Here is a 115,343-nt window from a genome sequence, read left to right as displayed (position 1 = left end):
ATCGATATATACGGATTTACCGGCAGTATGGCCACTTTCCAGGTCCTTCACGCGGATGAGGAAACGACCCCATTCCGGCGAATTGATACGCAGCGGCCATTTCCCTTTACCATTGCTAAGGGTAATGGTTTCTTTCTGCAGCAGTTGGTTGTAGCTGTCTTGTGTAAAGTTGGAATATGAATCTTCATCACTTCCATCCCACCACCATCTCCAGCGGATTTTATAGAGCTCTACCTGTACTTGTTTGCTACCGGAAGTCAGTCTACCCTGATCATCCACATCCACGATATCAATCATATGCGCCTGGTCGGTGAGTAACATACCTGTGGTACGATCGCCGGCAGGAATGCGCAGACCTGCATAAGTGGAATATGGATTGTATGGCAGGGAGAAATTATCAATACTGAAATCGCCGCCTGGTTCAAACACTTTCACTTCGAAGTTGGCTTTCAGTTGTCCTGGCGCCGGTTTACCCAGTTGGATATTGGCATTTACCGGAGCGGTACCATTATCATTCAGACTTCCTTCGAAGATGGTTTTATTTTCTGTTTCGAAGTGGGTTACCGGGTCATCGAAACTATAATCATTAAAGCCTTTAAAGCTTGTTTTTTGTTGAGTGAGAGACACGTCCACCTTGGCCTTCAGGTGTTGGGCAGTAGCGCCGAACAACCACATTGCCGACAATTCTCCGGTACTGGAGGCTTTGGTCAGCATATTGTTTTTGAAGTCCATTTTTATTTTCAGGCGGTTCGGCTTCACGGTTTCCACGCGTACATTCTTGGTGAAGGTGGCGCCGCCTACTTTTACTTTCGCTAACCAGCTACCAGTAATATCATCTGGTTGTGTAGCCGTAGCGAAGGAGTAGAAGCCATTCAGACTGGAGTTGGAATTGATGCGTTTATAGAGCTGTCCTTTAGGGTTATACAGCTCCATTGTCACCGGCATATCGGCAGGTAGTTTCTTGTCTTTATCTTCCAGGATGAAGGTCAGGTAGATACTATCTCCCGGGCGCCAAACACCGCGCTCACCATATAGGAAACCTTTAATACCTTGCTGTACTTCCTCGCCCTGCACATCAAATCTGCTGAGAGGAAGGGAGGAACCATCGTCCAGTTTGAGGTAGCCGCGTTCGGTGCCTTTTTTCGCTACCAGTAGGTATGGTTTACGTTTCAGGTCGAAAGTAGCGAGACCGTCGCCATCGCTCTTGGTTTTGAAGATCACCTGGTTCTGGTAGTCCAGCAGTTCCAGTTCTACGGCCATTAAAGGTTTGGTATCGCGTATATCTGTAACGGCAACGAGCATACTGTTATCGTTGCCGCGCTTGGCGGTCAGACCGATGTTGGAGGAAATTACGTTGCGGGATACCCATCTTTCTTTGTTATAATAAGACGGCGTACAAGGATCGTCGCGCTCATCCCATTTGAAGCCCATTGGGTAGTAGTAATCGTATCTCTGCCAGAAATCATCATCTTCATCCACCTTTTCGCCGTAATAGTCTGCGTCTTCATCGGAGAAATCAGGCGTACTGGCTGCGTTATCATCGCTTTCTCCAGATTTAGCTGCGCAGGAAGCGAGGGCATAAGATCTGCGGAAGCCAATGGTAATACGATAAATAGCTCCGGGCTCTGAACGAATCAGTTGATCCAGGTCCAGGAAGAATCGGTTTTTCTTATGCAGGTTCAATGATTTATCATTATCCAGTCGGATCGTTTTCACTACCACCGGACGGCCTACACGACGCAGTTCCGTAGAACCGTTCAGGTCGTTGCGCTGAAGATATTGCGGGATATTATTCTCGAAAATTTTGATGATGGAGACATCCACCGCATTCAGGTTGACGGCTTCAAAAGGCATCACCATTTTGTTACTTTCCGGCAGAATTACGCCCTTTCCGGGGATTTCCACGGAAGGCATGGTATTCTCGAAGTTAACATTGGAGGTATATGATTTACCGAGTTTTTTATCTGTGATGTTGAGAATACCCTCGTTGATGACAACAGAGTAATTCCCTTCGAGTCGATTAGGCGCATATACGCGTACTTCGCTACCATCAATGCTGTAGCGCAGATCGCTCTGTCCGCTGATAGAGATCAGTCCTTCCAGTGACTGGGCCATGCTGATAGGATCAGAGAACTGAATCAGCAGGTGTTGTTCCGGATCGGACATGGCTTTTACATCCAGTACTTTAAAATCTCCGATAGCAGGAACATCTACGGTTTGTTTACCATCATTGCTGATCTTCAGCGGAGCGCCTGACCAGGTGATGTCCATGGTGCTGGCATTCTGCTGTTGAACGATACCGCTGATGGTAAATTTAGAGGTATGTTCTGCTGCGTTATGTTCCCATTTAATGGGAAGGGATTTTCCGAGATAGTTAGCAGTCAGAATTTTCTCTATGACCTGCGGTTGTTCAGCATCGGCGGTAGTGATAGTGCCGGAGAACGTCATTCGGTCCAGAGAGGTGTTGTTTTCCGATTTTAATCCTCCCAGATCTACGCTGAAAGAAGGGTCCATTACTTTGAAATCAAAATCAAAAGATTTGAGATCTGAAGGAACATTCATGACCTTACCCAGGCTGAATTTCGCGCTGTACTTTTTACCAGGTTGAAGGTTTTCATCGGGTCTGAATTCGATGGTGGTAGCATCGATCCAGTAGGTTTTTCCTTTAATGGAAGGAGAAAAATCGAATACCTGTTTGTCTACAGGTTCATTCTCAGTGTGTGTAACATTAGCTTGCCCGGCAAGGTGTACCCGGATAGCGCTTTGTTTGGAAATAATACCGGCAGTATATGCTTCGATATACTTAGCATAAGCCGTATTGGGTTCCTTTTTAGTTGTCCGACAACCGTCGAACAAACAAACAGCAGCTACACAAAATAAGGATGCCAGAATAGCAAAACGTAGTTTTGGGAACATCACGAATTTATTATGGTGATTAACTATAGTTGGTGCGAATATACATATTATATCATGTGGCCCCTTTCCAGGCGCAGGAATTTGTTGACGCAGGCAGGTAATTCCTCTTCATAGTGGGTAACATACACCAGGGTAACAGGCATATGTTCGCAGAGTTGTTCGATTACCTGCTTGAAATGGTCCTTTTGTTGTTGGTCCAGTCCCTGGCAAGGTTCATCAAAGATGAGAAGGGGCGGATTTTTAACCAGTGCGCGTGCCAGCAAAACCAGTCGCTGCGTGCTTTCTGGCATTTGTTTGAACGGAACAGTTGCTGCATGGCTGATTTCCAGTACTTCCATCCATCCGGCGGCGATACTTTTCTGGGCTTCGGTGGCCGGTTTTGTACTGCCAATGATATCAGAGAACCCGGAGCAGATCACTTGCATACAGTTATCTCTGGCTGTGAAATATTGATGAAGTTCCGGAGAAATGAAGCCTATTCTTTTCTTGATGTCCCATATGCTCTCTCCTGAGCCTCGTCTGCGGTCAAAAAGCCATAGTTTATTGGCATAGGCTTGTGGGTTATCGCCATTTACAAGACTCAGTAAAGTGGATTTTCCTGCGCCGTTATGCCCCAGCAATGCCCATTTTTCGTGCTGCCGAACAGTCCAGTTGATGTCATCCAGAATCATTGTTTCGCCATATTTCACCCGGATATTTTCCATACGGATAATATGCTCGAAGGAGGCCTGGTTGGTATGTTGAACCAGCTGCGCGATGACATCCGCTTTCAATGCCGGGAGTTGCGCCTGGCGTTGTGGAGCGACTTCCATCTCCATAAACTTTTCTCGTGTATACTTACCCGTTATAGTGCCATTTTCCAGCGTAAGGACATGCGTAATATGTTCTGGTATTTCCTGTGGTGAGGTAGACAACAGTACTGTGGTGCCGCCGGCTATTATTTCATTGACCATATTGCTGAAATCCTTTCTGGTCTGAACATCCAGGCCGATGTAGGGATTGTCGAGCATCAGTAGCTGAGGCTTTTTCAGCAGGGCATGTGCAATCATCACCCGGCGTGTTTCTCCGTTGGAAAGCTTGAGTAATCGTTTATCCAGGAGCGCATGGATTTTCAGTGGCGCCAGTAATGCCGGCACTTCAGTAATATCCAGATGTTCCCTTACGGTGGCGGAGTTTTCGGAATCCATACTGTTAAACCGTTGCTGGTAGTAGAAGTCCGTGGTGGTATTGGAATTATTCTTAAAGGTATGGTGATGGCCTACATAGGCAATCAGGTTACGATAATTGAAGTAAGGATCGGTAACGGTGTGTTTTTGTCGCCATTCCTCATAAAAGTGATAATGAATGCTACCATTGATAATATTGAACTTACCAAGGATTGTATTCAGTAGGGCTGTTTTTCCGGAGCCTCCGGGGCCTGTAATGGCCCATTGTTCATTGGGTTGGATATCCCAGGAGATGTTGGAAAAGAGGGTTTTATCAAGATATCTTACCGTGATGTGTTCCAATGAGAGGAACGGGTTAATGCTGGTTCCCATGTTGTGCTTTGATTTAAATGTTCATCCGGGGGATAAAAATAACAGGATTATTCAAAGCTTCCTGTATTTTTATGCGAACAGCATAAATGCTTTAAAAATAACAGACTATGCGTTGGGAGATAAAAAAGTTTAGCGATTTGACTATCACAGAACTCTATGCCCTGCTGCATTTGCGCAGTGAGGTATTTGTAGTGGAGCAGAATTGTCCGTACCTGGATATGGATTTTGCGGACCAGAAGGCCCTGCATCTCATGGGATATGATGCGAATAACCAGTTGGCGGCTTATACGCGACTTTTTGATAAAGGAATCAAGTTTGCGGAAGCTAGTATAGGAAGAGTGGTGACTGCGCCATTTGCCCGTGGGAAGGGCGCTGGCAGGGAATTGATGGAAGAGTCGCTGCGCCAGTTGTATCAGCAGTTTGGCGAACAGCCGGTTCGTATTGGGGCTCAGCAATACCTGGAGCAATTTTATGGGTCGCTGGGGTTCAAAACGGTTAGCGATACTTATATGGAAGATGGCATTCCGCATGTGGAAATGCTGAAGTAGTTTTTTCTCGCGGAGCGGATTTTTTCTCGCAAAGCAGCATAAGCAAGAAAGCAGCAAAGGATTATATTTTGTTATTTCAACATCATATAATCCTTTGCTGCTTTTTTAAACAAAACTCTTTGCTGCTTTGCCTCTTTGCGCCTTTGCGAGAAAAAAATCCGCTTTGGTCACCGCAAGAAATTTATTTTTTAGGCATCTTTTTCGGTGCTGGCGGGTGATAATGTTCTCTGATTTTGTAGAAAGGTATCACGTAAGAAATCGTGTACTGCATATCGAAAACGGCCCGTTTGCTGCCACTTCCGAAACCGGGAATGGTCAGAGGTGTAAATTCATTCGTTTTTACTGTATTCAGCAAAATTCTTTCTCTCACATTCCATCCCAGGAAAAGATTCTTCAACACTTCGGTTTTGAGTCCCAGTACCAGTTCTATCCAATGTGCATTGGCATTGGTTTTAGGGAAGCTTCCGGTTACCTGGCCGCCCCAATAGGGCGCATGTTGGGTATAGGAAGGCACTTCATAATTGAAGTGGGAGAATCCGTAGCGAAGTCCGCCAAAGAACATATTTCTTTCGGTAGGATATTGTCTTTTCAGGAAGTTATAATCTATACCCAGGGTGGCAAACATACCGTTTCCTTTGTAGGTATAATTGGAATCTGAGTGAGGCGTATTCGTATATCCCAGTTCAATAGCGGCGAACAGTCGTGGGCTGATTCTGGCATCTGCCACCACGGTGTATTCCTGACGATAAGGATAGTACGCATTATTAATGAAGCGGCTCAAGTCCACTCCTAGTCGTAATCCGCCAGGGATCAGCCATGAGCTGTCTTTCTGCTCAGGGAGGATTTTCCCTTTGGTGATGACATGCGAAGTATCTGCTGGTTTGGCAGTAGGCGTTGCTGGCTTGTTTTGGGCCAACGCGGCAAAGCTGAACAGGCAGCTACTCGTTAAAATAGTAAATATAAAGGTGCGTGTCATTGCTATTGGTTACGGACTTAGTGATTATCTGGACGGAATCGATCATGTGAGAGGTAAACAGTACAGTATCCAGGATGAAAGTAGTTCCAAAGCCACATCCGGCGGAGATGAATTGTGGAGTACGTTGGTACCTGAACGTGATAGTATCTCCCTGGAGGAGAGAGTCTATTTTCACCAGGAACTGGCTACTGTCGGCTACTGGCGACAGTGGAAAATAGATGGTGCCTGTATTGGAATTCTTAAGCAGGGTATCGCGGTTCAGTGCCAGTGTGGTAACGGCTCTGAAGATGGTATCCCTGACAATTCCGGCACTGTCGTGTTTAAAACCTATATGCAGGTCGGCACGCAGCGTTTGGTCGCAGACTTTCGTTTCATTTTCGCAGGCGGCCATTCCCAGAAGGAATGCGCCTGCGATCAATAGTTTATAAATATTCTTCATGCTGAAATTTCCGTTGGCAATATATTAAATTCCCAGCTCCTTTTTCAGAAAACGCGCAGTATGGCTTTCTTTACAGGTAACTACTTGTTCAGGAGTACCGGTGCAGAGGATAGTACCGCCGCCGGCGCCACCTTCAGGGCCTAGGTCTACGATGTAATCGGCCATCTTGATAACATCCAGGTTATGTTCAATTACCAGGACGGTATTGCCACGGTCTACCAGTTTGTTCAGTACCTGCAGTAACAGTTGAATATCCTGGAAGTGCAGACCGGTAGTTGGTTCATCCAGGATATAGATGGTTTTACCAGTATCTTTTTTGGACAGCTCTGTAGCCAGCTTAACACGCTGTGCTTCTCCTCCGGAGAGGGTTACAGCCGACTGGCCCAGGGTAATATAGCCCAGACCTACATCCTGTAAGGTTTTGATCTTACGGTAGATCCATGGAACTGCCTGGAAGAATTCCACTGCTTCGTCTACCGTCATGTCCAGTACATCGGAGATCGATTTGCCTTTGTAGCGGATTTCGAGGGTTTCCCTGTTATAACGGCGACCGTTACACTTTTCGCAGTGTACGTATACGTCCGGGAGGAAGTTCATTTCGATGACACGCATGCCACCGCCTTCACAAACGTCACAGCGACCAGTTTTCACGTTGAAAGAGAAGCGGCCGGCATTGTACCCACGGATTTTGGCTTCCGGTACTTGTGCAAAGAGGGTACGAATATCCGTAAAGAATCCGCAATAGGTAGCAGGGTTACTTCGAGGCGTACGTCCGATGGGGGATTGATCAATTTCAATCACCTTATCAATATTTTCCAGCCCTTTTATGCTCTTGTATGGCATAGGTACGAGTTTGGAATCGTACGCATGTTTAGAGAGAATAGGGTATAATGTTTCATTGATCAGGGTGGATTTTCCGCTTCCTGAAACGCCTGTTACGCATATGAAAGTGCCCAATGGGAATTTCACGTTCACATTTTTCAGGTTGTTGCCGGTAACGCCTTTGAGTTCAAGACTGTTGCCGTTGCCTTTACGTCTTTCCGGAATAGGTGCAGAGGTCGACCCATTCAAATAGCCAGCAGTAGGCGTTTTCAGGCGAAGCATTTCTTTTGGAGTTCCGGAGGCTACTATTTGTCCGCCATGAACGCCAGCGCCAGGGCCAATATCTATCAGGTGATCCGCATGGAGCATGATATCCTTATCGTGTTCAACAACGATAACGGTATTGCCCATATCTTTCAGGTTGCGGAGGGCGTCGATCAGTTGCATGTTATCGCGTTGATGGAGGCCGATGCTGGGTTCATCCAGGATATAGGTGATCCCCATTAACTGAGAGCCTATCTGGGTAGCCAGGCGGATACGCTGAGATTCGCCACCACTGAGGGTGCGGGTAGCCCGATTCAGGGTCAGATAGCTTAAGCCTACGTTTAGCAGGAAGCCTAATCTTTCCCGGATTTCTTTCAGGATATCTTTGGCGATTACATTCTGTTTATTTTCCAGTCTGTCTTCGATATTGCTGAACCATTGCTGGAGTTTATCCAGGTCCATATTTCCCAGTTCGGAAATATTTTTCTCGTCTACTTTAAAGAACAGGCTTTCTTTTTTCAGTCGGGTACCATTACATTCCGGGCAGGTGCTCAATTGCATGAAACTTTCCGCCCAGGTACGTACGTGATCGGAGGAGGTATCTGCGAAATAGCGGCGTACTGTATTTACTACGCCTTCGAATTCTGTGGAGTATTTGCTGATATCGCCGCTGGGAGCTTCGATGTCCACATTTTGGTCCAGAGATCCGTTTTCATCGCCGAAGAGTAAAACGTTGAGCGCTTTTTTCGGGATATCGGAGATCGGCCCGGTGAGGGAGAATTTATATTTTTTCGCGAGTTGTTGTACCTGTTTAAAGGTAAAGGTATCGCGGGCTTCTCCCAGTGGTTTGAGGCCGCCCTCATTGAGGGATATGCTATAGTCGGGGATGACTTCATCCATATCGATCTGGTAGATGCTACCGAGACCTTTACAGCGTGGGCATGCGCCATAGGGAGAGTTGAAGGAGAATGTATTAGGGGATGGTTCCTCGTAAGAGAGGCCGGTGTCTTCACACATCAACTGTTTACTGAACTGGCTCACTTTTCCACTGTCGTGGTCCTGGATGAACAGCAGGCCTTTGCCCATGGTCAGCGCTTTTTGAACGCTTTGACTGATACGGGTACGCGCGTCTTCCTGGACCTGTATGCGGTCGATTACCAGTTCAATATCATGTATTTTATAACGGTCTACCTGCATCCGTTCTTTAAGATCGAGGATTTCTCCGTCTACGCGTACTTTGAGGTAGCCTTGTTTGCGTACCTGTTCAAAGAGTTCGCGGTAGTGACCTTTACGGCCGCGCACGAGGGGTGCGAGTATGACCAGTTTTTTCTTGTTGAAATTTTTGAAGAGATGTGCGATAATTTCTTCTTCAGAGAAGCGGGTCATCCGTTTGTTGGTATTGTAAGAATAGGCAATACCGACGCGGGCGAACAGCAATCGGAGGAAGTCGTAAATCTCGGTGATGGTACCTACGGTAGAACGTGGGTTTTTGTTGGTCGTTTTTTGTTCTATGGAGATCACGGGTGACAAGCCGGTGATTTTATCCACATTGGGTCTTTCCATGTCGCCGATGAACTGGCGTGCATATGCGGAAAAGCTCTCCATATAGCGGCGTTGGCCTTCTGCGTAGATGGTATCAAAGGCCAGTGAAGATTTTCCACTACCGCTGATACCGGTGATTACTACCAGTTTGTTTTTGGGCAACTGCAGGTCCAGATTTTTCAGATTATGTTCCCTTGCGCCGAAAACGGCGATATGGTCATCTGAAAGTATCTGAGGAGCCGGCGCGGCGGATACATTCTCTTTTTTCTTTGCCATAGTATATTGGGTGTTCACACAGTGCATTCTCCGCTTAGAATTATAGTTTCCAGGTTAGCAGCATCTTAAAGAAGCGGTGGAATGGTGAACGGAAATTAAGGTATAAAGTTACCTGATTTTTTCTATTCTTTTAATTAGTGTGGGTGTTGTTTTTCACCTGTCGCGAGTGTGTATTGGGGGATTGAAGTTTTCCCACGCCGTAGGCGTGGGAAAACTTCAATCCCCGTGATTCATCCAGCGCCGAAGGCGCTGGATGAATCACGGGGATAAGCGAAAAATAAAAAGGCAGGCCATCGAGGCCTGCCTTTTTGATTATGTTAAAGCGAAAAATTACGCTTTATATTTTTTGAAAACGCAAATGGCGTTGTGTCCACCGAATCCGAAGGTATTACTCATCGCAACATTCACTGTACGCTGTTGGGCTTTACCCAGTGTCAGGTTCAGGTTAGTTGGGATATTTTCACCGAGGGTGGTGGTATTGATGGTAGGAGGAACGATGTCTTCCTGGGTAGCTTTGATACAAGCGATTGCTTCGATTGCACCGGCAGCACCTAACAGGTGACCTGTCATGGATTTGGTAGCGCTGATGTTTACTTTTTCAACATGGTCGCCGAAGGCAGCCACGATGGCTTTCAGTTCGCTCACGTCTCCAACAGGAGTAGAGGTGGTGTGGGAGTTGATGTAATCTACGTCAGCGGTGGTGATTTCAGCATCTTCCAGGGCCTGTTCCATACCAAGTCTTGCGCCGAGTCCTTCCGGATGTGTAGCGGTCAGGTGGTATGCATCGCAGGTCATAGCGCCGCCGATCATTTCTCCGTAGATGGTAGCTCCTCTGGCGATAGCGTGTTCGTATTCTTCGAGGATAATAGCGCCGGCGCCTTCACCCATTACGAAACCATCGCGGTCAGCGTCGAAAGGACGGGAAGCAGTGGTAGGATCGTCGTTGCGGGTAGAGAGCGCTTTCAGTGCATTGAAGCCAGCAATACCAGCGCGGGTTACAGGAGCTTCAGAGCCACCAGCAACGATTACGTTGGCTTTACCCAGGCGGATATAGTTGAATGCATCCACCAGCGCACTGCTGGAAGAAGCACAAGCAGAAACTGTACAGAAGTTAATACCCATGAAACCGTATTTCATGGCGATCTGGCCGGCAGCGATGTCGGAAATCAGTTTCGGTATGAAGAATGGATTAAATTTAGGAACAAAGTTAGCCTGCGCAAATTCCACGATTTGCTCCTCGAACGTCAGCATACCACCGTTACCGGAAGCCCAGATAACACCTACTTTGGTTTTATCAACACCTTCTTTATCGAGGCCTGCATCTACAACAGCTTCCTGTGCAGCCGCCATAGCGTACTGAGTGAAGTTGTCCATTTTGCGGGCTTCTTTTTTATCCATATATTTTTCCACATCGAAGTTTTTCACTTCACAGGCAAATTTTGTTTTGAACTCTGTGGTGTCAAATTTCGTGATCGGTCCAGCGCCACTAACGCCAGCTTTCAAGTTGCTCCAAAAAGTATTTACATCATTCCCGATAGGTGTTAATGCTCCCAAGCCGGTGATCACAACCCTTTTCAGTGTAACAGTACGCATATTGTTGACTTTATATAAAAAAAGTTAGAGCGCAAATTTAGTACTTATTGTTATGAATAATCATAATCATTAAGATATTCTGTTATAATATCTGTTAAAATCCTCTAAATACAGCAGGGACGAAGGCTTTTAAACCTTCGTCCCTGACCAGTTAAGATGATATTTCTATAATATGATAAATAGACATTATTAGGCGGCGGCCAATGCAGGTTCCGCTACAGCCTTGATTTTGCGGGTGCGCTCCTTCAGGAAGTCCATGATTTCTTCATCTGATTTGAACTTCCCGCCAATATTCACAAAATGTTTTGCCAGCAAGTCGTAACGCTTGGACATCAGCCATAGCCACACATGGAGAAAATGAATACTATCAAAGACAATCGCGTCGTTATTGACATATTCTCCGAGGGTTTTACGGAAATATACCGGATGATCTGTCCAGTGCATATTGGGTTTGACGTGATGGCTAATGTGATAACCATCATTCCAGCATTTATGATTGTATTTGGTATTGATACAGGTGATACTGTTCTTATAGGAATTATCAGGATCTGCTGCGCAGATAAACGCATGCTGTGCCCAGTTGCCCACCATCATAATGATCCTGGAAATAATGAATGGTAATATAAATACGACGAATGTTGCCGGGAAATTGATAAAGGAAAGCCCTACGCAAGCGAGAATAAATAATAATTCTCCTCTAACGGAGCGTATCAGCAGCTGTTTACGCTTTTTTCTCACGAAATACAACGCAAGGTGATAGACGCCTGCAAAGAAGAAACTACCCAGGTATTGGAGAAAGCCCCTGAAAGAATCCCGTTGGTAGGACATAGTGGAACTTTCATCTTCCGGCATATTATTTTCCGGATGATGCATTCCAATATGGTGACTGTAATAGGTTTCCGGCGTTTGGCCAAAGAGCGGACCTATTACCCAGGGAAGATAATGATTGAGCAGTTGGTATTTTCTTACAAAGAAAGCACGGTGACTGGTACAATGCAGCATCAGGCCAAATGGACCTTTGAACACTACGTTATTCAGTATCTGATAAACGATAGCGGCTGTCCACCAAAGCCAGGAAACAGTTCCTGGTATATACATCAGTATGGCCAGTGGCCATAAGGTAAAGGTGATCTTTAAAGTAAGATATACGAACGGCAGGTCGCGCTCGTCCTTAATCATACTTTTGAAAAACTTGTCGAATACTGATTCGGTAGCTGGCCTGGTAAATACCGGATCGGTAATGTTTGTGAGTTGCTTCATGTCGTTCCGTGTAAAGTTGGCTACAGTATTAACTGCTCCGTGATGGAAAAATTGAGGGATTTTAACTGCATAACGCAGAATCCCTTCAGATATTATTCTCGTTGCAAATTCTCCAGTGGAAGATAAGCAATTTAAAATGGTCTGCGACTATTTTTGTAATTTCCGCCCCCGGAAATCCAAGGTTAGGTGAATTTATGTATGACATCTATCCTTTAACTATCCAAAATACTCCCGAAAATGAAGAGATTGACGCTCAAAGATGTAGCCAAAATGGCTGGCGTAGCACCGAGTACGGTATCATTTGTGTTAAATGGTAAGGCCAAACAAATGCGTATCCGCGATGAGGTAGCACAGAAAATCATGGGTGTAGTGAATCAATCCGGTTACGAACCCCATCGTGTAGCGGTAAACTTACGTACCGGCCAGTCTAAAACGCTTGGCCTTATTGTGGAAAGCATCTCTGGCAGCTTCTTTGCCAGTCTGGCCCGCACTATTGAGATAGAAGCGGAACGGCTGGGCTATAATGTCGTGTATTGCAGTACGGAGAATAATGCAGAAAAAGGAGGCGAACTCATCCGTATGTTGGGCCGCCAGATGGTAGATGGATATCTGATTACTCCGGCTCCTGGCATGGAGAACGATATTCGCCGACTCGTACAGATGCATAAGCCTGTAGTACTCATGGATAGCTATTTCCCAGGTATCAAGGCGCCCTATGTGCTGATTGATAATTTTCATGGGGTACAACTGGGCATGGATCATCTCTTTGAAAAAGGATATAAGAAAATAGGATATGTGAGTGTGGATATCTCTCTGGTGCAGCTGAGTGAACGCCAGCGCAGCTATGTACAAGCGCTGCGCAAAAAAGAAATCCCTTTCCGTAAGAAAAGGATGCTGGAACTAAGTTACCATGAGTCCAGAGAACAAAACCTCGCTGCCCTGGAGGCCTTTATCCGGGAAAACCGCGATCTGGACGCTATCTTCTTCGCCACCAACTACCTGGGCATCCTGGGCCTGGAAGCACTCAGTCGCCTGAAACTCAGTATGCCCAAACATATGGCCGTTATCTGTTTCGATGATCATGATATTTTCCGCCTCTACCCTCCCGGCATTACAGTGATCGAACAGCCCATAGCAGGTATCGCCAGCCAGGCTATCAGCCTGCTGATGAAGCAATTAGATAAGCAACAGGGCCCCCTGAAAGAATCCCAGGTCACTCTCCCCGGCAAACTGATTGTTCGCAGTTCCACCTAAGCCCATTACCGTTAAAAAAATTAAACAGATATTTGTCACAGGATCTGAAAAATTTTAATACTTTTAGTACATAACTTATGAGCGATAGTAAAGATTCAACCAAAGAATCTTTTTTTATTGACCTGTGCTAAATCGATTTTGTAAAGTTTTTCCATTTATATAGACAAGTATGAAAAAAGTTGGATTGCTAACAGCGGCTTTATTATTAATGTATGGAGTCAAGGGCCAGACAGTGGATAAAGTCACTGAACCGGTAGAATGGGTGAATACCTTGATGGGAACAGACTCCAAAGTGAGTCTTTCTAACGGTAACACCTACCCTGCGATTGCGCTTCCCTGGGGAATGAACTTCTGGATGCCACAAACAGGCACGATGGGCAATGGTTGGGCTTATCAATATACCGCAGATAAAATCAGAGGCTTCAAACAAACGCATCAGCCATCTCCCTGGATCAATGACTATGGCCAGTTTGCAATTATGCCTGTCACCAGTACGCTGAAATTTGATCAACACAAAAGAGCCAGCTGGTTTTCCCATAAATCTGAAATCGCCAAACCTTACTATTACAGCGTATACCTGGCAGATGCAGATGTAACCACTGAAATCACGCCTACAGAAAGAGCCGCCCAGCTGAGATTCACCTATCCTGCTACAGACAGCGCCTTCCTCGTCGTAGATGCCTTTGATAAAGGTTCCTATATCAAAATAATTCCTGAAGAAAAGAAAATCATCGGGTATACCACCAAGAACAGCGGTGGCGTTCCTGCTAATTTTAAGAACTATTTCATCATCACTTTCGATAAGCCATTCACCGTTACTAATACCTGGCACGATAGCGTGCTGGTAGCCGGCAAACTGGAAATGCAGGCGGATCACAGTGGCGCGATTGTAGGTTTTAAAACTGCTAAAGGTGAGAAAGTAACAGTGAAAACTGCATCTTCCTTTATCTCCTTTGAACAAGCAGCACTCAACCTGCAAAACGAAATTGGCAACGACAACTTCGATGTAACCCGCGATAAAGCAAAAGCCGAATGGAATAAGGAACTGGGCCGACTCGCAGTACAAGGCGGTTCTCCGGAACAAGTGCGTACTTTCTACTCTTCCCTGTACAGAGTATTGCTGTTCCCGCGCAAATTCTATGAGATCAACGCTAAAAAAGAAATTGTTCACTACAGTCCGTATAACGGTGAAGTACGCCCTGGCTACATGTTTACCGACAACGGATTCTGGGATACCTTCCGTGCAGTACACCCTTTCTTCACACTGATGTATCCTACTCTCAGCAGCCATATCATGGAAGGACTGGCCAATGCCTACAAAGAAAGTGGCTGGTTGCCTGAATGGGCAAGCCCTGGTCATCGCGATTGCATGATCGGTTCCAACTCCGCCTCCCTGATTGCAGACGCTTATATTAAAGGTATTCGTGGCTATGATATCAATACTTTATATCAAGCAATCCTGAAGAATACAGAAAATGAAGGCCCATTGGAATCTGTAGGTCGTAAAGGCGTGAAATATTACAATACGCTGGGGTATATTCCTTATGATGTAAATATCAATGAGAATACTGCACGTACATTAGAATATGCTTATGACGACTTCACCATTCTCCAGTTGGCGAAAGCGCTGAATCGTCCAAAGGCAGAACAGCAGCTGTTTACCAAGCGTTCACAGAATTTCCGTAACGTATTCGATCCGGAAACAAAACTGATGCGTGGTAAAAATAAAGATGGCAAATTCCAAACGCCTTTCAATCCGTTTAAATGGGGAGATGCTTTCACAGAAGGGAATTCCTGGCATTATACCTGGTCTGTATTCCACGACGTAAATTCCTTATCACAACTGATGGGAGGAAAAGATATGTTTGTGAAGATGTTAGACTCTGTGTTTACCATGCCTCCTACTTTCGACGAAAGCTACTACGGTACCGTTATCCATGAGATTCGCGAAATGCAAATCATGAATATGGGACAATATGCACATGGTAACCAGCCTATACAACATATGATCTATCTGTATAACTACGCTGGTCAACCATGGAAAACACAATACTGGATACGTCAGGTGATGGAACGTCTGTATAAACCTACTCCTGATGGCTATTGCGGAGATGAGGATAATGGCCAGACTTCCGCCTGGTACGTGTTCTCCGCTATGGGCTTCTATCCTGTTTGTCCGGGTACGCCACAATATGTGCTGGGTACTCCGCTCTTCTCCAAACTTACCATGACGCTCGAAGATGGTAAAGTAATGGAAATAGAAGCTCCCGGAAACAGCGATAAAAATCTTTACGTACAAAAAGCATCACTAAACGGTAACGACTATACGAAAAATTGGATCAGTCATGAAGACCTCCAAAAAGGTGGTAAGCTGATATTCAATATGGGTGCGGAACCTGCCAGAAATAAAGGCACGAATCCGGCAGACTATCCATATTCCTGGTCTACCGCGAAGTAAAAGATATGAAACGATTTCATTGTTCACTGTAACTATTTCATCCCGATTCTTCGGGATGTACTTTTTTAAATAACCTTAATTATCAACCATGAAGAAAATATTACTGCCACTACTGTTGGCTATAACCGGCGTGGCCACAGCGCAGGAAAATGTATTGCAATATGTAAAACCTATTACAGGCACTATGCGCATGGGCCACACCTATCCCGGCGCTACCGTTCCTTTTGGTGCAGTACAGTTAAGTCCGGAGACAGATACGATTCCATACGAAATGAACGGGAAATATAACCCGGATGTGTATAAGTATTGTGCCGGATATCAGTATGAAGACAAAACTATAGTTGGCTTCAGTCATACCCATTTTAGCGGAACCGGCCATGCTGATCTGGGAGATTTTCTCATCATGCCTACTACGGGCGAGTTGCAATTAAATCCTGGTACAGCAGAACATCCGGAAACCGGTTACAGGTCCGTATTTTCGCACAGTACTGAAGTTGCTGAACCCGGATATTATAAGGTGAAACTGGAAGATCATAATATCTTAGCAGAGATGACCGCCAGCAGCCGTGTGGGGTTTCATCAATATACCTTCTCTGGCAACGGTACCGCACATATCATCCTGGATATGATGTCCAATATTTACAATTATGAGAATAAAAATGTATGGACGTATATCCGTGTGGAAAACGATACGCTGGTAACAGGTTTCAGGCAAACTAACGGTTGGGCACGTACGCGAATAGAATATTTCGCAATGGTCTTTTCCAAGCCTATTCAGCATTATGGCCATCGCAATTATGCAAAAGATGTGTATAGAGGCTTCTGGCGGAAGTTTGACCAGTACCATGATTTTCCGGAGATGGCAGGCAAACAGATACGCGCTTATTTCGACTTCCAAACCACCCCTGGAGAAAAAATTCAGATTAAAATGGCCTTGTCTCCCGTAAGTACTGAAGGAGCACTCAAAAACTTACAGGCAGAAATTCCTGGATGGAACTTCGATCAGGTGAAACGAGATGCGCAGCAATTATGGACTAAAGAACTGAATAAAATTCATATTGAATCTGGTAGTCGCGAAGAAAAAGAAAACTTCTATACCGCCATGTACCATGCTTTTATCAATCCTACTACCTATATGGATGTGGACGGATCGTATCGTGGACTGGATATGAACATTCATAACACAAACGGATATACGAACTACACTACTTTCTCGCTGTGGGATACCTATCGTGCATTACATCCTTTCTTCAATGTGATTCAGCCAGGAAGGAATGCAGATATGATTCGTTCCATGATGGCGCATTATGAGCAAAGCGCGCAACATATGTTGCCCATCTGGTCGCACTATGCGAATGAGAACTGGTGTATGATTGGCTACCATAGCGTATCTGTGATTGCAGATGCTGTTATGAAAGGCAATGCGCCATTTGACGCGAACAAGGCGCTGGAAGCCTGTGTAACTACTGCCCGTCATCGAAATTATGATGGACTGGGCTATTACATCGATAAAGGATACATACCAGAAGATAAAGAAGGTTCTTCCGTTTCCAAAGTACTGGAATATGCGTACGACGATTGGTGTATTGCGCAGATGGCAAAGAAACTGGGTCGGAATGATATTTATGAAGAATTCATCAAACGCTCGCTCAACTATAAAAATGTATACGATAGCAAGACCGGGTTTATGCGTCCTCGCTTGAGCGACGGTAGCTTTAAACCGAATTTCGATCCATTACAAACGCACGACCAGGGCTTTATTGAAGGTAATGCCTGGAATTACAGTTTATATGTGCCGCAGTATCCGGCAGATATGATCGCGATGATGGGAGGAAAGAAGCAATTCGCACAACACCTGGATTCTTTGTTCACAATGGAGTTACCAGATAAATACTTCGCTGAAACAGAAGACATCACTCGCGATGGTATTATTGGTAATTATGTGCATGGTAATGAGCCTTCTCATCATGTGGTTTATCTGTATAATCATACCGGACAACCCTGGAAAACACAGGATAGAGTAAGGATGATTTTACGGAAGATGTATCATCCCGGACCTGATGGCCTTGGCGGTAATGATGATTGCGGACAGATGAGTGCCTGGTATATATTCTCTTCTCTAGGTTTTTATCCTATGTGTCCGGGTGCTGATCAGTATGAGCTGGGAAGTCCTGCCGTGGATAAGGCTACTTTACAATTGGAAAATGGAAAAACATTTGTGGTAGATGTGAAGAACCAATCTGATAAGAATGTCTATGTACAACAGGTATTGCTGAATGGTAAGCCATGGAAGCAGTTAACGATTAGTCATTCAGACATTATGAATGGAGGTACTATCACTTTTGTAATGGGAGCTAAACCTAAAGACTATACGAAGTGATAAAGTATCACTAAGATCGCCGTCACTACTGAGTGGAGACGAAACTAAAAACGGGATGCTTTTTAGCATCCCGTTTTTAGTTTCGTTATTTGTAATTATCTATTATGAACGAAGTGTAATGGACGTGATGCCCAGTGGCACTTGTTCTTTGGTGTCAGTCGGTTTAAAATGCAATCTCAGCGTATGTTTTTTACCATCTGTTACAGGGGTAATTTTGATACTGCTGTTGGCCGGGGCTTTCTCAGGAGCGCCAGGTCCGATTACGGTAGATCCCAGCGGATTGCCGTCCAGAGAGGCTTCTACCTGGAAGCCGGCTTGTACTGCTTTATTCACCATGTAAGTCAGGTCGATGGCTGTTACATCGGTGAGGTCCAGGCCTGCGTATTCTACGGAGCTAGGCGTTACGCCTGGGATCAGGAATTTCATGCCATTCATTTCGAATGCAGAAACTCCATCCGCTTTGCTATAGCTTGCAGCAGGGATGCGCGGGTTGTACAATGCCAGGGCAGCGGCGCCTGTCATAGGTTTAATGCCGGTGCTGCCTTTATCGGTATAGCTGGCGGTGAGATAAAGTACGCCATCGTCTTTTATTTGTCCTTTCAGTGCCGGATTAATATTACCGTTTGCTGCCAGTGAAGGTTCACGGGTAGTGGCTCCTCCGATGGAATAAATATATTCCACCAGTTGACGCGCCTCTGTCATAGAGAGCGTTGGGTGAGCCGCCATAGCGGTTTCTCCCCATACGCCACCACCGCCGTTGATGATTTTTTGCGCCAGTTTATCTGGTGCAGCAGGATCTGCTTTATACTTTTCTGCTACCTGCTTAAAGGATGGTCCGATAGACTTTTCATCCGTTTTATGGCAGGTTTTACAATCGGAAATTTCCATGATATTCTTACCGGCGATAGCGCCAGTAATGATTTGGTGGCCTTGAGGAGCCGCTGCTTTATCCCGGCCTTGTACGTAATCAGCCTTTACATACAGATTGCTAAGATCCAGTTTACCATCGGCAGAATTACCATCTTCATGGTCGCGAACATCTACGGAATAGCTAACCTCTTTTCCAGGGAAATAGAACATCTTGTTGCCTTTGACGCTGATATTTACCACTGGCGCTTCGTTACCTGCATAGACAGGAATTTGAATACTGCGCGTTTTCGCGCCTTTGTCGTCTATAACGTCAACGGATATACTATATTCACCAGGACTGGTAAATGTATAATCCACAGTAGGTTCTTTGGTTTCTTTCTTATTACCGTTACCGAAATACCAGAGATAGGTTAGTTTATCGCCGTCAGGATCTTTGCTGCCTTTGGCAGAGAGTTTCACTGTGAAAGGAAGGCCTCCGCTTAATTTATCTACTTCCAACGCAGCTACAGGAGCGCGGTTGCCGCCGTTAAAATCGATACGGGTTAATGCTGCATCAGCATTCTTACTGAACCAGCCATTACCGTATTCGAGTACATAAAGACGACCGTCTGGTCCCATTTCCATATCGATAGGCGCGTTCAGTTTAAGGTTAGGCATAAAGCGCTCCATTTTGGAATAGTTAGCATCTTTATCCATGGTAACAGCCATTATCCAGCCGCGCATCCAATCGTAGATAAAAAGTTTATCGTTGTAGTAATCAGGGAAACGTGTCTCTTTGGGATAATATTCGCTGTGGTATATTGGTCCTGCTTCCGCATTACGGCCACCGGCGCCTACCAGCGGGAATTCTGCTGATTTTCCATAAGGATACCAGATGAATGCAGGCACAGCGGGCGGCAGTTCTTTCAAGCCTGTATTATTGCGGGAATTGTTAATGGGGTGTTTCGGGTCGTAAAATGCCCCGCTTTTACCTGTTTCATAGTCATATTCCCGATAAGGCTTGTTATCGGCTATAAAGAGCGGATAACCATAATAGCCGGGCTTTTTCGCCTGGTTTACCTCATCGTAACCACGTGGGCCGCGGAGACTGTCGTCTTCATTTGCATCGGGGCCTACTTCGCCCCAATAGAGGTAGCCGGTTTTCTTATCAATGGAAATGCGATAAGGATTGCGGGTTCCCATCGCGTAGATTTCAGGTCTGGCGCCGGTTGTACCTTTTTTGAAAAGGTTTCCTTCCGGAATGGAGTAGCTACCATCAGCCTCTACTTTTATGCGCAGGATTTTACCACGGAGGTCGTTGGTATTGGAAGACGAGCGTCTGCCGTCGTACTGCAGATGGCCCGGACGATCATCGGTTGGGCCATATCCTTTGCTCGCATATTTTTGGCCTGGTTCATCAAATGGAGTGGTGTTATCGCCTGTGGAAAGATAAAGGAGATTATCTGGTCCAAATGCAATGGAACCGCCCGTATGGCAGCAAATGTCGCGCTGTGAATAGAATTGCAGGATCTGTTTTTCAGAGGCCATATCCAGTTTGTTGTTTTCAAACTTGAATCTGGACAGGCGATTGACAGAAGTGTCTGCCGGAGAATAGAAGATGTAGATGTAGTGATTGCTTCTATAATCAGGATCTGCGGCTAATCCGAGGACGCCTTCTTCTGCGTTTACATTTGGAACATTTGTTTTGTAGTAAACATTTAGGAATCCTACCTGAGAGATGGTTTTGTCTGCTTGTTTATACATCAGGAGTTCGCCTCTGCGTTGTGCCACGAGAATGTCGAGGTTGGGCAGGATGGTCATCTCTGTAGGTTCAAAGAATTGTCCTGCTGCCAATACATTCTTCGTGAATCTGTCTTCCTCCGGTACGCGTAAAGTGGTGGCTTTGCTATAGTCCAGTACCTGATTTTCTCCGATGGCATATTTAATACCGGCTCTCAATTGATGGAGGAAATTCTCCTCTTTGTAAGATTCCGGGGTATGGCCCATTCCGGTATAGAAAGCGCGTCCGCCATCGTATTCGTGATACCATGCGATAGGATGATTATTGTTCATTGTACCGCCTTTGTAGGTGGTTTCATCCAGGGAGATGAGCACTTTTACAGTGGTATCCAGTTTTTTGAAATTGTACCATTCATCTGTATGGGAGAAGGATGGCGGCAGTTTATATGGATCGAAGAACTGAGGTGTTTTTACGTCCAGTTTGGCATCATGAACGCCTTCCGGATGGTTGGCAAATTGTGCGCCTACCAGGTGATTGTACCAGCCCCAGTCGTACTCTGTATCAGTACCGGCATGAACGCCTACAAATCCGCCACCGGCCTGGATATATCGTTCGAAATCCGCTTCCTGGTAGTTGTCCAGTACATCGCCGGTTGTATTCAGGAATACTACCGCCGCGTATTGAGCGAGGGTGTCTTCATTGAATTTGGTGGCGTCTTCGGTAGTATCCACCTGGATGTTCAGGTCTTTAGCAAGGGTAGTCTGGAAAGCTTCAATGCCTGCAGGGATAGAGGCATGGCGGAATCCCATGGTTTTGGTGAATACCAGTATTTTAGGTTTGCCTTCCCGTTTTTTCGTACAGCCGGCAACGATAGTCACCACTACTATCAGCAGTAATAGTCTGTTAATAAGTTTCATTATATGGGGAATAAAGGGTGATAGGAATTATTTCACTTTGATGTTGGCTGCATATTGAATACCACCGAGTAAATGCTGTAGGTACAGCGGGTCGGAATAGGATTCTTTAGTATGGCCCATTTCTGTGTAGAAGGAGCGTCCGCCTTCGAAGGAGTGGTACCAGCACATAGGATGGTTGTCTCCATTCTTCCCGCCTTCGTAGGTAGATTCATCGATTTTAATCAGTACATGAATATCGGGATTGATGTCCTTGAAATTGTACCATTCATCTTTGCGGGTCCAGTCGTCTGGCAGATGTTTGGTGGATATATGTGTTTTATCTACCACTTTGAGGGTGGCTACCTGTTGTTTAGGATGGCTGGTGAAGTAAGCCCCTGCCAGTTTGCCATACCATGGCCAATCGTATTCCGTATCGGTGGCAGCGTGAATGCCCATGAATCCGCCTCCTTTGTGAATATATTGTTGAAAGGCTTCTTGTTGGGCATCATCGAGGACGTCGCCGGTGGTGCAGCTGAAGATAACGGCATCGTATTTCTTCAGGTTTTTGTAAGTGAATACTGCGGCGTCTTCAGTGGTATCTACTGCGAATCCGTTTTCAGCGCCGAGTTTCATGATGGCTGATTTAGCGACAGGGATGCAGTCGTGTCGGAATCCTTTCGTTTTGGAAAATACGAGTACGCGGTACTTGTGTTTTGCATTGGCCGTGATGGAGGCCACCAGTAATAAAAACGCGAGGAACGTGGTGATTTTTTTCATCGTTTATACGTGGTTGTTATATCGTTGGAATAGAAAAGGCATAAAGCGTGTATTCGCTTTATGCCTTTATGTGCAGGCAATTGTGATTACAACTGCCGGATTTTAATATCGCGGTAAGACACTACGTCGCCGTGGTCCTGGAGAGCGATATGGCCTTTTTGATATTTGCCGAATCCTTTCCAGGTTTTGAATTTACTATTAGCAATGAGGGCGTCCCATTCAGGAGTGCCCATGGTTGTTTCAACGGTAGTAACGCCATTGAGTTTCAGGGTCAGATGACCGTTTTTCTTGATGATCTGGGCGGTATTCCATTCACCAACGGGTTTAACGGCCTTCTGGGAGGATTTCACCAGATCATACAGGTCGCCAGCATTATGTTTGATGATTTTGCCATCCGGATGTTTGTCGTCATCCAGTACTTGCATTTCAGGGCCTGTTTCGTAGGTAGCCTTGTATTCCGGCGATTCGTTCACGCTGAAAATGATACCACTGTTGCCGCCTTCGGAGATTTTCCATTGGATGGACAGTTCATAGTTTTCAAATTCATCGTTGGTAACGAGGTCGCCACCGGGAGCGCCGTTCTTTTTAGCTGCCTGATCGAGGACGAGGGCGCCATCTTCTACTTTCCATGCCGGGCTGGCAGCATCTTTATGAAACGTATGCCATCCCTTAGTGGTTTTGCCATCAAACAGCAATTTCCATCCCGCTTTCTTTTCTTTGGCAGTGAGGGTGTTGGGTTGTTGAGCTGATGCAGATGTACCGATCAATGCGGTCAGCGCAGCAGCCAGGATTACTTTTTTCATGCTGGCATTTTGTAAGATGAAAGTTGATTAATTGGCAGAAAGAGAAAGGATATATTTCACCATTTCTTTTGCATCATCCTTAGAAACGTTGGTATGTGGCAGCATTGCTACTTCGCCCCAGTTACCTGAACCACCTTTGATGATTTTATCAGCCAGTTTATCCACATTTTCGTCATTGTTCGGGTATTTGCCGGCGATATCCTTGAAAGAAGGACCTACCAGTTTCATCTCTTCCTTATGACAGGTTTTGCAGTCAGACTGCGCCATCAGTTCCTGTCCTTTAGTCAGAGGTTTGTTCGCATTAGGTGATACCATAGAATTATCAGCTGCATGCTCAGTTTCACTTGTCGTTTGTGCGGCTTTGTCGCCACCACCACAAGCTGCGAAGAATAATGCACTCAATACAAACGGCGCCAGATATCTCTTTTTCATTTTCTGTTTTTATTTTTTATGTGATGCTTATTTTTATCAGATTCCCAATATTCTATTGTTGAAAGCGTCGTCGGTGGCTGCGCCTGCGAAATCATCGAATGCCTTATCGGTCACGCGGATGATATGATTTTTAATGAAAGGAGCGCCTTCTTTTGCGCCATCTTCCGGATGTTTCATGCAGCATTCCCATTCCATTACAGCCCATCCGGCATAATCGTATTGGGTTAGTTTGCTGAACACAGATTTGAAATCCACCTGTCCATCGCCGAGGGAACGGAATCTTCCCGGACGATCTATCCAGGACTGGAATCCGCCGTATACGCCGGATCTGCCGGTAGGGTTGAATTCCGCATCTTTCACATGGAACGCTTTGATTCTTTCGTGATAGATATCGATGTATTCCAGATAGTTCAGGCATTGCAGCACGAGGTGACTTGGATCATACAGGAGGCATGCTCTTTTATGATTGCCTACTGCTTCGAGGAAGCGCTCATAGCTGGCGCCATCGTGAAGATCTTCGCCAGGATGTATTTCATAGCATACATCCACCCCTTGTTCTTCAAATGCATTGAGGATAGGCATCCAGCGTTTGGCCAGTTCTGCGAATCCGGCTTCTACCAATCCTGTAGGGCGTTGTGGCCAAGGGTACATGGCTGGGGCCCAGAGGAGTGCGCCGCTGAAGGTGGCATGTGCGTCCAGTCCCAGGTTGCGACTGGCTTTAGCGGCGTATTTCAGCTGGTTCACTGCCCATTCCGTGCGGGCATTGATATTATTGTGATACTGTGCAGGTGCAAACTGATCGAACATTTCAGAGAAAGCAGGATTCACTGCTACGAGTTGTCCTTGCAGATGTGTACTCAGCTCTGTAATTTCCAGTCCTGAGGCGTTTACGATGCCTTTGATTTCATCTGCATATGTTTTGCTTTCAGCGGCTTGTTGCAGATTGATGAGACGCGTGTCCCAGCTAGGGATTTGCACTCCTTTAAAACCAATGGAGGCGGCCCATTCACAGATACTTTTCAGACTGTTAAAGGGAGCAGTATCGCCCATGAACTGGGCGAGAAATATACCAGGTCCTTTTATTGTTCTCATAATACCTTTCCGTTTAACCAGTTACTAGATTTCGAAATTAGTCCATTTGGTGTCGCTTTGGGAAGATTTCACCACATTATCGATAAATGCCATACCACGGATACCTTCTTCTACGCCTGGGAAATCCAGGGATTCGGGTGCGGGCTGGGTTCCATCGATTTTCGCGGATAAAGTCTGCGCAAAGTTACGATACAGATTTCCGAAAGCCTCCAGATATCCTTCCGGATGTCCTCCTGGTGTGCGGGTATTATGTGTCATGTAAGATGACTGGGCTTTGTAACCATTACCAGCTCTGTATATTTCGGTCGGTTTGTCCAGCCATTTTACCAGCAGGGTATTTGGTTCATGTTGTGCCCATTCCAGGCCGCCTTTTTCGCCGTATACCCGGATTTTGAGGGCATTTTCCTCGCCTGCGGCTACCTGGGTGGCCATCAGTACGCCGGAGGCGCCATTATCGAAGCGGAGGAGTACAGCCCCATCATCATCCAGGGCGCGGCCAGGAACAACGATATTGAGGTCGGCACATAATTTTTCTAGTTTAGCGCCGGTGATATATTCAGCGAGGTTGAAGGCATGTGTACCGATGTCTCCCATTGCGCCGGCTTTTCCGGATCTTTTTGGATCGGTTCTCCATGCTGCTTGTGCATTTCCTTCTCTTTCGCTGAGTTTAGACAGCCAGCCCTGTGGATATTCCACCCATACTTTTCTGATTTGACCGAGGTCTCCGTTTTTCACCATTTGGCGGGCCTGTTTGACCATTGGATAACCGGTGTATGTATGTGTCAGTAGTAAGGAGAGGCCGGTGGCTTCTACTTTTGCTTTCAATTGTTTGGCTTCGTCCAGGGAGATGGTGATTGGTTTTTCAATTACCACGTTAAATCCTTTGTCCAGCGCCATCATGGCAGGTTCAAAGTGGGCGAAGTTGGGAGTTACGATGGTCACGAAGTCCAGTCGTTTATCTGCCGGCATGGCAGCTTCTTTTTCCAGCATTGTTTTGAAGTCCGTGTAGGTGCGTTCCGGATCGAGGAACAGCATCTGCCCGGAATCAACAGCAATCTCAGGATTTACACTGAGAGCGCCTGCAACGAGTTCAATAAGGCCGTCCATGTTGGCGGCAATACGGTGTATAGCACCGATGAAGGCATCTTTACCGCCTCCAATCATTCCCATTCTGAGCTTGCGTGTCATATAGTCGAATCAGCTTTTAAATTTAGAAATTATGCTATTGCGATTTCAGGTTTTTTGCGGTTGCGCATGTAGAAGAACAGCGCTGTAAAGGCCACTATCAGGACAACAGGAATAATCAATGTTACATCCAGGATTTGCGGACCGGCAACGGATTGTGCATGGCTGAAAGCTGCTGCTTCCGGCGAGCCTGCGGCAGCAGTGCGGTACGCATCCAGAGAAGCGCCTGCAGGCAGCTCTTTGGAAAGAATACTGTCATAGAAACCACCCATGAAAATGGTGTAGATAGAAACGGCAAACATACCGGCTCCACCCACCAGGTTCATTCCCAGCGCTCCGGATTCCGGAATATTTTCGGAAACAAAGCCGATCATGCAAGGCCAGAAATAAGTTACGCCCATACCAAATATGAATGCAGCGAAAAATACCATATTGCCGGACACATGTGCCAGCATATATAATCCGAGGGCGGATAAAATCGCTGAAATCAGCAGTACGCCGGTTGGCGACATGCGATGAACGATAGGACCAGCGAAGGCTCTGCCCAATGTTTGTACGCCGGCTGTCATTGCCAGAATCAGGATGGCGTTTTCAGTAACGTTTTTCAGGAGTACTTCAATCCACTGACCGGTGAAGAGCTCCGTGATAGCCGTACCGAACATCAGGATGAAAATGACGATGAAAAGCGGCGTCCCGAGGGATTTATACATCTGTGCATTAGTAATACCAGAAGCTACGCGTTCAGTTACCGGGAAATCCAGTTTCATGAAAAGGTAGCCATACAGTAAGGTGGGAAGAATCATGGTCGCCATCTGCACCTGATAGTTAAGTTTCAGGCCAGAGAGGAAGAATACGGTCAGTGCGCCGATTACAATGCCACCTGGAAACCATAAGTGAAAGTGGTTCAGTTTGGTGGTTTTGTTGTTGGGATAGATAGTTGCTACAAGCGGATTACAGGCGGCTTCCACAGTACCGTTGGCCATGCCGATGAACAGCGTGGAAATAAACAGTGTGGAGAAACCAGTGGCGAATATTGTCAGGAGAATACCTGCCAGGTGCAGCACAAATGCGGCCAGGAGCAGGCGTTTCATACCGATGATATCAACCACAAAACCTCCGATAATCACTGCAAGTGGGAAGCCCCAGAAAGCAGTACTGGCTATGATGCCTAATTGTGATGCACTCAGGTCGAACTGTTTGCCCAGATCGCCAAGGATTCCGGCGCGGATTCCAAAGGACAGGGAAGTAACCAATAATGCCATACAGCTGGCTACAAATAACTTTGATGGCTGGATCGCCTTTGCCATAAACGTGGAGTTTTGTGTGATTTTTAAAAACAAGTAATAAAACGACTAAATTTATAAAAACTATTCACACTTTTTCATCTTTTTATGGATGAATGGAGTGGGTAAACCCATTTAGCTAGAAGAAATATTGCAGTTTTTCGGCATTTTGGCAGTACAGGTGTAAGCTGGGGGTCAGTGAAACTGCTAAAAAGTCCTTCTGATACCACTTGATAGGCATTGGTATTGTTAAAATTTCTAATTCGGGAATTACAGCTGAAATCAGTCGGTATTTCCCCGAATTTATTACTAATTTTACAGGCCTTGAAAAGCAGCGCTACAACTGACACGTTGACATGCAGTCTTTCCAAGCATAATATTTGCATAACCAGAATCCCCGTCTGTTTAACGTCACCAGGCCAGCGTCATAGTGCCAATGGTACTGGCTTATACAGCGAGGAATTGAAATTGTAATCCGTAATTAAACATTCTATATGTTAGGTTTTTTAACAAAACTGTTTGGAGGGAATAAGTCTGACAGAGATATCAAGTCTATCACTCCAATAGTGAAGCAGATCAATGAGGAGTTTGAAAAGCTGCAATCCCTGCCTATTGACGACCTGCGGTATAAAACCCAGGAATTCCGCGCCCGTATCAGGGAGCATGTTGCTACTATTGATGCTGAGATAGCGGAAAAGAAAGAAACCGCGGAACAATCAGAGGATGTTACAATAAAAGATGCAATCTACCAGGAAATAGATGCACTGAAGAAAGACCGTGACAAACAGCTGGAAGAAATTCTGAAAGTGCTGTTGCCAGAGGCTTTCGCAGTGATGAAAGAAACTGCCCGCCGGTTTACCAACAATCCGGAAATGACGGTTACAGCTACTCCGCTGGATCGTCAGTTGGCTGTTACCAAAGATTATGTTACCATCGAAGGCGATAAAGCTATCTGGAAAAATACCTGGTCTGCTGCCGGCAACCTGGTAACCTGGAACATGGTTCACTACGATGTACAGCTGATCGGTGGTATTACGCTGCACCAGGGTAAAATTGCGGAAATGGCAACGGGTGAAGGTAAAACCCTGGTATCTACCCTTCCTGCTTACCTGAACGCCCTCACCGGCGAAGGGGTACACATCGTTACGGTAAATACCTACCTCGCACAACGTGACTCCGAATGGAACGGACCTGTATTCGAATTCCTGGATATCACTGTAGACTGTATCGACTCCACTCAGCCAAACAGCGGAGAACGTCGTCAGGCTTACATGGCAGATATCACCTACGGTACCAATAACGAATTCGGCTTCGACTATCTCCGTGATAACATGGTGCATAGCCCTGAAGAAATGGTACAACGCAAACACCACTACGCAATGGTCGATGAGGTGGATAGCGTATTGATCGATGATGCCCGTACTCCACTCATTATCTCCGGTCCGGTACACCGTGGCGAAGAACAGGAATTCCATATCCTGAAACCACGTATCAACGACCTCGTAGAATTACAGAAAAGAGAAGTAAATAAATATCTGCAAGAGGCGAAAAAACTCATCGCAGAAGGTAAAGACGATCCGAAAACCGGCGGTCTGGCCCTGATGCGCGCATGGAGAGGTTTACCTAAGAACAGCGCCCTTATCAAGTTCCTCAGCGAACCTGGTATAAAAGTATTGCTCCAGAAAGCAGAAAACTACTACCTCGCAGATCAACAACGCGAAATGCCTAAGGTGGACGCTGGTCTCTACTTCACTATCGAAGAGAAAAACAATAGCGTAGACCTGACAGATAAAGGTATTGGTCAGATTACTCAAGCCGGTGAAGACGCTGATTTCTTCATCATGCCGGATGTAGGCTCTGAACTCGCCGAAATCGAAAAAATGGATATTCCTTCCGAAGAAAAACTCCAGCGCAAAGATGTGCTGTTGCAAGACTTCGCAGCGAAATCCGATCGTATCCACTCTATCCAACAACTCCTGAAAGCATATACCCTCTTCGAAAAAGATGTGGAATATGTGGTAATGGAAGATAAAGTTAAGATCGTAGACGAACAGACCGGTCGTATCCTCGATGGACGCCGTTATTCTGATGGTCTGCACCAGGCGATTGAAGCGAAAGAAAATGTGAAAGTGGAAGCCGCTACACAAACCTTCGCTACAATTACCCTCCAGAACTATTTCCGTATGTACCACAAACTGGCTGGTATGACCGGTACCGCTTCTACTGAAGCTGGTGAGTTCTGGGAAATCTATAAACTCGATGTAGTTACCATTCCAACCAACCTGCCTATTTCCCGTAATGATGCAGAGGATTTGGTATACAAAACAAAGAGAGATAAATACAAAGCTGTTATTGAAGAAGTGAAGCAGCTCCAGGCAAAAGGCCGTCCTGTACTGGTAGGTACTACTTCCGTAGAGGTATCCGAATTGCTGAGCAGAATGCTGACACTCGAAAAAATTCCTCACAACGTACTGAACGCGAAACAACACGCCCGTGAAGCACAGGTGGTTGCTGCTGCAGGTCTGCCGGGAGCGGTTACCATCGCTACCAACATGGCGGGTCGTGGTACGGATATCAAGCTCGGACCAGGTGTGAAAGAAGCAGGCGGTCTAGCCATCATCGGTACAGAAAGACACGAAAGCCGTCGTGTAGACAGACAGCTGCGTGGTCGTGCCGGTCGTCAGGGAGATCCGGGTTCTTCTCAGTTCTTCGTTTCCCTGGAAGATGATCTGATGCGTATGTTCGGTTCCGATCGTATCGCAGGTCTGATGGACCGTATGGGTTACAAAGAAGGAGAAGTGATTCAGCACAGCATGATCACCAGATCCATCGAAAGAGCACAGAAAAAAGTAGAAGAAAATAACTTCGGTATTCGTAAACGTCTCCTGGAATATGATGACGTTATGAACAAACAACGTACAGTTATCTATTCTAAACGTAACCACGCATTGTTCGGCGAACGTCTGGCAATCGATGTGGATAACGCCTTCTACGATGTAGCAGAAAACATGGTAACCACCCACAGAGAAAGCGGCGATTATGAAGCTTTCAAAATGGATGCTATCATGAACTTCGCTATCGAAACAGAAATCACTGCAGAAGAACTGGCACGTACTGATCTTCAGGCACTCGCCAGCAAACTGTATCACGAAGCGAAAAATAACTATCAGCGTAAAACAGAAGCGATCGATGCACACATGCTGGATGCTGCTAAAACCATCCTGCAGGAACATAATCAGCAGTTCGGTACCATCCGTGTACCTTTCACTGATGGCAGAAGACAACTGATGATCTTCGCTGATCTGCAACAGATCGTAGATACGCATGGTCATGAAGTGCTCAGCACCCTGGAACGCAATATCACCCTGCATCTCATCGATGATGCCTGGAAAGAGCATCTGCGCGCTATGGATGATCTGAAACAATCCGTACAAAGTGCCGTTTACGAACAGAAAGATCCATTACTGATCTATAAATTCGAAGCATTCAACCTCTTCAAAGAAATGGATGGCGAAACTAGTCGCGATATCGTTTCTTTCCTCTGCAAATCCATGATTCCGGTACAGCAGGACTATCCAGATCAACAACAGTTCGAGGAGTCCCGTCGCCCGGAGGAAAAAACGGACATGAGCAGAATGAGAGCTACTCATGAAGACCTGAATGATCAGGCTGGTGCTTATGAAGGCGCTACTGCTTATGCCCAGGAAGCGGAAGAAGAAAAACATGAGCCGGTTCGCGTAGGTCCAAAAGTAGGTCGTAATGATCCTTGCCCTTGCGGAAGCGGTAAAAAATTCAAACAATGTCATGGTCGTGACCTCTAAGAGGTAACTGCCTGAAAAGGAATACAGAAAACGGATTGCAGACATGCAATCCGTTTTTTTATTTAATTTCGCCCAATAACATTTACAGATGGAAATAAACCGCTATATTGATCATACCGTACTGAAACCTACGACTACACTGGAAGACATTAAGAAATTGTGCATGGAATGTGTAGAATACGATTTTGCCGCTGTATGTGTACCCCCACTCTACGTTAAGCTGGCCAAACAGTTCCTGGCTTCCACCAATAGTAAAGTAGCCACTGTAATCGGTTTCCCTTTCGGATATTCAGCTATTGAAGCCAAAGTGGCCGAAACAGTACTGGCTATTGTGGATGAGGTAGATGAGCTGGATGTAGTCATTAACATCTCTGCAATAAAAAATAATGATTGGGAATACCTGGAAAAAGAGATTGCTAATCTCATGTATATCATCCGGGAAAAGAAGAAAGTGATCAAGGTGATCATTGAAAGTGGCATACTAACAGACGAGGAAATTGTTAAGTGCTGCCAGCTGTATGCAAAGTACGGCGTGGATTTTGTTAAAACATCCACCGGTTATGCGGAAAAAGGGGCAAGTGTCCATGCGGTGCAACTGATGCGTGCCAACCTTCCGGCAGAAATCCAGATCAAGGCTTCCGGCGGTATTCGTACCTTTGCTTTTGCAAAGGAGCTTGTTGAAGCCGGCGCTACCCGTATCGGGGCCAGTGCCAGTGTGGCTATCGTAAACGAGTCCAAAGCCTGATTGCAATTTTGACCAATTAAAAAGCTATGTATAAAATTTTCATCCTGCTCTGCTGCCTGTTTGGTACTACCTGCGCTATGGCCCAGGACAATACCGTTGCCAGCAATGGAACCGTGAGAGTCGTTAAAGATAGCCGGGTTGATGCGCTGATCAAAAAACAGATCTATATCAACACCCTGGCTATCCGTAATCAACCAGGTTTCAGAGTGCAAGTCATCTCTACCAACAAACGCGCTGACGCCAACGAAGCTAAACAAAAGGTGATGCAGTTATATCCTGATGTTCGCACCTACCTTGAATTTCAGGCTCCCTATTTCAAAGTTCGGGTAGGCGACTACAAAACACGTGAAGATGCCACCGAGCTGAGGGATAAACTGTCCAGTCTCTTCTCAGGAGGAGTATTTGTTGTCCCATCTACGATAAACGTGTCACCGGATAAAGAACTATCGAATGAAGAATCTAATTAAGGAGCTGGCAAAAGCCTATGCTCCTGAGTTCATTAGCATCAGAGAACATCTGCATGCACACCCCGAACTCTCCTTTCAGGAATATGAAACGTCCAAATTTATCCAGCAGAAACTGACCGAATTTGGGGTTCCCTTTACAGCAGGTATCGCCGGCACCGGCATTGTAGCCCTGATTAAAGGTAAGCATCCGGAATCCAGAGTAATCGCTCTCCGTGCTGATATCGACGCATTGCCTATCACAGAAGCCAATCAGGTTCCTTATAAATCACAGCATGATGGCGTTATGCACGCCTGTGGTCACGATGTACATACTACCTGCGTACTCGGCGCCACCAAAATTCTGAATGAACTGAAAGACCAGTTTGAAGGAACTATCAAAATCCTTTTCCAACCAGGTGAAGAAAAACACCCTGGGGGCGCAAGCATCATGATTGAAGAAGGCGCATTGGAAAATCCAAAGCCGGACGCTATCCTCGGTATGCACGTACAACCTACCATGGAAGCGGGTACACTTGGTTTCAGAGCCGGACAATACATGGCCAGCGCTGATGAAATTTATATCACTGTGAAAGGTAAAGGTGGCCACGCCGCTCTTCCACAATCCACTGCTGATACTATTCTCATCGCTTCTCATATCGTTGTTGGTTTACAACAGATCATTTCCAGGAATAATAATCCTTTCAGTCCTTCTGTACTGAGTATCTGCGCTTTTAATGGCGGATTTACCACCAACGTTATCCCCAGCGAAGTAAAGCTGATGGGTACTTTCAGGGCAATGGATGAAACCTGGCGTTTCAAAGCGCATGAGCTGATCCGCAAACAGGCGACTGGTATTGCTTTGGCAATGGGGGCTGAAATCGATATTGATATCCTCGTAGGCTACCCTACTTTGTATAATAACGAAGCCGTTACTGCACAGGCGCGCGGTCTGGCGGAAGATTATATGGGACTGGATGCTGTGATGGATACTGAAATCAGAATGGGAGCAGAGGATTTTGCCTTCTATTCTCAGATTATTCCGGCTTGCTTTTTCCGTTTAGGAACTGGTAATGCTGCAAAAGGTATTAACTCCGGCGTACATACGCCTACTTTCGATATTGATGCCCGCGCTATTGAAGTGGGAATGGGCGCTATGGCGTATCTTGCTACACAGTTTAAGAAATAGAAAATGCCGATAGAAATCGGCATCACTCTTTATAGGAAAATGTTGTTTACGATAAGTCCTGATGGAAATCAGGACTTTTTCTTTGCTTGTAAAACTGATAAGTATAATTTAATCTTAACACTATTTTATTTCGCTGATCATTCGTGCACTGGTGCCGGATACTGAAATGGCACTGGCGCTGTCCAGCTGAATATGTTTCTTAGCGAAATACACATCTTTCAGTTGCAGAGAACTATTGCGGCCCATTGCAATGTTGGCCTCCGGAATAGTGTCGCTGTCTTCGAATGAAAGTGTATTGTATTGTCCGCCTGCAAAGCTGAAACTGCTCAATTTCAGGTTATTCAGCTCAATATTAGCTCCGGCAGTGGCTTGCACTTGTAACGTGCCGCCAGTGTAACCCTGGATTCTTACGCTACCAGATTGACTGATCACTACTGGTATACTGGTCGTCTTCACCCAAACCATACCATCACCTTTTTTCAGGCTGACAAATAAGGTATCTCCCTGTTGATGATAGTCTATATTTTTTGCGTTGAGGAGCTGGTTTGCTGAATCCTGTTGCAGTACAACCATGTCATACCGATGTTTTTCCAGTAGCTCATTCACAGACTCATTTTCTTGTGGTTTATCCACTTCCTGCCGTGCGTTCTTATTAAAGACGACTATCACTTTAAAAGGTTGCACGGAGACGTAAGGATTTTTTGAATAAATTTTATTTTCGGGTTCGTGGCGTAACCAGGTATCGTTTTTCTCCCCTTTTCTGTAGTTGGCCCAGATGGAAATATCTGTGAGAAGCATCAGTCCTACCAGGATACTGAAGAAGCCTATAATGAGTTTGGTACTAGTTTTCATGACCGTTAAGTTTGTTTTTTCTGAATTGGTCGTAATAAGGTTTAAGGTCGTCGAGAGCCATTTCCAACAGGTAAAGGTTCTGAAAGAACTGCGGCAATTCATTGCTGATAAAAGCATCTTTCTTTGCCTGCATGATTTTTTTCACCGCATCCGGTTGAATAAAATACCCGATACCTCTTTTATTGAAGATGATGTCCTGTTGTTGTAATAGTTCGCAGGTGCGCATCACCGTGTTGGGATTGACTTCCAGGGAGACAGCCAGTTCTCGGACTGAAGGAATTCTTTCCTCAGGGAGCCATTTACCCAGGAGAATCTGTTCGTTTATATAGTCGGCTATCTGAATATAGATGGCCTGTGTGTCTTTGAATTCCATCGTAATACGTTTTTATTGGATTTCCTTGTCAGCAATGCGGAAGTAAGCCATGGTCCATAATGCAGGCGTGAGCAGATATTTTGCAATAAACAGGAGGGGTCGGCCTAACCATTCCGGAACAAAGTATCCGGTGGATAATTGGTGACCAGCGGTGCTTCCTGGTTCTATGACTCCAACTACGGAGAATGGCGCACTGGCATTCCAGGATGCGATATGACCCGCAAAAATGAGATTGGTAAAGCCTATGTTGAGAGCCCAGATGCCCATCATGATCACAATGAACAGAAAGAAGATCTTAGGTAAGGCGAACTTATGGAAGAAAGTAGCGCCAAACAGGAATATAGAGTTTATACCAGCTACCATGAGTAGCACTATGCCAACGGAGAAAGGCCCAGGGAAAAAGCGGTCAAAGTCCATAGAAACCGTTACGTTTTTATAGTGGGTGGCCAGGTAGCTAAAGAACTGTACTCCAATGAAAATGGCGAGGTTGAATACCACTATTACCGCCAGCATAGAAATAATCAGTTGTGCCAGGAATTTTTCCAGGTGGGAGGCGGGTAACAGGAAGAAATCTATACTGCGTTCCGGTTTGGAGAGTTGGTTGAAACTTCTGGAAGCCATCAGTGCAGTGAAGGCCAGGAGAAGCGTCATATACAATGGCATCATGTCTGCCAGTTCGAAGGTCTCTCTGTATGGGTTTGCAGAAATAAAGGCAATCAGGCCAAAGAGGCAACAGCCTGCCACCAGGGCGCCTGTACCGAAGAGAAATACCTTGTATTGGTCTATTACCTCTTTTCGAAGATATAGCCACATTCTGGAGAGCGAAAAAACATTATTTGGCTGCATAAGGGATCAATTGAAAATTTCCTGAATAGATTGGCGGTTGGAGAGAACGGCATTAAACAATAGCTCCATATCAATTCTGCTGTGTTCATGCTGCATATTGCGCATCACAACGGAATGGCCGCGGAGGTTACTGTCGGCATATATTACCGGCATGGATTTATCCAGTTGCGGCAGTACTTTGAAACTCAGTTTATCCGTTACCGTTTCCACGGCTTCTCTGAAAATGATGCGGTGATTGTCAATAATCACAATACTATCGATCAGATTGTCGAGGTCTCTGACCTGATGTGTGGAGATGACAATGCATTTGTCTTCAGAGAGACATCCTGCAATGAGTTTGCGGAAAATGCTTTTGGAGGGGATATCCAGGCCGTTGGTAGGTTCATCCATGATCAGGAGGCGGGTATTACAAGCCAGGGCAAAGCATATCAGGAATTTCTTCTTTTGGCCGTAAGACATTTCTGTTAGTTTCTGTGTCACCGGAATTTCGAACTCTTTCAGATAGGTCTCGAATTCCTGTTCGTTGAATTTTGGATAGAAACCTGCTCTGGTGTTGATAAACTGGCGAATACTGATTTTAGGGAGATAGAATTCTTCCGGGACGAGGAATATGTCCTGTAAGAAAGAAGGTGCTCTGAACCGGGTTTCCTGGCCCAGTACTTCTACTTTTCCGCTGGTAGGGAATAATAGTCCTGCTATCTGCTTGAGTAGAGTGGATTTCCCTGCGCCGTTTTTGCCCAATAGGCCATATATATGGCCGGGATTCAGCTGTAGGTTGAGGTCATCGAATAATGGCCTGCTGGGTTTGTAGCTGAATTTCAATGACTGGATGTTAATCATAATTCGTGTGGTTTAGTGTACTACTTAACTAGTACACTGTAAAAGTACATTTTCTTTTGATATGGCAAAATATTTTTAGGGAGATGATAAGTTTGGGAAATAAAAAACGCCCGTCAGCGCTTAGCTGACGGGCGTTTTAGAAGAAAAGAGATATTTATTCCGGATTATCCCAGTTCAGGATAAAGGGAGAATTGTTGCATGAAGGTGTTTACTTCACCACGGATTTTAGTGATAAGCGCTTCGTTATCAGCATCCATGAGCAGTTGGTCTACCCAGTCTACGATCTGAGGCATGTGGTTTTCTGTCAGGCCACGGCTGGTAATAGCGGGAACGCCCATACGAATACCGGAGGTAACGAAAGCGGATTTATCATCGAAAGGCACCATGTTTTTGTTGGTGGTGATATCTGCTTTAACGAGGGTTTGTTCTGCTTTTTTACCGGAGATATTTTTATTGCGCAGATCGATCAGCATAAGGTGGTTATCGGTACCGCCGGAAACGATCTGGTAGCCTTTATCCACAAAGCTTTTCGCCATAGCCTGAGCATTTTTCAGGATCTGGTGAGCATATACTGTGTAATCGTCAGAGAGGATCTCGAAGAAGGAGATAGCTTTAGCGGCAATCACGTGTTCGAGTGGGCCGCCCTGGATACCTGGGAATACGGCAGTATCAATGAGGGAGCTCATCATGCGGGTTTCGCCTTTTGGTGTTTTCAGACCGAAAGGATTTTCGAAGTCTTTACCCATCAGGATCATACCGCCGCGAGGTCCGCGCAGTGTTTTATGTGTAGTAGTAGTTACGAAGTGGCAGTGTGCAAAAGGAGAGTTCAGTAATCCTTTAGCAATCAGACCTGCAGGGTGAGCGATATCGGCCATCACGAAGGCGCCTACTTGATCAGCGATTTCGCGGATACGTTTGTAATCCCAGTCGCGGCTGTAAGCGGAAGCTCCGCAAACGATTAATTTTGGTTTTTCGCGATTGGCGATTTCTTCCATTTTATCGTATTCAATCAGGCCGGTTTCTTTGTTTACACCGTAGAAATGAGGCTGATAGAGTTTACCGGAATAGTTCACAGCGGAACCGTGTGTCAGGTGACCGCCCATGCTCAGGTCCAGTCCCAGGATTTTATCGCCTGGTTGGAGGATGGCCAGCATTACAGCAGCATTGGCCTGTGCGCCGGAGTGTGGCTGTACGTTGGCATATTCTGCACCAAAAATCTGTTTTGCCCTGTCAATTGCCAGTTGTTCGCTCAAGTCAACAACTTCACAACCTCCATAGTATCTTCTGCCTGGATATCCTTCGGCATATTTGTTTGTCATCACATTACCCATCGCCTGCATAACCTGTAAGCTGGTAAAGTTCTCAGATGCAATCAATTCAATGCCGTGGCGCTGACGCTCCAGCTCCTGGCGGATGATATCAAATATTTGCTGGTCTCTTTGCATGATGCCTTAAAATTTGTCGCAAAGGTAGAATAAACCTGAATGAATTGCAATGCAGAAGAGTGGATAAATTTCTATCAGTGACACATACAATTTATACTATATTTTTATAGCCGTCGATCGATCGCTAAAATTGTACTATTTTCGCTCCATCATGAAGGCAATAATACCCGTGGCCGGAGCTGGCACCAAACTTCGTCCACACACATATACCCAGCCGAAGGCTTTAATTCCGCTGGCAGGTCGCACTATACTGAGTATCATTGTAGACCAGCTTGTAGAAGCAGGCATCCGCGAATTCGTATTCGTGGTAGGATACCTGGGAGAAAAAATCCAGCATTACGTAGAGCAAAAATATCCAGACCTCACCTGTCATTTCGTTCAACAGAACAGCAGAGAAGGTACTGGGCATGCTATTTTACTTACCCGTGAAATTGTGGAAAACGATGAAATCCTGATTGTATTGGGAGACACCATCGTGGAATGCGATTTACTGGAAGTCCTCCATGCGCCCTACTCTATGTTGGGCCTGAAGAAAGTGGATGATCCCCGTAATTTCGGTGTGGCAGAACTGGACGAAAATGGCAATATCACAAGAGTGGTGGAAAAGCCACAAATTCCTAAGTCCAATCTGGCATTGGTAGGTATTTATAAGATCAAAGAAACAAACTTGCTCTTTGAATGTCTGCAAACCAATATCACGAATAAAGTGAAATCGCATGATGAATTTCAGCTGACTGATGCGCTGGAATGCATGATCGAGAACGGCGTGCGATTCAACGGATTCAAAGTGAATAACTGGTTTGATTGTGGCCGTAAGGATACCCTGTTGGAAACGAATGCGATTCTCCTTAAAAAATATAAACTCGCCAATAATCCGGTATTACCGTATGAGAATACCATCATCATACCTCCGGTGAGTATCGGAGAAGGTTGTAATATCAAGAACTCTATCATCGGCCCTAATGTGGCTGTCGGAGATAATACCGTTGTTAATTATTCCATCGTAAAAGATTCTATCATCGGATCTTTCAGTAACCTTTATGAAGTAGTACTGAAGTCTTCCCTGATAGGCAGTGATGCCAACATACGCGGTCTTAGCCAGAGTCTTAATATCGGCGACAATACAGAAATTGATCTCGGCTAAACCTTATGCATTTATCTGTTAGCTTATGAACAGGATTAATACGCTTTTTAGTATTCGTTATCCCATTATTCAGGCTGGTATGATCTGGGCCAGTGGCTGGCGATTGGCCAGTGCTGTCAGTAATGCCGGCGGATTAGGATTGATTGGTTCCGGAAGCATGTATCCTCATGTTTTGAAAGAGCATATAAAAAAGTGTAAACAAGCTACAGATAAGCCTTTTGGGGTGAATGTTCCGTTGTTATATCCTGATATTGATAAACTGATGGATATCATCCTGGAGGAAAAGGTCCCGATTGTATTTACCTCTGCTGGTAATCCTAAAACCTGGACGCCTACGCTGAAAGCCGCTGGGATAAAGGTGGTACATGTAGTATCCAGTTCACTGTTTGCCGAGAAAAGCGAAGCGGCTGGAGTGGATGCCATTGTAGCAGAAGGATTTGAAGCGGGTGGGCATAATGGACGGGAAGAAACGACTTCTATGGTATTGATTCCGGCAGTAGCTGCCCGTGTGAAAATCCCTGTCATCGCAGCGGGAGGTATAGGCTCCGGACGCGCTATGCTGGCGGCTTTTGCATTAGGAGCAGAAGGTGTACAAGTAGGTAGTCGATTTGTTGCTACGCCAGAAGCATCTTCTCATATCAATTTCAAAAATGCGGTGGTAGATGCGCAGGAAGGAGATACGATGTTGAGTATGAAAAAGCTAACGCCAGTGCGACTCATCAAAAATCATTTTTTCGATGTGGTGAAAGCCGCAGAGGATAGTGGCGCAGACGCAGCAGCATTAAAAGAAATACTAGGCCGCGCCCGCGCCAAAACCGGTATGTTTGAAGGCAATCTTTCAGAAGGGGAACTGGAAATCGGCCAGGTGAGCGCATTAATTCATGATATCAAACCTGCAGCTGAAATAGTATCCGACATCTGGGAAGAATTCGAAGCCGTAAGAAAACAACTTACGACTTACTGAAAATCCATTTGATGGCCTCTTTGAGTGTTATCTTCTTACCATACATTAAAATTCCTGTACGATAAATTCTGCCAGACATCCAGGTAGTAAATATAAAACCTGCCACTAACAGTACCATTGATAACAGTAGTTGCCAGATAGCCACAGTGCCTGGTACGCCCGCTGGGAGTCGCGCCATCATTACCAGAGGAGAACTGAATGGTATGATACTCGCCCATACAGCCAGTGAACTGGTAGGATCAGCTACCGCTTTTATAACGATCAGGAAACTGATGATAATAGGAGCAGTTACCGGTAAAGTCATCTGTTGTACATCAGAAGCATCTTCATTGGCGAGACTACCCACAGCAGCGAAGAGAGAAGAATAAAAGAGATATCCGCCCAGGAAGTAAAAAAGAAAACAACCTATAAAAAGGGGCCAGTTAATTTTGGCCATCATAAACGATACTTTCTGCATCGCCTCGGCCATCTGTGGATTGTTACTGCTCTGGCTGGCCGCATGCATCGCATCCGGAGACAGGAATAAAGGTAACACCATAGATAAGCCAATTAAGAGAATGGCCCAGATAATGAACTGAAGAAGGCCTACAGCAGCAATACCAATGATCTTCCCTAACATTAACTGGAAAGGTCTTACACTGGATACCATTACTTCTGCAATACGATTTACTTTCTCTTCCATTACACCGCGCATAACAGAAGTACCAAAGAGCAGCAACATTAAATAAATAATGAAACCGCTGGCGTAGCCCAGTACAAAGGATGCAGCAGAACTGCCTTTCTTTTCGTCTTTACTGTTGCGGAAGTCTACTGTTACATCAGCATGAATGGCGTCCAGTTTACTTTTGTCGATACCATTAGCCTCCATGCGCAGTTTTTCAATTGCGCTATTCAGGTTGCTGGTGAGCGCATTTTCCAGCATAATGCTGGCTTGTGCCTCACTGTAATATTCAAATCCTGATGGACGTTCGATGTCTATCTGAGGTATTAATAAAACGCCGGAATAGCCTTCTTTCGCATAGTTTTTCTTGATACTATCTAAAGGCGTATTATCCAGGAATTTGAAGTATACATCTTTGGCGTCGCGGAACTGACCTTTGAAGAAGCCGCTTTTGTCCACTACTACTACTTTTTGGCTGCCGGAACTACTCGCCAGGAGTGCAGGAATGATCATGATGGCAGCGAATGCCAGCGGTACTAATAGCGTTACAATCAGGAAGGAGCGTTTACGAACGCGGAAGAGAAATTCTCTTTGTATGATGAGTGAAATCTTGTTCATAATTTTCAGGCAGGTTGAGTTGCGGCGAGGTTTTCAGTACGTTGTACCTGTGAGATAAATACTTCATTGATGCTGGGAAGAATCTCTTCAAAATAGGTAACAGGAATTTCCTGGTTAATAAAATGAAGGAGAATGTCGTTGGTTGTACTGTCTGGATTGAGTTTCAGTACGTAGGCATTATTTTCCACATTTACAATGGTGAAGTGCCAGGTGGCCATCTGTGCGGGGTTGGGCATAACGCCAACACCTATACGAAACAGTCCTTCCTTGAAATCTTGTCGTATTTGTTTAACGCTGCCGTCCAGGATTTTATGTCCTTTGTTTACCAGCATGATATGGTCGCATATTTCTTCTACTTGTTCCATACGATGGGTAGAGAAGATAATGGTGGTACCATTTTTACTGAGATTGAAAATTTCCTGTTTCAGGAGATTGGAGTTGATAGGGTCCAGGCCGGAAAAGGGTTCGTCGAGGATGAGCAGTTTAGGTTCATGCAGGATGGTGGAGATGAACTGTACTTTTTGCTGCATCCCTTTACTAAGTTCATCGACTTTTTTGTTTGCCCAGTTGTTCAGTTCAAATTTATCGAACCAGTATTTGATGCGGGCAACGGCAGTTTTCTTATCGAGCCCCTTTAGTTGTGCGAGGTAGAGGACTTGTTCTCCTACCATCATTTTTTTGTAAAGGCCTCTTTCTTCCGGCATGTAGCCGATGTACTGAAGATCTTGTAATTGGTCAAAGGGTTTGCCGTTGAGGAGGATGTTACCGGAGTCGGGATAGAAAATGCCGGTAATCATGCGGAGGAGAGTTGTCTTTCCTGCGCCATTGGGGCCAAGCAGGCCAAATATGCTACCCTGAGATATATTGAAGCTGATATCATCTACCGCTTTGTGGGTGGCATAGTGTTTTTTCAGGTGTTGTACTTCCAGGAGGTTCATGATGAAATTTAATCATAAATCATGAGAAACCTCCTGGAGTAGCACGAAAATGTTTAGGAGACTAATTTTGCTGCAATTATGGCTGCCACGCGTTCTCCATCCATGGCGGCAGAAACGATACCGCCGGCATAACCGGCGCCTTCGCCGCAAGGGTAGAGGCCTTTTACCTGTGGATGTTCCAGCGTATCATTTTCCCTTGGGATACGAACAGGAGAAGAGGTGCGGGATTCGGTGGCTACCAGTACCGCATCGGAAGTATAGTAACCTTTCATTTTTTTGCCGAATGCTTTAAAGGCTCCTGCCAGGCGGGTATGCACAGTAGCGGGGAGTACTTCGCGGAGATTCACGCTGTTGAGGCCAGGCACATAAGAACATGCAGGGAGAGAAGCAGATACTTTGCCATTAACAAAGTCTGTCATGCGTTGAGCTGGCGCCACGAATTTTCCACCGCCGGCATTATAGGCAGCGATTTCTACTTCACGTTGATAGTACATGGCGGCTAGGTTGCCTTTATCAGCAAATGGCTGGAAGTCGGATGCTTCAATGCTTACAACCATTCCGGAGTTGGCGAATGGATTATTTCTTTTGGAAGGGGACCAGCCGTTGACAACGAGTTCTCCTGGATCTGTGGATGCGGGAGCGATGATGCCGCCGGGGCACATACAGAAGGAGAAGACGCCGCGGCCATCTACTTGTTCTACGAGGCTATAGCTGGCAGGTGGCAGGTATTCTCCTCTTAGTGCGCAATGATATTGGGCGCTGTCGATCAGTTCCTGCGGATGCTCCACGCGTACGCCGAGGGCGAATGGTTTTGCTTCCAGTAGGATATGTTGTTGATCGAGCATGATAAAAATGTCACGGGCGGAGTGGCCGGTGGCGAGGATGAGATGTTGGCCGGTGAAATATGCGCCGCTGGCGGTTTTCACGCCTTTCATCTGTCCATCCTGGATATCTATATGATTAATACGTTGATCAAAGTGTACTTCGCCACCACAATGGATAATTTGTTCCCGCATGGCGGTAATAATATGTGGTAGTTTATTGGTACCGATGTGGGGATGTGCGTCGATGCCGATTTTTTCATCGGCGCCGAACTGGATGAATATATTAAGGATACGGTTGATATCGCCGCGTTTATTGGAGCGGGTGTATAGTTTACCATCGGAGTAGGTGCCTGCGCCGCCTTCGCCGAAGCAGTAGTTGGAGTCTGGGTTGACGATACCTGTTTTATTGAGGGCAGCGAGGTCTCTTCTGCGGGCGCGTACGTCTTTGCCACGTTCTATGATAATGGGTTTGATGCCTGCTTCCAGGAGTCGTAATGCTGCGAAGAGTCCTGCCGGGCCTGCGCCTGCGATTAGTACGGCAGGGGCATTGGCGGGGAGTTCTTTATAGAGAAGGGTATTGCGGTCATTTTTGTGGAATGGTTCATTCACAAAAACCTGGATGGTGAGGATGAAGTATGCTTGTCTGGAACGGGCGTCTATAGAGCGTTTGAGCAGGTTATAGCCGGTGATGGATTTAGCCGGGATGCTGAGAGCGGCGGCAGCGGCGGCAGTAATAGCGGCGGGTGCGGCAGCATCAGCTGGCAGTAATTTTACGGATACTTGATGAATCATGTTAGGTAGTTATCCTAAAGAAATACGGATTTGGAGAGTTCCGGTGTTGGCCGGTGGACTCTTCAAATCCGTAAGTTATTAAATGTAATTTCTTAGAAAGGGAGATCGTCGTTGCTATCGCCGCCGGCAGGCATTTGCGGCGTATTATAGTTAGGCATTGCATCAGCTCCTGGTGCAGGGGCAGCCATAACAGATTCCATACGCCAAGCGTCGAGGTTGGTGATGTAGTTTACTTTACCATCTTTTTCCCAGCGGGTACCTTTGATATTGAAATAAACTTTAACATTTTCACCCTCATTGAACCGGTCAACAATACCAGTGCGGTCCTGTACAGCCTGGAATTTGATGTAGTTATTGATAACACGGCCGTTGATATCATCAGATTTTTCGATAACGAATTCTCTTGTTTTAAAGGTTTCGCTACGTTGCACCGTATTATATTTCACAATCAGCTTTCCGGTAATTTCAAAACTCATAGATAATTAATTTAAATTCAGAAGGTCAAAGATAGGTATTCGATAAAGGGCGTACAAATAATTTTTATTTGAGTACAGGCGCGCGGGTATATAAAAAAATAGTTGCGTATAAACTAGTCCTAAACACATTTTTTTTAATGGAGATACTAACATAGTTTTGCACCCTCGCAAAAAAAAGTGTGAATATCTCCGGATTTTTCCTGGAGAAGAAACATGTGAAAAAATCAGTACGATGTTATTTTATCATGAATGCGATACTATTTATGATAAAATAGACAATGCTTGAGAAAAGCGATTGCAAATCAGACTGGTTTTAAATGCTAGAAAAACGCGGTATGTCAGTGCTGTAAAGCGCTGGGAGTGGGCTAACAGAGGGTGTTTGCACACTGTATTCAGGATAATATAAACAAGGGTAGATAAATTTTTTTTTTCAACATTTTCTACAGATATTCGTCGTCCTGTCTGAACATTTTTTCGACATCCTGCGTTGAGGAATAGCGAATTCGAGAACATCCTTAATTAAGAAACAAACTAATTTTTTTTATCTCAATGAATAAAACTTGCGAACAAGTTTGGGAAAGGTGTCTTAATATAATTAGGGATATTGTTGAGTGGCAGCCATTTAAGACATGGTTTGAACCTATTAAACCCATTAAACTTGAAAACAATGTTTTAACCATCCAGGTCCCCAGCCAATTCTTTTACGAGTATTTGGAGGAGCATTATGTGGGATTGTTAGGAAAAACCATCAAGAGAGAATTAGGTAAAGAAGCCCGGTTGGAATACCGCATTGTAGTAGAGAACGGTACGCCACACCAGAATCCCAGAACTGTAAACATGCCGACGCAGTTTACGAAGCCCCAGAAAGACAATGAAGTAGATTTTCCGTTAACGATTCAGAATCCGGTAAAGAATCCATTTGTGATTCCAGGGATTAAGCGGGTACAGATAGATTCACAGTTGAATCCGAATTATACCTTTGATTCGTACATAGAAGGTGACTGTAACCGTGTGGCACGACGTGCCGGCAAGACTGTAGCAGAAAAACCTGGAGGTACTTCATTTAATCCGCTGGTAATTTATGGCGGTGTGGGATTGGGGAAAACGCATCTTGCACAAGCAATAGGTAATGAGGTGAAGCGCATTCACCCAAACAAGGCCGTATTGTATGTAAGTGCGGAAAAATTCATCAATCAGTTTATTGATCACTCAAAGAATAATATCATCAATGACTTTATACATTTTTATCAACTGATAGATGTATTAATCGTAGATGATATCCAGTTTTTTGCGCGTGCGGAAAAAACACAGGATGCGTTCTTTGCTATTTTCAACCATTTGCATCAATCAGGTAAGCAGCTGATTCTTACATCAGATAAAGCGCCGAAAGATCTGGATGGTGTACAGGAGCGTTTATTAAGCCGTTTCCGTTGGGGATTGAGTGCAGATATTCAAATCCCTGATTTTGAAACCAGGATGGAAATTCTGGAGATGAAGATGCGGAACGACGGTTTGGAAATGCCTAAAGAGGTAGTGAAGTATGTAGCTTATAATATTCAGACGAACGTAAGAGAGCTGGAAGGGGCGCTGATTTCCCTGCTGGCACAATCTTCTCTGAACCGTAAAGAAATTGATCTGGAGCTGGCGAAACGCGTGTTGAAGTCATTTGTAAAAACATCTTCTAAAGAGATTACGATAGAAAGTATCCAGAAGATGGTCTGTGAATATTTCGATGTACCTTATGATAAGCTGTTGCAGAAGACGCGTAAACGCGAAATTGTGCAGGCTCGCCAAATAACAATGTATCTGGCAAAATCTTTTACCAAAAATTCCCTGAAAACAATCGGCGAACATTTTGGAGGAAGAGATCATACTACCGTTATACACTCTTGTCAGACCGTAAAAGATCTGATGGATACCGATAATAATTTCCGTGACAGTGTGATTGAACTGCAACAAAAAGTGCAGTTAGCAGCAATGTAGACCCCCTGTAACCTATTTACATCGTGCCCCCGCTATAAGCGGGGGCATGTTTGTTTTTAGAGGTATCGTGCGCTGTAATGCAGTGCCATGGCGGGTTTGGTCATATGATGAGCCGTTGCTTATTCGATTGATTTTCATCTCTTTGAAAATTTTTTTAAAAAAAATATCATTTGCTTTTGGTGGATTTAAAATAATTCCTATTTTTGCAACCCCTTCAGAGAACAACTACGAAGGAAAACAAGGTGAGGTGCCTGAGTGGCCGAAAGGAACGGTTTGCTAAACCGTCGTACGGGTTAAACTGTACCGAGGGTTCGAATCCCTCCCTCACCGCTGAATACAAACCGGGATCGGGGCGTAGCGTAGCCCGGTTATCGCGCCACATTTGGGATGTGGAGGTCGCAAGTTCGAATCTTGCCGCCCCGACTAAAAAGAGGACAAGTCATACAGACTTGTCCTTTTTGTTTTTACTCCTTTTTGTTTTTTTCTCTTTCTATCTGTTGATTCCGGAAATGGTTTTAATGCCTGTAAAATCCTTTCTTTTTAGTCTTCCTGTATACTGATGTCATTTACTACTGTAAATGGTCTGATAACGCCTGATTTAGCCTAATACGCCTTGTCGATGAATGTGTTGAACGGTGGCATTTTTTCATATTCTTCCGCGTTATAATTGGTAAATTTGAATCCCCGTTATACGAGAAAAAAAAATAGGGATGGATGTAACTGCAGAACAATGTAAAGTCAATAAACCCTCTTTCAAAGAAGCGCTTCGCTTTTGGTTTATTCTTGGCTGGATCAGCTTTGGAGGAACGACTGGACATGTTACGATTATGCATGATTTTCTGGTCGATAAAAAAAAGTGGATCAGTAGCCGCAAATTCTTTCATGCACTGAACGCCTGTATGGTATTACCCGGACCAGAAGCGCACCAACTGGCTATATATATTGGGTGGAAACTCCATGGGATAAAAGGTGGTATTGTTTCAGGATTGTTGTTTGTACTGCCTTCCATGATGATTATACTGGGATTAAGTATCGTGTATGCATTGTTTGGAAATACGCCTTTATTGGTATCCGTGTTTAATGGCCTGAAGCCGGCAGTATTAGCCATCATTCTTTTCGCTACATGGAAAGTTGGACAGAAGGCATTGACAAGTTATCTGCACTATACCATTGCCATCGCTGCATTTGCATTGTCATACTTCGGAAAGATATCAATGCCATGGATCATTTTAGGCGTTATCATCACCGCCATCCTCGTCAATGCTTTTATCCCAGGTTTACTACATCTCAAAAAGCAGGAGGAAGAAACTAGTGAGGCCGAAGATGCCTACTATGTAAACGTAAACCAGGAAATACCGCCTATTTCAAAACGCGCCTTGCTGAAACAAGGTGCTGTATTCCTTTTGCTATGGCTGATTCCATTCCTGGGAATGATTGTATTTCTATTGGATGGCACTTTCTGGAAAAAATTGTCGCTGTTGTTTACGCAATCTGCATTTCTTACCGTAGGAGGATCTTACACCGTTATTCCATATGTAGCGGAGTTAGTGACCAGACATCTTTCCTGGCTTAGTAAAACACAGATGATAGATGGTTTTGCACTGGCGGAAACAACACCCGGACCTCTGGTGATCGTACTGACCTATGTAGGATTTATGTCTGCCTACAACCATTTTGCGGGATCATTGATCATGGGAACGATTGGTTTACTGGCGGCAGGCTATTTTACTTTTCTGCCCAATTTCCTGTTGATTTTTATGGGAGCATCCCTGATTGAGCGATCTCAGAAAAACAGGGTGATAAAAGCTGTTCTTTCTCTCGTAACAGCAGCCGTGGTGGGGGTAATCGTGAATCTGGCCTTTTACCTGGGAGGAGATATTTTATTCCGGCATCAGGGCGTTGCTTTCGCGAATATTGACTGGATAGCTTTGGGGTGGGTTGGTATGGCCCTGATGATGCTGACTAAATTCCGGTGGAATATGTTGCTGGTGGTATTAATCAGTTTACTGTTCGGCCTTGTCAGGTATTTTCTGCTGTAGTAGTTGCTAATGGGAAAAACAAAAGCGGAGACATGCTCGCTGTCTCCGCAAAAGGGGCCAACAAGATAACTCCTGCTACCCGGACAGATATTTAAGATGAATGATGAAAATTTTGAGGATAAAATAACAGGATGTAGGTTGGCATAAAGGTAGTTAGGCAGACACGCGTCCGGGGGCTTAAAATGGCAATTGGTATCTACTTTCTCTTAAGTGGTCACTTTAGCCGTATAAGTGTCATACGCCAACTTACCTACTGGAAAATATTTTGATTTGTACCCAACCTTTCGATTCATATCCCCCGTTTACTATTATAAACAAACTTTCTATGAAATATCTACCCCTCTATTTCTTGACATTAGTGCTAGGCATATGTTGCATTATCGGATGCAGAAAGGATAATAATGAACAGACCTTGCAGGAGCTTAAAGCTAAGAATGCTGCTTTAGCTTTAGATTCCACAGGGCATCCCCGTGACACTACGCGTCATGATACGATCCCTCATCCTGGGGACACGACTAGGCCTCATTGGCCAGACAGTCCTCATCATCCGGTAGACACGCCTCGTTGGCCGGTGGACAGTCCGCGTCATCCGATAGATACCCCACGTTGGCCGGTGGATACACCCCGTCATCCGGTAGATACGCCAAGATATCCGGGTTCTGATACGTTGAGAGGGTCCACAAGGAGATTCTGATGACGTATAACCGATCATGTTAGTATGCCCAAAAACCTGTTTTACATTTTTTACATTTGTAAAGCAGGGGTAAAACACAACCGATAGTTGCTGTAGGACTGAAAAGTCTATAGCAACTTTTCCCTTTTTGATAACCCATATTAAGTACCGTAACAGGTTGATCCTTTGGAAGATTTACAGCAATTGGTACGTGAGTGCCTGGTGAATAACAGACGTAGCCAGGAGCAGTTATACCGGAAGTTCTATCCGGCACTATTCTTATTGTGTAGAAAGTTCTTCAGTCAACCTGAAGAGGCAGTGGAAGTGCTGAATGATGGAATGCTGCAGGTATTTACCCAACTGGAGAAATATGACGCGGCGAAAGGGGAGTTATTTAATTGGGTATATACTGTCGTCCGAAATACGGCACTGGATAAAATCCGTAAGAAGAAATGGCCGGTACATGCAGCTATTGAAGAAGATGTGATTGTTACGCAGAATAATATAATGAGCAAACTGGCCTGGGAAGATATTTATAAGTTGCTCGATACGTTATCACCTTCTACCAGGGCTGTCTGCACACTGTTCTACCTGGAAGGTTTTCCTATAAAAGAAATTGGAGAAATGCTACAACAAAGTCCTGGCACTGTAAAATGGCACCTGAGCGAAACACGAAGTAAATTGAAACCGATATTGGAGCAATACTACCTTAAATGATTTCTGAGTGAGCGAAAGTAATTTGCATATGCAATTTTTTAATGAGGAAAATGTACCCATTCCTCTGCCACCTGCTGATAGTAGTTGGAAGCTCATGGAACAGGCATTGAATAAAGCCATGCCCGTGAACGCTCCCGCCGGCGGGAGTGAGTCGCCTCATGCAGGTAGTCTTGGCGTTAAATTGCTCACCATCGCCAAATATATAGCTGTCACTGTCTTCTGTGCAGGCGTTATTGCTTACGGCGTTTATCGAATGACTGCAGCCAGAAAAAAAGTGGCCCCGGCTGAAGACCACTCCACCATGACAAGAGACAGTGCTTTGAAGGTAACTGATTCGGGTTCACTTAAAACAAAGAATGCGGAACAAAGCAGAGGAATGTCTCAAATGGAGACTGTGACTACAAGCGGAGAGGGCGTAGTGGCTGGAGATGTAGTAAATAATGGAATGTCAGGGGCTGTGTCTTCCAATGCTAGCGTTGGCAGTACCGTATCAGGTGGCGTTGCAAGTAATGGGTTATCCACATCGGGGAATATATCTGCTAATAAGAATAGCCATGGTGCTGTAGCTGGAGGTAATGCAGGAAGTCGAGAATCTGGTTCGAATATTGGTCGTACCGTATCAGGTGGCGTTACAAGTAATGGGTTATCCACATCGGGGAATATATCCGCTAATAAGAATAGCCATGGTGTTGTAGCTGGAGGTAATGCAGGAAGTCGAGAATCTGGTTCGAATATTGGTCGTACCGTATCAGGTGGCGTTACAAGTAATGGGTTATCCACATCGGGGAATATATCTGCTAATAAGAATAGCCATGGTGCTGTAGCTGGAGGTAATGCAAGAAGTGGAGAATCTATTTCAGGAAATGTATCTTCCAAAGGAAGTAGTGGGAATACCATACCAGGTAGCATTGCAAATAATGGGTTATCCACATCAGGGAAAGTACCTTCCAATGCACACAGTAAAAGGCCAAAATCAGTAGCGCCAGTTGGAAGTAGGTTATCCACATCTGGGGATATGCCTTCCAATGGAAGTGGCCGTGGAATAGTAACAGCTGGCGGAGCAGATAATAGATTATCCAACGCAGGGGGTAAAAGAGCATCTACTACTGTTGCGAATAATGGGGCATCTTCCTCTGAGAATATCACTATTAATAGAAACACTGTTGTGAATAAGAATGGATTGTCTAATCACCCGAAGCTTACTTCAGAAAAGAATATATCAACGGGGAAATCGTTGAAACTCGTAGATGGTCAGGCTTCACAAGGAAATCCTGGCAAGAAATATATAGGTAAACATTTACCTAATCAGACTACAACCACTAACGGTTTATCAGGAAATGATAAGGAAAATCAGGCTACATCAGAAAACGCTACAACCAATACAAAAGAAGAATCAGCATCCCATATATCATCATTGGTGAAGCCTGGGATAGTGACTGCTAATAACCGCAAAAAAAATATCGCTGCTGCGCAGAGAAAAGGTAATAACGGAAAGTCTCAACCTTCTCCAATTAACACAGCTGTTTCCGCTGCAGCAAATAGTCCTCTACCCGCAAGTTCCTCTGAAACAGGTACTCCTGCAATAACAGCGCCCTTGTATGCTGGGATTCAGTTCCAACCAATAAGAACAGTAAGGAATCATTCATCCTCTCCATTGCAAGTAAGTGCTGAAACCATGGGACGTATAACGAATTACCGAATGCCGAAAAATACGTTCCATACGCCGGGCTATTGGGAAATCATGGGGCAATGGAGCATTCCTATACCTATTACCAATAATCCTGGCTACTATAAAGGGCCTTCCGGAAACACACAATTTTATAGATTATTGATTCCTGGATTCCGTGCCCAGAGAACATGGAATAATGCTGCCATTAGCTTAGATCTTAACCTTATGGCTACTCAGATTTATGACAAACAACCCTATTCACGTATCCCCAGCGGAACCAGTTCAATAGATGAGCAGTCCTTGACCTTATTGCAAACTTTCGGCTATAAGGCAGGCCTGGCATATCACCACCGACTCGTAGGTCAGTTCTTTGGTAGTGCCGGAATACAAGCCTATTTAGGACATACAGGCTCCATACAGGAAACGTCTGCTACCAGAGATACTTTTGGTATTCATAATAAAACTATCATCTATATGAACAAAGGTAGTTTGTGGAATAGTCTCGGGAAGTTCCAGGGAAACATCACAGCAGAACTATATTATGATCATAAAAGATGGCAAGCCGCTGCCCGCACTGCAATTCCCGTACTACATACTGCCAAAGATTCCATCGGAACCAATATGAAACCAGCCATTCAGCTGGAAATACTCCTCAGATGGAAAATTTGGAAGAATAAGTAGGCGCCTGCAAGAGTGGCCGTGGAAGCGACTCTTGATTGGTTAGTCGGCTGAAAGCTATTGTGCCGGCTATCTCCCTGGAAAAATATTTTTCAAAAAAATGAAAATCAATTTGGTTTTCTCGCAAACTTATCGCTACCTTTGCACTCCGCAATCAGGGAATCAAACATCTGAATTGCACACCGGAACAAGGTTCCGGGGCGTAGCGTAGCCCGGTTATCGCGCCACATTTGGGATGTGGAGGTCGCAAGTTCGAATCTTGCCGCCCCGACTTAACAGGACAAATGAGATTCATTCTCGTTTGTCCTGTTTTCTTTTAGGGAAACTCTTTGTCCAGCGCTTATATTAAACGCACCGCTTCTTTGATGTGAGTAGCTATTTATCTTTTGCTACCACCTTCATAAGAAGTTCAACCTCGTCCCAAACAGCTTGATCAGCTAAATTATCGTAAAACTTACCCGATCTGTAACGAATACCCCATTGTGTCCGATCGATGACCAGTTTGCCATTCGCTTCAACAATACCGTCTTTAACTTGAATTTTGGCCGGAAAAGTAACCGGGTGCATGTTGATTGCAGCTGTACCACCTACAAGACTGTCATTTTCGATCATCAATTCACCTTTTGATATATAAACGTATCCTATATGTTCTTCCGCAAAATCGAAAACTGGAATTAGATCCGAATATCAAAATTGTTGTTATACGTGGCAAAGGCTATAAGCTTGAAATTAGTGCTGTGTAGTAAGACTTTTTTATTGGCCGTTGAATTGGAGTATAATAGATTTATGTGAACGCTAGGATACTGTAAATAAGACGACCTGTAAGTCCAACTTACAGGTCGTCTTCGAAATTTCCCCAACTGGAACTCAACCAGCACAGTATCTTTTACAATAGCTGTTGGAAATTTTCATTAGCAATGGCAAGCAATATTAGTCTGCTTTTCTAAAGTTATATTTGAAATCCCAGGCAGCACCATCCCCATCAGTGAGTTTTTGTGTTTGCAGGAAGCCGGTTTCTGCATTATAGGTGTTAATAGCCTCAAAGGTATTACTGCTGGTGTTACCGTTTGAATTGGCGGTAAAGGTCCGTTTAGTGAAATTTCCAGCGCCACGAGGTACCTCCAGGAATTCGTCATAAGTAACCATGTAGAAATACAGGAATGGGTTCTTCTCAAATGCATACTGGAACCCATTTGGCTTATTGTCGTAGAAATAATTATAGGTATAGGTGTAAGAACTTTTACCGCTGCCATCAAGGTTGCTGGTACCAGAAACAATATTCATGGTGGTCAGGTTGCCACCAGTTAGGGTGTACTCCGTGTAATTTACATATTTACGCCCTTCTCTGATAATACTATCCTTGCTTCCCATTAAAACGGCCAGGTTATTCTTCATGGCATATTCATAAGTCGATTTAGAAGGATTATCAATAGACCATGAGGTCATCGTGATTTTGTCGTTATTATATGCAACACTGTCGGTGTATTCTACCTTGTTATTTTGAGTATTTACATATTCCACTTTTTTGCACCTACCGTCTGTGCCATATACGAAATTGTAGTAATAACGCCAGTTGCCATTTCCTGCATTATCAGTATAGACACTCTGGATAATGTTATTCTTAAAAACAAAGCTATCAACTACCTGCCCGATTTCATTATCTACAACTGTTAGCGGCAGATATTGTTGAACGGAGGGGGTATTATCATCTTTCTTGCCACAACTGGTCATTATAAGAGCAAGCATTGCTGCGCCTGCAGCCATTTTTAACATCATTCTTTTTTTCATAAGTATTAAGTAATTATTAATAGCGAGCATAAATAGCATCTCTAGCGGAGGTAAACAGGCATTGGGTACTGTATTACCTTCCAGGATTGCTGAATTGATGGTGTTAGGTTTTATAGGTTTTGGACCATTATTCCCTAGCTAGAATAACAGTTGTTGGTTCCTCACAGGTTATATCATTATCACTAATTGTAAGACAGACTTTGTAGTTTTATATTCAGGAATTCCCTTCTGATTTCAAAAATTGCTTTTGTTTTGTACCCCAGTAAATCGGCAAAAATGTTTCCTGGGAAAGAAATGACGGCTTTGTTATAATCCATTACTACATTATTATAAACCCTCCCGGAGGCTGAAAAATGGTCCTCAATATCTGTCCACCTTTTCTGCAGTTGGAGAAAATTATCGCTGAACTTGAGTTCGGGATAATCTTCTGCTGCCTCCATAATTTGTTTTAATGTACTAGTTATGTTGTTATTGAGTTCTATTTTCTCAATTTCACCAATATGATAGGAAAGAGCACTTGCATGCATTCTCGTCAAATTAATCAGCGCATCACATTCATAATACATATAGGATTTAATAGTATCTATCAATTCGGGGATTAAGTCGTAACGGTCTTGCAGCGCTGCATTGATGCTTTGTGTTGCGCTATCCACCTCATTCTTTCTTCGAATAAGGTTATTACAAAAATAAATTGCAGGTATTGTTGCTAGCCCGGCTGCAATCAATCTGATGTCCATGTTTTACTTCCTTATTGTTTAATAATCATGTTAGTTACAGCCCAGATAAGCGCATCTTGACGATTGGTCCTCGTTCAAACTACAGTCTGTGTTGAATTGGTCAGTAACTATCATCGTTAGGGGTACGATTCCGACTACTTCGTTACATTTTTTCTACGAAGTAATCTTCAGAATAGGGTATGCTGTTTAGCCACAGTTTCTTAATACGATATTTTTTTTGAAAGGTTATACGAAACATGTTGGTTTTACAGGATACGTAAAGTATAGATGGTAATGAATTACGAATCAAAGCGGATATTGAATACATTGTTTCCTGAACACGCTCTATCTGACAGCCAATGACATCAATAATGCTTTCGTTACTCAAAAGTGGAAAAAAAAGGGATTTAAAAATCACCCGGTAGATAACCATAGGCGAATAATCTATAAAACGTATCAGCCAGTATATGAAAATATCGGCGTCAGCTTACCTAAAAGTATTTCAAAATAGATGGGAGGGGGATTTTATTGTTAGCGTTATATATTTACTAATAATTAATGTATTTTGGACGCGATGAAGTATACTTGCTTGGTTATAGAGGATAACATCATAGAGAGGGATCTCTTAGAAATGTACCTCCACAAAATCAATATCCTTGAAATAAAAGCTATCTGTAAAAGTGCCGCTGAAGCATTTAAGATACTATCCACTACAAAGGTTGATATTATATTTTCAGATATAGATATGCCCGACATTTCAGGTGTTGAGCTATTGAAAGGCCTTAAAAACCCACCAATTTTCATCTTCATCACCTCTCATCTGGAATATGCTGCGGAGAGTTTTGAACTCGACGTAATGGATTTCATCCCTAAGCCGCTTAGCATGGAACGGTTAATAAAATCCATAAATAAAGCGATAGAACACCTCGATCTCAGAAAACAGGTACAGACTTTAACATCAGAACAGAAAAGTGATCCCGATTTTTTCTTCATAAAAGACAGCAAAGGCTACGCACGTATCAACTACGAGGAAGTCATCTATATGGAGAGCATTGGAGATTTTTCTAAACTACATACTGTGGATGGGCATACTTACACAGCCTTAATCAATCTTAAAAACCTTATCCTGCAGTTACCAGGCTTCTTTGTCAGGGTGCACAAACAGTACCTTATCAATTTCAACAAAATTTTGAGTGTGAGTAACCACGAAATTATTCTGGAAAGCGGTGTAAATATACCTCTTAGCCCTTCCTATCGCGAGGAGTTACTTCAATTGATCAACCACCGAACGCTCAACAGGGTAGCGAAGAATTTAGGGGTTTAGTTATTTTAGTCAAACTCCTTCAATTCTTTAGGAGCGAAGGCTTTAGATGGCATAGATAATATAAAAATAGTCCCTTGTTCATCATTGGGGGAAGCCGTTAATTGGGCATTCATCATGGCTGCAAATGTTTTGCACAATGTGAGTCCAAGACCAATACCCTTTTCGCTATTTGTACCAGCTGTGCTGCGGCCAAGTTCAATATTCTTAGGGCTATTGAACCGTTGTAACTGCGTTTCTCCCAAACCAATACCTGTATCTGCTATACAAAGCCTGACCAGTTGGAAGTCATGTTCAATCTTAACATCAATACGTCCTCTTTCCGGCGTAAATTTTACCGCATTGTTCAACAGATTTCTAACGATTAATGAGACCATATTTAAATCACCAAACGCCTTAGCTTCGGTATCCTGAGAGAAAGATATGCGAAGATGCTTCTGGGATGCATCTGCTTCTGCCGCAGTCACCAGCTCCTGCACCAGATGACCAATCTCCAGCATCTTTAAATCCGGTTTAAATCCTTGTATTTGACTATACGCCCAGTTTAACAGGTTTTCCATCATGGAGGAGGTATGTCGTAATGTTTGACTTAAACTGAGCGTGTATGCTCTTAGCCTTTCCTCACTAAGATTCCCATGTTCCAATAGTTTGGAAAAGGATATTAGAGAATTCACTGGTGCACGCATGTCATGACTTACCACCCCTAAAATGCGATCTTTGACTTTCCCTAACTCTTCCAGTTCGGTCTTTTGTTTTAATACCAGGCGATTTAATTGCTGTGTTTTGCGGTGTGCCCGGTAAACCAGTAACGCTGCTCCCGACAATGCCAATACCAATAATCCTAAAAATATAGCGAGGTTCCTATTTAGTCTGGCCTTGGTTTCTTGCTTCAGGATCTTTTCATCCCGATACTTTCTGTCTAAGCTGGCGTTTAGGCGTTGCCGTTCCAATTCACTCTCCTTCTGCAACTTTTCCTTTTCCAATATTGCCTGTTTCTGCAAGAGGGCCAATTTCTCGATTCGCATTTCCTTTTCCTTCAATTCCAGCTGTTGCTTTCTTTCTCTTGCCTCCAAGGTTCTTTTTTGCAGCGCAAGACTCATCACATGCTGCCTGCTCTTATAGTCATTTTCTTTGACCAGAAAATCCAGTTGCAAACGTTTACGGGTTATTTCCCTTTCCTTTTCCTCATTGAAAATCTGATCGCGAAAACGAATGTAGGCTTTAAAATATTCGAGTGCTTTTGTGAATTGTTGCTGTTTTTCTGCCAGCTTGCTCAGTGCAAGATTGGCATCTCGTTGCAAGGCAGGTAAGTGATTCTCCTCACCAATACTCAGTGCTTCCGTTAGCAAAGGAGTTGCCTCATGATATTGTGCATGTTCGATATAGAAGTCGGCCAAGGCTAACTGATCCAGTGCATAGTCTCTTTTATTATATAAACGCTTGTTAGATGCTAGCGCCTTCTGAAATGCATCCAGGGCTTGTTCTGAAGATCCATTTACACTTAATATCTTCGCGCGCGTGCGGTAAATGGTGCCAAAAAGAGAATAATCCTGGAGTGGATTAGCAAAACCCAGGGAAAGATCCAGGAAGTTAAGGGCCACCTGATACTTTTCTGTCTTACTCATACCCAACTCCTTCTCATCAGCCAGGAAATAATTGGCCCCCATATTTGCATAACTCAGCGCTAAGCCATATTCTTCCCCCTTAAATTGTTTAAAGACCTGCACCGCCTGTTCTAAATAAGTAATGGCAGTTTTATACTGTTCCAGGCTTTTATAAGCATCGGCAATATTCACATAACATCCGGCAGCATTTAGTTTGTTATCTAACTCATTATAAACAGCAACTGCTTTTAGATTTGCGCTTAGTGCCTTATCGAAATCTGACCAACTGGCGTACATGGCGCCCATGTTATAATAGATGTCTCCATACAACTGTTTATCGCCAATTTCCAGGGATTTCCTGATCCCTTTGTTATAGGTATCTTCCGCCTGAATAAAATGTCCGTGACTTTGATAATAGAATCCCAGGGAATAGTAGGCACGACCAATAAAAGAGGGCAGCTTTAATTTTTCGGCAAGCTTAATGGCCCTGTCTACATAGATTTCTGCCTTATCGATCTCACCAAGCTTTCCATAACTCTTATAGATCTTTACGTAGCGTTCCAGCTTGTTTTTGTCTTCCGTCCGGTATTGACTATCTGCTAGCAGCAAGCTGTCTAGCGTTATTTTAACCTGCTTTTGGGCAAATCCTGTTTGAAAAATAAGAAGTAAGAATATGAGGTGATAGCAACGCAATTTCATGTTCGGCAGGCATTAAAAATGTGGCGCAAGATACGAAACAGCGTCATAAAAGCTATTACCTGTTAAATGATAATATTCGTGATGATAGGGAGCACAACTTAACAGGGAGCGAGTTTTTTCGCCTGAATATCGGCGTATGATTTAGCGAAAAAACGTTTTGCAGGAAAACAAAAGTAATCTCTATTCCAGAAATGTTATTTTTATTAAGAGAGCGTAACTGCTGTAACATGGAAGTTATCATGATGAAAACCTTCCCAAAGTAACAAAATCTTCCATGAACTGGTAAACAACGTATCCCTGGAATAAACATTAGAAACATGAATAAAACCTTATTGCTGCTACTGGCGCTCGGAACTGGAATCACTGTTAGCGCACAACAACTGGATAATGCGCCCGCAAAAACTCCCTATAACAGATTCATTCCTCTACAGGGAACTCCCTATACAATAGCCTATAAGCTAGATACCACAAAAAGAGGCATTGCTACGAAGCATATGCTCTTTATCAACAAGGGGGATACCACCAGGGTGGATTATCCTGGGATCTCCATGCTTTGGGGTGTTCAACAGGTGAAACTGGACCAACACCATCTCAATAAAGTGATAGTAACTATTCACCGAAAGAATAATCCTCGTATCCACAAACATATTGATATCTGGGAGAGCCCTTTGAAATTATATATCGTTTCTACAGATGGGAAATCAAACCAACAACTGACTCCCAATGTGTTTTTTGTGGATAACTACATCATTGATAGCAATAAGGCTACTATTGCCTGTCGCGGTTTTTTTGATAATAATGCCAATGAAAAACTAGATCGCAAGGATACGAAAGATACATTGGTGTATGACCTTATTTCCCTTAAACAGATAGCTGGTAAGGTACAGTAATATCCTCCTGAAGACCAATAGCAATGAAGTATATTAAATATCATGCTATGCTTATCAAGCTAATGCTTACAAGAAAAGATGAGTCGAAATCCTAATAAATACTTTATTAGTAGTATGTATATTGCATTGTAGCATAATTTAATGCAACCCTAACTCTATTTCTATGAAAAAAATTCTCATGGGCTCTTTTGCCCTGATGCTTTTCTCTGCATCCATCCTACTATTCCAAATGAGTTGTAAAAAATCTGCTGATGCAGAACCAGGACCAGGAACAGGAAACGGGAATGTGCCCGTTGCTACAACGACCACTTTAGGTGGGGTGATCGTAGGTTCCGGACTGAACGTCACCGCTGCAGGGGTTCTCTCTGTAAATGCCGGCAACAGCGGCGCAACTCAGTTGAATAAAGTGGTATTTACAAAATATATCAGCGGTTCCGGATCAGAAATTTGGTTGATGAACTATGATGGTTCCGGACAAACGAAAGTCAACGTCGCTTTAAGTGCTAACCAAAAAATTGGAGATGATGCAAGGTTGTCTCCGGATGGTAAGAAACTGTTCTTCATTGTAGCTACAACAGGATTGAGTAACAACAAAGAAGATATCTACTCTTGCGATATCGACGGTAAAAATCTCGTGAAACTGTATGATATGCCTGTAAGTGGCGGACATACTTACTTAAGTGGAGCGTATTAATAAACGAAAAAGCCCAGGAGTGTATATCCTGGGCTTTTTTAATAACTCTTAGAGATTATATCCATTCCTCTTTTAACTGCCACCATTTTAACTTTCCATCTTCCATTCTAAACACAGCGCTGGACCTGCGTACGGTGGTCTTATCTTTCATTTCCTGCTTTTCTTCATAATATGCCAGCGTATGATGAAATGTGCTGAATACTTCAAGTTTATCAATTGTGATGACTATATCGGGTCTGCTGCCTTGTGCAACGGGTAACCATGCCGCTAATTCCGATAGCCCCATTGTATTACCGCCAGGGCCTTCCATGTGAAAATCCGCACTGAAATATTGTAATAACTGATCTTTCGAAAGCGATTCATCTGCCCGAAACCATTTGGCAATATCCACATGGAAATCGATAATCATGCTACTTGCTGTTGCTGTAAGATTCATATGTCTGCAATATATGATTTGTTGTAACTAATGGCCAGTCGCCAACCTGTAAAGAATACAACGGATAAAGTAATAAAGGAAATCTCAATGGAACGACTATACGAAAAGTATTCCAGTAACGTAAAAAATAGTGTGCCGATAACTGCTGTTCCTGTTACGCTGCCTACCTGAATCGCGGTGCTGACAATCCCCGATGCCTGTCCGGCCAGCGATACATCGACATCAGACATTATCTGGCGGAGCATCGCAGGCATCACAGTACCATGACCAATTCCCGCCATGAGCAGACCAGTTTTCAATAGCAGCCCCGGTGTTGATTCAAAATGAAGCGCAATGGCGCCCAACATACACCCCATGGTAATCAACAACAATCCTCCCTGTATTAGCCGATGTCCTGAAAACTGAAACCGATGACTCACCAACGGCGCTATAAAGAAACCAATAGCATAGGGCAAGACAGCCATTCCTGCGTCAAATGCGTCTTTGTGAAGCCCATTCTGGAGGTAATAAGGAAAAATGAGAAATATCGCCGCCGTATGATTATATAGGAAGACGACACCCGCTCCTTTCAAAAACGTCACATTGCGCAACAAAGGAGTATGTAATAAGGGCGATCTCTTCAATATCAGCAATCGCTCCTCATAGCGAAACAATAGCCAGCCAGTAACTCCTGATAAAAGAACGGACATAAATACCCAGAGCGGCCAATGCGCCTCTCTGCCTTTTACCAGGGGATATATAAACAACAATAAACAAATGGTGGCCAGCACTATCCCTCCAATATCCAACTTCGGACGTACTACCGCCTGGTTCTCTTCCATGAAAAAATAAGCCATCGTACAACAAATCAACCCTACCGGCAGATTCACCATAAAAACACTTTCCCAGGTCCATCCGAATAAATGAGCATCTATCAGAATACCTCCTAGTAATTGTCCTGCAATGACTGCCAATCCAAACACTGCTCCAAATATACCCATCGCTTTAGGCTGCTCCGTTGGTGGAAAAATCACTCTGATCGTTGCAATTACCTGTGGCGCCAGCATGGCTGCCCCCATTCCCTGGAGTACTCTGGCGGCGATTAACCAGTTGATGTCTTTCGCACTGGCACAACATGCAGAGGCAAAAGTGAATACCATCATACCAGACATAAACACTTTTTTACGGCCATAGATATCTCCTAACCTGCCACCAGTAACCACTAATACGGCATAGGTAAGACCATATCCCGCTACCACCAGCTGTAATGCGGTTTCTGATGCATGCAGCGCCGTCTTGATATCTGCTAAAGCTACATTGACAATGATAAAATCCAGCGGCGATAAGAATGCTCCGGCAGATAAAATGGCTAGTATCAGCCATCTGCGCGTGGAGTACGCCGATTGTATTGCATCCATTCCTGTAAATTTGAATAGCAAAATAACAGCAGAAAGTACAATAAAAATGGTACTTTAAGGGGTTTGTTTTGTACCTTTAGAAATGGCGTTTACTAAAATCATAGATCAAGCAGAGGTAGCCATTATACAGACGGGAACATCTGTTTACAGGTTTCGGTCCGACTATTATTTTGAAATGGCTTTCGTGATGGAGGGCAGTGGTCTTCATACAGATCAAAAATATCACTATAAGTATGGGCCTCATAAACTGTTTTTATTACAACAAGGCGTGCATTATACCTTTGAGCCGGAAAGCAATAGCCATATAGCATTCCTGCGATTCAGCCCTGGATTCATCGACCAGGTGAGGTTTGAAAATGAGCGTATCGAAACCTGCGACAACCTCAAAAAAATCAGCTATATACTACATCACTTTCATGCAAAAGCAGGTTGTATTTTCAGCGATAAAGCAGATGAAAAAACAGCAAGGGTATTGTTGGAGGGCATCATTCGGGAATATCAGCAAAAGTCGTATGGACACGTACTAATCATTCGTCAGTCACTTTCCATTCTCATCAACCTGATTGCGCGGAACCTGATTGCCAGCGAAGGTCCTGGCGTTAACACCGGGAGCGATCAACCTGCGGGAATGCGCTTGATTACCTATATCCAACAACATATCACTAATCCCGTAGCCTTGAAAACAGAGGTAATGGCAGAAAAACTAAATATCTCTCCCCACTATCTGGGCGAATATTTTAAGAAACATACTGGTCGTAATATACAGGACTACCTGGTGGAATATCGGATGAAATTGATTGAAACGCGTTTAGTGTATAGCAATATGCGACTGAAAGAAATCGCATCGGAATTAGCATTCAATGATGAAAGCTATCTGACGAAATATTTCAGGAAGTATAAAGGAATGACGCCAGGAGCGTATAGAAAGCGATACAGAAATATAAATCAATAATTTTTATGTGGAGTAATCTATATGGCTACTACGAAATTCGTAACGATGCCGAATATACGAAATCCCATCCTACAGAAAATATCGTCCGGATGTTACTGGAAACGGGTGTATTGCTACAAAAGTCGCCGCTCATTTTTGAAAACAGATCGCCGTTTCCATGGCTGAATATTAGTGTGGTATACGCGAGAGATGGCGGATTCGCCGTTGGCCCCAAAAGTACCAGTGAAAGCAGTACCTTATTATCTGTTGTTACGAGTAAACGTTATCACCAGGATGTTTATCTCCCGGTACTAACGGATATTGCAAAGCAATTGGGCTGGCAACTGATTCTTGAAGAAGATGATGAAGATAATGAGCAGGTAGTTTTATATGCTCCATAATAAAACGATAATAACTGTTAGCCAACCATAGGGAGACGACATTACCCGACTTTCCGATTCCCCATGCAGTACCGAGCGCTGGCTGTCTCCCAATGATATTTATGTTACTAACTTTATAACAACGATATTGTATTTGTTGAAACAATATCTTTATCCGTAAAATATCATACAATGGCAAATAAAGTAATTCCCGTTCTGCGCATCTTCGATGTGACAAAGGCCATGGAGTTTTATAAAGACTGGCTGGGATTTCAGGTAGATTGGGAGCATCGTTATGAGGATAATACCCCGCTATACATGCAGGTTTCCAAAGATGATATTGTGTTGCATCTTACTGAACATCATGGCGACTGCTGCCCAGGTGCGAAAGTGTTTGTTGAAACTACCGGACTGAAAGAATATCATCAGTTACTGTTAGACAAAAATTACAAATACAACAGGCCAGGGCTTGAAGTAGAACCCTGGGATGCTATCTCCGTAACAGTGCACGATCCTTTCGGAAATAAAATACTCTTTTCTGAAAGTATAAAGGGTTAATCAATCAGGCCATCGGCTTTTAATTGGTGGAATGCCTTCAAAACGCCTGGTACCTGGTGTTCTTCATGTGCATAATCTACCGGACTGAAAAACTTTACTGCAGCTATTTCGGCGGTTGGCTGAGGGGTAGTCTTCAGTTGACATAGATAAGTATGCTGTTTCATTAAGGTCTGCTGTTCCCCAAAGGCTGGAGCTTCGATATAATAATATTCCTGTAAATCTCCCGCTGTCAGATCCAGATTCAACTCTTCCTTGATCTCTCTGATAATGGCTGCCAGATTGGTTTCTCCGGGATCTACTTTCCCTCCTGGCAGATACCAGGCTTTTTTATTGCTACTGAATGCCAGTAATAATTTGCGGTTTTCCAATGCTATCAGCCCTACAGTGTTAATATATCTCATCTTGCAAAAATATAATTTGCTAGTCTATCATCTTCCGTAATCTTTTCTCATCACGAATGGTAATCTCTTTACCAGACACGAATACCAACCCTTCGTCTACCCATTCATTCAGCATCTTAAAGAGCGTCTCATAGGTGGTGCCTGCATATGACGCGATTTCCTGCCGACTCAGCGTAGATAATATTTGCCCTTCTTTAGTAGCGCCAAAGAGATGTTTAATCTTTAATAAGGCATTTGCTACTCTGCTTTTGGCGCTCATGTGTACCATGTCGCGCATTCCTTGTTCTGCTTTTTGCAGTTCGTTGGCATAGAACAGCACCATTTTATAGGCCAGTTCATGATTCACAAGCAAAGTGGTATGGAAAAATTCCGAGGTGATGAAACAGGCTTCTACATCCTCAATGGCAGTAGCCGTTACAGGATAATGATGCGCTTCCCCCAAACCCCTGTGTCCAAGGATGTCGCCGGCAACGGAAAATTTCACGATAAGGTCTTTATTATCATCTGCCCATTTTTTGTGCACCTTCACTTTGCCACTATGAATAAAGTAAAACCCTTTCACATCTTCCGTTTCCCGGAAGATCACCGCACCCTTTTTAAAATGCAGGATCTTAGCATTGGTGCCAATCGCCCCTTGCCATTCAGGTAAACTATGCAGACAAAGGAAGCAATGTTTATGTTTTTCCATGCGTTATGTATGATAATTATTGCTTTGGCAATAAAAATTAACTTAAAAATTGAATTTTAGTTTGTAAAAATATTGCAAAGGCAATATTTTTGCTTGAAATTTCCTCCCAATGAAGCACAAAAATAGGAAGCCGGCAGTATTTATTGCACCTTCCCTGGATAAATCTGCATATGATCAGAAGAAAATGACTGGAGATAAGACTGTTTCAGGGAGACTATTCTATCTCTCGCTGCAAGCGATCATCAATGCGGTGATTATCGGTGTGATTGCGAAGGGACTTGTTGGACTTATTAACCTCATCACGAATATATCTTTTTATGGCAAATTCTCCTTTGGAGAAGCCAGTCCTGCCCATAATCAGTTAGGCTTATGGGTGATCATTATTCCTGTAATAGGAGGGCTGATAATAGGTGTAATGGCGAGACTCGGTTCCGCCGCCATCCGCGGTCACGGTATTCCGGAAGCAATGGAACAGGTACTGACGAATGAAAGTCGCATTAAGCCAGTCATTACGATTTTGAAACCATTATCAGCCGCTATCTCTATTGGTACAGGTGGTCCTTTTGGGGCAGAAGGTCCGATTATTTCCACAGGGGGCGCGTTTGGTTCCTTTGCCGGGCAAATCATGCATATCTCTCCCAACGAGCGAAAAATTATGTTGACCGCCGGCGCCACTGCTGGTATGGCGGCGATCTTCGGAACGCCGGTAGCAGCGGTATTACTGGCGATTGAATTACTGTTGTTTGAGTTCAGTCCCAGAACTATTATTCCCGTGGCGTTAGCCTGCGCTACAGGTGCAGCCATGCATATCCTGATGTTTGGGAGTGGCCCTGTATTTCCGATGCCGGCTTTTCCTGCGCCCGATGCGCAAGCCCTTGCCTGGTATGTGCTGGGAGGCGCTATCATCGGCGTGCTTGCTGCATTCGTGTCGAAAAGTATTTACCTCATTGAAGATCTTTTTGAAAAACTACCCATTCACTGGATGTGGTGGCCTGCCATCGGCGCCATTGTGATTGGCGTGACCGGTTATTTTGCGCCTTATACCCTTGGTGTTGGCTATAATAATATTACTTCTCTTCTGAGCGGGCAGCTTCCACTGGCCATGGTATTAGGTCTCTGCTTTATGAAATATATCTCCTGGTCTATTTCCCTTGGAAGCGGTACCAGCGGCGGAACCCTCGCGCCACTCATGACGATAGGTGGCGCATCAGGCGTCCTCTTTGGTTTAATCGTCCTGCATTTCTTTCCGGAGAGCCATATTAATCTATCTGTTTGCGCGCTGATCGGTATGGCGGCGATGTTTGCAGGCGCTGCACGCGCGCTGCTGACGGCGGTGGTCTTTGCTTTTGAAGCCACTATGCAACCGCATGGCTTATTACCATTGCTGGGTGCATGTACAGCTTCTTATTTTGTGTCTTTCTTCCTGATGAAAGGCTCTATCATGACGGAAAAAATCGAACGCCGTGGTGTGGCAGCGCCTAATAGCTACGAACCGGATATCCTGCAACGATTGAAAGTGGCAGATATAATGGAAACGATGCCGGAACCAGTAGGCGCCATCAATACCTCCGTATTTGTATATCCGGATGCGCCATTGAGTAATGCAGTGGACCTGATCAGTTTACATAAGCTGGATATCCTGCCAGTGCTTAATCCGGCTGATAATACTTTATCCGGGCTGCTGACGCCTGCACGTATTTTGGACGCTTATTCAAATAGCCGGAATGCTGCAGAACAATACCAGCAGGTGTTTTCTATTCGCAGAAGACGTAATCGTTTGTTGATCAGAAGTCGCCATCTATTTTCCAGGTAAAACAATAGCTTTATTAAGTCATATTTCCTATTTTTAGCCCCGAACAATTGAAATAGTATGGAATGGTAGATCCGCCAACGGATAACGATTTACATAAGCGTTTGATGCAAGGTGAGGAAAAAGCCTTTGCCGAGCTTTATAATCAGTATCAACCAAAACTCTATCTGTTTATTCATCCCTTCACCGGATTTTCCGCACAGGATACAGATGAAGTGATACAAGATGTTTTCTTTAAACTATGGCTACGCAAGGAATTACTCCCTGCTGTCAGCGCTATGTCCGCATATCTTTATATGATGGCCCGCAATTGTCTGCGCGACAGATACCGGCGCCAACAAGTGAGAGATCAGGCGATCGCTGATTTCCAGCTCCAGCAACCGGAGCAACTCTCCCATGTAGAAGAAGAAACGCATTTTCAGGAATATTCTGCCATTGCGAGAAAGGCAATCTCTCTACTGCCCGCCCGCAAAAAATCAATTTTTGCTATGCGTCACGACGAAGGAATGTCGTTGGATGAAATAGCCGATACATTAGGCATCACCAAATTTGGGGTGAAAAAACAATTATATGATGCCGTCAAATTTGTGAGAGATTACCTGAAAACACATGCTGGTATTGATATTCCGCTGGTGCTACTCATCGTATTTTACTACTCCCGCTAAGCGATAGAAAAAAAATTTTTAGAAAAAGGAGTGCTTTCCCTTCTTGCCTGCGTCTTATTACTGTATGCCATTCGATAAAGCTCATATCACCAGATTACTGGATCAACATGTTGCCGGTTCACTCAGCCAGGAAAATCAACTGGTATTGAATGAAGCCATACGCGCTGCCAGTAGTACGGACAGAGACTGGATGATGCAATACCTGGAGAATGCACTAAATACAGCCCAGGTGTCCATCACGCCGGATCAGCAGCTCTACGAACGCATATTACACCGCATTCAACAATCAGAACAGGAATTGCATACGGTGAAACCTATACGTAGCATATACTATACTGTAGCGGCAGCGGCGGCAATACTGCTGTTGGTAACAGCAGGCTTGGTGTGGAAACAAAATAGTCGCCCTGCTGCATCAGCGCCTATAGAAATAATGCCGGGATCGAATAAGGCCATACTTATCCTCGCTGATGGCTCTAAGGTGCAGCTGGACAGTACCACCCGTGAAATTGCACAAGGTAGTTCTGCGGTACGTCAGCAGGAAGGCGCTTTGAAATATAGTAAGAACAATCACACTGCTACTACCTATAATACGCTGACAACCCCTCGGGGCGGACAGTTCCAGGTGGAATTGGCAGATGGAAGTCATATCTGGCTGAACGCTGCTTCTTCCCTGAAGTATCCTGCCACATTCAATGACAGTGAAAGAGTGGTGACCCTTTCAGGAGAAGCTTATTTTGATATAAAACCAGACCCACAGCGGCCTTTCCGCGTGGTTTGCGGTAATACAACAATTCAGGTACTGGGCACTAGTTTCAACATCATGGCCTATGCCGATGAACCTAATCTCCAGGCAGCCCTGGTAGATGGAAAAATTATGGTGAAAGCCGCCGGTAGTGAACGTATAATCAGACCAGGACAAATGGCCGTTGCGGATCAACAAAGTCTGTATGTAGCAGAAGCAGATCTGGACCAGGTCACTGCCTGGAGAAATGGCATGCTGGCCTTAAATACAGCCAGCTTTAAAGGATTAATGCGACAGGTAGAAAGATGGTATGATGTAGAAGTCGTCTACCAGGGAGAAATACCTGATCGCCAATTTGGAGGATTATTGAGTCGAAACACACAATTATCAACACTTCTTGCATTTATGAGAAAGAATGGTATTAATGTAAAACAAGAAGGTCGGACCATAGTAGTCATGCCATAATATAGACAAACAGCTTACAAAACCAATCAACCATTATACGCCGCGCTTTTGAATGGAAAGCGTAGCAGGGCATATTTATGCCATACTAAATCGTAAAAATCAAAAACCAACTACATGAATTTTTCGCCAACCAAAATGTTGTCGGTTATGAAGATGACTGTCACACTGCTGCTGGCCACCGTTATGCAGGTGAGTGCCAGCAGCTATGCGCAAACAGTGAACCTACGTGCGCGTAAGATGCCGCTGGAAAAAGTATTCAGCACAATTGGAAAACAAACCGGATACGCCTTCTTTTGGGATCAGCAGGTGGTACGAAGCCTGCAACCGGTAGATGTTGACTTGCACAATGCCTCTCTGAAAGAGGCTATGAGAACCTGTTTGGCCAATCAACCACTGACGTTCGATCTGGCTGAAACAGACAAGTCAGTTTTTATTCGCACACGTGCGACAGAAAACAAAGTCGCAGACGATCAACAACAACAGATCACTGTTACAGGTAAAGTTACAGACGATGGCAAAGAACCGCTTGCTGGCGTAACCGTAACCGTAAAAGGTACCGGCAAAGGCGCCGCTACCAACGGCGACGGTACTTATACTATTACCAACGTAGATCCAAGGGCAATACTGGTTTTCAGCATGATGGGTTTCCAAACCCATGAAATTCCGGTAAATGGCCGCGGACAAATCAACATCACGCTCGCAAAGAAAGTGCAAAACATGAACGAGGTGATGATCACTACAGGTATCTTCTCCAGAAAGAAAGAATCCTTCACTGGGGATGCGGCGGTTTACTCCGGAGATCAGCTACGCACCGTGAGTAACCAAAACGTTATTCAAAGTCTCCGTTCCCTGGACCCAGCCTTCATTCTCCTGGATAATAACATCGCGGGTAGTAACCCGAACGTAATGCCGAATATGTCCATTCGTGGTAAAACCAGCATCATTGGTACGGTCGACAAATTCGCACGCGATCCTAACCAGCCACTATTTATCATCGATGGTTTCGAAAGCTCCATCGAAAATGTAATGGCCCTGGATATGAACAGGGTAGCGAATGTTACTATCTTGAAAGACGCCAGCTCCACCGCTATCTACGGTTCCAAAGGCGCCAACGGTGTAATTGTCATCGACACAAAATTACCCCGCGCCGGCAAAATGAACCTCTCCGCTGTATACGATAATACCTTCTACTTTGCAGATCTGCGTGATTACAACATGATGAACGCTGCAGAGAAACTGGAATTCGAACGACTGAGCAACGTTTACAATCCTAAAGACGCTTCCAGTACTACCATCTGGAATGTGATGAATGAACGCTATAACAGGAACCTGAATAATGTACTCAGTGGCGTAAATACTTACTGGATGGGATATCCCATCCGTCCTACCACACTGGCCAACAGCTACTCCCTGCAGGCAGATGGTGGCGACACCAAATTCAGATACGCTGTAGGCGGAAGATATTCCACCTTACCAGGCGTGATGAAAGGCTCCAACAGAAACACAGCCTCCGGCAACCTGGACCTGATCTACAGACCAGGTAAGTTCTCCTTTACCAACAGAACTACTTTAACCACCTTTACGGCGGATGATTCGCCCTATGGTAGCTTCAGCGACTGGGTAAAGGCAGTTCCATACTATAAGCCTTCCAACGATAAATACCTGGATTATGGCCTCAATCCATATGTGGGAGATACAATTCTGGTGTACAACCCTATCTACCAGATGAATCTGCCTAAAATGGACAGAACAAAGAATGTGAATCTCCGCAATAATATCAGCGCTTTTTATCAATTCAATGATCACTTCCGCGTGGACGGCCGTGCATCTATCACCTATAGTAATCAGCAGCATGAAATCTATCGTTCTCCGCTAATGAAGGATTTCGACAAAAAAGACGTATCCCAGAAAGGATTGTATAAGAACAGTACTGACCGCGGATTATCCTATGAGGCATACCTGCAGGCTAGCTATGGTAAGATATGGCATAATACCCATGAACTCAACCTGGTTCCTGGTTTCAACGTGTCTTCCAACAGCATGACTTCTGATGGCTACTCAGCTACTGGGTTCCCCGCTGTAGATAAGATCTATCCAGGCTTTGCTTCGGGCTACCCTACTGCCGGACTTCCCGACTATGGTAAATCTGTGAATCGTTCCGCAAGCTTCTTCCTGAATGGTTACTATGGTTACAAACGTCGATACATGATAGATGCTATTTATCGTAAAGACGGATCTTCTATCTTTGGTAGCAGTGTGAATCACACCAATACCTGGACTTTAGGTCTTTCCTGGAACCTGCACAATGAATCCTTCTTTAAAAATATCGCATGGGTGAACTTCCTGAAACTGCGTGGAAGCATCGGTAATCCAGGTAATCAGAATTTCAGTTCCTACAACTCCTTCACCACCATGGCATACAATCGTGGCGTAGTGAACTCTTTCGGCCTCGGTACCAACGTATTCGCATGGGGAAATTCAGAACTGGCATGGCAGAAAACATTGATGAAAACAGTAGGCGTGGATGCCAGATTACTGGATGAACGCATCTCCATCAATGCAAACATCTATAATAACCTGACAGATCCGATGATTATCAGCATTGATAATGCGCCATCTACCGGTTCCAGCACCATTATGTATAATATCGGCCACTCCCGTGTGAAAGGCTATGATATCGCCATAAGCGCCACTGTGCTGAGTAATGTAAAAGAACGCTTTTATGTACGCCTCAGCGCTTCTACGAAGAAAGAAACGACTACTTACGGCGGACTCGGAAACATCCTCGATCAATTAAACAAGAACAATGCAGGATTAATCAATAGCAATAATAAAGACAGCTACCACGACTACACCAATGTAGCCCAGAATCTGGAGCGGTACATGGATGGCGGTCATCCGAACGACTTATGGGCTGTACGTTCCATGGGCGTTGATCCGGCAAATGGAAGAGAATTATACCTGGATAAAAATGGTAATCTTACCTATAACTATGATGTGGTAAATGTGGTGAATGTAGGTAACACTTATCCTAAAATGCAGGGAACCGTGGGCGTTTCCGTTCAGTATAAAGGGTTCAGCCTGAACTCCATTATGCGATATAAATGGAAATCCTATCAGTTCAATAGCGCCCTCTTTAATAAAGTAGAGAACTTAACACGTCAACAAGTAATGGGAGAAAACCTGGATAAACGTGCCCTCTATAATCGTTGGAAAACGCCAGGCGATAAAGCGGAATTTACCAATATCCCGGATCTCAGATACGGTACTTCTACAAAAGATATTAGTATGTCCAGCCGCTTTATCCAGGAAGAGAGCAGCTTTGCAGGAGAATCCATCTCCCTGTCTTATGATTTCTACGCCAATAAGTTTATTAAAAAACTGGGTCTGCAATCACTCTCTATTTCTGGATATATGAACGACTTTTTCTACCTGACCAATCTGCGCAGAGAAAGAGGTATTGAGTATCCATATGCAAGATCCTGCTCCTTTAAGTTAATGGCTGCATTTTAAAAATATCAACTATTGCACATGAAGAAAGCTATTATATATTTTTCCTTACTGGCAGGCGCATTGCTGACAATGACTGCTTGTAAGAAATATCTGGATGTAAGACCGGAAGACAAGATTCTGAAAGATGAAGCCTTCACTAAAGAATCCGGTTTCATGACGCAACTCAACGGCGTCTATCTGAACATGTCTTCTTATGATATGTACGGCGGTAAAATGCACATGTTGATCCCGGATGTATTGGGACAACTATATAACGCCACTGGTGGCTCGCCGTATAACAATATGTCGAGATACACCTATACCGATGATAAAACGAAGGGGTATTTTGCTGATTACTGGTCCAATGCCTATTCCAGCATCGCGAATCTCAATCTGATCCTGGATAATATCGACAAAGCAAAGAATGTATTTACCAATAACAACTACAACCTGGTAAAAGGTGAGGCCCTGGCTTTGCGTACATTCCTGCACTTCGATCTGATGCGTCTTTTCGGTCCGATCTATGCTACCACTGACTCGGCCACCATGTCTATTCCCTATTACAGCTATCGTTCACCAATGGCAAGACCTTATGTAAAAGGCAATGACCTGATGGATAGTCTGCAACGGGATATTAGTCTGGCTGCATCATTACTGGCAAATGATCCGGTACTGAAATATGGTCCTGGTGGAGATAGTTCTTCCAACTTCACATCCTATCGAAAGTACAGACTGAATTATTATGCGGTGAAAGCTTTGCAGGCAAGAATGTACTTGTACAGATTGGATAAAGTGAATGCACTGGCCGCCGTACAAGATGTGCTGAATGCGCCTGCCGCTTATTTTCCTTTTAATACAATAGGTTCTGTTCCTTCCGATCCGGCGCTCACAAAGGATTGTCTCTTTCAGTTAGAGAATTACAAACTGGAAGATACCTATAACAAACTGTTTGCTACAACACTGTTTGAAAATAATATTCTGATGCCAAGAGGAGATGCATTAACCAGCATCTTTAATCAAAATGCAGACCTGCGTATTTCTCCTTTCCGTTGGAATCTGCCATCAGATGGGTCCAGAACGGAGAAAGTATTTTATAAGTATTCTCCGGTTCTTAACAATCTGGGTAATACCAACGTGCGTATACCGATTATGAGGGTGGCGGAATGTTACCTGATTGCAGCAGAAGCGGCGCCAGACAGACCTACTCAACTTCAATATCTCAATAAATTGAAAGCAGCCAGAGGGGCGGATCTGATCGTGTCTACCAACGACTTCACTGGAGAAATAACCAAAGAATACCGCCGCGAATTCTATGGAGAAGGCCAGATGTTTTATTACTATAAACGTATTAACGCAGCGAATATTCAGGATGGACTGGCGGCTCCGGGCACCATGATATCTATGACGAAGGCCAAATATGTAGTGCCACTTCCAGATGCAGAACGCCAGATTCATTTACCTAATCCCTGATGAAACATGAAAAAATTAGCTCTCTTTATATTTCTGATAACAGGTGTCCTGTTATTTTCCTGCAAGAAGTCAGGATTGATGCAATTCACTGCCCGTAGCAATGTATACTTTCCGGTGTCTCCGGATAAATATTCTGCAGGAGTGGCGGATGAGAAAGGTTCCATCGTGTATGGCGATTTCTCTAATAACGCAAAAGATACAGTGGCGGTAGATACACTCGTGACCAATTTTGGTTTCTTCGGTAATGGACCAAAGGAAATGTATGTACTGGTAACGGTATCGGTTATGGGAGACACGAGCTCTGTTGACCGGAAAGTGAACCTGACGGTTGATCCGTCTAGTACAGTGCCAGCAGGTATTGTGAGTTTTGATCCAGCCACCTGTATCATTCGGCATGGTAAATCTTCTGCCAGTATTCCCATGAAGATTCTCCGTGATCCGTCTCTGGCCACCAATAAATATTTCGTTACGCTGAATCTGGGCGTTACCGATCAACTCTCTACAGATTATAAAGGAGAATTGGTGGCTTCCAGTCCCAAGAAATTAAAAACTTGTCTGCAGCGAACCTACTCTATCACAGACAACATCCCGCAGCCAACCTGGTGGGTGGGCGGTAACAGTATCGGGTCTTATTATTTCGAGGAATATTCTCCAACTAAAATGAAATTCCTTACGGAGAGCCTGATGATTCCTTTGTCTTTCCTCCTGCAAAATCAACCTAACCTTTCCATTGTGGGAAGCTATAGCCAGGCATATAACTGCGGACTCGCCAAAGCAAGAAAAGCAGGAACGCCTGTTATGGATGTCAGCCTGACCACCGGTCAGACCTTCCCAATGAAATCCTCTATGGCAGGTGGTACTTTGTGTGATTAATCAAAAATAAACAACATGAATCGCTTTATAAATATATTCGCTGCCTTACTGCTTCTGGCTGGTTTCCTTACCAGTGGCTGTTATAAGGACCTGGGGAATTATTCGTATTCTCCGGTAAATGAACTGAAAATCGATACTTTCCCCTATGGAATGACAGTCTATCAGTATGATACCATCCGTCTTACTCCAAGGGTGATTTCCACCATAGAAAACATTCCTACAGACGATACTGCCAGGTTCGGCTATCGCTGGGTATTGGGAACGCCCGATAGCAGCGCAGTGAGCATGGAATACCAGCAACTGGCTACCACTTTCAAACTGAATGCAAAGGTAGTAGTAGGGGCAGGCGTTTACGGGCTCTATTTTGAAATTAGAGACAAGAAAACCAAACAGGTTTACATGCGTCACATGAATAAAGTGACGGTGGCATCCAGTACTTATGAAGGCTGGCTGGTACTAAGTGATATCAGTGGTAATGCCAGACTGGATATGATCAATTATATCAATGGTACTGCTTTGTTTACTTCGGATATCCTCAGCGGTTCTCCTGATCTGCCAAAGCCGCTGAAAGGACCCAGGAAAATCTGTTATTACCCAACCAGTAACTATAATACTATCCCATCGCCGGCTTGGGTAGATGCCAAAGGGAACCAGATGGCCGGTGCGAAAGATTTTATTTACCTCTCTACTGATAAAGGCTCCTGGAAATTACGCAGCGATGCATTGATAACACAACGCGCATGGAATACCTGGTACGAATTCCTCCTTCCGCCGGAAGATAGTGCCACATTCGCACCCGCATTTGTAGGCGCTGGCGAAATTCCTGCGAATACTAGCTATATACATGTATACGACGGAAAAGGAAATTTTTATCAACGTGGACCGCTGAACTATTTCATTAATGCAAAAGCCAACCACATGTCTGGTGGTAATGATTTCCGTGCAGCCCCATTCATTGGCAGAGCAGTGAACGGTGTTGCAAACGATTATGCTGCCTTGTACGACATGGACCTGAAACGATTTGTGCGACTCGCTTCCAGCGGGGTATGCGTAGCATTGACAAATCCGACCACTCCTTTATTTGATTTCAATAATGTAGGAATGGATCTTGTTTGGATGAAAACCATGGGTACACTGCTGAATACGTTTGCAGTGATGAAAGATCCTGCCGGCGATATGTGGTTACTGGTATTTGATGTGAGAAGTGCCGTTTCACAGACTGCAAAAATGAAACTGGATTTCCCGGATATTAAAAATGCGAAGTATTTCGCATTGGATAAAAACTACGGTACCCTCTACTATGCAACTGATAGTAAAGTATATGCTGTTCATAAGGATTTCGCAGGCTGCTATTTATTACTGGACGTAGGGTCCAGGAAAATCAGCTGGATGGATCAACATACATTTACTACTTACGCAAAAAGATATAACGGCGATCCTACATCGGGTACCAATACTACCAATCTGGAACCGTACATGGCCAACTGGTTGGGAGTTGCTACCTACGATCCTGCTGATCCGGATCATACAGGAAAACTGAATTTCTATTATTCTAAGTCATTCCAGACAGATCAGGCCGTACTGGTACGTAAAGATGAATACAGCGGCTTTGGTAAGATTGTCAGCGTGACTTACAGAGAGAGAGCACAATAATACTTTGAATACCCTATTTTCCTCATACCATTGATCGTAAGCCCTAAAAAACGGACGGCTGTCTCTATCCAATAGAGACAGCCGTTTTTCTTAAAACTATTATTCGGTAAAGGGACAAATGGGGCAGATATATGCGGCAAAGAAATAGGATTTATTCTAATTGCAGCACTATCAAACCCAAAATGGCATTTACGTGTTAGGCCATGTTCATAGGGGGCGGAGTGAGAAATCCTTCTGCATCTTCACCAGCGTGAACTGCCGTAATTAAAGCGGTCATCAGCTGTTCCAAACGTAACAATGTTTCCATATGTGTGATAACTGGTTCATTATTAATCTTTGTTTTCACGGCAGGAATGACCAGCTGCATATCTTCACTTATTCTTGACTCAATAATCAGTAAGGTGCCTAACAAAGATTTATGAGCATGATAACCGGAAGTGCCTGCTGTAATTAGTGCCACCGGCTTTTTGGAAAACTCCATACTGGAAACGGTCCAGTCGATCGCATTTTTAAGAGTCCCAGGTACGCCTATCGCATACTCAGGCGTACAAATCAATACTGCATCTGCCGCCCGGATCTTTGCCCTGAAATCCGCAACAGGAGCCGGAGCAAGACGATGATCCATATCCAGATCAGGATTGAAATGTGGTAATTCCGTTAATCCTTCATAAAGATCTATTGTTACCCTTTCTTTATATAATGCTGCCAATGCTTTGATTAACAAATGATTGGACGATTGTTTCCGTGTGCTGCCAGAGATGGCCAGTATCTTGATGGGAATAGACATAGTGTTAGTTTACACTACTAAGTTAAGTTAAAGTGCTCCGTAAACCATGTGCTGCAGGTTTTGTCCCAGTCCAAAGAAATCTTCCGGCAGATGCTCCTGTGTAAGTATAATTCCAATAATTTTTTTGGCTGGATCTACCCAGTAATGCGTGTTGAATGCACCACACCAATAGAATGATCCTACACTGATCGGTAACATATGTTTATTACGGGGACTAATAACGGCAACGCCTAAACCGAATTGGAAGGCATCGCTATTGGCATTTCCCATTAACTGATTGCTGGTGAAGAGTGCAATCGTAGCCGGACTTAAGAAATGATGACCATTGACAGTACCGCCTTCCTGCAACATTAGCAGGAAACGGGCATAATCTGCCGCAGTAGAACTGAGTCCGCCGCCACCAGAAAAGAAAGTGGTCGTATCCAGTGGGTACATAGGATCGGTGGATTCAAAAATGGGATGTGTGATTTTTTGCAGTCCATGGCTGCCTTTTTCCTGTAAGGTTACAAGGCGATTGGCTTTGGATGCTGGCAGATGGAAATAAGTATCCTTCATGCCTAATGGCGTGAATATACGTTGTTGAAAGAATTGCTCCAGGGTTTGACCACTCCATATCTCCACAAGTCGGCCTAATACGTCTACATTTAATCCATAGGTAAATGCTTCCCCGGGCTGATGTATCAGAGGAGCGGCAGCCAACTTGTTAATGAAGTCTTCCAGGCTACCATGTGTGCCGATTGCCACTGTGAGTCCGGCTTTACTAAAGATCGCATGGATGCGGGGATCGTAGGAGATGGCGCCATATTCAATACCGGAAGTATGTGTCATGATATCCCGGATCGTGATAGGACGTGCCAGTGGTTTGGTGGTATAGCTGCTATCGGCGGCATTAAAAGTATCCAGGACTTTTGTTTGGGCAAATGCAGGTATGTATTTAGACACGGGTTCATCTAACCGGAATCGTCCTTCTTCCAGTAGCATGAGGGCTGCAACACTCGTAACTGCTTTGGTAAAAGAGGCCACCCGGAAGATATTATCATTTTGCATAGGTTTTTTAGTATCCGTGTCTGCATAACCAAATGATTTATTATAAATCGGTTTGCCATCTTTCAACACTAAAATGGTAGTACCGGTAATTTCGCCAGTGGAAATTTTTCTGGTTGCAAATTGATCTATCTGATGTTCCAGTTGATTGGCAACCACGGGTTTAACCTGGGCTGTAGTAGTATAAGTGAGACCTGCCAGCAGCAGGGTAGAAATTATCGTTTTCATTGCGTATAGTTTTTTAAATTTGTATAGCAAAGATAGAACCCGATAACCCAGGAATCCAATACAGCAAAGGATTGTGAGGAACTAACAATAATGTAAGTATGGGAAAGACTAAGAAAAACTCTACCAATAATATCAATAAGGAAAAGATCATGGCGCAGTGTACAGAAACTTACGCTATGAATATGATTGGTACCAGATGGAAGCTCGCTGTTTTCTATCATCTTAAAAAGGGGCCGCTGCGTTTCAGTAACCTGAAAGAGCTGATCGGAGAAGTATCTGATCGTATGCTAACCTTGCATCTCCGGGAAATGGAAGAAGATGGACTTGTGATCCGCACCGTATATCCGGAAGTGCCGGTGAGAGTGGAATATCACCTTACAGAGAGCGCAATGGAACTGCAACCGGTATGGGATTTTCTCCGTGCCTGGGGCCGCAGACACCGGAATCTGATGACCGGCGTAGAGCCGACGCCGTTAGACCTGAATATCGCTTATAAAGGGCCTATCGCTTCCTGATAAAACAGGCGGTATTGAAGAAAACGACTATTGCTTAGGTTTAACCCGCATCAATGCCGCCATCACAATAAAGCCATACATGACTCCTCCCAGTGTGGTAGCCAGGTAATCCAATCCTTTACAAGCAATGTAATGGTAGCGCTCATTTGCCAGTAATACAAGAAAAGAAAAGAGCGCAGTGCCTCCCCAGAAAAATAAAGCTTCGCCTGGAGCGTTAATCTTTTGTGGTCTTTTTACCGGTATTTTAAAAAAGTAATAAAACAAGATCATCAATCCGGCAACAGATGTAAGAATCTGCATCCAGTACCAGGCTGGCATATGGCCCCAATTGCCCTGCAATGGGGAAATATGCGTCACAAAGAACCCTTCCTGATGGGTAAATCCATCGAAGAACAGATGGGTGGCAATGCCCAACAGGGTAGATAAGATGACTACCCAAAAGTGGCGGCTGAAGTACCGATGCCAGTTAAAATACCGATAACGTTCGAGGCGTGCAGCCGCAAAGGGCGGCGAATACTTCATCAACGGATATCTCCACCAGTGATGCCAGGCATAAGCCAGCAACAGGGCCAGGGGAAGATCATACAACAGAATACCAGGAAAATGATGGCCATCGTCCGCATATGGATTGAGCCTGAAAAAATAGAGGAAATCCGGAACCATGCTGCCAATGATCAGGCCGCTAAGAGATAAATACCGGCGGGGAACACGGTATAACGGCGAAGCAACAGCGGCATGTGATATCGTAAAAGGCATTAATCTGGTCGTTTATTTAGTATCAAGACAAATCGTCCATCATTTCCGGCAATTTATCCAATTATTTCAAAGTTATAACACGTAATTTTATGTTATCATTTTTAAAACGAAGAAACCATGACTACCTGGAAAATTGATGATGCACATAGCGAAATCGGCTTTAAAGTTAAGCACCTGATGATTACAAACGTTAGCGGATATTTCACCCGCTTCTCAGGCGAAGTTAAGACAGAAAGCGAGGATTTTCACGACGCTACTATTACTTTCGAAGCAGAAACAAACAGTGTCGATACCTCCAATCAGCAACGCGATGAACACTTAAGAAACGGGGATTTCTTCGATGCTACCCAGTTTCCTAAAATCAGTTTTGTATCCAAGAAAGTGAAAAAAATCAACGGCGACCAATACAAGCTGCAAGGTGAACTGACCATTAAAAATCAGACCCACCCAATAGAACTGGATGTAGAACATTTTGGTGTAACCACCGATCCATGGGGTCAGACCAAAGCCGGTTTTGCCCTGAAAGGACGCCTGCACCGTACCGATTACGGTCTGCGTTGGAATGCTACAACCGAAGCTGGTGGTATCGTTCTGAGCGATGAGGTGAAACTGAACATGGAAGTGCAGTTGGTAAAGGCGTAGAATGCGCTGGCTTCTCCTTATCTTTGACGCATGAAATTTGAACAGTACAATATTTCGTCAGAAATAAAGGAAAGCTTGGCAGAATTGGGATTCAAACGCCCTACAGATATACAATTTAAAGCCATACCATCTATCCTTAAAGGAGACGATGTAATGGCTATCGCACAGACAGGAACTGGCAAAACAGCTGCTTTTGCCATTCCTGTCCTGCATCGCCTGCAACAACAGGACCATAAATACGATAAACGCCGTTACGAGGTGAAATGCCTGGTAATGGTGCCTACCCGGGAACTGGCCATCCAGATCGCTGAGGTATTTCAGAAAATAGCCCAATACACAGACCTGCGCATCCTCGCCCTCGTAGGAGGGATGGACCAGGACCCTCAAATCAAATTCCTGGAAAAAGGAGTGGATGTCCTCATTGCAACGCCTGGTCGTATGTTCGATCAGCTCAATCAGGGCCATATAGACCTCCGTAGCGTACAAACACTCATCCTCGATGAAGCCGATCACATGCTGGACCTGGGTTTCATCCGGGATATCCGCGATGTGATCAAACATATCCCCCGCAATCACCAAACATTATTCTTCTCCGCTACCCTCGATAAAGATATCAAGGACCTGGCCTATTCCGTGGTGAATAACCCTATCCGTATCCAAATTTCTCCGCAAGATCCTGTATCCAAGAACGTTACACACTCTGTGGCCTACGTTGGTATGGATGATAAACGCTTCTTCCTGGAAAGACTGGTAAAGGAATTCCCGGAAAGTAAAATCCTCGTTTTTGTACGTACGAAAGTCCGCGCAGAACGCGTGGTAGCCGCTATGGCAAGAGTAGGCATCGAATCCCTGGCCATGCATGGCGGTAAAGAACAGGATGATAGATTGTCCGTAATGGAGGAATTCAAAACAGGAAAGGTCAAAGTACTCGTAACTACAGATGTAAATGCCCGCGGTATTGATATCCCGAACGTAGATTATGTAGTGAACTACGATCTGCCGGATGTTCCGGAAAACTATGTTCACCGCGTAGGAAGAACCGGCCGTGGCGTACAAAAAGGTAAAGCAGTCGCTTTCTGCAGCGAAGAAGAAAAACCGCTGCTGGCAGAAATTCAGGGATTCATTGGTAAAGATATCACAGAGATGAAAATCAATAAAGATGATTACCGTGAAACCATCAGCTTCTCCGAAGATATTCCGAACGATAACTGGCAACTATTGCTGGATCAGCATAACAAGGAAATGGAAGAGCAGAAAAAGAAGAAGAAAAAGAAAAAATAGTGCGATAAACGCGCTTGAAAAATAAAAGGAAATGGCTTGACATCACAGATGTCAAGCCATTTCCTTTTATATCAACTTCCTTTCGAAAAGCAATACCTTATTGTTTTACGAGTTCAGCATTCACGAGGATATCCACGTTAGCGCCTACAGCATAAGTGCCGCTAGGCAGTTTATCCGCATATTTCAAACCGAAATCAAAACGGTTAACAGTTGCTTTAGCAGTGAAACCTGATCTTCTTAAACCCCAAGGATCTTTAATTACGCCGTTGAAATTAACGTCGAAGGCTACACGCTTTGTGGTGTTACGGATGGTAACATCAGCCAGCATTACATATTTGTTGTTGAGTACTTTCTTGAAAGAAATACTTTTTACAGTAATGGTAGGGTATTCTGCTGCATTGAAGAAATCATCTGATTTCAGGTGACCATCACGTTGTGCAACACCAGTGTTGATGCTGTTTACATCGGCAGTGAATTCAACTTTTGCATTCTGGAAATTTGTGCTGTCAGCAGTTTCAACAGTACCGGAGAATTTATCAAATTTACCTTGGACGAAGTTGATACCGAGGTGGTTTACGCTGAATCCGATAGTGGTATGTGCAGGATCGGCAGACCATTTAACCTGTGCAAAAGAAGTAACGCCAGCAAGCAGTAAAGAGGCGGTGAATAAGAGAACCTTTTTCATGAATGTTTATTTAAGCTTAAAAATTTGTGTACTAATTATTTTTTGAAGATGGCGCGATCCACAGACCAGCGGCCTGCTCCTGCAATCAGCAAGGAAACCGTGATAGCCAGTACCAGCAGATGATACTCAAATCCTTCTCCTGATTGCTGTCCAAACCAGTTCATGAAGAACCCGTTGCCCGCATGCATCTTCATGGCTACTAACATAATAACAGTTAGTAATCCTGCCCAAATGCGTGTAGTGAATCCCAGTAGTAACAACAATGATCCAACGGACTCCGTAATGATAACCAGGAATGCCAGTATTGCAGGGGTTCCTCCTTTAGTAAAGAACTCCATTGTGCCACTGAAACCCTGGCCGCCAAACCATCCTAATAATTTCTGTGCGCCATGCGGAAATATCACAATGGCCACCATCACTCTTATGATAAAGGATACAATGTTGTTATCCGTTTGAAATAATAATCTTTTAAGCATTTTTGTTGATTTTTTAAGTTGTAGTGGTCTATACTATTATTGTATATACAATTGTTAGGGCAAAAAAATATTAACCACGCAGCTTATCCAACAGCATATTGAGCTGATGAGCTTCTTCTGAAGTAAGGTGGCGAGTGATGGTTTTATTGTTTTTCTCCACCACAGGGTCCAGTTCAGCCAGGAGTTCCATACCTTTTTCTGTAATTTCTATTTCCACCTTTCTACGGTTCTGTTCACACTGTACGCGGGTGAGCAGCCCCTTCTGACGCAGTTTTTCCACCAGCCTGGTAGCATTACTCATCTTGTCCATCATACGTTCCTGAATATCAGAAAGATTCAACGCACGTGGCCTGCTTCCTCGCAGAATACGCAACACATTGTATTGCTGGGACGACAAATCAAACTTCTTCAGTGCATGCATAATGCCCACCTCCACCCAACCGGATGTAAATACGATATTCAGCATCACCCGCTGAAACTCGTCCTTAAATTTCGATTGTTTCAATTCATCTTCCAGTTTCATAAATACAAATACAATTGTTGTATAGACAACAAAGGTAGTTGTATTTTTCATCTCTCCAAAAAAAATAATAAAATTTTTTGGCAGTCTACTGACATAAGGCTGTCACATACCGGTATTTACTTTGTACTAACAAAACAAAATCAATATGTTACAAGCTACTTCCACATTAATGACGAACACTGCAGCTGATGTTCTTGAAGCGATCATGCAGGATCAGGTGAATTATAACCTTTGGGCGAATACCCGGTTAATTGACTTTTTACGTTCGAAAGAGCAGGATTTAATGGAGAGAGAAGTAGCCTCCAGCTATGCAGGCATAAAGGCTACCTTATTACATATATGGGATTGCCAGGATTGGTGGCTGATTAATATGAAGAATGGAGATGCATCTGCGCCGCGCAACATTCCTAATCCCAATACTGCTACTGTAGCGGAAGTAATGGAAGGCCTCCTGGCACATTCCCTGGAGATGGTCAACTATGTGAATAAAATGGCGAAAGAAAAGTTGAATGAAACCTGCCTGGTGGCCATCCCTTTTACGGGCGATTACCTGATTCCCCGCTTCCAGATGTTGCAGCAGGTAACCATGCACAGCGTATATCACCGTGGACAAGTAGTTACCATTGGCCGCCAGTTAGGTTTCACCGATGCTCCGAACACAGACTATATGTACTATATGCTGTTGGGAAAAAATATTTAATTAACTGTTGAATCCTGCATCGATGGTTTGTGTCGTACCAGTGATGAAGCTACTTTCAGGTCCTGCCAGATAGGATACGAGAGACGCGATCTCCTCTGTTTTGCCATAACGTCCCAATGCTGTGAATGAGGCTATAGCAGCGGCATGTGCACTGTCGGCAGGATTCATCTCAGTATCAATCGGACCGGGTTGTACCAGGTTGGCGGTAATGCCCTTACTGCCCAGGTCTCTTGCCAGTCCTTTATTGAGCCCTATCAGCGCGGATTTACTCATCGCGTACAATAACCCGCCCGGCGCGGCTAGTCGCTCTGCCATATTACTACCAATGGTAATAATTCTGCTGCCGGCTTCCATATACTTGGCCGCCGCCTGAGACGCTACAAATACGGCCCTGGTATTAACGGCCATCATCAGGTCGTAATCTTCCAGGGTATATTCTTCCAGTAACTTATACTGATACATGCCTGCATTGTTGACCAGGATGTCGATGCGGCCAAATTGTTGTATGGTGGTGTCTACTGCATGCAGAATATCTGCTGCTACGGCATTGTTGGCCTGTATGGCTACAGCTTTCCTTCCATAGCCGGATACACGTGCACTTACTTCGTCTGCGCGTTCTTTACTTTTGGAATAGGTAAATACGATATCAGCTCCTTCCGCTGCGAGTTTTTCCACAATGGCGGCGCCCATACCGCGACTACCACCTGTTACTAATGCTACTTTATTTTCCAGTCGTTTCATAATAATTGATTTTGACAGGACAAAACTAGCATGGGCCATGCTTCCAAAGAAGAACGGCAACAATTGTTAATTACTAACCAGAATGTTAGAATTGAGCAGGGTGGAGGTTTTCAGGGAAAATATTACAGATATCTCTCCTTCAGTACCTGCATATGATGTATTTGGTGTCCAACAATTGTGAAGCCAACTGCAATCACACTCATTTCATATTTCCAGGAAATACCTGAACGTAACAGTACAGATTCTGAGAAACCGTTGAACATGGCTTCTGTGGCTTTGCGGGTATACTTCATTTCTTCTACCAGGCTGCCCAGTGTCCTTAACTTGGAAAGTCCGTGTTCTACAAACTTATCCTGATCGAATCCGGCGAGAGGGCCCTTTTCATTGCGTGCAAAGTTCATTGCACGGAAAGCAAATACCCTTTCTGTATCAATCATATGCAGGAAAACGTCTTTGATAGTCCACTTCCCTGGAGCATATGTCCAGTCGCCCCTGGGTTCATATCTTTCCACATCAAAATTCTCCAGCTCTTTGTACGTCATAGCAAATGCTTCGGATAATTCTACGTCCGGTACCTGATTGATATATCTGTCAAAATAGGTAGGGGTAGGGAATATGGCTGCTTTCTTCATAATTGAAAAATCATGGGTTTAAGGTGCTTATATGCTGGCTGAGCTCATTGCCTGCCTGTGTTTTTTTTGTCCAGCTCATCACTTCCTGCAGGTTGACTGTTTTCACACTAAAATCATCGTCTGCATTATAAACAGCTTCTGTTCCCGGTTTCAGATTAACAGTTGTTCGTTGGTCCGTTACTGTTACTGCCCCGCTAACGAGAATTGTTCTGACATGTTCCCGATCATAGGAATTGATAAGGAAATCTGCTCCACTGGCGGTGATATCCGTTACTGGCGTGTGAACGGTCAGTAAAGTAGTATCTCCGGGAACCAGGCGGAAGTAGGCTTCCCCATCGATGAACAGCTGTTTGTTACGTCCTGCATTTACAAATTTAAAACGAATAGTGGTTTTTCCGTTCATCAAAACATTAGTACCGTCTGCCAGGATTAAAGAGTAGGTCTTTCCTTCAGGCACCTGTAAGGTGTTCCAGGAAGTTACTCCTATTCCTTTTGGAGAGTAGGTAATGCCTTTGGCGGAAATATAGATGGTAGCATCAGGCGATTGCAGAATCTTATGTTCTTGGCCGGAAAGGTCCACTGTCTCGCCATTAGCGAGGATCAGCTGGATTTTCTTTTCCGCAGGGGCGGCAGTTGGCGTTATCATTGTTACCGGCCTTTGCGCCCACCATCCGATGGCGCTTACGACGACCAATATACAAATTATCGTTATCCACACTGCCGGTGTTGCGGCTTGCTTTGGGTGTGGTTTCATACACAGTATTTACAGGTTCGGTACCAGGCAATGCTATTATTGCCTTACGAAAAGTACAAATTGCCGGCAACCTTTCCAACTGGAGGCGCCGGAACTTTGTTAGGATCCTGTTAAATCTGTATCACCCCAGGAGGTGAGGTGCGCCCATTATTGGCCCAGCGCCGCTGTCTTCGCCTGTTTGCCCGCGTAGAGGTAGTTTATACCAAGTACAACTATACAAATAACCAAACCGAAAAATTCTCTGGTCTCTTCTATCCAGGCATGTTCCGCACTCATCTTTTGTGCAATATTCTCTGCATGATGTTGCGTTGCCCAATCAATTACACCGTCTTTCGTCACAAAAAGATAACCTGCATAGATTAAATAAACAGCAATGCCGAGAAGATACAATTTCCTGTAAAATTGTTTGCGCGCTGCATAGAAACACATAGTGGCAGCATAAAGATAAATAGGCATCCATACATAAGGATCCGGGTCATTGTATTGCAAACCCGCAAAAATGACGAACAACACTACAAAGATGATGTTGAAAACACGCATGAGATATTGATTGTGCTCTAAACATACATAAAATGAATTTTTAAAACCACGTTTTTTACAGGAATACCGCCCAAATATCAAATGAAAGCGAATTGCTTAGGAAATATTTTAAAAAAATGTTAAACTGATACTTGTTTGAGTTAAATTATATTTATAAATTAGTTCCGAAGAACTTATATAATTCCACGTGAGAACCAAAATCTGGTAATTAGATAGAAGATTGATTTGTTAGGCACATTTCTCACATTTTTTATTATTTAACTCATTGTTTTTCCTTAATCATTAAAAAACACACTTGTTTTTCTATGAGCTGAATTGGTGTTGGCGCAAGTAGGCCATCCTGAAGCTTGTCGCCCGTTTGTTACGCAGTTATATCTAGCTGTTGTCTATGCTATTGTCTAATACTTACAGGTCCGCAGACACGCCTGTACAGTACAGGGAAACTATTGCCCTGTAATAAGTAAAACATAGCCCGGATGATCGTCAAATATAAATGACAGGTACTCTATTTATTCATCTTTCTTAAACGTCACCCTTAAACCACGTTATGAAAAAACATTTTTACCAGGCACTCGCCGTCCTATGCGGCTTATTGCTGTTGCTACTGGGTACTAACGTGTACGCACAAACGAAAATAACGGGAAAGGTTACTGATAAAGCATCAGGAAATCCATTACCCGGAGTTACAATTGTTATAAAAGGTACCAACCGCGGTACTGCAACAGATCCCAACGGAACATTCAGTATTCAGGCAAAACCAGGAGATGTACTGGTAGCCTCATTTGTAGGCTTCGATCCTAAAGAAGCTACAGTAGGAAACGGGCCTGTATCCATCACCCTCTCAGAAAAAGTAGGTTCACTCGAAGAAGTAGTTGTAACCGGTTATGCCAGCCAGAAAAAGAAAGACCTGACAGGCGCCGTATCAGTGGTGAAAGTAGATAACCTTACCAAACAACCCACTGCACAAATCTCCAGCCAGCTACAAGGACAAGTATCCGGTATCACCGTACTCGGTTCCGGTCAGCCTGGTGAAGAACCAAAAGTACAAGTACGAGGCGTAAATACCTTCGGTAACAACACCCCACTGTATATCGTGGATGGAGTGCCTATCAAAAGTCTGGTAGACCTCAACCCCAACGATGTCGCCACTATGCAGGTACTGAAAGATGCTGGCGCTGCTTCTATCTATGGAGCCCGCGCTGCTAACGGCGTAATTATCATCACCACTAAAAGAGGAACAGGCAAAGTGAAAGTATCCTATGATGCTTACTATGGCCGCCAGGTTCCTAAAGGTGGAAATGTTTATAATACCGCCACTCCACTGGAGCAAGGTAACCTGGCATGGGCTGCTATGAAAAATACAAACCTGCGCAGCCCGGCAGATCAACAGATTCCTATCGCCGATGCACAATACGGTAGCGGACCCGTTCCTATCGTACCAGACTATATCGCGCCCTCCGGCGTAATGGCTGGCGACCCCTCCGCAGATCCTAGCAAATATTATGTGAACCCATATTATACTGATCCTAATGAGGTAGGTAAATTCTATCGCATTACGAAAGCAAATAAAGCAGGTACCGATTGGTTCCACGAAATATTCAAACCCGCTCCTATTACCAGCCATAACGTGTCTGTTGCTGGTGGCGGAGATATCGGTAACTATTTCTTCTCCTTCTATTATTTTAACCAACAAGGTACGCTGACAAATACCTACAATAAAAGATATGCTGTTCGCGCTAATTCTAACTTCAATATCACAGATCATATCAGGATAGGTGAGAACATGGAATATTCTGTGATCAGCAACCCTCAGATTGGAGCGTTAACAGAAGGTAGCGGTATCGGTATGGCTTTCCGTGAGATGCCTATCATTCCAGTGTATGATATCAAAGGAAACTACGCTGGTAGCGGCTCCAAAGGATTGGGCAACTCCCGTAACCCTGTGGCGATCCAAGATAGATTTGGCTCTAACAAAACATTAGCCAATCGTCTCCTCGGTAATGTTTATGCAGAAGCCGACATCTTGAAACTCCTCACCCTAAGAACCTCTTTTGGTGGTGAAATCTATTCTTTCAATAATCATAGCTTCACTTATCCGGAATATGAAAATGCGGAGAACAATCCTAAAAACTCCTACGCTGAAAATACCGGTGATGGCTATGACTGGACCTGGACCAACACCCTCTCTTTCCATAAAAACTTCCGTAATACACATGACCTGAAAGTCCTGTTAGGTACAGAAGCATACCAGGAAATTGGCAGAAATTCCGGCGGTACTACCAACGATTATTTCATCTTCGATCCAAACTTTACCAATCTTACTACTGGTACCAGTACGCCAACCAACTATAGTAACTACGGCGAAAACAGCCTGTGGTCTATGTTTGCGCGTGCAGACTATGCCTACCGCGATAAATACCTGATCGGCGCTTTAATTCGCCGCGACGGTTCCTCCAGGTTCGGCTCCAGCCACAGGTTTGGTAACTTCCCGGCTGTAAGTGCCGCCTGGCGTATGTCGCAGGAACCTTTCATGAAAGGAATCTCCTGGATTGCCGACCTGAAACTCCGCGGTGGATACGGTGTAATGGGTAACCAAATCAACGTTGATCCTGCAAATATTTTCAACGCATTCACTTTCAATAAGTCCTCTACTTTCTATCCAATGGATGGTAAGAATCTTACCACCGGTTATTTTCAAGGCCGTATCGGTAACCCAAATGCAAAATGGGAAAGTAATATTAACTCCAATATCGGTATCGATGCGACCCTGCTGAAAGGCCATCTGGAAATAACAGCAGATTACTATCAGAAAGTGGTAAAAGACCTGCTCTATAATCCTGAACTGGCAGGCGTTTACGGTGGCGCTACTGTACCATTCTCCAACGTGGCCAAAATGAAAAATAATGGTCTTGACCTCGCTATCAGCGGTAATACAATGTTGGCAAAAGGCCTGAAACTGGATGTAACCGGTACTTTCACTACTTATCATAACGTCATTCTTGCTGTGTCAAACGGCGCAGATTATTTTGATTCAGATCAACGCCGCTTCGGTAGCCCTATCATTCGTAACGCAGTAGGTCACTCTATCAGTGAATTCTATGGCTATAAAATTGTAGGCTTCTGGAATTCTGATGCAGAAGTAAAAGCCGCCAACGATGAAGCAAAGAAGAAATATCCTGATCTGGACGAATACCAGAAAGACATGTATCGCGGTCGTTACAGATATGCAGATGTTAATGGCGATGGTAAAGTAGATGCAGATGACAGAACCTTCCTCGGCGCGCCTACTCCTAAATTCAGCTATGGCCTGAACATCGGCTTAACGTACAAAAACTTCGATTTCAGCATGTTCCTCTATGGCGTTTATGGTAATAAAATCTGGAATCAGGTGAGCTGGTGGACCGACTTCTACGGTTCCTTCGCAGGTGCAAAAAGTAAAGCTGCAGTATACGACTCCTGGACAGAAGATAATCACAACGCCAAATTACCTGTACAGGAAACCAAATCTTTCGCTAGTACAGCAAATGAGCCTAACTCTTATTTCGTGCAAGATGGTTCTTACCTCCGTGCGAAAAATATGTTGCTCGGTTATACGCTGCCATCCACTTCTCTCCGTCAACTGGGTATTACCAAATTCAGAGTATATGTACAAGCTGCCAATGTATTTACAATTACAAAATACAGAGGCGTAGATCCTGAAATCACTGGTACTACTACTTCATTTGGTATTGATGAAGGCGCTTATCCAAGTCAACGCCAATATCTTCTGGGTGTAAATGTGACATTCTGATTAATCAACTAGCAAAATTGAAAGAGATGAAAATATTGAAATATTCAGGTATAGCTTTATTACTGGCAGGAGGAATGATCGCTTCCTGTTCTAAAAACTTCCTGGAAAAGCCTTCTTATGGCGCGATGACTGAAAAGGATATGTCCACCAAGGCAGGTATTCAGGTATTGCTCGTAGGCGCTTATGCGGCACTGGATGGGCAAGGCCCTGGAAATGCCACGCTGGGCGGCGGCTCCGGCTGGATGGCTTCTCCTACCAACTGGGTTTATGGTAGCGTAGCCGGCGGCGACGCCCATAAAGGATCTGAAAGTCCTGACCAACCAGATATCAACACCATCGCTACCGGTCAGGAATCCAGTACCAACACCTATTTCAACGCCAAATGGAAAGCAGTGTATGAAGGTGTATACCGCTGCAATACTACGTTGAAACTGATGCGGCTGACCACAGACATGACAGCGGATGAAAAGAAACAGGTAGAAGCAGAATGCCGTTTCCTCCGCGGTCACTATTATTTTGAACTGAAGAAAATGTTCAATAATGTTCCGCTGATCACTGATACCACTACGGATGTACTACAAACGAATACAGTAGATATCTGGCCTTTCATTGAGGCAGATTTCACATTCGCTATGAATACATTACCGGAAACACAACCAGTGATTGGTCGCGCGAACAAATGGGCAGCACAGATTTATCTGGCGAAAACGTATCTCTACGAGAAAAAATACCCGGAAGCATATACGTTGTTCAAATCAGCTATCACTACCGGCGTAACATCGGATGGAACTAAATATGCTTTGCTGAAAAATTTTGAAGACAACTTCGATGCAGCTAAGAAAAATGGTTCAGAATCTGTATTCGCCGTACAAATGACTGCCAATGATGGTACCGGCGCTATCACCAATGCCAATGCAGGTGAAATGCTCAACTATCCATATAACAGTCCATTTGGCTGCTGTGGCTTCTTCCAGCCTACACAAGATCTCGTTAACTCTTTCCGTACAGATGCCACCGGCCTGCCTTTCATCGATACCTATAATGACCCTGCTAATGTTGTGAAAAATGATATGAAAGTAGCGGCGACTGCCGACTTTACGCCAGATAACGGTTACCTGGACCCTCGTCTGGACTGGACAGTAGGTCGTCGTGGAATTCCTTATCATGACTGGGGCCTGCATCCGGGCGCTAAATGGGTACGTGACCAGAACAGTGGCGGCCCTTATGCTGGTAAGAAAATGATTTTCTGGCAGTTTAATCAGAATTTATACAGAGACAACAACTCCTGGGCCCCAGGTTCAGCCATCAACGTAGTATTGATTCGCTTCTCAGACGTATTACTGATGGCGGCAGAATGCGCGGTGGAAACCGGAGATCTGCTTGGCGCAGAACAATATGTAAACCAGGTACGAGGACGTATCGCTGATAACCCAGCGTCATGGTTGCATAAATATCTGGTAGACACGCTTCCAATGAAAGGATTTAGCACTACTGACATGGCAGCTAACTACAAAATCAGTAGATATCCTGATGCTGCTTTCGGCTCTCAGGCGCAAGCCAGAAAAATCGTTTACTTCGAACGTAAACTGGAACTGGCCACCGAAGGACATCGTTACTTCGATATCAGCCGCTGGGGCCAGACAGGCGCAGATATGATGAACAAATTCTATCAATACGAAAGTACCATCACTACCGACCTGGTAGGCGCTAACTATAAAGTCAAGCGGAATGAATATTTCCCGATACCGCAGCGACAAATAGACCTTTCCGTCAAAAACGGAAAATCGGTACTGACACAAAACTCGGGATACTAACTAACTTTTTTACTTGCCTTAAATTGAAAATAAATGCAGCGGTTTTCCGCTGCATTTATTTTTGAATGATGTATTTATTATATTAGATGAGGTAGAAAAATATATGTCGATGCCTGTTCAACCAAGATCCTGTCGCCAACATTTATTGTTATGTTGTCACCTGTTGGTGATGATTCTTATTGCGATCACCAGCTGCCATTCTCCTTCCCGCGATGATAACGCACAATTACTCGCCAACCAGTATTGTGGTTCCTGCCATCTGCCTGTATCTCCTGCGTTGCTGGATTCCGCCACCTGGACAGATCATGTGCTGCCCGCTATGGCGAAAAGGCTGAAGATAAAAGTATGGGGAGAAAAAGAGTATTATCCTCCTATGGCCGGAGATGAAGCGTCGCTTGTACCATTTAAAGACTGGATGGAGATTGTTGCCTGGTATCAGCGTACAGCCCCTAAAAAATTAACGCCAGCCAAACGCGATGTGCCTATCCAGGAAGGATGGGCGGGCTTTTCACTTGTTCATCCCAATACCGCGGATACGAATATAATTGCCGCCAGTACTCTGGTTGCATTCTCCGATGACGGAAATATTTATAACAGTAATGCCTACACGAATGAACTGAGTCGCTGGAATATAAAGATGGAAAAATTAAGCGTATGGAAGACAACATCCCCTGTAGTAGATATCAGTTTCCGAAAAAATGAGGCGGGAGAAAAAATTGCACGTATTACACAAATAGGTGATATGCGTGCTGTGGACAAGCCTTCTGGGATTATATCAGAAATAAATACAGATTTAAAGGAAAGTAATTTAACCGATATTAAACCTTACCTCCAAAGGCCAGTCCAAACGTTGTATGGCGATTTTAACAAAGATGGCCAGGAAGATATGATCTCATGTTCCTTCGGACATAACACAGGAGGTTTATATTTTCTTCGGCGGTCTGGCGACAAATACGAAGAAATTCCAATGTTGCAGCAGCCTGGCGCTATACACGCAGTGGCCGGTGATTTCAACAATGATGGCTGGCAAGATGTAATGGCCTTGTTCGCAGCTGGCGAAGAAGGAATATGGCTCTTTGAAAACGACAGGAAAGGCGGATTTAAACCAATCAATCTGCTGAAATTCCCTCCCATTTATGGTTCTACCAGTTTTCAACTGTACGACTTCAATGGCGATGGGAAGCTGGATATCTTGTACACCTGCGGCGATAATGCCGATTATTCAATGGTGCTGAAACCATATCACGGTGTTTACATTTTCCTCAATGAAGGAAATAACCAGTATAAGCAAGCTTGGTTTTATCCTGTAAACGGTTGCACAAAGGCGTTTGCAGCAGATTATAATGGAGATGGCCGGCCCGATATAGCCACCATCGCATTCTTTGCAGATCTGCAACATAACCCGAAAGAAAAGTTCCTCCTCTTTCAGGGAGGCAACAAACCTTTACAGTTTACGCCATTTGCCCCTCCCATTGAAAAAGAAGGTCACTGGATCACAATGGATGTGGCAGATGTAGATAAAGATGGAGACCTGGATATTATACTTGGAAATTATGCCAAAGGATTTATTATTCAGTCCGAATATCAGCCTAACTGGAAAGAATATCAACCGTTTATAGTACTTTTGAATACGTTATATACACATTAATCAGCATAAAAAATAGTAGAGAGATTTGGTAGAGAAATAGAATAATATGTATATTACAGCCGTAATTAACTTCCAAGACCATTAAAGTACAATGCCGGGCAACACTGTGAATGGATATTCACAGGTGATATTTGATCATCGTCGTTTTTGTTTTTGCCCGCTTTCCATAGTGTTATACCTACTTGACACCGCGCAGATACGCCATCTGTAATGTGTTATATAAAGATATCCTGATGAATAGTCAGGCTTTAGAATGGCGGAAGGAGAGGCATTAATGCCTCTCTTTTATTTTATACCATTCCTGTCCTCTAACCATCCATCATAAATAATGCAGCATCCTATATAAATCCGGCTTTACTGGTTATTTTTAAAGTGTAATTTTTTTTCGCACTATTAAATAGGTTTGATGTGACCGCTTTTGTTTATGACCACGTTAAAGTGAGAGCGCTGCTAGGTCAACTCCTCCATAATCAGGATCAACCCAAGGCCTGGGAGTGGCTGCAAAAACGCCGGGAAATCCAGGAAAAAGACCCATCCTCGCAACAATTCGTTTTAACATTCACCGCCATTCCAAGATTTACAGGCAAACAGCCGCTACTTCCTTCATCCATTCCTGCAGAAGAATTAGCGTCGCTGGCGCCAGGCTTTTTCGTATATGACTGGACGTTAGATCGCCTTGCCCGCGTATGGTGGTTATTATTTTTACCATCAGATGATAAATCGTTTTATCTCCAGCAGATAGAAAACCTCTTCAACGCTGCGGAAATGAATGAACTGGCGGCATTATACAGCGCACTTCCGCTGCTCGCATATCCGGAAGAATGGATTACCCGCACCGCAGAAGGAATACGCTCCAACATAGGCCCTGTGCAGGAAGCGATAATGGTACAAAACCCTTATCCCGCGAAATGGCTGCCAGAGCCAGCATGGAACCAATTGGTGATGAAAGCAATTTTCACAGAGAAACCATTGCAGGATATTCAAGGCCTTCGCCAACGCGCTAATCAGGCCCTCGCCAATATCATCACGGATTTCGCCCACGAACGACAAGCCGCCGGCAGATCCGTAAATCCCCTGCAATGGCAATTACTGGAAAATTTCCTCAACGAAACCAACTTCCAGGATATAACACGTCTATGGCATTCGGCTTATAATGTGGAAAAGGAAGCAGCCGCACTCGTCTGCTACCATAGCCAGTATCAGCCCGCAAAAGACCTGCTGGCAAATGCTCCGGAAATCCTCGCAGAAGTAAACCAGGGCAGCATTAGCTGGGATGTCATCTCCCGAAAAATCAATTTATCATAACAACCATCACCAACTATAATCCTATTTAAAAAATTATTTTATGTGTGGCATTCATGACTTAACAGAACAAGATCTGCAACCATTAACCCATTCTCCTGCCTGGCTTGATAAAATTAAAGGCATGCGTTTTTTTGATCCGCATGTACATATGACCTCCCGCACTACTGACGACTATCAGGCAATGGCTGATGCCGGCGTAGTAGCGATTATTGAACCCGCTTTCTGGCTCGGACAACCACGCACCGGAGTAGATTCTTTCCGCGACTATTACAGTAGCCTCGTAGGTTGGGAGCGATTCAGGTCTTCCCAATTCGGTATCAAACACTATTGCACCATCGGCCTGAATTCCAAAGAAGCCAACAATGAAAAATTAGCGGAAGCAGTAATGGAAATACTCCCGCAATTCATATACAAAGAAGGCGTAGTAGGCATCGGCGAAATCGGCTTCGATGATCAAACTCCCCTCGAAGAAAAATATTATCGCGCTCAGTTGGAACTCGCCAAGGAAGCTGGACTGCCCGTTCAAATTCATACCCCTCACCGCGATAAAAAACAGGGAACCCGCCGTAGCATGGACATTGCGATCGAACATGGCCTCGACCCTCATATGGTGATCGTAGACCATAATAATGAGGAAACCGTAAAAGAAGTGCTGGACCGCGGTTTCTGGGCAGCTTTTACCATTTATCCCTTCACCAAAATGGGCAATGAAAGAATGGTGGATATCGTAAAACAATATGGCAGCGAACGTATTATGGTGAACTCTGCCGCCGACTGGGGTATCAGTGATCCCCTCGCCGTTCCAAAAACAGCGGCCTTGATGCACGAAAGTGGTATTGACTCGAATGATATTCATTTGGTAACTTACATCAATGCACTAAAGGCCTTCGCCCAAAGTGGACAAATCAATGAAGCCGATTTCGGCATCGTGATTGATCAAAGTGAAAAGTTCAACGGCAGTACTGTATTGCGTGGCGGACAACAACCAAGACATAACAAGAATACAACCATCATCCGATAGGCCCTATACATAATGTATTGGCCCAAAACCATGAAAACCTGTTAATGAGGTGAGTTATATTGCTAGTAAATTGATAGGATATCTACGCCTGATGCGCCCGGCCAATATTATCACCGCTATCGCTGATGTGCTGGCAGGGGTGGCCATCTCAGGCTATTTCCTGACGGAGACCACAGGTACCATTACGCTGGATTTTATTCTCCCCGTAATATGTCTGTGCCTCGCTGCTGCCGGTCTTTATGGCGGTGGTGTCGTTTTTAATGACGTTTTTGATGCTGACCTGGATTATGTGGAGCGGCCGGAACGCCCCATTCCCAGCGGTGTTATATCCGCTACCCAAGCCATTATCCTAGGCGCATACCTGCTCCTCGTTGGCGTACTGGGCGCGTTTTCTGTAGGACACCTAACCGGCGCCACCGGTTGGCTCGCAGTAGCGATTACACTTTCTGCACTTATCTACAACAAATGGGGTAAACATCGCTCATGGGGCCCGCTGAATATGGGCCTCTGCAGAGGACTAAACCTGTTACTGGGTATTAGCATCGTACCTGATGCGCTGACACAGTACTGGTGGATGGCCATCATTCCTGTCATCTATATCGCTGCTATCACCAATATCAGCAGAGGAGAAGTACATGGCGGCAACGTAAAAAGCCTGAAAGTAAGCGCTGCTGGCTATGCAATGGTTTATGTTGCCATGATCATTTTAGCGATCCTCCAGGAACGCCTATGGGTGGCGCTTCCATTTATCCTGCTCTTCATCGTAATGATTAACAGACCCCTGATTCGCGCTATCAAAGATCCTTCCGGACCTAATATCGGCAAAGCCGTTAAAGGAGGAATTATCGCACTGATTGTGATGAATGCCGCATGGGTAGCCGCTTTTGGTCAGGCGCCTTTTGCAGTGGCCGTGTTATTACTATTACCTATATCTATCGGACTGGGAAAATTATTTGCCATAACATAAAAAACTACGCCTCAGGCGTAGTTTTTTTTACTCTGCAAGCCCCCTTCTCATGGCCTCTTTGACCAAGCCTGCTGTATTTCTTACGGCTAATTTCTGTACGATTTTCAACCGATGCGTTTCCACCGTTCGTAAACTAATAAACAACCGGTCTGCAATCTCCTGGTTGGAAAACTCATCTGCAATCAAGGTCAGAATTTCTTCCTCTCTTTTCGTGAGTAAGCCATCATTGTGCGCACGTTTTTTTCCCATCACCATTTCCTGCAATGCCAGTTGCTGTAATTGCTGATCGAAATACTGCCGACCTGCAAATACAGTGTTGATAGCTGCTGTCAGGGCTTCCTGATCGGCGCTCTTCAGTAGAAAACCACTGACGCCGGCACGTATCAATTGTCTGATATGATATGTTTCTGAAATATCACTCAATACAATAATTTGTAGGGCGGGGTATAATTTTTTTATCTGTTTGCATACCGTTACGCTATTCGCTGCATCCAGTCTGATATCCAATAACAGCACGTCTGCGCCATCCGTGTACAGTGCCTCGAACAGCGCTGGTGCGGATGTACAGGTATGTCGTATTTGAATGTGCTGTTCTGGGGCCAGCATAGCTTTGATTCCGTTGAGTATCATAGGATGGCCGTCTGCAATCGCTAGTTTAATTTGCATCTTCACAAATTTTTATTCAATTCTCTTATGTCGATGAATCAATTCCACCAACGTTAAATGCAATACTGGCCATTGTTCCACGGCCTGCATTGATGTCAATTTCCAGGTCTCCATTTAATGCCTTTATCCGGTGATACAGGTGCTTCAAGGCAGTACCATGTTGTAATTCCGGCTGATGCTGAAACCCGATACCATTATCTTCTATGGTGATGGTAAGTCGCTCCGGATGCTCTGAAAGCTGTACCAGTGCTGCGCTTGCCCGGGAATGCCTCGCAAGGTTATTTATCAGCTCCTGCGCAATGCGATAAACGCTTAGTTCAAACCCTGCTTTGTATCGCTTCATCTCACCCTGATGGCAATACGTAATCTGTAGTTTACGGCTGTAACTAACATTGCGGCAATAAAATCCTAGCGCCTCCGAAAGTCCCATTCTGGAAAGGATTTCCGGCTTCAGTTGGTCCGCTGTTCTCATTACCTCTTCCGTTGCATGATCCAATAATTGCATTGCATCCAGGAAAGATGTTGTGGAAAGAAGAGCTTCCTCCTGTTGTAGTTTACTAAAATGTTTTTTTACTGCCGACAACAGTCCCCCTACCTTCTCCTGCAATTCTTTGGAAAGCCGCCTGCGCTCCCGTTCTTCCCCCTGCAACATGGCTTCCTGCATATGTATCGTCCGTTCTGTTTCTACGACTTCCACTATCCTGCGTTGTTGCCATTCCTGCTCTTTGCGCCAGCGCCGGTATACATACGTTATCAATACTAGTAATATCAGCACAATGATACCTAACCCCCAGCGCTGCTGTAATTGCAAATGCGCGTGTAACCGGGCAATTTGTTGAGCAGCCTGCAATTTCTCCTCCTTTTGAGCGGCATCTTGCAGTGCCATTAACTGTAACCTGCTACGGGTGGCATTTCCAGCGAGGGAATCATGCAACTCCGACTGAATCGCCTGCAAACGCCCTCCCCAAATGACAGTATGGATACTGTCTCCCAGAAGTTGGGCTAACTGCAACGCTTTTTGATAATACACTGCTGCCGCTTCCGGGTTGTTTACCATTAGGTATTCTTCTCCCAGCCCGGCATTACACAACATACTGCCGCTGGTATCCCGCAAATATTGATAAAGTTTATCTCCCTGATGTAGCAAGTATAATGCTGCTACATAATCGCCTTTGATATCATACCAGTACCGGTAATACCCGGTAAAATCTGCTATCCCTTTATAATATCCCAATTGGATACTTAGGTTCAGCCCATCCCGCATGAATTTACCGGCAACATTAATATTGCCAGGTACATAACTTTCGCCCAACTGGTAAAGCAACTGCACCTTCTCTAAGCTTGGTGGTAGCTGCCTTACGCGCTGATACAGGCTGTCCTGCTGCACATCTGTTTGTGCAGTGCCGGCAATACTCACTGCCAGCCCACAGAGCAGCAGAAACAGTTTTCCGTACATAACGCGAACATTTGGTGATGATATCATGATAATTTGCGTGTGTTTCGCAGCTATCGCAATGCAACAAGAGTGCAGGGAGAACATCAATCGTTACAGGGTTAACTCCTGGGGCACATGTAGTCACGCACAAACAATATTAATATCTATGCCTGCAGATGAAAATACAGGGACGTAAAGATCTGATTTTTCTCCCGATTTTCCACTATTATTTTGATGAAAAATCCCGCTTTTTTTGCTTTATGAACCTGAAGAGCAGACATTTATCCGTACACACTTTATGGTAGGTGAAAATGCAGAAATTTTGTACATTTAAAGGATTACTAAACGGATAGAATGCAAGCGATTAGCCATGGAATATTTACTGCAGAATTTTGATGTCAACTTTAACTACCAGGTTCATTTTACAACCCATCTCTTTGACCCGGCAAATGATTGTTTGCGCAATTACCTGCACACGCAGGCCGCTACCGCATACAGAAAGAAATTACTCGTGATCCTGGATCAGGGAATGGCCGTGCAACATCCCGGACTTGCGGGACAGATAGCCACCTATCTCCGCAGCATTGATGGCTTTGATCTTGCACCTGAAATACTCACCATTGAAGGAGGAGAAGCGGTAAAGAATGATCTTGCCCTCTTTCTCAGCCTGGTGAATGCGATCGATAAATACAAAATAGACCGCCATTCCTTCCTCATTGGCATAGGAGGAGGCTCCCTGCTGGATCTGGTAGGATTCGTAGCTGCCGTCTCTCACCGCGGTGTGAAACATATCCGTATACCCACTACCGTACTCTCTCAAAATGACTCCGGTGTAGGCGTGAAAAACGGGATCAACTTCAATGGCAAAAAGAACTTCCTCGGCGCCTTCGCCCCGCCACAAGCAGTCTTTAACGATAGTCATTTCCTCACCACACTCCATTCCCGCGACTGGAACTCAGGTATGGTGGAAGCGGTGAAAGTTGCCCTCATCAAAGATCTCGCCTTCTTCAACTGGATAGATGCACATGCCGCTGCTCTCAGCCAGCGACAAATGGAACCTATGCAGGAACTGATCTACCGTTGCGCAGCCCTGCACATGCAACATATCGGCAATGGAGGAGACCCATTTGAAAGCGGTTCTTCACGGCCGCTCGACTTCGGCCACTGGAGCGCACATAAACTGGAACAACTCACCCAATTCGCCCTCCGCCACGGAGAAGCCGTTGCCATCGGCGTAGCCCTGGACAGTGCCTATTCTTACTTGCTCGGCTGGCTGCCAGAACAAGATATGCACCGCGTCATCCAGGTACTGAAAACCATGCAACTACCCATTTGGCACCCACTGCTGGAACAACAAGGTAATGCGCCTTCGCCTGTCATCGCAGGACTGGAAGAATTCCGCGAACACCTGGGCGGACAACTCACCGTTACCCTGCTCCGCGCCCTCGGAAGAGGTGAAGAGATACATGAAATGGATACCGAAAAACTTTACCAGGCAGCCGCCATCTGTAAAGCGTTGCAATAAAAAGAATCGCCATGCACACACCATACGGACAGCTTAGCTATTGTTCGAATATCCATCCCGGCGAATCCTGGAAGGACCATTTTCAACAATTGCAACTACATATCCCCGCTATCAAACAACAGGTAAGTCCGGAACAACCCTTTGGGATCGGACTACGCCTCGCTAATACCGCCAGTCTGGAACTGGCAAAGGAAGAACGCCTGGTAGAATTCCGCCAATGGCTCACAGCAAACAATTGCTATGTGTTCACCATGAACGGCTTTCCTTATGGCAGCTTCCATGATACCGTCGTGAAAGATCAGGTACATGCCCCCGACTGGACTTCTCCGGACAGAGTGGCTTATACTATCCGCTTGTTCCGCATCCTGGCGGCATTGCTGCCGGAAGGCATGGAAGGCAGCATCTCCACATCGCCGCTCACTTATAAATACTGGTGCAATCGCTGCGAAGAAGAAAAAAATTCCGTGACGGAAAGCGCCACCCTGAATATCCTGTTAATCGTAGAACAACTGGTGAAAATCCGCCGTAGTGGCGGCCCCTTGATGCACCTGGATATAGAACCTGAACCAGATGGACTCCTGGAAAATTCTGCAGAGTACATCGATTGGTTCAGACATACCCTCTTACCCGCTGGTATCCCGTTTCTCCAGGATAAATTCAAGGTGGACGAAGCCACAGCAACAGACTGGCTGAAAGATCATATCCGGCTGTGCTACGACGTTTGCCACTTCGCATTGGTATACGAAAACCCGACGGATGTACTCCGCAAGATGGATGCTTACGGACTGAAAACCGGTAAGATCCAGATAAGCGCAGCACTGCGAGCAGACATGCCAACGGAAACGGATAAACGAAAAGTAATCCTGGATGCCTTCAGGCAATTCGAGGAGCCGGTATACCTGCACCAGGTAATTGCTCAGACTACCGATGGTAGCCTGATTCATTATCCGGATCTCCCCCAGGCCCTGGCAGATGGCTATAACCAGGAGGTAAGGCAATGGAGATCCCATTTCCATGTGCCCGTGTTCCTGGACCGGTATGAAGTGCTGGAGTCTACCCGGTCAGATATCGCAGACGTACTGCAAATACAACGACAACAACCTTTTGCGCCTCATATGGAGGTGGAAACATATACCTGGGATGTACTGCCCGCCGCCTTGAAGCAGGAAATGGCCGCTTCAGTTTCCAGGGAGTTACAATGGGTAAAACAAGTGTTGGAATTCTAATGACGGAATTATAGTTTTATGCATCTTAAGCAAGGCGAATGAATCTATGAGAAAGACAGTTGTAATCGATGTGGTAGGCCTTTCTACCTCTCTGCTGGAACACATGCCATTTTTGAAGGCATATACTGAAAAACGTCATCTGGCAACAATTAAGCCCATGTTGCCAGCTGTTACTACCGCCGTCCAAAGTACTTACCTGACAGGGCAATGGCCTTGCGAACACGGGATCGTAGGAAATGGCTGGTATGATCGAACCGACTGTGAGATCAAATTCTGGAAACAGTCCAATAAACTGGTAGATGCCCCCAAAATCTGGGATAAAGCCAAACAACTGCATCCGGAATTTACCGTTAGCCAAATGTGCTGGTGGTATAATATGTATGCCAACGTCGATTACTCGCTGACACCCCGCCCGAACTATCTTTCGGACGGTAGAAAAATCCCGGATTGCTATACCTTTCCCGCTGATTTAAGAGACTATCTCCGCGAAAAGTTAGGCGACTTCCCACTATTCAATTACTGGGGGCCAACAGCGAGCATCGTGTCTTCCCAATACATTGCTGACGCATCTATTCTCACAGATCAGCGTTATCATCCTACTATGACCTTTATCTATTTGCCACATCTCGATTACTGTCTGCAAAAATTTGGACAGGATATGGAGAAAAACCGCAAGGAAATGCTGGAAATAGATCAGGTAGTAAAACAGCTGGTGGAATATTATGAGGCCCAGGATGCCGCTATCATTATTCTCTCCGAATATGGCATTTCCAATGCAACTAATCCAATTGATATTAACAGATTACTGCGGAAAGAAGGATTACTGGCCATTCGGGAAGAAAGAGGATTGGAAATACTGGACCCTGGCGCTTCCAAAGCCTTTGCTGTAGCCGATCACCAGATGGCGCATATCTATATTAACGATCCTTCTTGTTATAAAAAGGTAAAGGGACTGCTGGAAGCCCATCCGGAAATTGAATTGGTGCTGGATCGGGAAGGCAAAAGACAACACAAGCTGCATCATTCCCGCAGCGGCGATTTAGTGGCTGTTGCTGCCCAAAACAGCTGGTTTACCTATTACTACTGGCTGGATGATAAAAAAGCGCCTGATTTCGCCCGATTGGTGGAAATCTTCCGTAAGCCAGGATACGACCCTGTAGAAATGTTCATGGACCCGAAAGATCCCTTTATAAAACTGAAAGCAGGTTTCAAACTGCTGAAGAAGAAACTGGGATTCCGCTATCTCATGAATGTCATTCCACTGGATGCCACACTGATAAAAGGTTCTCACGGCCGATTGGAAACTACCCCTTCGCTGCAACCGGTAATTATTACCAGCGAAGCCTTATCCAGTAATAGTATCCAGGCTACAGACGTATACCAGGTGATGTGGAAAACATTGAATGAAATACCATTCCATTAAGTATTACCATCAATCCAAAAAAATAAGCATCTCTCAATTATTTCCCTATTTTCATGCAACCGATTGCTGAGTAATAAATTAACTTCAAATTTCCGTTATGAAAAGAAGGGACTTCATCAAAACCGGCTCTGCGGCGGGTCTGGGAGCCGGCCTGACCTATCTTAATTTTCCTGTATTTGGAAAGAATGCGCCAAGCAACAAGATTGTACTGGGAGTAATGGGGGTGAATTCCCGTGGAAACTGGCTGGCACAAACTGCAGCTAAGTTGCCGAATACAGAAATTGGGTACATCTGCGATGTGGAAGATGGCGCTATTGCCAAAGGAATGAAAGCCGTAACTGGCGCTCAAAGTCGCACTCCTACTGTCATCAAGGATATCCGTAAACTGTTGGAGAAAAAAGACTTTGATGCGCTGATCGTAGCGGCCCCGGATCATTGGCATGCGCCTGCTGCTATCATGGGAACTGCCGCTGGTAAGCATGTATATGTGGAAAAACCTTGCGCGCATAATCCCCACGAAGGCGAGTTGTTGGTAGCTGCCGCCGCCAAATATAACCGGCATGTGCAAATGGGTAACCAACGCCGCTCCTGGCCTAATATTCAACAGGCTGTGAAGGAAGTAAGAGAGGGAATTATTGGCGATGTATATTATGCGAGAGGATGGTATGTAAACGATCGTAAACCAATAGGAACAGGTAAAAAAATCCCGGTGCCCGGAACGTTGGACTGGGATCTCTGGCAAGGCCCTGCTCCACGTAAAGATTATCTGGACAACATTGTACACTATAACTGGCACTGGCGCTGGCATTGGGGGACTTCTGAAACCTGTAATAATGCAACCCATGAACTGGATTGTATGCGCTGGTTCCTGGACGTAAACTTCCCTACAAAAGTAACTTCCGCCGGTGGGCGTTATGCTTATCCGCCAGATGATTGGGAGACGCCAGACACGCAAACCCTCCATTTCGAATTTGAGAATGGTAAGAAGGCGATCTGTTGGGAAGGTCGTAGTTGCCATCCTTACAACTTGGAAGGCAGTGGCCGCGGCTTCACTATTTTCGGCGCCAAAGGAGCGCTGTATAATAGTGGTGGCGATTCTTACAAAATCATTGATGGCGCAGGTAAAGTAGTCAAAGAAGTAAAACAACCAGATAAAGACCAACGCAGCGTAACAAATACGATAAGTCCTGCAGGCGAATACTATGATGCTATTCACCTCCAGAATTTCCTGGATAGTATTCGTGGTGAAGCAAAACTGAATGCTGAAATCAATGAAGGATATCGCAGTACGCTACTGTGTCTGCTGGGTAATATTGCACAGCGCACCGGCCGCGTATTGCACACCGATCCATCCAACGGTCATATTCTCGCAGATGCTCCTGCAATGAAATTATGGAGCAGAGACTATGAGAAAGGATGGGCTCCTAAAGTATAAGTGAGCTAGGAGCAAGTGAATGAACCTGTATTCAAGTAAAGCCATCGCAACTGCGGTGGCTTTTTTATGCCTGTAATCCGTGAAAACCCTTATTCCTATTCTGTTTATAGACTATGAATAAATATAATAATTAGTTATGCCCAATAACTTTTAGTTATCGCTATTATTTCCTGGCGGAATGATGTTGACCTATCTTCGTGGTACCTGTAATTCCATTTTTTAGAACCAACCACCATTTACATTGGACTTTTTGTTACAACATGCTCATTACCTGCCGGTATTGATAATCGGGCTTATCGTAGGTTATCTTTCCGGACTGCTGGGAAAAGGAGGCAGTGCTATCAGTACGCCGGCACTCCAGATTTTCGCCGGTATAAATCCATTTTTTGCTTTAGCATCGCCATTACCGGCGTCTATTACCAGTACGCTTTCTGCCACGGTAGTGTACAGGAAAGAGAAACTCTTTAACGCAAGGGTAATTCTTCTCTGTGCCATCATTGCAGTTCCTTCCACTATAGCTGGCTCATGGATGAGCAGCTGGTTACCAGGAAAAACACTAATGATTCTGACCGCGCTGTTCATTGTTACTATAGGGTTTACCTTGTTGTATTCCTTTGTACGTAAGAAACCGGCAGTCAGGGCAGCAGAAGAAGTGAATGCGGAAAATATCCCTGCATCCAAGTTAATGGGAGCGGCATTGGGTATTGGTTTGCTGGCGGGCTTACTGGCGAATGCGGGAGGCGTGTTGTTCAGTTCCTTTTTTATCAAGCAATTGAAAATGCCTATTAAACAGGCGTTGGCATGTGCAGTAGTATTGTCTGCAATCCTCTCTATTCCGGGAGCGATTACACATTGGTACCTGGGGCATATCGACTGGAAAATTGCGTTGTTGTTGTCTTTGACTGCTTTCCCTGCCTCTTATCTGGGAGCGAAAACGGCTGTTAAAATGAAAACGCCGCTCTTGGAGAAACTCTTTGCTTTCACACTCATTCTCTTTGGGTTATACGATATCTTCTTTACGTTGTTTGCGTAAAAATATAGGGTGCATTTACGGCTGCATCAAGCACTCGCTTCGTGACTGCGGATATACTGCTGTTCATTTTCCGGCAAACTTCCAAATACCAGATCATAAGCTTTTTGCAGCAAGTTTTCCAATTCAGAAGATGGTAAAGTATCATCCTGATTTAACTGCACCCAATGGTACCTGGCCAGATGAGGAGCCGGCACAATACCGGGCGTTCCAATCAGCTTATGAAATTGCGCGGGTATACACTTAAAGGAAATCCGATGCGGCTCATTCATAGAAAGCATTGCAAACAGTTTTTCGCCTACGAAGAAACGCAGTTCATTATCCCACTTCATTTCCGTAGTTACGGCAGGTAATGCACGGCAAAATGCCAGGGTATTATCAAACATAACAGCAGGTTTTTAAAATTTCATACAATAGCAAATCAATCAATCATAACGAGTATAAAGGCGAAACGGACGCTACATATTACTTTTTGTAATATGCAGACGAGAGGTTAAGAAAATCTGTAAATAGAGATGGAACTGCATTATAAAAATACAAAAATATAGATCGCAAAAACCGCACTCATAAAAACTTTACAATAATTTTTTACCAGATGAGTTCATAAAAAAACAGGCAGCGCTAAGTGCTGCCTGTTTTGCTGGGATACCCCTCACTTTTAGTGATTTAATTTCTTTCCTGACTACCGGTTATCATGTCCATGTCCACGTCCATGATCCCCGTGATCTCCATGGTCATTTCCTCTGCCACGATCGTGTCCATGGTCATTTCCTCTTGCATATTTAGCATCGTGACTGTCACGAATAATGGACTGTTTACCGTACCAGCCTTTGTAGTGGCCATATCTCTGACGGTATACATCTGCCCGCAGCCATGGATCTGGGTCATTCACCACTACCTTATAACCACGGTAGAGATCATAATGATAGGATGGAGGCAGCGTAGCGCCAAATACCCAGCGGTTACCCTGGAGATAAACAAACTGCTGACGCTGAATAGAATAATATGCATCAATATCCGGCATGTAATAGTATTGCGCGTAATCGTATCCTACCGGTCCCCATACCGGCTGGCTTCCAATATTGATATTCACACGTACCTGCGCATTAGCTCTATTTCCTAACATGCCCAGCGATAAAAACATCGCTAGAAAAATCATTACCTTTTTCATACGAATAGTTTTATAAAAACTAATGCCAAAAGGGTGCCAGCTTCGTATTTGTATAGTTCGCAGTGTATTGATTATTATGTATTTAACATTTTATTTGAGCGCGTTATATAAAACCAATAATTACGGATTGTTATTGGGGAGACAAGCTGTCGTCTCCCCACCTCCATATTTTTAAGAACCGGAAATGATATATTTTTACTGAACTGGCTGAGCTCCATTGGGGCGATAAACGGGCTTTCAATATTTTCCAATTGACAGCAAGCAATTTTAATCCTTGATAATCACTGACCCGATCATGAATGTACACCGGCATATTCCAACATATCCGCTCTCAGACTTCATTCAGCACATTGTCTACGTTAGCGGATCATTATCAATGCCTTACATCAAAGAGCTTCCGGAAGGCGGAATAAACCTCGTGATCGAACTGAATGAAAACACCCTGAATACAGTTTATCCTGAAATAAACAGCAGTAGCAAAAAAGAGGTGAAGAATGCCTGGATATCCGGGATGCAGAAACAGGCAATCCTTTACAAGAACAATCCCAATTCTACTATTATCAGTATCCGTTTTACAGTGGGGGGCTTTTTCTCGCTTACGAAGATCCCTATTACCGTATTGGACAATGTGGGACTGGAGGCCGAAGCTGTTTTTGGGAGTTCCTTCATGCGATTGTATGAAAAATTACTCAATGCCACTTCCCTGGCAGAGAGGTTCGCATTGATCGAAAATTACTTTTTACAATATTCGGTTGAAGAGAACATGGGATACCATATCGTGAGATTTGTCAACCAGCATATAGACAAACCTATCGACTGGTTAATACAGAAATCCGGCTATTCTCAAAAGCACGTCATTCACCTGCTTAAAACATATACGGGCTTTTCACCCAAATACCTGCAAAGAGTTCATCGGCTACAGCAGGTGATTACGGAAATCCAAAAAAATAAGTCCCATATCGACTGGTTCTCCATCATCCACCGGTACGGTTATTTTGACCAGGCCCATCTCATAAAAGATTTTGCCCATTTTACAGGGTTAAAGCCAATGGAGTATCTGAGATCTCAATTAGCCTTGGAGGAAAATGAGCTGGTGCCTGAAATGATCCTGCAATTTCCCAATGATGATCCGGATGCAAAGAAACCCTAGACTCACTGACAAGTGTCCTAGGTAAATTTTTTACAATGCCAGGAGGAGCCAGCTGACTATTTTTGTATCGAACAAAACAAATACTCCAGTTTATGAACCCTTTTAGCATTAATGTACCGCAAGAAACACTGAATGATCTATCAGCAAGACTACAACAAACCAGGTGGACGGATGAACCTGAAAATGCCGGTTGGAATTATGGCACCAATCCAGGGTATTTGCGGGAACTGGTGCGCTATTGGCAAACAGAATATGATTGGAGAACCCACGAAGCGGAAATCAACCAGTTTCCCCAATACAAGACCGAAATAGACGGCGTTACCATTCACTTCGTTTATGTAAAAGGCCAGGGAGAAAATAATTCGCCGCTGATCCTGAGCCATGGATGGCCAGACTCGTTCTATCGCTTTCTCCCGATCGTTCCCATGCTGACCCATCCCACTGAAGGCGGACCTTCTTATGACGTTGTGATCCCTTCCATTCCTGGGTTCGGATTCTCCCAACAAACAGCCCTGAATAGCGATAAGACGGCAGCCCTGTTCAACAAACTCATGACAGAAGTACTGGGATATTCCTCCTACTTTGCCGCGGGCGGCGATATGGGCACTTTGATCACGAAGTCGCTGGCAGTGCAGTTCCCAGACAATGTAAAGGCTATTCATTTAACGGACGTAGGTTATCCCAACGGCAGCGAGGACTGGGGAACGATGACACCTGCCGAACAGGCATTTGGCCAACAAATACAACATTGGTTCTACACAGAAGGCGCATTCAATATGATCCAGGCAACTAAGCCGCAAACCCTGGGTTATGGACTCAATGACAGCCCTGTGGGACTCGCCTCCTGGATCATCGAAAAATTCCATGCCTGGAGTGACCATGACGGAAATCCCGAAAATGGTATTAGCATGGACAAAATGATCACAAACATTATGATCTACTGGGTAAGCCAATCCATTAATTCATCCATCAGAACATATGCCGAGAATGGTCGCGCCAGTTATATGGGCGGACTGCAATCCTCCCAACGGGTAGGCGTACCAACAGGGGTATCGCTGTTTCCCAAGGAAGCCCAATTCCCTAAAGAGTGGGCGGAAAGGATGGCCAATGTTGTAAGCTTCAACAAACTGGGCAAAGGAGGCCATTTTGCAGCGATGGAACAGCCTGAGGTCTATTCCAGAGAGCTTGCCGAATTCTTTAGGAAAATATAATCGCCTTTAAATACTGGAGGACGTCGCAAACTAGTTTTCAGCGAATCATCCTCTTGGGAAAAAGAAAATGGCCGTCCCAGAATTACTTCTGAGACGGCCTCTTTTCCTTTTGTATATATGCTGAGTTTATCTGTGATCACGCCAGCGACCATTATCGCCTCTGTTGTCGTTTCCTCTTCCGTTGTTGTTATTGTTGTTATTGTTATTATTCCAGTTATTGTCTCTGCCGTTTCCTCTTCCGTTATTGTTGTTATTGTTCCAGTTATTGTCTCTGCCATTATCTCTCCAGCCGTTGTTATGGTCATTATTCACTCTCCAGTTGGTGTTTCCGTTATTGCGTCTCCAGTCGTTATCGCTGTAATATCTCCGGTCATCTCTTCTGTCGTCCCATCTGTGCACCTGTACATATCTTACGTCTGTGGTGTTTCTGATGATGCGTTGTCTGTCATAATAACCTCTGTATTGTACATATCTGTTTCTGTAGAAATCAGCCCGCATCCATGGATTCGGGTCGTTTACCACTACTTTGTAGCATCTGTCCAAGTCGCATTGATAAAAGCCTGGTAAATTATTGGCGAATACCCATCTGTTCCTGTCCATGTAAATAAACTGACGATTCGCTACGTTATAATAAGCATCTATATCCGGCAGATAATAATATTGAACATAATCATATCCGGTGGGGCCCCAGAGCGGCTGACTGCCAATATTAATATTCACGCTCACCTGTGCAAAACTACGTTGGATGCTAACTCCTGCAATCAATAAACCTATGAGTAAAATTGTCTTTTTCATATACTGTCCGTTTGATGACTGTAATGCGAAAGCAATGCCAAATGTAGAGACCACTAACGTGCTTGGTTAAACGTTTTTGCTATTTTAAAAAATTGTATATCAATTATTTGTGAAATAAAAAAAGGGAGAGATTTTTTTTAATCTCTCCCTAAAAATTCTGTTAAAATCTTTTTTTAGAATGTTTTGGCCCAACGTGCCATTTTCTGTTCTAATACAGAAAGCGGTACGCAACCGTCTTTCAGCAATTCATCATGGAAAGAGGATAAAGAGAATTTATTTCCCAGTTCTGATGTGTATTTATTGCGCAGTTCACGGATTTTTAATTCTCCTATTTTATAGGACAACGCCTGACCCGGAATGGCCATGTAGCGCTCGATTTCAGCGGTTACTTCCTGTTCTGAAACGGGCTCGTTATCCATCATATATTTAATGGCTTGTTCACGTGTCCAGCCTTTGCTATGTAATCCAACGTCTACGACTAAACGAATAGCGCGATGGATTTCGTCGCTGAGTCGGCCGAAATACATATATGGATTCGTATACAGTCCCAGTTCTTTACCCAGACTTTCACAATACAGTGCATAACCTTCGCCATAGGCGCCAATCCAGGTAAAGCGGCGGAATTTGGGCAGGGAATCATTTTCCTGTTGCAGAGAGAACTGGAAGTGGTGACCAGGAATGGCTTCATGCAGGAACAGGCATTCCATGCCTACATAGCTGAATTTAGTGGCATCCAGGATAGGTACGTAGAAAACGCCAGGTCTGGTGCCATCAGGAGATCCAGGTTGGTATTCAGCAGAGGCAGAAGCAGCGCGGAAGGCCTCTGTTTGTCTGATTTCGAATTTTGTTTTAGGGAGATGACCATACATCTTACGCACGCCAGGCATGATCTTATTCTCGATCGCCTTAAAGGAATCCAGTATAGCTGCAGGCGTTTTAAAGATTTTGAATTGTTTATCACTGCGCACGAAATCAAAGAATGCAGGCAGATCTCCTTTGAAGCCTACGCTGTTTTTCACGGCTTCCATTTCTCCTCTGATACGGGCTACTTCTTTCTCGCCTAATGCAAAGATTTCATCCGGCGTTTTATCTGTAGTTGTCCAGGATTTGATTAGGAAACTGTAGAATGGTTTCCCATCAGGGAGACTATCAATACCGCTGCTGGTGCGGGCTTTAGGCAGGTATTCCGTTTCCATGAACTGTTTCAGTTTAGCATAGGACGGAAGAATATACTTTTCAACAGCAGCCTTATAATCTGCTGCCAGCGTAGCTTTATCTGCTGCCGGGATAGAATCCGGGATAGACTTAATCGGTGCGAAATAAATGTTGGAAGTATCGTTTTTCGCGAGGTCTGCCAGCTGTGGAATGGTTTTCACCACCAGCGTTTTAGGCAGAACGTAGCCAGTTGCAATACCACGTTTCATGTTGGCGATAGCGGTATCGGACCATTCGGCGAAGCGCTGCATACGCTTCATGAAATTGTGATAATCCTCCAGGGTTTTGAAGGGCTGGGCGGAAGATCCGGAACCTAATTGTGCCAGCGTGAGTGGGAGGCAGGTAAACTGCTGCACTGGCATCAGGTTGTCATGGTATTTGAAGGATTCCCGGGTCATAGTCAGTTCGCGGGATAACATATCGTAGGTGATACGATCATTGCTGCTGAGCTGTGCGGTATCAATATTCTTCAGTTCGTCCTGGAATTTCACGCAAACGGAATCTGCGGAAGCTCTCCAGGAGTCGCTGATATCAATGGCAAGGTCGCCATTGTATTTATTTTCTCCGTTGAAGGTGGCTTGCACCGGGTTGAGGGCCATGTTGGCATCGTAATAGCGGGCGGCAATATCCTTTAGCCTGGAAGCTGTTTCCTGCTGGTTGCCTCCTCCTGGTTTACAGGAAACGGCCCATAGGGTTGCCAGGGCAAGGATGCCGGTTTTGTACTTGGATAACGTCATAAGAGTGGTTTAGCGACAATAAATCTAATAAAAAAGAAAGCATTCCGAAGAATCGGAATGCTTATTTAGAACAGTGAACAATGAAAAAAAAGATAAAATATTTTATTTGAGCACTTTAAGTCTTAAACTCCTGAAAGACACTTCATTGCCGTGATCCTGGAGGAGAATGTGACCTTCCGGCCACAGACCAAAGTTGGTCCAGTTTTTATATTTGCTGATAGCCACGAGATCTTTGAAGGCTTGAGAACCTCTTTCGTATTCCAACACTTTAAAACCATTCAGCCAGTGTTCTACGTGGTTATTTGGATACACAATAATACGACCTTTGTTCCATTCTCCAATGGGTAATATGGCACGTTTTTCCTGTTTTCTTGCAATCAGGTCATAAAGTGAAGCCAGTGTGCGGTTTCCGTCCCTGCCGAGTTTAGCATCCGGGTGAACTTCGTCGTCCAGAACCTGGTATTCCAGCCCAATCGCTGATTTACCTTTCGTATCATATGACTCTTTTACGAAATATTTTACACCGGAATTGGCTCCTTTGGTAAGTTTGAACTCATATTCCATTTCAAAAGCGCCATATTCCTTATCCGTAACGATGTCTCCACCGCTACCTTCTTCATTTCCATCACTGGAATGGATCGTCATAGTGCCATCATTATATGTCCAGCCTTTATCAGGGAATGATTTCAGGTTGTAACCTCTCCAGCCTTTGTTAGATTTACCATCCCAAAGTAATTGAAAACCATTCTTTTTCTGTTGGTCAGAAACGGTATTTACCACGTTATTCACCACATAAATATTGTCATATGGGGAATATTGGGAAGACTTAGGATTTTCTATGATGCGGATGTTACGCCAGTGGATGCTCTTATTGGCGTCTGCCTCATTTTTTCCGATTGCATGCACTTGCAGGGCGATGAAACCCTTTGGTAAGGCTGTATCTATCAGGTGTGCAGTAGGTACGCCATTCACCCAGGTACGCATCTCGTTACCTCTGCATTCTATACGATACTTATTCCAGCCAGTATTGGTGAAGGCATTTTGTCCGCCAGGGTTATATTCCATTGGATACTGCCATCCTCTGCGGCCTTCTTCATAAATACCGCCACTCCATTTACGGTCAGAGGGGTCAATTTCCATTTGGTAGCCGTATACGCGACCATTCTGATAGTCAGGCCGACTTTGGCTACGGAACTGAATACCGGAGTTGAAGTCTTTCTCCAGCCTGAATTCCAGCTCTAGGATAAAATCACCATAATCTTTATCTGTGGCGAGGAAAGAATTAGGCGTGTTGGTGACGGTAGTACCTACGATTTCTCCGTTTTGCGCGGAATAGATTGCTTTACCGCCCAGCTGTTTCCAGCCTTTCAGATCCTTTCCGTTGAAGAGGTCCTGCCATCCTGATTTGTTGGCTTTCTGAGCCTGTAGTGCGCCAGATAGGAACAGCACACCACCACATACAAGTAGTAATTTTTTCATAACTAACCGGAAATAAAGTGGTCTCCAAAATATAAAATAGATTTCATTTTTACAACCGATTGCATGAATGATTTTTATGAAGTTGTTAATTCTTTGGATGGGTGGAAAAGAGGCTGCATGAAAATCGTTATCTTCAGTACCATTTTTAATTGCTCAATTTTAAATCCATTAAACCCATGGCACAAAAGAAAATACTGCTGCTTACCGGCGATTATGCGGAAGATTACGAAACAATGGTACCGTTCCAAATGCTTCAGATGATAGGACATGAAGTACATGCCGTTTGTCCGGATAAAGGAGCAGGGGATAAGATTAAGACGGCGATACATGATTTTGAAGGCGACCAGACTTACAGCGAGAAGCCTGGGCATGGATTTGTGTTGAATGCGGCTTTTAATGATATCAAAGTGGCGGATTATGATGCCCTGGTGATTGCCGGTGGCCGTGCGCCGGAATACCTGCGCTTAAATAAACAGGTATTGGAAGTGGTGAAGCATTTCTTTGCCAACGACAAGCCCGTTGCGGCGGTTTGTCATGGTATCCAGATACTGACGGCGGCAGATGTGGTGCGCGGACGTAAACTGACGGCTTATCCGGCAGTGGCGCCAGAAGTAACCGCTGCGGGTGGCGAGTATGTAACGGTGAATGTAACAGAAGCCGTTGTAGACGGAAAACTGGTGACTTCCCCCGCCTGGCCAGCTCATCCTCAATGGATTGCGGCATTTTTGAAAGTCTTGGGTACTACCATTACGCTGTAAGTTTTGAGTATCTGTAAGTTATTGATATTCATAGCCATAAATTAATTCTAAATTATCTCATTACGGATTTTCAAATTAAATCGGCAATGCTTACCTTTGCAGCCAAATTCAGGGGTTTAACCTTGGATTTTACATCTTTTGTAATTCGTAATTGATTTTAAATATATGTCCGGACAGCTTAAAGAAGTTCGTAACCGAATCAAATCTATTCAATCTGGTCAGCAGATCACGAAAGCCATGAAAATGGTGAGTGCTGCTAAGTTGAAACGTGCACAGGATGCCATTACGTTGATGCGTCCTTACGCGCTGAAACTGCAGGAAATGTTGCAGAATATTGTTTCCAACAGCGAAGGCAATATCGATACACCACTGGCTGCTCAACGTGAGATTGAAAAAGTACTGATCGTGGTGATCACTTCCGACAGAGGGCTGTGTGGCGCTTTCAACTCCAACCTGATCAAAACGGCAAAACGCGTTATCCGCGAGAAATATGCTGAACAATTTGAAAAAGGAAACGTTGAAATTCTGCCTATCGGTAAGAAAGGTTATGAGAACTTCCTCAACAACGGTTATAAAGTAAATGACAAGTTCTGGAACATGTTCTCTGATCTGACCTTCGATCACGTAAAACAAGCTGCTGCTATTGCAATGGAAGGTTTTACTGAAGGTTCCTACGATGCAGTAGAAATCATCTACAGCCAGTTCAAGAACGCCGCAATGCAGGATTTCGTTGCAGAACAGTTCCTCCCAATTGCGAAAGTGGAAAACGAAGATGGAAAAAGTCTGAAAGCGGATTTCATCTATGAGCCACAGAAAGACGTGCTGATCGCTGAACTGATGCCTAAAATTCTGAACACTCAGTTCTTTAAAGCAATCCTGGACACACATGCATCCGAACACGGTGCTCGTATGACCGCTATGGATAAGGCAACAGAAAACGCTTCTGAACTGCTGCGTAACTTGAAAATCTCTTACAACCGCGCACGTCAGGCTGCCATCACCACTGAGCTCACCGAGATCGTTAGTGGCGCCGCTGCTCTCGCTAGTTGATAACTGTTTCAGGTTATTTACTCCTAGTCAACAACTGAATAATAATATTTTCAGAATAGGGTCAAAGACTGTATTTTCGGTCTTTGACCTTTTTTTTAAATCCGCCATTACCACTATTATTTTATGGAAATATCTCAGATCATTCCACATGTGGAAGCACTAATTTTTGCTGCCGACAGGCCTCTGCCCATGCTGGAAATCCTGGATTTATTAAACAATGCCCTGGCTTTCCTGGAAGATCGCGCAACCCTCGATCAGGTGGAAGCTGCCATTGAAGCCATTAAAGAAAAGTACAGTACTGAATTTTATGCTTTTGAAGTGAGAAGTAGTGGAGGCGGATTCCAGTTCCTTACCAAAAAAGACTATTACCAGACCGTTGCCCAGCTGAATGGAGACAAGTTTCTCAAACGCCTGTCTACCGCCGCTCTGGAAACCCTGGCTATCATTGCCTATCGTCAGCC

Annotated in this window: 97 protein-coding genes and 3 tRNA genes (2 of these 100 running past the window's edge); 52 read left to right on the top strand and 48 right to left on the bottom strand. The window is 44.5% G+C overall.

The annotated features are described in order from the left end of the window. On the bottom strand, positions 1-2,916 hold the 5' portion of the coding sequence (locus CLV59_RS26110; RefSeq protein WP_111595052.1) for an alpha-2-macroglobulin family protein. It extends 2,664 nt beyond the left edge of the window; 2,916 of the gene's 5,580 nt are visible here — the first part of the coding sequence; its start codon is at positions 2,914-2,916; its stop codon lies beyond the left edge, outside the window. 47 nt (positions 2,917-2,963) lie between these two features. Further along, positions 2,964-4,454 carry an ATP-binding cassette domain-containing protein gene (locus CLV59_RS26105; RefSeq protein ID WP_111595051.1) on the bottom strand — a complete coding sequence of 497 codons (1,491 nt, stop codon included), beginning with the start codon at positions 4,452-4,454 and terminating at the stop codon, positions 2,964-2,966. A 107-nt stretch (positions 4,455-4,561) separates the two neighbouring features. Between CLV59_RS26105 and CLV59_RS26100 the strand changes: the two genes are divergently transcribed. Beyond that, a complete protein-coding gene (locus CLV59_RS26100) occupies positions 4,562-5,002 on the top strand; it encodes a GNAT family N-acetyltransferase (RefSeq protein WP_111595050.1) in 441 nt (146 codons plus the stop codon). 181 nt (positions 5,003-5,183) lie between these two features. Here CLV59_RS26100 and CLV59_RS26095 read toward each other — a convergent pair whose 3' ends face one another. The 5 genes from CLV59_RS26095 to CLV59_RS26075 all read right to left on the bottom strand — a co-directional run bounded on the left by CLV59_RS26095 (position 5,184) and on the right by CLV59_RS26075 (position 12,174). Beyond that, positions 5,184-5,978: a DUF6048 family protein gene (locus CLV59_RS26095; protein ID WP_111595049.1), complete on the bottom strand. Its 795-nt coding sequence runs from the start codon at positions 5,976-5,978 to the stop codon at positions 5,184-5,186. Beyond that, positions 5,941-6,417 (bottom strand): DUF6452 family protein, encoded by a 477-nt coding sequence (locus CLV59_RS26090; protein WP_111595048.1) that lies wholly within the window; start codon positions 6,415-6,417, stop codon positions 5,941-5,943. Before CLV59_RS26090 ends, CLV59_RS26095 begins: the two co-directional genes overlap by 38 nt. Positions 6,418-6,441: 24 nt before the next feature. Further along, positions 6,442-9,321 carry an excinuclease ABC subunit UvrA gene (gene uvrA / locus CLV59_RS26085; RefSeq protein WP_111595047.1) on the bottom strand — a complete coding sequence of 960 codons (2,880 nt, stop codon included), beginning with the start codon at positions 9,319-9,321 and terminating at the stop codon, positions 6,442-6,444. Positions 9,322-9,651: 330 nt separating this feature from the next. Further along, entirely contained in the window at positions 9,652-10,914 is a 1,263-nt protein-coding gene (gene fabF, locus CLV59_RS26080) for a beta-ketoacyl-ACP synthase II (protein WP_111595046.1), read from the bottom strand. 189 nt (positions 10,915-11,103) lie between these two features. After that, positions 11,104-12,174 (bottom strand): fatty acid desaturase family protein, encoded by a 1,071-nt coding sequence (locus CLV59_RS26075; protein WP_111595045.1) that lies wholly within the window; start codon positions 12,172-12,174, stop codon positions 11,104-11,106. A 237-nt stretch (positions 12,175-12,411) separates the two neighbouring features. On the opposite strand from CLV59_RS26075, the gene CLV59_RS26070 reads away from it, so the two are divergent. The 3 genes from CLV59_RS26070 (at position 12,412) to CLV59_RS26060 (ending at position 18,266) form a co-directional block, all read left to right on the top strand. Further along, the gene (locus CLV59_RS26070) at positions 12,412-13,428 is read left to right on the top strand and encodes a LacI family DNA-binding transcriptional regulator (protein ID WP_111595044.1); all 1,017 of its coding nucleotides are present in this window, start codon (positions 12,412-12,414) and stop codon (positions 13,426-13,428) included. Between the two features lie 169 nt (positions 13,429-13,597). Then, positions 13,598-15,886 (top strand): GH92 family glycosyl hydrolase, encoded by a 2,289-nt coding sequence (locus CLV59_RS26065; RefSeq protein ID WP_111595043.1) that lies wholly within the window; start codon positions 13,598-13,600, stop codon positions 15,884-15,886. A gap of 88 nt (positions 15,887-15,974) precedes the next feature. Then, positions 15,975-18,266 (top strand): GH92 family glycosyl hydrolase, encoded by a 2,292-nt coding sequence (locus tag CLV59_RS26060; RefSeq protein WP_111595042.1) that lies wholly within the window; start codon positions 15,975-15,977, stop codon positions 18,264-18,266. A gap of 102 nt (positions 18,267-18,368) precedes the next feature. Here the strand turns inward: CLV59_RS26060 and CLV59_RS26055 are convergent, their stop codons facing one another. From CLV59_RS26055 to CLV59_RS26025, 7 genes are all read right to left on the bottom strand, one after another. Further along, entirely contained in the window at positions 18,369-21,773 is a 3,405-nt protein-coding gene (locus CLV59_RS26055; protein ID WP_111595041.1) for a ThuA domain-containing protein, read from the bottom strand. 27 nt (positions 21,774-21,800) lie between these two features. Then, positions 21,801-22,529 (bottom strand): ThuA domain-containing protein, encoded by a 729-nt coding sequence (locus CLV59_RS26050; RefSeq protein ID WP_111595040.1) that lies wholly within the window; start codon positions 22,527-22,529, stop codon positions 21,801-21,803. An 86-nt stretch (positions 22,530-22,615) separates the two neighbouring features. Beyond that, on the bottom strand, positions 22,616-23,332 hold the full coding sequence (locus tag CLV59_RS26045; protein ID WP_111595039.1) for a 3-keto-disaccharide hydrolase: 717 nt from the start codon (positions 23,330-23,332) through the stop codon (positions 22,616-22,618). A gap of 27 nt (positions 23,333-23,359) precedes the next feature. Beyond that, a complete protein-coding gene (locus CLV59_RS26040; RefSeq protein ID WP_111595038.1) occupies positions 23,360-23,764 on the bottom strand; it encodes a c-type cytochrome in 405 nt (134 codons plus the stop codon). A 36-nt stretch (positions 23,765-23,800) separates the two neighbouring features. Next, positions 23,801-24,856 (bottom strand): sugar phosphate isomerase/epimerase family protein, encoded by a 1,056-nt coding sequence (locus tag CLV59_RS26035; RefSeq protein WP_111595037.1) that lies wholly within the window; start codon positions 24,854-24,856, stop codon positions 23,801-23,803. Positions 24,857-24,880: 24 nt separating this feature from the next. After that, the gene (locus CLV59_RS26030; RefSeq protein ID WP_111595036.1) at positions 24,881-26,044 is read right to left on the bottom strand and encodes a Gfo/Idh/MocA family protein; all 1,164 of its coding nucleotides are present in this window, start codon (positions 26,042-26,044) and stop codon (positions 24,881-24,883) included. Between the two features lie 29 nt (positions 26,045-26,073). Next, complete coding sequence (locus tag CLV59_RS26025; protein ID WP_111595035.1) at positions 26,074-27,348, bottom strand: MFS transporter; 1,275 nt, start codon at positions 27,346-27,348, stop codon at positions 26,074-26,076. A gap of 470 nt (positions 27,349-27,818) precedes the next feature. Here CLV59_RS26025 and secA point away from each other — a divergent pair, with 470 nt between their 5' ends. The 4 genes from secA (at position 27,819) to CLV59_RS26005 (ending at position 33,522) form a co-directional block, all read left to right on the top strand. Continuing rightward, positions 27,819-31,145: a preprotein translocase subunit SecA gene (gene secA / locus CLV59_RS26020; RefSeq protein WP_111595034.1), complete on the top strand. Its 3,327-nt coding sequence runs from the start codon at positions 27,819-27,821 to the stop codon at positions 31,143-31,145. An 88-nt stretch (positions 31,146-31,233) separates the two neighbouring features. Further along, positions 31,234-31,890, top strand: a complete 657-nt coding sequence (gene deoC / locus CLV59_RS26015) for a deoxyribose-phosphate aldolase (RefSeq protein ID WP_111595033.1) — start codon at positions 31,234-31,236, stop codon at positions 31,888-31,890. A 26-nt stretch (positions 31,891-31,916) separates the two neighbouring features. Further along, on the top strand, positions 31,917-32,357 hold the full coding sequence (locus CLV59_RS26010; protein ID WP_111595032.1) for an SPOR domain-containing protein: 441 nt from the start codon (positions 31,917-31,919) through the stop codon (positions 32,355-32,357). Further along, positions 32,341-33,522 carry a M20 metallopeptidase family protein gene (locus CLV59_RS26005; RefSeq protein ID WP_111595031.1) on the top strand — a complete coding sequence of 394 codons (1,182 nt, stop codon included), beginning with the start codon at positions 32,341-32,343 and terminating at the stop codon, positions 33,520-33,522. Before CLV59_RS26010 ends, CLV59_RS26005 begins: the two co-directional genes overlap by 17 nt. A 120-nt stretch (positions 33,523-33,642) precedes the next feature. Here CLV59_RS26005 and CLV59_RS26000 read toward each other — a convergent pair whose 3' ends face one another. From CLV59_RS26000 to CLV59_RS25980, 5 genes are all read right to left on the bottom strand, one after another. Beyond that, the gene (locus CLV59_RS26000; protein WP_111595030.1) at positions 33,643-34,374 is read right to left on the bottom strand and encodes a hypothetical protein; all 732 of its coding nucleotides are present in this window, start codon (positions 34,372-34,374) and stop codon (positions 33,643-33,645) included. Further along, positions 34,364-34,747 (bottom strand): GntR family transcriptional regulator, encoded by a 384-nt coding sequence (locus tag CLV59_RS25995; protein WP_111595029.1) that lies wholly within the window; start codon positions 34,745-34,747, stop codon positions 34,364-34,366. The genes CLV59_RS26000 and CLV59_RS25995 overlap by 11 nt, the downstream gene beginning before the upstream one ends. A 12-nt stretch (positions 34,748-34,759) precedes the next feature. After that, entirely contained in the window at positions 34,760-35,593 is an 834-nt protein-coding gene (locus tag CLV59_RS25990) for a hypothetical protein (RefSeq protein WP_146616326.1), read from the bottom strand. Positions 35,594-35,599: 6 nt separating this feature from the next. Then, positions 35,600-36,433 carry an ABC transporter ATP-binding protein gene (locus tag CLV59_RS25985; protein ID WP_111595027.1) on the bottom strand — a complete coding sequence of 278 codons (834 nt, stop codon included), beginning with the start codon at positions 36,431-36,433 and terminating at the stop codon, positions 35,600-35,602. A 164-nt stretch (positions 36,434-36,597) separates the two neighbouring features. Then, entirely contained in the window at positions 36,598-37,878 is a 1,281-nt protein-coding gene (locus CLV59_RS25980; RefSeq protein WP_111595026.1) for a serine hydroxymethyltransferase, read from the bottom strand. Between the two features lie 151 nt (positions 37,879-38,029). Between CLV59_RS25980 and CLV59_RS25975 the strand changes: the two genes are divergently transcribed. Next, positions 38,030-39,022 (top strand): sugar phosphate nucleotidyltransferase, encoded by a 993-nt coding sequence (locus CLV59_RS25975; protein WP_111595025.1) that lies wholly within the window; start codon positions 38,030-38,032, stop codon positions 39,020-39,022. Between the two features lie 25 nt (positions 39,023-39,047). Continuing rightward, positions 39,048-39,986 carry an NAD(P)H-dependent flavin oxidoreductase gene (locus CLV59_RS25970; protein ID WP_111595024.1) on the top strand — a complete coding sequence of 313 codons (939 nt, stop codon included), beginning with the start codon at positions 39,048-39,050 and terminating at the stop codon, positions 39,984-39,986. Here CLV59_RS25970 and CLV59_RS25965 read toward each other — a convergent pair. From CLV59_RS25965 to CLV59_RS25950, 4 genes are all read right to left on the bottom strand, one after another. Then, positions 39,973-41,265, bottom strand: coding sequence for an ABC transporter permease (locus tag CLV59_RS25965; protein WP_111595023.1), 1,293 nt, complete (start codon positions 41,263-41,265; stop codon positions 39,973-39,975). The genes CLV59_RS25970 and CLV59_RS25965 overlap by 14 nt on opposite strands. Positions 41,266-41,270: 5 nt before the next feature. Then, positions 41,271-42,203 carry an ABC transporter ATP-binding protein gene (locus CLV59_RS25960; RefSeq protein WP_111595022.1) on the bottom strand — a complete coding sequence of 311 codons (933 nt, stop codon included), beginning with the start codon at positions 42,201-42,203 and terminating at the stop codon, positions 41,271-41,273. Between the two features lie 53 nt (positions 42,204-42,256). Next, positions 42,257-43,819 (bottom strand): NAD(P)/FAD-dependent oxidoreductase, encoded by a 1,563-nt coding sequence (locus CLV59_RS25955; protein WP_111595021.1) that lies wholly within the window; start codon positions 43,817-43,819, stop codon positions 42,257-42,259. A gap of 92 nt (positions 43,820-43,911) precedes the next feature. Next, the gene (locus tag CLV59_RS25950) at positions 43,912-44,295 is read right to left on the bottom strand and encodes a DUF3127 domain-containing protein (protein WP_111595020.1); all 384 of its coding nucleotides are present in this window, start codon (positions 44,293-44,295) and stop codon (positions 43,912-43,914) included. 549 nt (positions 44,296-44,844) lie between these two features. Here CLV59_RS25950 and dnaA point away from each other — a divergent pair. From dnaA to CLV59_RS25910, 9 genes are all read left to right on the top strand, one after another. After that, positions 44,845-46,278 (top strand): chromosomal replication initiator protein DnaA, encoded by a 1,434-nt coding sequence (gene dnaA / locus CLV59_RS25945; RefSeq protein WP_111595019.1) that lies wholly within the window; start codon positions 44,845-44,847, stop codon positions 46,276-46,278. Positions 46,279-46,324: 46 nt separating this feature from the next. Next, on the top strand, positions 46,325-46,558 hold the full coding sequence (locus tag CLV59_RS25940; protein ID WP_111595018.1) for a hypothetical protein: 234 nt from the start codon (positions 46,325-46,327) through the stop codon (positions 46,556-46,558). Continuing rightward, positions 46,520-46,608, top strand: a tRNA-Ser gene (locus CLV59_RS25935). Before CLV59_RS25940 ends, CLV59_RS25935 begins: the two co-directional genes overlap by 39 nt. Positions 46,609-46,626: 18 nt before the next feature. Then, a tRNA-Pro gene (locus tag CLV59_RS25930) sits at positions 46,627-46,701 on the top strand. 287 nt (positions 46,702-46,988) lie between these two features. After that, positions 46,989-48,317 carry a chromate efflux transporter gene (gene chrA, locus CLV59_RS25925; protein WP_111595017.1) on the top strand — a complete coding sequence of 443 codons (1,329 nt, stop codon included), beginning with the start codon at positions 46,989-46,991 and terminating at the stop codon, positions 48,315-48,317. A 325-nt stretch (positions 48,318-48,642) separates the two neighbouring features. Further along, the gene (locus CLV59_RS28830) at positions 48,643-49,011 is read left to right on the top strand and encodes a hypothetical protein (protein WP_146616325.1); all 369 of its coding nucleotides are present in this window, start codon (positions 48,643-48,645) and stop codon (positions 49,009-49,011) included. Between the two features lie 165 nt (positions 49,012-49,176). After that, positions 49,177-49,707, top strand: coding sequence for an RNA polymerase sigma factor (locus CLV59_RS25920; protein ID WP_111595016.1), 531 nt, complete (start codon positions 49,177-49,179; stop codon positions 49,705-49,707). A 28-nt stretch (positions 49,708-49,735) separates the two neighbouring features. Beyond that, positions 49,736-52,057: a serine-rich family protein gene (locus CLV59_RS25915; protein WP_111595015.1), complete on the top strand. Its 2,322-nt coding sequence runs from the start codon at positions 49,736-49,738 to the stop codon at positions 52,055-52,057. Positions 52,058-52,250: 193 nt separating this feature from the next. Further along, positions 52,251-52,325 (top strand) — tRNA-Pro (locus CLV59_RS25910). Between the two features lie 104 nt (positions 52,326-52,429). On the opposite strand, the gene CLV59_RS25905 is transcribed toward CLV59_RS25910, so the two are convergent. The 3 genes from CLV59_RS25905 to CLV59_RS25890 all read right to left on the bottom strand — a co-directional run bounded on the left by CLV59_RS25905 (position 52,430) and on the right by CLV59_RS25890 (position 54,579). Then, positions 52,430-52,666 (bottom strand): YceI family protein, encoded by a 237-nt coding sequence (locus tag CLV59_RS25905; RefSeq protein WP_111595014.1) that lies wholly within the window; start codon positions 52,664-52,666, stop codon positions 52,430-52,432. Between the two features lie 318 nt (positions 52,667-52,984). Then, complete coding sequence (locus CLV59_RS25895) at positions 52,985-53,842, bottom strand: hypothetical protein (RefSeq protein WP_146616324.1); 858 nt, start codon at positions 53,840-53,842, stop codon at positions 52,985-52,987. 182 nt (positions 53,843-54,024) lie between these two features. Next, positions 54,025-54,579, bottom strand: a complete 555-nt coding sequence (locus tag CLV59_RS25890) for a LemA family protein (protein ID WP_111595012.1) — start codon at positions 54,577-54,579, stop codon at positions 54,025-54,027. Between the two features lie 553 nt (positions 54,580-55,132). Between CLV59_RS25890 and CLV59_RS25885 the strand changes: the two genes are divergently transcribed. Next, on the top strand, positions 55,133-55,882 hold the full coding sequence (locus tag CLV59_RS25885; protein WP_111595011.1) for a LytR/AlgR family response regulator transcription factor: 750 nt from the start codon (positions 55,133-55,135) through the stop codon (positions 55,880-55,882). A 5-nt stretch (positions 55,883-55,887) separates the two neighbouring features. On the opposite strand, the gene CLV59_RS25880 is transcribed toward CLV59_RS25885, so the two are convergent. Beyond that, positions 55,888-58,092 carry a tetratricopeptide repeat protein gene (locus CLV59_RS25880; RefSeq protein ID WP_170137930.1) on the bottom strand — a complete coding sequence of 735 codons (2,205 nt, stop codon included), beginning with the start codon at positions 58,090-58,092 and terminating at the stop codon, positions 55,888-55,890. A 407-nt stretch (positions 58,093-58,499) separates the two neighbouring features. Between CLV59_RS25880 and CLV59_RS25875 the strand changes: the two genes are divergently transcribed. Together CLV59_RS25875 and CLV59_RS25870 are read left to right on the top strand one after the other, a co-directional pair. Continuing rightward, positions 58,500-59,072 carry a hypothetical protein gene (locus CLV59_RS25875; RefSeq protein ID WP_111595009.1) on the top strand — a complete coding sequence of 191 codons (573 nt, stop codon included), beginning with the start codon at positions 58,500-58,502 and terminating at the stop codon, positions 59,070-59,072. A gap of 163 nt (positions 59,073-59,235) precedes the next feature. Continuing rightward, positions 59,236-59,766, top strand: a complete 531-nt coding sequence (locus tag CLV59_RS25870) for a TolB family protein (RefSeq protein WP_146616322.1) — start codon at positions 59,236-59,238, stop codon at positions 59,764-59,766. Between the two features lie 55 nt (positions 59,767-59,821). On the opposite strand, the gene CLV59_RS25865 is transcribed toward CLV59_RS25870, so the two are convergent. Next, positions 59,822-60,202: a hypothetical protein gene (locus CLV59_RS25865; protein WP_146616321.1), complete on the bottom strand. Its 381-nt coding sequence runs from the start codon at positions 60,200-60,202 to the stop codon at positions 59,822-59,824. After that, entirely contained in the window at positions 60,199-61,599 is a 1,401-nt protein-coding gene (locus CLV59_RS25860; RefSeq protein ID WP_111595006.1) for an MFS transporter, read from the bottom strand. The genes CLV59_RS25865 and CLV59_RS25860 overlap by 4 nt, the downstream gene beginning before the upstream one ends. Before the next feature lie 82 nt (positions 61,600-61,681). Between CLV59_RS25860 and CLV59_RS25855 the strand changes: the two genes are divergently transcribed. From CLV59_RS25855 to CLV59_RS25845, 3 genes are all read left to right on the top strand, one after another. After that, positions 61,682-62,551, top strand: a complete 870-nt coding sequence (locus CLV59_RS25855; protein WP_111595005.1) for a helix-turn-helix domain-containing protein — start codon at positions 61,682-61,684, stop codon at positions 62,549-62,551. Positions 62,552-62,556: 5 nt separating this feature from the next. Continuing rightward, positions 62,557-62,931, top strand: coding sequence for a hypothetical protein (locus CLV59_RS25850; protein ID WP_111595004.1), 375 nt, complete (start codon positions 62,557-62,559; stop codon positions 62,929-62,931). A gap of 171 nt (positions 62,932-63,102) precedes the next feature. Then, on the top strand, positions 63,103-63,468 hold the full coding sequence (locus tag CLV59_RS25845; protein WP_111595003.1) for a glyoxalase superfamily protein: 366 nt from the start codon (positions 63,103-63,105) through the stop codon (positions 63,466-63,468). On the opposite strand, the gene CLV59_RS25840 is transcribed toward CLV59_RS25845, so the two are convergent. Together CLV59_RS25840 and CLV59_RS25835 are read right to left on the bottom strand one after the other, a co-directional pair. Next, positions 63,465-63,869: an NUDIX hydrolase gene (locus tag CLV59_RS25840; protein WP_111595002.1), complete on the bottom strand. Its 405-nt coding sequence runs from the start codon at positions 63,867-63,869 to the stop codon at positions 63,465-63,467. The two genes, CLV59_RS25845 and CLV59_RS25840, sit on opposite strands and share 4 nt — an antisense overlap. Positions 63,870-63,888: 19 nt before the next feature. Beyond that, on the bottom strand, positions 63,889-64,557 hold the full coding sequence (locus CLV59_RS25835) for a Crp/Fnr family transcriptional regulator (RefSeq protein WP_111595001.1): 669 nt from the start codon (positions 64,555-64,557) through the stop codon (positions 63,889-63,891). 109 nt (positions 64,558-64,666) lie between these two features. On the opposite strand from CLV59_RS25835, the gene CLV59_RS25830 reads away from it, so the two are divergent. The 7 genes from CLV59_RS25830 (at position 64,667) to CLV59_RS25800 (ending at position 75,727) form a co-directional block, all read left to right on the top strand. Then, positions 64,667-66,370: a chloride channel protein gene (locus CLV59_RS25830; RefSeq protein WP_111595000.1), complete on the top strand. Its 1,704-nt coding sequence runs from the start codon at positions 64,667-64,669 to the stop codon at positions 66,368-66,370. A 62-nt stretch (positions 66,371-66,432) separates the two neighbouring features. Next, positions 66,433-67,032 (top strand): RNA polymerase sigma factor, encoded by a 600-nt coding sequence (locus tag CLV59_RS25825; protein WP_111594999.1) that lies wholly within the window; start codon positions 66,433-66,435, stop codon positions 67,030-67,032. Positions 67,033-67,096: 64 nt separating this feature from the next. Beyond that, positions 67,097-68,239: a FecR family protein gene (locus CLV59_RS25820; protein WP_111594998.1), complete on the top strand. Its 1,143-nt coding sequence runs from the start codon at positions 67,097-67,099 to the stop codon at positions 68,237-68,239. Positions 68,240-68,386: 147 nt separating this feature from the next. Further along, positions 68,387-71,752 (top strand): SusC/RagA family TonB-linked outer membrane protein, encoded by a 3,366-nt coding sequence (locus CLV59_RS25815; protein WP_170137929.1) that lies wholly within the window; start codon positions 68,387-68,389, stop codon positions 71,750-71,752. Positions 71,753-71,770: 18 nt separating this feature from the next. Continuing rightward, positions 71,771-73,201 carry a RagB/SusD family nutrient uptake outer membrane protein gene (locus tag CLV59_RS25810; RefSeq protein WP_111594996.1) on the top strand — a complete coding sequence of 477 codons (1,431 nt, stop codon included), beginning with the start codon at positions 71,771-71,773 and terminating at the stop codon, positions 73,199-73,201. A gap of 6 nt (positions 73,202-73,207) precedes the next feature. Beyond that, entirely contained in the window at positions 73,208-74,074 is an 867-nt protein-coding gene (locus CLV59_RS25805) for a DUF4843 domain-containing protein (RefSeq protein WP_111594995.1), read from the top strand. A gap of 15 nt (positions 74,075-74,089) precedes the next feature. Beyond that, entirely contained in the window at positions 74,090-75,727 is a 1,638-nt protein-coding gene (locus CLV59_RS25800; protein WP_111594994.1) for a PKD-like family lipoprotein, read from the top strand. Positions 75,728-75,923: 196 nt separating this feature from the next. Here the strand turns inward: CLV59_RS25800 and CLV59_RS25795 are convergent, their stop codons facing one another. Continuing rightward, positions 75,924-76,514 carry an NADPH-dependent FMN reductase gene (locus tag CLV59_RS25795; protein ID WP_111594993.1) on the bottom strand — a complete coding sequence of 197 codons (591 nt, stop codon included), beginning with the start codon at positions 76,512-76,514 and terminating at the stop codon, positions 75,924-75,926. A 27-nt stretch (positions 76,515-76,541) separates the two neighbouring features. After that, positions 76,542-77,786: a serine hydrolase domain-containing protein gene (locus CLV59_RS25790; RefSeq protein ID WP_111594992.1), complete on the bottom strand. Its 1,245-nt coding sequence runs from the start codon at positions 77,784-77,786 to the stop codon at positions 76,542-76,544. A 98-nt stretch (positions 77,787-77,884) separates the two neighbouring features. On the opposite strand from CLV59_RS25790, the gene CLV59_RS25785 reads away from it, so the two are divergent. Next, positions 77,885-78,301 (top strand): winged helix-turn-helix transcriptional regulator, encoded by a 417-nt coding sequence (locus tag CLV59_RS25785; RefSeq protein WP_111594991.1) that lies wholly within the window; start codon positions 77,885-77,887, stop codon positions 78,299-78,301. Between the two features lie 27 nt (positions 78,302-78,328). On the opposite strand, the gene CLV59_RS25780 is transcribed toward CLV59_RS25785, so the two are convergent. After that, positions 78,329-79,057 carry a DUF4184 family protein gene (locus CLV59_RS25780; RefSeq protein ID WP_111594990.1) on the bottom strand — a complete coding sequence of 243 codons (729 nt, stop codon included), beginning with the start codon at positions 79,055-79,057 and terminating at the stop codon, positions 78,329-78,331. A gap of 117 nt (positions 79,058-79,174) precedes the next feature. On the opposite strand from CLV59_RS25780, the gene CLV59_RS25775 reads away from it, so the two are divergent. Both CLV59_RS25775 and CLV59_RS25770 read left to right on the top strand, forming a co-directional pair. Then, positions 79,175-79,699: a YceI family protein gene (locus CLV59_RS25775; protein ID WP_111594989.1), complete on the top strand. Its 525-nt coding sequence runs from the start codon at positions 79,175-79,177 to the stop codon at positions 79,697-79,699. A gap of 30 nt (positions 79,700-79,729) precedes the next feature. Then, a complete protein-coding gene (locus CLV59_RS25770; RefSeq protein WP_111594988.1) occupies positions 79,730-80,980 on the top strand; it encodes a DEAD/DEAH box helicase in 1,251 nt (416 codons plus the stop codon). Between the two features lie 97 nt (positions 80,981-81,077). On the opposite strand, the gene CLV59_RS25765 is transcribed toward CLV59_RS25770, so the two are convergent. From CLV59_RS25765 to CLV59_RS25755, 3 genes are all read right to left on the bottom strand, one after another. After that, positions 81,078-81,665: a YceI family protein gene (locus CLV59_RS25765; RefSeq protein WP_111594987.1), complete on the bottom strand. Its 588-nt coding sequence runs from the start codon at positions 81,663-81,665 to the stop codon at positions 81,078-81,080. Positions 81,666-81,700: 35 nt separating this feature from the next. Continuing rightward, on the bottom strand, positions 81,701-82,141 hold the full coding sequence (locus tag CLV59_RS25760) for a DoxX family protein (protein WP_111594986.1): 441 nt from the start codon (positions 82,139-82,141) through the stop codon (positions 81,701-81,703). 70 nt (positions 82,142-82,211) lie between these two features. Then, positions 82,212-82,715, bottom strand: a complete 504-nt coding sequence (locus tag CLV59_RS25755) for a MarR family winged helix-turn-helix transcriptional regulator (protein WP_211324027.1) — start codon at positions 82,713-82,715, stop codon at positions 82,212-82,214. A 94-nt stretch (positions 82,716-82,809) separates the two neighbouring features. On the opposite strand from CLV59_RS25755, the gene CLV59_RS25750 reads away from it, so the two are divergent. After that, positions 82,810-83,364, top strand: coding sequence for a DinB family protein (locus tag CLV59_RS25750; RefSeq protein ID WP_111594985.1), 555 nt, complete (start codon positions 82,810-82,812; stop codon positions 83,362-83,364). On the opposite strand, the gene CLV59_RS25745 is transcribed toward CLV59_RS25750, so the two are convergent. From CLV59_RS25745 to CLV59_RS25730, 4 genes are all read right to left on the bottom strand, one after another. Beyond that, positions 83,365-84,105: a 3-oxoacyl-ACP reductase family protein gene (locus tag CLV59_RS25745; RefSeq protein WP_111594984.1), complete on the bottom strand. Its 741-nt coding sequence runs from the start codon at positions 84,103-84,105 to the stop codon at positions 83,365-83,367. It lies immediately after the preceding gene. Between the two features lie 122 nt (positions 84,106-84,227). After that, a complete protein-coding gene (locus tag CLV59_RS25740) occupies positions 84,228-84,737 on the bottom strand; it encodes a DinB family protein (RefSeq protein WP_111594983.1) in 510 nt (169 codons plus the stop codon). Between the two features lie 10 nt (positions 84,738-84,747). Beyond that, positions 84,748-85,491, bottom strand: a complete 744-nt coding sequence (locus CLV59_RS25735) for a FecR family protein (RefSeq protein ID WP_111594982.1) — start codon at positions 85,489-85,491, stop codon at positions 84,748-84,750. 147 nt (positions 85,492-85,638) lie between these two features. Further along, complete coding sequence (locus CLV59_RS25730; protein ID WP_111594981.1) at positions 85,639-86,031, bottom strand: transmembrane 220 family protein; 393 nt, start codon at positions 86,029-86,031, stop codon at positions 85,639-85,641. Between the two features lie 547 nt (positions 86,032-86,578). Between CLV59_RS25730 and CLV59_RS25725 the strand changes: the two genes are divergently transcribed. The 6 genes from CLV59_RS25725 to eboC all read left to right on the top strand — a co-directional run bounded on the left by CLV59_RS25725 (position 86,579) and on the right by eboC (position 96,576). Then, entirely contained in the window at positions 86,579-89,821 is a 3,243-nt protein-coding gene (locus CLV59_RS25725) for a SusC/RagA family TonB-linked outer membrane protein (RefSeq protein WP_111594980.1), read from the top strand. A 26-nt stretch (positions 89,822-89,847) separates the two neighbouring features. After that, entirely contained in the window at positions 89,848-91,635 is a 1,788-nt protein-coding gene (locus tag CLV59_RS25720) for a RagB/SusD family nutrient uptake outer membrane protein (RefSeq protein WP_111594979.1), read from the top strand. A 109-nt stretch (positions 91,636-91,744) separates the two neighbouring features. Next, positions 91,745-93,283, top strand: coding sequence for an FG-GAP repeat domain-containing protein (locus tag CLV59_RS25715; protein WP_170137928.1), 1,539 nt, complete (start codon positions 91,745-91,747; stop codon positions 93,281-93,283). 408 nt (positions 93,284-93,691) lie between these two features. Next, entirely contained in the window at positions 93,692-94,588 is an 897-nt protein-coding gene (locus tag CLV59_RS25710) for an EboA domain-containing protein (RefSeq protein WP_111594977.1), read from the top strand. Positions 94,589-94,628: 40 nt separating this feature from the next. Further along, positions 94,629-95,609 carry a TatD family hydrolase gene (locus CLV59_RS25705; protein WP_111594976.1) on the top strand — a complete coding sequence of 327 codons (981 nt, stop codon included), beginning with the start codon at positions 94,629-94,631 and terminating at the stop codon, positions 95,607-95,609. A gap of 49 nt (positions 95,610-95,658) precedes the next feature. Continuing rightward, positions 95,659-96,576: a UbiA-like protein EboC gene (eboC, locus tag CLV59_RS25700; protein ID WP_211324026.1), complete on the top strand. Its 918-nt coding sequence runs from the start codon at positions 95,659-95,661 to the stop codon at positions 96,574-96,576. Positions 96,577-96,603: 27 nt separating this feature from the next. Here eboC and CLV59_RS25695 read toward each other — a convergent pair whose 3' ends face one another. Continuing rightward, on the bottom strand, positions 96,604-97,242 hold the full coding sequence (locus tag CLV59_RS25695; protein ID WP_111594974.1) for a response regulator: 639 nt from the start codon (positions 97,240-97,242) through the stop codon (positions 96,604-96,606). 25 nt (positions 97,243-97,267) lie between these two features. Then, positions 97,268-98,698, bottom strand: a complete 1,431-nt coding sequence (locus CLV59_RS25690; RefSeq protein WP_111594973.1) for a sensor histidine kinase — start codon at positions 98,696-98,698, stop codon at positions 97,268-97,270. Between the two features lie 349 nt (positions 98,699-99,047). Here CLV59_RS25690 and CLV59_RS25685 point away from each other — a divergent pair, with 349 nt between their 5' ends. The 5 genes from CLV59_RS25685 to CLV59_RS25665 all read left to right on the top strand — a co-directional run bounded on the left by CLV59_RS25685 (position 99,048) and on the right by CLV59_RS25665 (position 105,319). Continuing rightward, positions 99,048-100,202, top strand: coding sequence for a 3-dehydroquinate synthase (locus tag CLV59_RS25685; protein ID WP_111594972.1), 1,155 nt, complete (start codon positions 99,048-99,050; stop codon positions 100,200-100,202). Between the two features lie 11 nt (positions 100,203-100,213). Further along, the gene (eboE, locus tag CLV59_RS25680; protein WP_111594971.1) at positions 100,214-101,428 is read left to right on the top strand and encodes a metabolite traffic protein EboE; all 1,215 of its coding nucleotides are present in this window, start codon (positions 100,214-100,216) and stop codon (positions 101,426-101,428) included. A gap of 46 nt (positions 101,429-101,474) precedes the next feature. Continuing rightward, positions 101,475-102,851, top strand: coding sequence for an alkaline phosphatase family protein (locus tag CLV59_RS25675; RefSeq protein ID WP_111594970.1), 1,377 nt, complete (start codon positions 101,475-101,477; stop codon positions 102,849-102,851). A 97-nt stretch (positions 102,852-102,948) separates the two neighbouring features. Beyond that, positions 102,949-104,286 carry a Gfo/Idh/MocA family protein gene (locus CLV59_RS25670; protein WP_111594969.1) on the top strand — a complete coding sequence of 446 codons (1,338 nt, stop codon included), beginning with the start codon at positions 102,949-102,951 and terminating at the stop codon, positions 104,284-104,286. A gap of 250 nt (positions 104,287-104,536) precedes the next feature. Then, positions 104,537-105,319 carry a sulfite exporter TauE/SafE family protein gene (locus CLV59_RS25665; protein WP_245950955.1) on the top strand — a complete coding sequence of 261 codons (783 nt, stop codon included), beginning with the start codon at positions 104,537-104,539 and terminating at the stop codon, positions 105,317-105,319. Positions 105,320-105,345: 26 nt separating this feature from the next. On the opposite strand, the gene CLV59_RS25660 is transcribed toward CLV59_RS25665, so the two are convergent. After that, entirely contained in the window at positions 105,346-105,702 is a 357-nt protein-coding gene (locus CLV59_RS25660) for an MmcQ/YjbR family DNA-binding protein (RefSeq protein ID WP_111594967.1), read from the bottom strand. A gap of 296 nt (positions 105,703-105,998) precedes the next feature. Further along, complete coding sequence (locus tag CLV59_RS25655; RefSeq protein ID WP_146616319.1) at positions 105,999-106,487, bottom strand: hypothetical protein; 489 nt, start codon at positions 106,485-106,487, stop codon at positions 105,999-106,001. Positions 106,488-106,782: 295 nt separating this feature from the next. Here CLV59_RS25655 and CLV59_RS25650 point away from each other — a divergent pair, with 295 nt between their 5' ends. After that, the gene (locus tag CLV59_RS25650; RefSeq protein WP_111594965.1) at positions 106,783-107,637 is read left to right on the top strand and encodes a helix-turn-helix domain-containing protein; all 855 of its coding nucleotides are present in this window, start codon (positions 106,783-106,785) and stop codon (positions 107,635-107,637) included. A 92-nt stretch (positions 107,638-107,729) separates the two neighbouring features. After that, a complete protein-coding gene (locus CLV59_RS25645) occupies positions 107,730-108,848 on the top strand; it encodes an epoxide hydrolase family protein (protein WP_111594964.1) in 1,119 nt (372 codons plus the stop codon). 126 nt (positions 108,849-108,974) lie between these two features. Here CLV59_RS25645 and CLV59_RS29045 read toward each other — a convergent pair whose 3' ends face one another. The 3 genes from CLV59_RS29045 to CLV59_RS25630 form a co-directional block, all read right to left on the bottom strand. Further along, entirely contained in the window at positions 108,975-109,643 is a 669-nt protein-coding gene (locus tag CLV59_RS29045) for a hypothetical protein (RefSeq protein WP_170137927.1), read from the bottom strand. 173 nt (positions 109,644-109,816) lie between these two features. Beyond that, a complete protein-coding gene (locus CLV59_RS25635) occupies positions 109,817-111,595 on the bottom strand; it encodes a DUF885 domain-containing protein (protein WP_111594962.1) in 1,779 nt (592 codons plus the stop codon). A gap of 102 nt (positions 111,596-111,697) precedes the next feature. Further along, the gene (locus CLV59_RS25630) at positions 111,698-113,074 is read right to left on the bottom strand and encodes a 3-keto-disaccharide hydrolase (RefSeq protein ID WP_111594961.1); all 1,377 of its coding nucleotides are present in this window, start codon (positions 113,072-113,074) and stop codon (positions 111,698-111,700) included. Positions 113,075-113,250: 176 nt separating this feature from the next. On the opposite strand from CLV59_RS25630, the gene CLV59_RS25625 reads away from it, so the two are divergent. The 3 genes from CLV59_RS25625 to scpB all read left to right on the top strand — a co-directional run. Further along, positions 113,251-113,832 carry a DJ-1/PfpI family protein gene (locus CLV59_RS25625; protein WP_111594960.1) on the top strand — a complete coding sequence of 194 codons (582 nt, stop codon included), beginning with the start codon at positions 113,251-113,253 and terminating at the stop codon, positions 113,830-113,832. A gap of 165 nt (positions 113,833-113,997) precedes the next feature. Beyond that, on the top strand, positions 113,998-114,882 hold the full coding sequence (gene atpG / locus CLV59_RS25620) for an ATP synthase F1 subunit gamma (RefSeq protein WP_111594959.1): 885 nt from the start codon (positions 113,998-114,000) through the stop codon (positions 114,880-114,882). Positions 114,883-115,005: 123 nt separating this feature from the next. Then, positions 115,006-115,343, top strand: the start of a protein-coding gene (gene scpB, locus CLV59_RS25615; RefSeq protein WP_111594958.1) for an SMC-Scp complex subunit ScpB. 802 nt of this gene lie beyond the right edge of the window; the window shows 338 of its 1,140 coding nt (coding positions 1-338); the start codon lies at positions 115,006-115,008; its stop codon lies off the right edge, out of view.

The sequence above is a fragment of the Chitinophaga dinghuensis genome, from assembly GCF_003259435.1.
GTDB classification, from domain to species: domain Bacteria; phylum Bacteroidota; class Bacteroidia; order Chitinophagales; family Chitinophagaceae; genus Chitinophaga; species Chitinophaga dinghuensis.
Note: the sequence above shows the minus strand (reverse complement) of the source record. Positions and strands in the feature narration are given on the sequence as shown.

Coding starts and splice junctions, on each gene's coding strand:
- CLV59_RS26105 (WP_111595051.1), bottom strand. CDS start 4,454: ATGGGAACCAGCATTAACCCGTTCCTCTCATTGGAACACATCACGGTA.
- CLV59_RS26100 (WP_111595050.1), top strand. CDS start 4,562: ATGCGTTGGGAGATAAAAAAGTTTAGCGATTTGACTATCACAGAACTC.
- CLV59_RS26095 (WP_111595049.1), bottom strand. CDS start 5,978: ATGACACGCACCTTTATATTTACTATTTTAACGAGTAGCTGCCTGTTC.
- CLV59_RS26090 (WP_111595048.1), bottom strand. CDS start 6,417: ATGAAGAATATTTATAAACTATTGATCGCAGGCGCATTCCTTCTGGGA.
- uvrA (WP_111595047.1), bottom strand. CDS start 9,321: ATGGCAAAGAAAAAAGAGAATGTATCCGCCGCGCCGGCTCCTCAGATA.
- fabF (WP_111595046.1), bottom strand. CDS start 10,914: ATGCGTACTGTTACACTGAAAAGGGTTGTGATCACCGGCTTGGGAGCA.
- CLV59_RS26075 (WP_111595045.1), bottom strand. CDS start 12,174: ATGAAGCAACTCACAAACATTACCGATCCGGTATTTACCAGGCCAGCT.
- CLV59_RS26070 (WP_111595044.1), top strand. CDS start 12,412: ATGAAGAGATTGACGCTCAAAGATGTAGCCAAAATGGCTGGCGTAGCA.
- CLV59_RS26065 (WP_111595043.1), top strand. CDS start 13,598: ATGAAAAAAGTTGGATTGCTAACAGCGGCTTTATTATTAATGTATGGA.
- CLV59_RS26060 (WP_111595042.1), top strand. CDS start 15,975: ATGAAGAAAATATTACTGCCACTACTGTTGGCTATAACCGGCGTGGCC.
- CLV59_RS26055 (WP_111595041.1), bottom strand. CDS start 21,773: ATGAAACTTATTAACAGACTATTACTGCTGATAGTAGTGGTGACTATC.
- CLV59_RS26050 (WP_111595040.1), bottom strand. CDS start 22,529: ATGAAAAAAATCACCACGTTCCTCGCGTTTTTATTACTGGTGGCCTCC.
- CLV59_RS26045 (WP_111595039.1), bottom strand. CDS start 23,332: ATGAAAAAAGTAATCCTGGCTGCTGCGCTGACCGCATTGATCGGTACA.
- CLV59_RS26040 (WP_111595038.1), bottom strand. CDS start 23,764: ATGAAAAAGAGATATCTGGCGCCGTTTGTATTGAGTGCATTATTCTTC.
- CLV59_RS26035 (WP_111595037.1), bottom strand. CDS start 24,856: ATGAGAACAATAAAAGGACCTGGTATATTTCTCGCCCAGTTCATGGGC.
- CLV59_RS26030 (WP_111595036.1), bottom strand. CDS start 26,044: ATGACACGCAAGCTCAGAATGGGAATGATTGGAGGCGGTAAAGATGCC.
- CLV59_RS26025 (WP_111595035.1), bottom strand. CDS start 27,348: ATGGCAAAGGCGATCCAGCCATCAAAGTTATTTGTAGCCAGCTGTATG.
- secA (WP_111595034.1), top strand. CDS start 27,819: ATGTTAGGTTTTTTAACAAAACTGTTTGGAGGGAATAAGTCTGACAGA.
- deoC (WP_111595033.1), top strand. CDS start 31,234: ATGGAAATAAACCGCTATATTGATCATACCGTACTGAAACCTACGACT.
- CLV59_RS26010 (WP_111595032.1), top strand. CDS start 31,917: ATGTATAAAATTTTCATCCTGCTCTGCTGCCTGTTTGGTACTACCTGC.
- CLV59_RS26005 (WP_111595031.1), top strand. CDS start 32,341: ATGAAGAATCTAATTAAGGAGCTGGCAAAAGCCTATGCTCCTGAGTTC.
- CLV59_RS26000 (WP_111595030.1), bottom strand. CDS start 34,374: ATGAAAACTAGTACCAAACTCATTATAGGCTTCTTCAGTATCCTGGTA.
- CLV59_RS25995 (WP_111595029.1), bottom strand. CDS start 34,747: ATGGAATTCAAAGACACACAGGCCATCTATATTCAGATAGCCGACTAT.
- CLV59_RS25990 (WP_146616326.1), bottom strand. CDS start 35,593: ATGCAGCCAAATAATGTTTTTTCGCTCTCCAGAATGTGGCTATATCTT.
- CLV59_RS25985 (WP_111595027.1), bottom strand. CDS start 36,433: ATGATTAACATCCAGTCATTGAAATTCAGCTACAAACCCAGCAGGCCA.
- CLV59_RS25980 (WP_111595026.1), bottom strand. CDS start 37,878: ATGCAAAGAGACCAGCAAATATTTGATATCATCCGCCAGGAGCTGGAG.
- CLV59_RS25975 (WP_111595025.1), top strand. CDS start 38,030: ATGAAGGCAATAATACCCGTGGCCGGAGCTGGCACCAAACTTCGTCCA.
- CLV59_RS25970 (WP_111595024.1), top strand. CDS start 39,048: ATGAACAGGATTAATACGCTTTTTAGTATTCGTTATCCCATTATTCAG.
- CLV59_RS25965 (WP_111595023.1), bottom strand. CDS start 41,265: ATGAACAAGATTTCACTCATCATACAAAGAGAATTTCTCTTCCGCGTT.
- CLV59_RS25960 (WP_111595022.1), bottom strand. CDS start 42,203: ATGAACCTCCTGGAAGTACAACACCTGAAAAAACACTATGCCACCCAC.
- CLV59_RS25955 (WP_111595021.1), bottom strand. CDS start 43,819: ATGATTCATCAAGTATCCGTAAAATTACTGCCAGCTGATGCTGCCGCA.
- CLV59_RS25950 (WP_111595020.1), bottom strand. CDS start 44,295: ATGAGTTTTGAAATTACCGGAAAGCTGATTGTGAAATATAATACGGTG.
- dnaA (WP_111595019.1), top strand. CDS start 44,845: ATGAATAAAACTTGCGAACAAGTTTGGGAAAGGTGTCTTAATATAATT.
- CLV59_RS25940 (WP_111595018.1), top strand. CDS start 46,325: ATGTTTGTTTTTAGAGGTATCGTGCGCTGTAATGCAGTGCCATGGCGG.
- chrA (WP_111595017.1), top strand. CDS start 46,989: ATGGATGTAACTGCAGAACAATGTAAAGTCAATAAACCCTCTTTCAAA.
- CLV59_RS28830 (WP_146616325.1), top strand. CDS start 48,643: ATGAAATATCTACCCCTCTATTTCTTGACATTAGTGCTAGGCATATGT.
- CLV59_RS25915 (WP_111595015.1), top strand. CDS start 49,736: ATGCAATTTTTTAATGAGGAAAATGTACCCATTCCTCTGCCACCTGCT.
- CLV59_RS25905 (WP_111595014.1), bottom strand. CDS start 52,666: ATGATCGAAAATGACAGTCTTGTAGGTGGTACAGCTGCAATCAACATG.
- CLV59_RS25895 (WP_146616324.1), bottom strand. CDS start 53,842: ATGAAAAAAAGAATGATGTTAAAAATGGCTGCAGGCGCAGCAATGCTT.
- CLV59_RS25890 (WP_111595012.1), bottom strand. CDS start 54,579: ATGGACATCAGATTGATTGCAGCCGGGCTAGCAACAATACCTGCAATT.
- CLV59_RS25885 (WP_111595011.1), top strand. CDS start 55,133: ATGAAGTATACTTGCTTGGTTATAGAGGATAACATCATAGAGAGGGAT.
- CLV59_RS25875 (WP_111595009.1), top strand. CDS start 58,500: ATGAATAAAACCTTATTGCTGCTACTGGCGCTCGGAACTGGAATCACT.
- CLV59_RS25870 (WP_146616322.1), top strand. CDS start 59,236: ATGAAAAAAATTCTCATGGGCTCTTTTGCCCTGATGCTTTTCTCTGCA.
- CLV59_RS25865 (WP_146616321.1), bottom strand. CDS start 60,202: ATGAATCTTACAGCAACAGCAAGTAGCATGATTATCGATTTCCATGTG.
- CLV59_RS25860 (WP_111595006.1), bottom strand. CDS start 61,599: ATGGATGCAATACAATCGGCGTACTCCACGCGCAGATGGCTGATACTA.
- CLV59_RS25855 (WP_111595005.1), top strand. CDS start 61,682: ATGGCGTTTACTAAAATCATAGATCAAGCAGAGGTAGCCATTATACAG.
- CLV59_RS25850 (WP_111595004.1), top strand. CDS start 62,557: ATGTGGAGTAATCTATATGGCTACTACGAAATTCGTAACGATGCCGAA.
- CLV59_RS25845 (WP_111595003.1), top strand. CDS start 63,103: ATGGCAAATAAAGTAATTCCCGTTCTGCGCATCTTCGATGTGACAAAG.
- CLV59_RS25840 (WP_111595002.1), bottom strand. CDS start 63,869: ATGAGATATATTAACACTGTAGGGCTGATAGCATTGGAAAACCGCAAA.
- CLV59_RS25835 (WP_111595001.1), bottom strand. CDS start 64,557: ATGGAAAAACATAAACATTGCTTCCTTTGTCTGCATAGTTTACCTGAA.
- CLV59_RS25830 (WP_111595000.1), top strand. CDS start 64,667: ATGAAGCACAAAAATAGGAAGCCGGCAGTATTTATTGCACCTTCCCTG.
- CLV59_RS25825 (WP_111594999.1), top strand. CDS start 66,433: ATGGTAGATCCGCCAACGGATAACGATTTACATAAGCGTTTGATGCAA.
- CLV59_RS25820 (WP_111594998.1), top strand. CDS start 67,097: ATGCCATTCGATAAAGCTCATATCACCAGATTACTGGATCAACATGTT.
- CLV59_RS25815 (WP_170137929.1), top strand. CDS start 68,387: ATGAAGATGACTGTCACACTGCTGCTGGCCACCGTTATGCAGGTGAGT.
- CLV59_RS25810 (WP_111594996.1), top strand. CDS start 71,771: ATGAAGAAAGCTATTATATATTTTTCCTTACTGGCAGGCGCATTGCTG.
- CLV59_RS25805 (WP_111594995.1), top strand. CDS start 73,208: ATGAAAAAATTAGCTCTCTTTATATTTCTGATAACAGGTGTCCTGTTA.
- CLV59_RS25800 (WP_111594994.1), top strand. CDS start 74,090: ATGAATCGCTTTATAAATATATTCGCTGCCTTACTGCTTCTGGCTGGT.
- CLV59_RS25795 (WP_111594993.1), bottom strand. CDS start 76,514: ATGTCTATTCCCATCAAGATACTGGCCATCTCTGGCAGCACACGGAAA.
- CLV59_RS25790 (WP_111594992.1), bottom strand. CDS start 77,786: ATGAAAACGATAATTTCTACCCTGCTGCTGGCAGGTCTCACTTATACT.
- CLV59_RS25785 (WP_111594991.1), top strand. CDS start 77,885: ATGGGAAAGACTAAGAAAAACTCTACCAATAATATCAATAAGGAAAAG.
- CLV59_RS25780 (WP_111594990.1), bottom strand. CDS start 79,057: ATGCCTTTTACGATATCACATGCCGCTGTTGCTTCGCCGTTATACCGT.
- CLV59_RS25775 (WP_111594989.1), top strand. CDS start 79,175: ATGACTACCTGGAAAATTGATGATGCACATAGCGAAATCGGCTTTAAA.
- CLV59_RS25770 (WP_111594988.1), top strand. CDS start 79,730: ATGAAATTTGAACAGTACAATATTTCGTCAGAAATAAAGGAAAGCTTG.
- CLV59_RS25765 (WP_111594987.1), bottom strand. CDS start 81,665: ATGAAAAAGGTTCTCTTATTCACCGCCTCTTTACTGCTTGCTGGCGTT.
- CLV59_RS25760 (WP_111594986.1), bottom strand. CDS start 82,141: ATGCTTAAAAGATTATTATTTCAAACGGATAACAACATTGTATCCTTT.
- CLV59_RS25755 (WP_211324027.1), bottom strand. CDS start 82,715: ATGAAAAATACAACTACCTTTGTTGTCTATACAACAATTGTATTTGTA.
- CLV59_RS25750 (WP_111594985.1), top strand. CDS start 82,810: ATGTTACAAGCTACTTCCACATTAATGACGAACACTGCAGCTGATGTT.
- CLV59_RS25745 (WP_111594984.1), bottom strand. CDS start 84,105: ATGAAACGACTGGAAAATAAAGTAGCATTAGTAACAGGTGGTAGTCGC.
- CLV59_RS25740 (WP_111594983.1), bottom strand. CDS start 84,737: ATGAAGAAAGCAGCCATATTCCCTACCCCTACCTATTTTGACAGATAT.
- CLV59_RS25735 (WP_111594982.1), bottom strand. CDS start 85,491: ATGAAACCACACCCAAAGCAAGCCGCAACACCGGCAGTGTGGATAACG.
- CLV59_RS25730 (WP_111594981.1), bottom strand. CDS start 86,031: ATGCGTGTTTTCAACATCATCTTTGTAGTGTTGTTCGTCATTTTTGCG.
- CLV59_RS25725 (WP_111594980.1), top strand. CDS start 86,579: ATGAAAAAACATTTTTACCAGGCACTCGCCGTCCTATGCGGCTTATTG.
- CLV59_RS25720 (WP_111594979.1), top strand. CDS start 89,848: ATGAAAATATTGAAATATTCAGGTATAGCTTTATTACTGGCAGGAGGA.
- CLV59_RS25715 (WP_170137928.1), top strand. CDS start 91,745: ATGCCTGTTCAACCAAGATCCTGTCGCCAACATTTATTGTTATGTTGT.
- CLV59_RS25705 (WP_111594976.1), top strand. CDS start 94,629: ATGTGTGGCATTCATGACTTAACAGAACAAGATCTGCAACCATTAACC.
- CLV59_RS25695 (WP_111594974.1), bottom strand. CDS start 97,242: ATGCAAATTAAACTAGCGATTGCAGACGGCCATCCTATGATACTCAAC.
- CLV59_RS25690 (WP_111594973.1), bottom strand. CDS start 98,698: ATGTACGGAAAACTGTTTCTGCTGCTCTGTGGGCTGGCAGTGAGTATT.
- CLV59_RS25685 (WP_111594972.1), top strand. CDS start 99,048: ATGGAATATTTACTGCAGAATTTTGATGTCAACTTTAACTACCAGGTT.
- eboE (WP_111594971.1), top strand. CDS start 100,214: ATGCACACACCATACGGACAGCTTAGCTATTGTTCGAATATCCATCCC.
- CLV59_RS25675 (WP_111594970.1), top strand. CDS start 101,475: ATGAGAAAGACAGTTGTAATCGATGTGGTAGGCCTTTCTACCTCTCTG.
- CLV59_RS25670 (WP_111594969.1), top strand. CDS start 102,949: ATGAAAAGAAGGGACTTCATCAAAACCGGCTCTGCGGCGGGTCTGGGA.
- CLV59_RS25660 (WP_111594967.1), bottom strand. CDS start 105,702: ATGTTTGATAATACCCTGGCATTTTGCCGTGCATTACCTGCCGTAACT.
- CLV59_RS25655 (WP_146616319.1), bottom strand. CDS start 106,487: ATGAAAAAGGTAATGATTTTTCTAGCGATGTTTTTATCGCTGGGCATG.
- CLV59_RS25650 (WP_111594965.1), top strand. CDS start 106,783: ATGAATGTACACCGGCATATTCCAACATATCCGCTCTCAGACTTCATT.
- CLV59_RS25645 (WP_111594964.1), top strand. CDS start 107,730: ATGAACCCTTTTAGCATTAATGTACCGCAAGAAACACTGAATGATCTA.
- CLV59_RS29045 (WP_170137927.1), bottom strand. CDS start 109,643: ATGAAAAAGACAATTTTACTCATAGGTTTATTGATTGCAGGAGTTAGC.
- CLV59_RS25635 (WP_111594962.1), bottom strand. CDS start 111,595: ATGACGTTATCCAAGTACAAAACCGGCATCCTTGCCCTGGCAACCCTA.
- CLV59_RS25630 (WP_111594961.1), bottom strand. CDS start 113,074: ATGAAAAAATTACTACTTGTATGTGGTGGTGTGCTGTTCCTATCTGGC.
- CLV59_RS25625 (WP_111594960.1), top strand. CDS start 113,251: ATGGCACAAAAGAAAATACTGCTGCTTACCGGCGATTATGCGGAAGAT.
- atpG (WP_111594959.1), top strand. CDS start 113,998: ATGTCCGGACAGCTTAAAGAAGTTCGTAACCGAATCAAATCTATTCAA.